This is a genomic window from Actinoplanes sp. NPDC051475, assembly GCF_040689425.1.
GTDB lineage: Bacteria > Actinomycetota > Actinomycetes > Mycobacteriales > Micromonosporaceae > Actinoplanes.
Window position 1 is genome coordinate 115343 of record NZ_JBFAZZ010000014.1, and the last position, 115343, is coordinate 230685.

97 protein-coding genes (3 of these 97 only partly in view) are annotated in these 115343 nt (G+C 72.7%); 56 read left to right on the forward strand and 41 right to left on the reverse strand.

The features are described from left to right. Positions 1 to 15: the end of an ATP-binding protein gene (locus AB0368_RS27050; protein WP_366156778.1), read on the forward strand. Its footprint begins 2091 nt before the window's first position; the window shows 15 of its 2106 coding nt (coding positions 2092-2106); its start codon lies beyond the left edge, outside the window; it ends in the stop codon at positions 13 to 15. Next, positions 1 to 172, forward strand: partial view of a DUF1059 domain-containing protein gene (locus tag AB0368_RS27055; RefSeq protein ID WP_366156779.1) — the 3' portion only. The gene continues 8 nt to the left of window position 1, outside the view; only the last 172 of its 180 coding nucleotides appear in the window; the start codon falls outside the window, past its left edge; its stop codon occupies positions 170 to 172. The genes AB0368_RS27050 and AB0368_RS27055 overlap by 23 nt, the downstream gene beginning before the upstream one ends. A 7-nt stretch (positions 173 to 179) precedes the next feature. Further along, positions 180 to 1322 carry an EAL domain-containing protein gene (locus tag AB0368_RS27060; RefSeq protein WP_366156780.1) on the forward strand — a complete coding sequence of 381 codons (1143 nt, stop codon included), beginning with the start codon at positions 180 to 182 and terminating at the stop codon, positions 1320 to 1322. Here the strand turns inward: AB0368_RS27060 and ligD are convergent. Beyond that, on the reverse strand, positions 1312 to 2484 hold the full coding sequence (gene ligD, locus AB0368_RS27065) for a non-homologous end-joining DNA ligase (RefSeq protein WP_366156781.1): 1173 nt from the start codon (positions 2482 to 2484) through the stop codon (positions 1312 to 1314). The genes AB0368_RS27060 and ligD overlap by 11 nt on opposite strands. 103 nt (positions 2485 to 2587) lie before the next feature. After that, positions 2588 to 3394 (reverse strand): SAM-dependent methyltransferase, encoded by an 807-nt coding sequence (locus AB0368_RS27070; RefSeq protein WP_366156782.1) that lies wholly within the window; start codon positions 3392 to 3394, stop codon positions 2588 to 2590. Between the two features lie 125 nt (positions 3395 to 3519). Between AB0368_RS27070 and AB0368_RS27075 the strand changes: the two genes are divergently transcribed. Then, complete coding sequence (locus AB0368_RS27075; RefSeq protein WP_366156783.1) at positions 3520 to 5877, forward strand: PAS domain S-box protein; 2358 nt, start codon at positions 3520 to 3522, stop codon at positions 5875 to 5877. Between the two features lie 75 nt (positions 5878 to 5952). Continuing rightward, positions 5953 to 6294: an STAS domain-containing protein gene (locus AB0368_RS27080; protein ID WP_366156784.1), complete on the forward strand. Its 342-nt coding sequence runs from the start codon at positions 5953 to 5955 to the stop codon at positions 6292 to 6294. Between the two features lie 16 nt (positions 6295 to 6310). On the opposite strand, the gene AB0368_RS27085 is transcribed toward AB0368_RS27080, so the two are convergent. From AB0368_RS27085 to AB0368_RS27110, 6 genes are all read right to left on the reverse strand, one after another. Continuing rightward, positions 6311 to 7705 (reverse strand): hypothetical protein, encoded by a 1395-nt coding sequence (locus tag AB0368_RS27085; RefSeq protein WP_366156785.1) that lies wholly within the window; start codon positions 7703 to 7705, stop codon positions 6311 to 6313. 129 nt (positions 7706 to 7834) lie between these two features. Further along, a complete protein-coding gene (locus AB0368_RS27090) occupies positions 7835 to 8293 on the reverse strand; it encodes a DUF4383 domain-containing protein (protein ID WP_366156786.1) in 459 nt (152 codons plus the stop codon). 88 nt (positions 8294 to 8381) lie between these two features. Continuing rightward, the gene (locus AB0368_RS27095) at positions 8382 to 10727 is read right to left on the reverse strand and encodes an EAL domain-containing protein (protein ID WP_366156787.1); all 2346 of its coding nucleotides are present in this window, start codon (positions 10725 to 10727) and stop codon (positions 8382 to 8384) included. A gap of 90 nt (positions 10728 to 10817) precedes the next feature. Further along, positions 10818 to 12377 (reverse strand): carboxylesterase family protein, encoded by a 1560-nt coding sequence (locus AB0368_RS27100; RefSeq protein ID WP_366156788.1) that lies wholly within the window; start codon positions 12375 to 12377, stop codon positions 10818 to 10820. Between the two features lie 84 nt (positions 12378 to 12461). Next, a complete protein-coding gene (locus AB0368_RS27105; RefSeq protein WP_366156789.1) occupies positions 12462 to 14051 on the reverse strand; it encodes an FGGY-family carbohydrate kinase in 1590 nt (529 codons plus the stop codon). Between the two features lie 4 nt (positions 14052 to 14055). Continuing rightward, the gene (locus tag AB0368_RS27110; protein WP_366156790.1) at positions 14056 to 16266 is read right to left on the reverse strand and encodes an aminotransferase class III-fold pyridoxal phosphate-dependent enzyme; all 2211 of its coding nucleotides are present in this window, start codon (positions 16264 to 16266) and stop codon (positions 14056 to 14058) included. Positions 16267 to 16394: 128 nt separating this feature from the next. Here AB0368_RS27110 and AB0368_RS27115 point away from each other — a divergent pair, with 128 nt between their 5' ends. Together AB0368_RS27115 and AB0368_RS27120 are read left to right on the forward strand one after the other, a co-directional pair. Further along, positions 16395 to 17591: a helix-turn-helix domain-containing protein gene (locus tag AB0368_RS27115; protein WP_366156929.1), complete on the forward strand. Its 1197-nt coding sequence runs from the start codon at positions 16395 to 16397 to the stop codon at positions 17589 to 17591. Between the two features lie 41 nt (positions 17592 to 17632). Beyond that, on the forward strand, positions 17633 to 18835 hold the full coding sequence (locus AB0368_RS27120; RefSeq protein WP_366156791.1) for an MFS transporter: 1203 nt from the start codon (positions 17633 to 17635) through the stop codon (positions 18833 to 18835). A 1-nt stretch (position 18836) separates the two neighbouring features. Here the strand turns inward: AB0368_RS27120 and AB0368_RS27125 are convergent, their stop codons facing one another. Continuing rightward, positions 18837 to 19403 (reverse strand): dihydrofolate reductase family protein, encoded by a 567-nt coding sequence (locus AB0368_RS27125; RefSeq protein ID WP_366156792.1) that lies wholly within the window; start codon positions 19401 to 19403, stop codon positions 18837 to 18839. A 781-nt stretch (positions 19404 to 20184) separates the two neighbouring features. On the opposite strand from AB0368_RS27125, the gene AB0368_RS27130 reads away from it, so the two are divergent. Next, positions 20185 to 20949, forward strand: a complete 765-nt coding sequence (locus AB0368_RS27130) for a methyltransferase domain-containing protein (RefSeq protein WP_366156793.1) — start codon at positions 20185 to 20187, stop codon at positions 20947 to 20949. Positions 20950 to 21069: 120 nt separating this feature from the next. Here AB0368_RS27130 and AB0368_RS27135 read toward each other — a convergent pair whose 3' ends face one another. Continuing rightward, entirely contained in the window at positions 21070 to 21585 is a 516-nt protein-coding gene (locus tag AB0368_RS27135) for an ArsC/Spx/MgsR family protein (RefSeq protein ID WP_366156794.1), read from the reverse strand. A gap of 20 nt (positions 21586 to 21605) precedes the next feature. Between AB0368_RS27135 and AB0368_RS27140 the strand changes: the two genes are divergently transcribed. The 3 genes from AB0368_RS27140 to AB0368_RS27150 all read left to right on the forward strand — a co-directional run bounded on the left by AB0368_RS27140 (position 21606) and on the right by AB0368_RS27150 (position 24420). Continuing rightward, complete coding sequence (locus tag AB0368_RS27140; protein ID WP_366156795.1) at positions 21606 to 22982, forward strand: FAD-binding monooxygenase; 1377 nt, start codon at positions 21606 to 21608, stop codon at positions 22980 to 22982. A gap of 78 nt (positions 22983 to 23060) precedes the next feature. Next, complete coding sequence (locus AB0368_RS27145) at positions 23061 to 23771, forward strand: MBL fold metallo-hydrolase (RefSeq protein ID WP_366156796.1); 711 nt, start codon at positions 23061 to 23063, stop codon at positions 23769 to 23771. Positions 23772 to 23817: 46 nt separating this feature from the next. Continuing rightward, positions 23818 to 24420 (forward strand): TetR family transcriptional regulator C-terminal domain-containing protein, encoded by a 603-nt coding sequence (locus AB0368_RS27150; protein WP_366156797.1) that lies wholly within the window; start codon positions 23818 to 23820, stop codon positions 24418 to 24420. Positions 24421 to 24435: 15 nt separating this feature from the next. Here AB0368_RS27150 and AB0368_RS27155 read toward each other — a convergent pair whose 3' ends face one another. From AB0368_RS27155 to AB0368_RS27165, 3 genes are all read right to left on the reverse strand, one after another. After that, positions 24436 to 24627, reverse strand: coding sequence for a hypothetical protein (locus AB0368_RS27155; RefSeq protein WP_366156798.1), 192 nt, complete (start codon positions 24625 to 24627; stop codon positions 24436 to 24438). A gap of 20 nt (positions 24628 to 24647) precedes the next feature. Next, on the reverse strand, positions 24648 to 26528 hold the full coding sequence (locus tag AB0368_RS27160) for a WD40 repeat domain-containing protein (protein ID WP_366156799.1): 1881 nt from the start codon (positions 26526 to 26528) through the stop codon (positions 24648 to 24650). Positions 26529 to 26686: 158 nt separating this feature from the next. Continuing rightward, positions 26687 to 27631 (reverse strand): LLM class F420-dependent oxidoreductase, encoded by a 945-nt coding sequence (locus AB0368_RS27165; protein ID WP_366156800.1) that lies wholly within the window; start codon positions 27629 to 27631, stop codon positions 26687 to 26689. A 78-nt stretch (positions 27632 to 27709) separates the two neighbouring features. Between AB0368_RS27165 and AB0368_RS27170 the strand changes: the two genes are divergently transcribed. Next, on the forward strand, positions 27710 to 28309 hold the full coding sequence (locus AB0368_RS27170) for a TetR/AcrR family transcriptional regulator (protein ID WP_366156801.1): 600 nt from the start codon (positions 27710 to 27712) through the stop codon (positions 28307 to 28309). Between the two features lie 12 nt (positions 28310 to 28321). Here AB0368_RS27170 and AB0368_RS27175 read toward each other — a convergent pair whose 3' ends face one another. Then, entirely contained in the window at positions 28322 to 28933 is a 612-nt protein-coding gene (locus AB0368_RS27175; protein ID WP_366156802.1) for a hypothetical protein, read from the reverse strand. A 52-nt stretch (positions 28934 to 28985) separates the two neighbouring features. On the opposite strand from AB0368_RS27175, the gene AB0368_RS27180 reads away from it, so the two are divergent. After that, on the forward strand, positions 28986 to 29234 hold the full coding sequence (locus AB0368_RS27180; protein ID WP_366156803.1) for a hypothetical protein: 249 nt from the start codon (positions 28986 to 28988) through the stop codon (positions 29232 to 29234). On the opposite strand, the gene AB0368_RS27185 is transcribed toward AB0368_RS27180, so the two are convergent. The 3 genes from AB0368_RS27185 to AB0368_RS27195 form a co-directional block, all read right to left on the reverse strand. Then, the gene (locus AB0368_RS27185) at positions 29224 to 29988 is read right to left on the reverse strand and encodes a DUF2927 domain-containing protein (protein WP_366156804.1); all 765 of its coding nucleotides are present in this window, start codon (positions 29986 to 29988) and stop codon (positions 29224 to 29226) included. The genes AB0368_RS27180 and AB0368_RS27185 overlap by 11 nt on opposite strands. 67 nt (positions 29989 to 30055) lie before the next feature. Continuing rightward, entirely contained in the window at positions 30056 to 31819 is a 1764-nt protein-coding gene (locus AB0368_RS27190) for a hypothetical protein (protein ID WP_366156805.1), read from the reverse strand. 74 nt (positions 31820 to 31893) lie between these two features. Beyond that, positions 31894 to 33039, reverse strand: coding sequence for an acyl-CoA dehydrogenase family protein (locus tag AB0368_RS27195; RefSeq protein ID WP_366156806.1), 1146 nt, complete (start codon positions 33037 to 33039; stop codon positions 31894 to 31896). A gap of 78 nt (positions 33040 to 33117) precedes the next feature. Here AB0368_RS27195 and AB0368_RS27200 point away from each other — a divergent pair, with 78 nt between their 5' ends. The 4 genes from AB0368_RS27200 to AB0368_RS27215 are packed head-to-tail and all read left to right on the forward strand — an operon-like array spanning position 33118 to position 39019. Then, entirely contained in the window at positions 33118 to 34824 is a 1707-nt protein-coding gene (locus AB0368_RS27200; RefSeq protein WP_366156807.1) for an acyclic terpene utilization AtuA family protein, read from the forward strand. Between the two features lie 59 nt (positions 34825 to 34883). Then, positions 34884 to 36419, forward strand: coding sequence for an acyl-CoA carboxylase subunit beta (locus tag AB0368_RS27205; protein ID WP_366156930.1), 1536 nt, complete (start codon positions 34884 to 34886; stop codon positions 36417 to 36419). A 4-nt stretch (positions 36420 to 36423) separates the two neighbouring features. Continuing rightward, entirely contained in the window at positions 36424 to 38379 is a 1956-nt protein-coding gene (locus AB0368_RS27210; protein ID WP_366156808.1) for a biotin carboxylase N-terminal domain-containing protein, read from the forward strand. Beyond that, a complete protein-coding gene (locus tag AB0368_RS27215; RefSeq protein ID WP_366156809.1) occupies positions 38372 to 39019 on the forward strand; it encodes a TetR/AcrR family transcriptional regulator in 648 nt (215 codons plus the stop codon). The genes AB0368_RS27210 and AB0368_RS27215 overlap by 8 nt, the downstream gene beginning before the upstream one ends. Here AB0368_RS27215 and AB0368_RS27220 read toward each other — a convergent pair. Further along, the gene (locus AB0368_RS27220; protein WP_366156810.1) at positions 38999 to 39427 is read right to left on the reverse strand and encodes a DUF6188 family protein; all 429 of its coding nucleotides are present in this window, start codon (positions 39425 to 39427) and stop codon (positions 38999 to 39001) included. The two genes, AB0368_RS27215 and AB0368_RS27220, sit on opposite strands and share 21 nt — an antisense overlap. A 212-nt stretch (positions 39428 to 39639) precedes the next feature. Between AB0368_RS27220 and AB0368_RS27225 the strand changes: the two genes are divergently transcribed. Continuing rightward, complete coding sequence (locus AB0368_RS27225) at positions 39640 to 40383, forward strand: hypothetical protein (RefSeq protein WP_366156811.1); 744 nt, start codon at positions 39640 to 39642, stop codon at positions 40381 to 40383. A gap of 29 nt (positions 40384 to 40412) precedes the next feature. Beyond that, entirely contained in the window at positions 40413 to 40895 is a 483-nt protein-coding gene (locus AB0368_RS27230) for a GNAT family N-acetyltransferase (RefSeq protein WP_366156812.1), read from the forward strand. 101 nt (positions 40896 to 40996) lie between these two features. Here the strand turns inward: AB0368_RS27230 and AB0368_RS27235 are convergent, their stop codons facing one another. The 3 genes from AB0368_RS27235 to AB0368_RS27245 all read right to left on the reverse strand — a co-directional run bounded on the left by AB0368_RS27235 (position 40997) and on the right by AB0368_RS27245 (position 42484). Then, positions 40997 to 41524 carry a hypothetical protein gene (locus AB0368_RS27235; protein ID WP_366156813.1) on the reverse strand — a complete coding sequence of 176 codons (528 nt, stop codon included), beginning with the start codon at positions 41522 to 41524 and terminating at the stop codon, positions 40997 to 40999. Positions 41525 to 41658: 134 nt separating this feature from the next. Continuing rightward, a complete protein-coding gene (locus tag AB0368_RS27240) occupies positions 41659 to 41841 on the reverse strand; it encodes a hypothetical protein (protein WP_366156814.1) in 183 nt (60 codons plus the stop codon). A gap of 121 nt (positions 41842 to 41962) precedes the next feature. Then, positions 41963 to 42484 carry a PadR family transcriptional regulator gene (locus tag AB0368_RS27245; RefSeq protein ID WP_366156815.1) on the reverse strand — a complete coding sequence of 174 codons (522 nt, stop codon included), beginning with the start codon at positions 42482 to 42484 and terminating at the stop codon, positions 41963 to 41965. A gap of 197 nt (positions 42485 to 42681) precedes the next feature. Here AB0368_RS27245 and AB0368_RS27250 point away from each other — a divergent pair, with 197 nt between their 5' ends. The 5 genes from AB0368_RS27250 (at position 42682) to AB0368_RS27270 (ending at position 50775) form a co-directional block, all read left to right on the forward strand. After that, a complete protein-coding gene (locus AB0368_RS27250) occupies positions 42682 to 48165 on the forward strand; it encodes a biotin carboxylase N-terminal domain-containing protein (RefSeq protein WP_366156816.1) in 5484 nt (1827 codons plus the stop codon). 81 nt (positions 48166 to 48246) lie between these two features. Then, positions 48247 to 48570, forward strand: a complete 324-nt coding sequence (locus AB0368_RS27255; protein ID WP_366156817.1) for a metalloregulator ArsR/SmtB family transcription factor — start codon at positions 48247 to 48249, stop codon at positions 48568 to 48570. Next, complete coding sequence (locus AB0368_RS27260; protein WP_366156818.1) at positions 48567 to 49046, forward strand: SRPBCC family protein; 480 nt, start codon at positions 48567 to 48569, stop codon at positions 49044 to 49046. The genes AB0368_RS27255 and AB0368_RS27260 overlap by 4 nt, the downstream gene beginning before the upstream one ends. Positions 49047 to 49126: 80 nt before the next feature. Continuing rightward, positions 49127 to 49927: an oxidoreductase gene (locus AB0368_RS27265; protein WP_366156819.1), complete on the forward strand. Its 801-nt coding sequence runs from the start codon at positions 49127 to 49129 to the stop codon at positions 49925 to 49927. Then, entirely contained in the window at positions 49924 to 50775 is an 852-nt protein-coding gene (locus AB0368_RS27270) for an alpha/beta hydrolase (protein ID WP_366156820.1), read from the forward strand. The genes AB0368_RS27265 and AB0368_RS27270 overlap by 4 nt, the downstream gene beginning before the upstream one ends. On the opposite strand, the gene AB0368_RS27275 is transcribed toward AB0368_RS27270, so the two are convergent. Further along, complete coding sequence (locus AB0368_RS27275) at positions 50765 to 52561, reverse strand: thiamine pyrophosphate-requiring protein (protein ID WP_366156821.1); 1797 nt, start codon at positions 52559 to 52561, stop codon at positions 50765 to 50767. The two genes, AB0368_RS27270 and AB0368_RS27275, sit on opposite strands and share 11 nt — an antisense overlap. A 205-nt stretch (positions 52562 to 52766) precedes the next feature. Here AB0368_RS27275 and AB0368_RS27280 point away from each other — a divergent pair, with 205 nt between their 5' ends. Together AB0368_RS27280 and AB0368_RS27285 are read left to right on the forward strand one after the other, a co-directional pair. Next, the gene (locus AB0368_RS27280) at positions 52767 to 55622 is read left to right on the forward strand and encodes an AAA family ATPase (protein ID WP_366156822.1); all 2856 of its coding nucleotides are present in this window, start codon (positions 52767 to 52769) and stop codon (positions 55620 to 55622) included. A 107-nt stretch (positions 55623 to 55729) separates the two neighbouring features. Continuing rightward, the gene (locus tag AB0368_RS27285) at positions 55730 to 58201 is read left to right on the forward strand and encodes a LuxR C-terminal-related transcriptional regulator (protein WP_366156823.1); all 2472 of its coding nucleotides are present in this window, start codon (positions 55730 to 55732) and stop codon (positions 58199 to 58201) included. Here AB0368_RS27285 and lexA read toward each other — a convergent pair. From lexA to AB0368_RS27305, 4 genes are read right to left on the reverse strand one after another with little or no spacing between them, the layout of a single operon-like run. Then, complete coding sequence (gene lexA, locus AB0368_RS27290) at positions 58198 to 58842, reverse strand: transcriptional repressor LexA (protein WP_366156824.1); 645 nt, start codon at positions 58840 to 58842, stop codon at positions 58198 to 58200. The genes AB0368_RS27285 and lexA overlap by 4 nt on opposite strands. Positions 58843 to 58893: 51 nt before the next feature. Beyond that, positions 58894 to 59373, reverse strand: a complete 480-nt coding sequence (locus AB0368_RS27295; protein ID WP_366156825.1) for a nitroreductase family deazaflavin-dependent oxidoreductase — start codon at positions 59371 to 59373, stop codon at positions 58894 to 58896. 36 nt (positions 59374 to 59409) lie between these two features. Further along, a complete protein-coding gene (locus tag AB0368_RS27300; RefSeq protein WP_366156826.1) occupies positions 59410 to 60759 on the reverse strand; it encodes a BNR-4 repeat-containing protein in 1350 nt (449 codons plus the stop codon). Then, the gene (locus AB0368_RS27305) at positions 60756 to 62309 is read right to left on the reverse strand and encodes an aldehyde dehydrogenase (NADP(+)) (protein WP_366156827.1); all 1554 of its coding nucleotides are present in this window, start codon (positions 62307 to 62309) and stop codon (positions 60756 to 60758) included. Before AB0368_RS27305 ends, AB0368_RS27300 begins: the two co-directional genes overlap by 4 nt. 123 nt (positions 62310 to 62432) lie before the next feature. Here AB0368_RS27305 and AB0368_RS27310 point away from each other — a divergent pair, with 123 nt between their 5' ends. Then, positions 62433 to 63245, forward strand: a complete 813-nt coding sequence (locus AB0368_RS27310; protein ID WP_366156828.1) for an NAD(P)-dependent oxidoreductase — start codon at positions 62433 to 62435, stop codon at positions 63243 to 63245. A gap of 1 nt (position 63246) precedes the next feature. Here the strand turns inward: AB0368_RS27310 and AB0368_RS27315 are convergent, their stop codons facing one another. Then, complete coding sequence (locus tag AB0368_RS27315; protein ID WP_366156829.1) at positions 63247 to 64023, reverse strand: IclR family transcriptional regulator; 777 nt, start codon at positions 64021 to 64023, stop codon at positions 63247 to 63249. Positions 64024 to 64146: 123 nt separating this feature from the next. On the opposite strand from AB0368_RS27315, the gene AB0368_RS27320 reads away from it, so the two are divergent. The 10 genes from AB0368_RS27320 (at position 64147) to AB0368_RS27365 (ending at position 74070) form a co-directional block, all read left to right on the forward strand. Next, the gene (locus tag AB0368_RS27320; RefSeq protein ID WP_366156830.1) at positions 64147 to 65475 is read left to right on the forward strand and encodes a sugar ABC transporter substrate-binding protein; all 1329 of its coding nucleotides are present in this window, start codon (positions 64147 to 64149) and stop codon (positions 65473 to 65475) included. Continuing rightward, a complete protein-coding gene (locus tag AB0368_RS27325) occupies positions 65472 to 66407 on the forward strand; it encodes a sugar ABC transporter permease (protein WP_366156831.1) in 936 nt (311 codons plus the stop codon). The genes AB0368_RS27320 and AB0368_RS27325 overlap by 4 nt, the downstream gene beginning before the upstream one ends. Next, positions 66404 to 67270, forward strand: coding sequence for a carbohydrate ABC transporter permease (locus AB0368_RS27330; RefSeq protein WP_366156832.1), 867 nt, complete (start codon positions 66404 to 66406; stop codon positions 67268 to 67270). The genes AB0368_RS27325 and AB0368_RS27330 overlap by 4 nt, the downstream gene beginning before the upstream one ends. Before the next feature lie 32 nt (positions 67271 to 67302). Beyond that, entirely contained in the window at positions 67303 to 68253 is a 951-nt protein-coding gene (locus AB0368_RS27335; RefSeq protein WP_366156833.1) for a 5-dehydro-4-deoxyglucarate dehydratase, read from the forward strand. Then, entirely contained in the window at positions 68250 to 69524 is a 1275-nt protein-coding gene (locus AB0368_RS27340; protein WP_366156834.1) for a glucarate dehydratase family protein, read from the forward strand. Before AB0368_RS27335 ends, AB0368_RS27340 begins: the two co-directional genes overlap by 4 nt. Further along, on the forward strand, positions 69518 to 70657 hold the full coding sequence (locus AB0368_RS27345) for a hypothetical protein (RefSeq protein WP_366156835.1): 1140 nt from the start codon (positions 69518 to 69520) through the stop codon (positions 70655 to 70657). The genes AB0368_RS27340 and AB0368_RS27345 overlap by 7 nt, the downstream gene beginning before the upstream one ends. A gap of 1 nt (position 70658) precedes the next feature. Further along, the gene (locus AB0368_RS27350; protein ID WP_366156836.1) at positions 70659 to 72122 is read left to right on the forward strand and encodes a glycosyl hydrolase family 79 C-terminal domain-containing protein; all 1464 of its coding nucleotides are present in this window, start codon (positions 70659 to 70661) and stop codon (positions 72120 to 72122) included. A gap of 66 nt (positions 72123 to 72188) precedes the next feature. Beyond that, a complete protein-coding gene (locus tag AB0368_RS27355; protein WP_366156837.1) occupies positions 72189 to 73250 on the forward strand; it encodes a M14 family zinc carboxypeptidase in 1062 nt (353 codons plus the stop codon). A 38-nt stretch (positions 73251 to 73288) separates the two neighbouring features. Next, on the forward strand, positions 73289 to 73597 hold the full coding sequence (locus tag AB0368_RS27360; RefSeq protein WP_366156838.1) for a hypothetical protein: 309 nt from the start codon (positions 73289 to 73291) through the stop codon (positions 73595 to 73597). 257 nt (positions 73598 to 73854) lie between these two features. Beyond that, positions 73855 to 74070 carry a hypothetical protein gene (locus AB0368_RS27365; RefSeq protein WP_366156839.1) on the forward strand — a complete coding sequence of 72 codons (216 nt, stop codon included), beginning with the start codon at positions 73855 to 73857 and terminating at the stop codon, positions 74068 to 74070. A 21-nt stretch (positions 74071 to 74091) separates the two neighbouring features. On the opposite strand, the gene AB0368_RS27370 is transcribed toward AB0368_RS27365, so the two are convergent. The 4 genes from AB0368_RS27370 to AB0368_RS27385 form a co-directional block, all read right to left on the reverse strand. Further along, the gene (locus AB0368_RS27370; protein ID WP_366156840.1) at positions 74092 to 74877 is read right to left on the reverse strand and encodes a hypothetical protein; all 786 of its coding nucleotides are present in this window, start codon (positions 74875 to 74877) and stop codon (positions 74092 to 74094) included. A gap of 131 nt (positions 74878 to 75008) precedes the next feature. Continuing rightward, positions 75009 to 80567: a peroxidase family protein gene (locus tag AB0368_RS27375; protein WP_366156841.1), complete on the reverse strand. Its 5559-nt coding sequence runs from the start codon at positions 80565 to 80567 to the stop codon at positions 75009 to 75011. 144 nt (positions 80568 to 80711) lie between these two features. Beyond that, positions 80712 to 81500, reverse strand: a complete 789-nt coding sequence (locus AB0368_RS27380; RefSeq protein ID WP_366156842.1) for a hypothetical protein — start codon at positions 81498 to 81500, stop codon at positions 80712 to 80714. Further along, positions 81500 to 83170, reverse strand: coding sequence for a multicopper oxidase domain-containing protein (locus AB0368_RS27385; RefSeq protein ID WP_366156843.1), 1671 nt, complete (start codon positions 83168 to 83170; stop codon positions 81500 to 81502). The genes AB0368_RS27380 and AB0368_RS27385 overlap by 1 nt, the downstream gene beginning before the upstream one ends. A 196-nt stretch (positions 83171 to 83366) precedes the next feature. Here AB0368_RS27385 and AB0368_RS27390 point away from each other — a divergent pair, with 196 nt between their 5' ends. After that, complete coding sequence (locus AB0368_RS27390; RefSeq protein WP_366156844.1) at positions 83367 to 85106, forward strand: BTAD domain-containing putative transcriptional regulator; 1740 nt, start codon at positions 83367 to 83369, stop codon at positions 85104 to 85106. 50 nt (positions 85107 to 85156) lie between these two features. Here AB0368_RS27390 and AB0368_RS27395 read toward each other — a convergent pair whose 3' ends face one another. Then, positions 85157 to 87277, reverse strand: a complete 2121-nt coding sequence (locus AB0368_RS27395) for a hypothetical protein (protein ID WP_366156845.1) — start codon at positions 87275 to 87277, stop codon at positions 85157 to 85159. Between the two features lie 122 nt (positions 87278 to 87399). On the opposite strand from AB0368_RS27395, the gene AB0368_RS27400 reads away from it, so the two are divergent. Further along, a complete protein-coding gene (locus tag AB0368_RS27400) occupies positions 87400 to 88005 on the forward strand; it encodes a helix-turn-helix domain-containing protein (RefSeq protein ID WP_366156846.1) in 606 nt (201 codons plus the stop codon). A gap of 16 nt (positions 88006 to 88021) precedes the next feature. After that, the gene (locus AB0368_RS27405) at positions 88022 to 88813 is read left to right on the forward strand and encodes a hypothetical protein (RefSeq protein ID WP_366156847.1); all 792 of its coding nucleotides are present in this window, start codon (positions 88022 to 88024) and stop codon (positions 88811 to 88813) included. On the opposite strand, the gene AB0368_RS27410 is transcribed toward AB0368_RS27405, so the two are convergent. Next, complete coding sequence (locus AB0368_RS27410) at positions 88814 to 89437, reverse strand: TetR/AcrR family transcriptional regulator (protein WP_366156848.1); 624 nt, start codon at positions 89435 to 89437, stop codon at positions 88814 to 88816. 93 nt (positions 89438 to 89530) lie between these two features. On the opposite strand from AB0368_RS27410, the gene AB0368_RS27415 reads away from it, so the two are divergent. From AB0368_RS27415 to AB0368_RS27430, 4 genes are all read left to right on the forward strand, one after another. Beyond that, on the forward strand, positions 89531 to 90742 hold the full coding sequence (locus AB0368_RS27415; RefSeq protein ID WP_366156849.1) for a cytochrome P450: 1212 nt from the start codon (positions 89531 to 89533) through the stop codon (positions 90740 to 90742). Between the two features lie 16 nt (positions 90743 to 90758). Beyond that, entirely contained in the window at positions 90759 to 91895 is a 1137-nt protein-coding gene (locus AB0368_RS27420; protein WP_366156850.1) for an NAD(P)/FAD-dependent oxidoreductase, read from the forward strand. A gap of 202 nt (positions 91896 to 92097) precedes the next feature. Then, positions 92098 to 92898, forward strand: a complete 801-nt coding sequence (locus AB0368_RS27425; RefSeq protein ID WP_366156851.1) for a universal stress protein — start codon at positions 92098 to 92100, stop codon at positions 92896 to 92898. Positions 92899 to 93000: 102 nt separating this feature from the next. Next, positions 93001 to 94560 (forward strand): GGDEF domain-containing protein, encoded by a 1560-nt coding sequence (locus tag AB0368_RS27430; protein ID WP_366156852.1) that lies wholly within the window; start codon positions 93001 to 93003, stop codon positions 94558 to 94560. 4 nt (positions 94561 to 94564) lie between these two features. Here the strand turns inward: AB0368_RS27430 and AB0368_RS27435 are convergent, their stop codons facing one another. Beyond that, positions 94565 to 95386 (reverse strand): tyrosinase family protein, encoded by an 822-nt coding sequence (locus AB0368_RS27435; RefSeq protein WP_366156853.1) that lies wholly within the window; start codon positions 95384 to 95386, stop codon positions 94565 to 94567. A 42-nt stretch (positions 95387 to 95428) separates the two neighbouring features. Continuing rightward, the gene (locus AB0368_RS27440) at positions 95429 to 95815 is read right to left on the reverse strand and encodes a tyrosinase family oxidase copper chaperone (RefSeq protein WP_366156854.1); all 387 of its coding nucleotides are present in this window, start codon (positions 95813 to 95815) and stop codon (positions 95429 to 95431) included. A 550-nt stretch (positions 95816 to 96365) separates the two neighbouring features. Here AB0368_RS27440 and AB0368_RS27445 point away from each other — a divergent pair. The 3 genes from AB0368_RS27445 to AB0368_RS27455 all read left to right on the forward strand — a co-directional run bounded on the left by AB0368_RS27445 (position 96366) and on the right by AB0368_RS27455 (position 100986). Continuing rightward, positions 96366 to 97808, forward strand: a complete 1443-nt coding sequence (locus AB0368_RS27445) for a protein kinase (protein ID WP_366156855.1) — start codon at positions 96366 to 96368, stop codon at positions 97806 to 97808. Positions 97809 to 97923: 115 nt separating this feature from the next. Further along, positions 97924 to 99501 (forward strand): methyl-accepting chemotaxis protein, encoded by a 1578-nt coding sequence (locus AB0368_RS27450; protein WP_366156856.1) that lies wholly within the window; start codon positions 97924 to 97926, stop codon positions 99499 to 99501. 75 nt (positions 99502 to 99576) lie between these two features. Further along, positions 99577 to 100986: a serine/threonine-protein kinase gene (locus AB0368_RS27455; protein ID WP_366156857.1), complete on the forward strand. Its 1410-nt coding sequence runs from the start codon at positions 99577 to 99579 to the stop codon at positions 100984 to 100986. A 3-nt stretch (positions 100987 to 100989) separates the two neighbouring features. Here the strand turns inward: AB0368_RS27455 and AB0368_RS27460 are convergent, their stop codons facing one another. Both AB0368_RS27460 and AB0368_RS27465 read right to left on the reverse strand, forming a co-directional pair. Further along, positions 100990 to 101730: a hypothetical protein gene (locus tag AB0368_RS27460; protein WP_366156858.1), complete on the reverse strand. Its 741-nt coding sequence runs from the start codon at positions 101728 to 101730 to the stop codon at positions 100990 to 100992. Between the two features lie 72 nt (positions 101731 to 101802). Beyond that, positions 101803 to 102087, reverse strand: coding sequence for a hypothetical protein (locus AB0368_RS27465; RefSeq protein WP_366156859.1), 285 nt, complete (start codon positions 102085 to 102087; stop codon positions 101803 to 101805). 163 nt (positions 102088 to 102250) lie between these two features. On the opposite strand from AB0368_RS27465, the gene AB0368_RS27470 reads away from it, so the two are divergent. Continuing rightward, positions 102251 to 103291 carry a S1 family peptidase gene (locus AB0368_RS27470; RefSeq protein WP_366156860.1) on the forward strand — a complete coding sequence of 347 codons (1041 nt, stop codon included), beginning with the start codon at positions 102251 to 102253 and terminating at the stop codon, positions 103289 to 103291. A 37-nt stretch (positions 103292 to 103328) separates the two neighbouring features. On the opposite strand, the gene AB0368_RS27475 is transcribed toward AB0368_RS27470, so the two are convergent. The 3 genes from AB0368_RS27475 to AB0368_RS27485 form a co-directional block, all read right to left on the reverse strand. Next, positions 103329 to 104981, reverse strand: a complete 1653-nt coding sequence (locus AB0368_RS27475) for a glycoside hydrolase family 27 protein (protein WP_366156861.1) — start codon at positions 104979 to 104981, stop codon at positions 103329 to 103331. 113 nt (positions 104982 to 105094) lie between these two features. Beyond that, the gene (locus AB0368_RS27480) at positions 105095 to 106030 is read right to left on the reverse strand and encodes a sensor histidine kinase (protein ID WP_366156862.1); all 936 of its coding nucleotides are present in this window, start codon (positions 106028 to 106030) and stop codon (positions 105095 to 105097) included. Positions 106031 to 106067: 37 nt separating this feature from the next. Then, positions 106068 to 106943: an MEDS domain-containing protein gene (locus AB0368_RS27485; protein WP_366156863.1), complete on the reverse strand. Its 876-nt coding sequence runs from the start codon at positions 106941 to 106943 to the stop codon at positions 106068 to 106070. Between the two features lie 138 nt (positions 106944 to 107081). On the opposite strand from AB0368_RS27485, the gene AB0368_RS27490 reads away from it, so the two are divergent. Then, positions 107082 to 107501, forward strand: coding sequence for a helix-turn-helix domain-containing protein (locus tag AB0368_RS27490; protein WP_366156864.1), 420 nt, complete (start codon positions 107082 to 107084; stop codon positions 107499 to 107501). Positions 107502 to 107506: 5 nt separating this feature from the next. Here the strand turns inward: AB0368_RS27490 and AB0368_RS27495 are convergent, their stop codons facing one another. Continuing rightward, entirely contained in the window at positions 107507 to 109528 is a 2022-nt protein-coding gene (locus AB0368_RS27495; protein ID WP_366156865.1) for a protein kinase, read from the reverse strand. A 121-nt stretch (positions 109529 to 109649) separates the two neighbouring features. Between AB0368_RS27495 and AB0368_RS27500 the strand changes: the two genes are divergently transcribed. The 7 genes in view from AB0368_RS27500 to AB0368_RS27530 are tightly spaced (at most 16 nt apart) and all read left to right on the forward strand, a layout consistent with a single transcriptional unit that may run on beyond the window. After that, the gene (locus tag AB0368_RS27500; RefSeq protein WP_366156866.1) at positions 109650 to 109844 is read left to right on the forward strand and encodes a Flp family type IVb pilin; all 195 of its coding nucleotides are present in this window, start codon (positions 109650 to 109652) and stop codon (positions 109842 to 109844) included. Beyond that, positions 109841 to 110266: a TadE/TadG family type IV pilus assembly protein gene (locus AB0368_RS27505; RefSeq protein WP_366156867.1), complete on the forward strand. Its 426-nt coding sequence runs from the start codon at positions 109841 to 109843 to the stop codon at positions 110264 to 110266. The genes AB0368_RS27500 and AB0368_RS27505 overlap by 4 nt, the downstream gene beginning before the upstream one ends. Next, positions 110254 to 111360 (forward strand): pilus assembly protein TadG-related protein, encoded by a 1107-nt coding sequence (locus AB0368_RS27510; RefSeq protein ID WP_366156868.1) that lies wholly within the window; start codon positions 110254 to 110256, stop codon positions 111358 to 111360. The genes AB0368_RS27505 and AB0368_RS27510 overlap by 13 nt, the downstream gene beginning before the upstream one ends. Positions 111361 to 111376: 16 nt before the next feature. Beyond that, a complete protein-coding gene (cpaB, locus tag AB0368_RS27515; RefSeq protein WP_366156869.1) occupies positions 111377 to 112186 on the forward strand; it encodes a Flp pilus assembly protein CpaB in 810 nt (269 codons plus the stop codon). Between the two features lie 11 nt (positions 112187 to 112197). Beyond that, positions 112198 to 113346 carry a P-loop NTPase gene (locus tag AB0368_RS27520; RefSeq protein ID WP_366156870.1) on the forward strand — a complete coding sequence of 383 codons (1149 nt, stop codon included), beginning with the start codon at positions 112198 to 112200 and terminating at the stop codon, positions 113344 to 113346. Between the two features lies 1 nt (position 113347). Beyond that, positions 113348 to 114718 carry a CpaF family protein gene (locus AB0368_RS27525; RefSeq protein WP_366156871.1) on the forward strand — a complete coding sequence of 457 codons (1371 nt, stop codon included), beginning with the start codon at positions 113348 to 113350 and terminating at the stop codon, positions 114716 to 114718. After that, positions 114715 to 115343, forward strand: the beginning of a protein-coding gene (locus AB0368_RS27530) for a VWA domain-containing protein (RefSeq protein ID WP_366156872.1). Its footprint extends 1297 nt past the window's final position; the window shows 629 of its 1926 coding nt (coding positions 1-629); the start codon lies at positions 114715 to 114717; its stop codon lies beyond the right edge, outside the window. The genes AB0368_RS27525 and AB0368_RS27530 overlap by 4 nt, the downstream gene beginning before the upstream one ends.

Sequence of the window (115343 nt, forward strand, 5' to 3'; positions counted from 1 at the left end):
CTTCGCCTGCGGTGACGTCGTACCCGGCTGCGACGCCACATTCGTCTGCGACACCGAGGACGAGATCCTGGCCGCGGTGGCCCGGCACGCCGCCGAGGACCACGGACTGACCTCCGTACCCCCCGAGCTGGTCGAGGCCGTCCGCGCCGCGGTCCGGCCCGTGCACGTCTGACCGTCTCGTGCCGGCCGAGGAATCCCCGGCCGACTGGCCGCGGATGCTGCGCGCGGCGGCAGCCGGGCACGGCCTGCACGCCGTCTATCAACCGATCATCGACGTCGCCCGCGGCGTCGGCGTCGGGTACGAGGCCCTGACCCGCTTCGTGGGTTATCCGGTACGCAGCCCCGAGCCGTGGTTCGCCGCCGCCCACGAGCACGGCCTCAGCGCCGAGCTGCAGGCGGCCGCCCTGCGCGCCGCGTTCGCGCACCGCGCCTCCCTGCCCCCCAACTGCTTCCTCACCGTCAACGTCGGCCCCGAGGTGCTCGACGCCGGCGTCGTCCGGGCCGTATGGCGCGAGCAGGGCGACCTGCGCGGCGTCATCGTGGAGCTCCCCGAGCACGTCGTCATCGACGACTGGCGGGCCCTCGAACCCGACCTCAACCGGCTGCGTTCGGCCGGTGCCCTGCTCGCGGTCGACGACGCCGGATCCGGGTACGCCGGCCTCACCCGCCTGCTCGCGCTGCGCCCCGCCATGATCAAGCTCGATCGCGCGCTGATCGTGGACATCGACCACGACGAGGCCAAGCGGGCGCTGGTCGAGATGGTGGGCACCTTCGCCGGCCGGATCGACGCCTGGCTGCTGGCCGAGGGCATCGAACGGGCCGGCGAGCTCACCACCCTCGCCGACCTGGGTGTGCCGCTGGCCCAGGGCTACTTCCTGGGACGGCCGGCCGCGCCCTGGGCCGCCGTCGAGTTCGAGGCCGCCCGGACGCTGGGCACCAGGGCCCGGATCAGCGCCGCGGCGGGTTCCGGGGCCGGCGACACCCTGCGCCGGCACCTCGACCATCCGCCCGTGGTGACCGACGCGGCGATGGCGGCCGCCGCCTTCGACGACGCCGCCGTCGATCTGGTCGTGCTCTGCGACGACCAGCAGCGGCCGATCGCCACGCTCGACGACCGCAGCGCCCCGGTGCCGGTGGTCACCCCCGGCATGCGGATCAACGTCGACTCCCCGGTGGCCGAGGCGGCGCTGCGGGCGATCACCCGTACCGATTGGGCACAGCCCTTGTTGTGCACCGACAACGCCGGTCGCTACGTCGGGGTGGTTCGCATCCCCCGGCTCATCCACGCCGTCAGCACCGCGGCCGACCAGGTCACGCCGTAGCCGAGGTGACCCCCGCGGCCGGATGCAGGTCGGCGAGGCGGACACCGGCCCGCACGAGGATCGCTTCCACGCCGGCGATCTCCGGGATGCGGTCGATGACGTCCTCGCCGTGGGTGATGCGGCAGAAGGTGACCGGGCCCTGCCGGATAACCTCGACCAGCCAGGTCCCGTCCGCGGTCGCCATCGCCATCTCCACGCTCTCGCCGGCGCCGCCGGGCCAGGTCTGCGCGGGTCGTTTGTCGAGCCGCAATCCACGCCAGGACGGGTGCCGCATCCGCCCGTCGGAGGTCCAGTTGCGGAACGACACCTCCCCGACCACCTCCGGCTCGACCCACCGGCCCCCGCGCACGAACTCGCGCGGGATGCCGGTCACCGGCGGCGTGGCCCGGGCGATCGGCCGCAGCATGTCCTGAAGGTGGTGCAGCATCTGCTGGGTGAACCCGGTGCCGACCCCGCCCGCGAACGACGGCCGGCCGTCCGGCCCGGCGACCGCCAGCAGCAACGAGCCGATGGTGCCGGCGCGGCGGCCCTGACCCGGCTTGTAGCCGATGACCACAACTTCCTGGGTCCGGTTGAACGGCACCTTGATCCAGTCGCGGGACCGGCGCCCCGGCTGGTACGCGGAGGCCAGCCGCTTGACCACGATGCCCTCCAGCCCCTGTGCCTCCGCGGCGGTCATGACGGCCTGCGGATCGGCGCCGACGAAGTGCGCGGGTACGCGAAGCGTCTCCGAGCTCAGGCCCAGCCCGGCAAGAAGGTCGCGGCGTTCGGCGTACGGGAGCTGCAGGGTCGCGTTGCCGTCGAGATGGAGCAGGTCGAAGACGTAGTAGACGACCGGCACCGCCGCCACCAGCGCGGGCGTCGGCTGCGCCACCTGCATGCGCTGCTGCAACCGGCCGAACGAGGGCCGGCCGGCGGCGTCCAGCGCGACCAGTTCGCCGTCGAGCACCAGCGCCCGGCCGCCGGCCAGGTCACCCAGCCCGGCGAGTTCCGGGTACGCGCCGGTCAGGTCGTTGCCGTTGCGGCTGTGCAGGCGTACGGCGCCGTCCTCGGCGTACGCGACGCAGCGGATGCCGTCCCACTTGAGCTCGATCGCCTGCCCCGGGCCGGTGGGCGGCTCGCCGAGGGTGGCCAGCATCGGCGCGACGATCTCGGGCAGCATGATCTCCAGTCAGCGACCCTGCGGCGGCCTTCGTCAAGCGGAGCGGCGCGATCTCCGTGAACTACACCGGTGGGGTTCGGGAGGCTCCGGGCGAACGGGCCGTTCAGCGGTGCACGCCGACCGCGGCGATGGTGATCGAGCTCGAGGGGTCGCCGTCCCACTCGTCGCCGGGTTCGGGACGCCACTCGGGCCCGTACACGATGCCCGGCTCCACCAGGTCCCAGCCCTCCAGCAGGCCGCCGAACCGGTCGCGGTCGCGGATCACGAGCGGCGTACCGGTGCGGTTGTAGAGGTCGGTGATCCGGTCGAGTTCCTCCGCGTTCGCGCTGGCCGTCGCGTGGGAGATCACGAGGATGCTGCCGGGTGCGGCCACCTCGTGGTAATGCCGCAGCGCCGCGGTCAGCGCCGGGCTGTCCGGCACGAAATGCAGGACGGCGAGCATGAGCACGCAGACCGGCTCGGCGAAGTCGATCAGCTGGCGCAGCTGCGGGTCGGACATGATGTCGGCGGGCTGCTGGAGGTCGCCCTGGATCGCGATCGTGCCGGGGTCGAGGCCGATGATCTCGCGGGCGTGCAGGACCGCGGTCGGCTCCCGGTCGACGTACGCGACCCGGGCGTCCGGGTGCAGCTCCCGGGCCACCTCGTGGACGTTGCCCTCGGTGGGGATCCCGGAGCCGAGGTCGAGGAACTGGCGGACCCCCCGGGACAGGGCGTAGCGGACCGCGCGCTGCAGGAACCCCCGGTTGGCCTTCATGATGCGCGGCAGGTCCGGCACCAGCTGCACGGCCCGTTCGGCGACCGCGCGGTCGGCCGCGAAGTTGTGCGTGCCGCCGAGGAAGGCGTCGTAGATCCGGGCCGCGCTGGGCTGGTTCGGATCGATTCCGGTGGGCAGGTGGGTGTCGCCGGCCATGGTGCCGCCCTTCCAACAGTTTCCGCGAACAGCGAGCACCGGGGGTGCGGATGACTTTACGTTGAGGGAGACACGCTCGCAGCCGACAGCCGGATACCGGGGTACGGACCCGCCGGGATCGAGGGATGGTGCAGACGCTCGCATCGCTGACCGGACAGCTGGTGGACGAGGCGCCCGACGCGGTGATCGTCAGCCGGGAGGACGGCACGATCGTCCTGGCCAACCGCCGGGCGCACGAGATGTTCGCCTACCCCGCCGGCAACCTGCTCGGCCGCTCCGTGGACGACCTCGTTCCCGAGGACGCCCGGCCGCAGCACCCGGCCCACCGCGTCGGCTACCTGGCCAGCGAGCACCCGCCGCTGCGCCGGCTGCCCCTGCGCGGGCTGCGCCGCGACGGCCAGGTGTTTCCCGTCGAGGTGTCGCTGGCGGCGGTCACCACGCCCGACGACGAGGTGCTGGTGACCTCCGTGCTGCGCGACGACACCGTGCACCGGGAAGCCGAGCAGGCCAGGACGCTGCTGGCCTCGATCGTGCAGTCCTCGCACGACGCCATCGTCACCACCGACGTCGACGGCGTCGTGATGACCTGGAACCCGGGCGCCGAGGTGCTCTACGGCTTCCCCTCGGACAAGATGGTGGGCCGCCCTATCGACCGGATCATCCCGGAGGAGCGCCGCGTCGACGAGGCGGAGATCCTGGCCCTCGTGCGCATCGGCGGCCGGATGGACCGCTACCGGACCACCCGGCTGCACGCCGACGGCACCTCCCTCACCGTGTCGGTGCTGGTGTCACCGCTGCGCGACCCGCGCGGCACCATCGTGGGCATGGCCAGCACGGCCCGCGACATCAGCGAACGCGAGCACGCCGAGGGCAGGGTGCAGGCCGTCCTCGACGCCGCGCCGGACGCCCTGCTCGGCGTCGACGACGCGGGCAACGTGGTGCTGGTCAACGCCGAGGCCGAGCGGCTGTTCGGCTACCCCCGCTACGACCTGACCCAGATGGCCGTGCACCGCCTGCTGCCCGACGGCCTGCCGCCCGCCGCCGCGATGCTGCGGATCGGCGGCGACTCCACGCCGCTGGACACCGAGCGGATCGGCGCCTCGGCTGACGCCGGCGACCAGGCGCCCCGGTGGGCGACCCGGACGGCGCGCCGCCGCGACGGAGCGGAGCTGCCGGTCGAGATCTCCTGCAGCGCCCTGGACACCGGCGAGGGCGTCATCGTGGTCGCCACGGTCCGCGACATCACCGACCGGCTGGCCGCCGAGGCCGAGCAGCAGGCGCTGCGGGAGGAGACGGAACGGCAGAAGATCGAGGCCCGGCTGCAGCGCACCCAGCGGCTGGAGAGCCTGGGCCAGCTCGCCGGCGGGGTCGCCCACGACTTCAACAACCTGCTCGCGGTGATCCTCAACTACGCCTCCTTCATCGTCGAGGACGCCGCGGGCACGCCGCTGGCCCGCGATGCCGAGCAGATCGCCCGGGCGGCCCGCCGCGGCAGCGACCTGACCCACCAGCTGCTCGCCTTCGCCCGCCGCGAGGTCATCCGGCCGCGCCCGCTGGACGTCAGCACCGTGGTCACCGAGGTCGAGCAGATGCTGCAGCGCTCCATCGGCGAGCACATCAGCCTGGCCACCACCACCGGGCCGCTGCCGCCCGTCATGGCGGACCCGGGCCAGCTCGAACAGGTCCTGGTCAACCTGGCCGTCAACGGCCGCGACGCGATGCCCTCCGGGGGGCACCTCACCATCGACACCGCCGCGGTCGCCGTCGACGAGGACCACCCGGCCACCCGCGCCGGGCTGCCGCCGGGCTCCTACGTGCGGATCCGGGTCTCCGACACCGGCACCGGCATGCCCAAGGAGGTCATCGACAAGGCCTTCGACCCGTTCTTCACCACGAAGCCCAGCGGTCAGGGCACCGGTCTGGGGCTGGCCACCGTGTACGGGATCATCACCCAGGCCGGCGGCACCGTGCAGATCTACTCCGAGGCCGGGTTCGGCACCACCATCACCGTCCTGCTGCCCGTCACCGACGTCGCCGTGCCGGAGGCCAGGCCCACGGACACCGCCCGCGACTTCAACGGTCACGGCGCGACCGTGCTCGTGGTGGAGGACGAGACCGCGCTGCGCGAGGTGACCGAGCGGATCCTGCGCCGAGGCGGGTACACGGTGATCTCCGCCGCCGACGGCCGGGAGGCGCTGCAGATCAGCGGCGAGCACCAGGGCGTCATCGACCTGCTGCTCACCGACGTGATCATGCCCGGCATGCTGGGCAAGGACATCGCTGACGCGATCACCGCGGCCCGGCCGGGGATCCGCGTCGTGTTCATGTCCGGGTACGCCCAGCCGGTGCTCACCACGCACGGCACCCTGGCGGCCGACGTGCTCCTGCTGGAGAAGCCGTTCACCGGCGAGGAGCTCATGACGGCGCTGCACGAGCAGCTCAGCCACGCGCGCGACGGCGAGGAGGCCGACGCGCCGGACTAGCGGGGCCCTCCGGCGTTTCCCGGCCGCCCCGGGCGGGGTACGGTGGCCGCCGCACCCTGGGGAGGAAGCCGGACCATGCCTTTCGACTGCACGATCGAGCGGGAGGGCGACACCATCGTCGTCACACCCGAGGGCGACGTGGACGTGGACAACGCCGCCCTGCTGCGGCAGGTGCTGCAGCAGGTGGTCGATCGCCGTGACTGCGTACATCTCGACATCGACATGAGCGCGGTGACCTTCCTCGACTCCTCGGGGCTGGGCATGCTGGTCGCCGCCCAGCGGGCCGCGAGCGCCCGCGGAATCGCCCTCCGGCTGCGCGACCCGGGCCCGGTGGTCCGGATGGTGCTCGAGGTGACGAACCTGCACGCCACGCTGACCGGCGAGCCGGACGCGGCGCCGAGCGGCGAACCTGGCTGAGCCGGCCGACGGACGGTCACGCGACGACCAGGCCGGCACCCGGGCCGGACGACCGCAGGGCGGCCAGGAACCCGGCGACCGGCATCCGCGGCGGCGGCACCGGGTCGGCCGGTTCCATCAGGGCGAGTGCCGACGTCGCCCGCGCGGCCGGCAGCGGCAGCAAGGGGTAGCGGGTCATCGCGAGCGTGTCCACGTGCGGCCGGGTCCGCGCGAAGGCGGCCAGGGCACGCCACCGCGGCGCCGTCGCGTACGCCTCGCTCTGCACGCCCGGCGGCTGGGGCAGGACGGTCACCGCGTCGAACGCCTCGCTCCCGGCGAGCCACCATTCCGCGGCGTCCACGCCTCGCAGGGCGGCCGACTCGCACCAGTACGGCACCAGCCCGGCGGTCAGCACGTGCCAGGGGTCGAGCAGCGGCCCGGTCTCCACCACGCACCGGTCCGCGGCCGGCCCCTCGTCGCGCAGCCACTGGCGGTGCAGGTCGGCGGTGAACGCGCTGAGCACCGACGGGCTCGAGTACAGCACCCCGTGCGAGGGCGTCCCGCAGCGACGCAGGTCCTCGTCGAACCCGGGTTCGACGGCGAGTTCGGCGTGCCCGGCAGGCACGGCGTCCGGGGGCGTGGCCCAGCGGCTCTCCCCCAGCCCCGCCAGCAACCGGCGGAAGCGGAGAGCGTCCACCGTGTAGTCGCCCGCCGGCAGGCCGCTGACCGGGCTGCCGAGCTGGAAGCTGTGCCCGGGCGCCACCTCGTGCACGGGCCAGGTGCGCAGATCACGCAGCGTCAGCGCGACGCCGCCGGGGGCCATCCGGGTCGTCAGGAATTCCCTGTACGCCGCCGGCAGCCGGCGCCATCGCACTTGCAGCGTCAGGGTGCTGCCGCACAGGCCGCCGCGCTGCAGCGGGTCGTGGACCTGGCGTACGGTCACGTCCGGGTTTCCGGCCAGGAAGCGCTCGGCGACGAAGGCACCCCAGTCCAGAGCGCCGGCCCAGTCCCCCACCCGTCCGCCCGGCCACGGCACGGAGACGGTGAACCCCGAGGGCAGCCAGGGTACGTCCAGGGCGGCGGCGAGGTGCGCCGCGGCGCCGTGCGGCGAGCCGAGCAGCACACCGGTGTAGGACCGCGCCGGGTAGCGTCCGGCGATCCACGCGGCGACCGCGCCGGCGTCCAGCCGGAACAGCTCGTCGACGGGTGTGGCCTCGACGTAGGCGTCCCTGAGCAGGGCGGGGGTCCGCTCCCGTGCGCGCAGTCCCGGGCGGCGCCCCAGCAGCGGGATCCGGTCCAGGTCCCGGCATCCCCGGCCGTGCACCGCCCGCACGGCGGCCTCCAGCAGGCCGCGACCCGTGCTGTCCGGGCAGAACACCCGGTCGGCTGGGGATGCGGAGGGGGGTGCTTCCACGGGACGGGAGTCGGTCACGGCGGGGGTCCTTCCTCGGCGGCTGGGCGCCGCGTACCCCGCCGATGCCGTGATCACACACCGCGCGGGCTACTGCCGGAACGAGTTCGCGTCATCCGGAAGAAGGCCCCCGACCGGGTGACCATGACGTCAGCGGCGGGCCGTCCCGCGGGTGGTGAGGAAACCCAGGACGATCATGCCGACGCCGAGGAGCAGGTGCAGCCAATCGTCGGCGGTGTTGACCGGCACGAAGTTCGCCGTGCTGTCCTGGCTGACGACCAGGCCGTACAGCCAGAGCACCAGGTAGACCGCGCCGCCGCCGATCAGGTACGACCGCGCGCCGGAGACGGTCCGGGCCAGCGCGATGCCCACCGCGCCGAAGAGCAGGTGGACGATGTTGTGCAGGACCGACACCTGGAAGACGCCGAGCAGCTTGGCACCGCTGTGGTGACCGGCGAACGTCATGTCGCCGTAGTTCGTGGTGATGCCGGGAATGAAGCCCAGGATGCCGACGAGCACGAACACGGCGGCGACCGCCAGCGCGGCCGTCTGCACGAGCGTACGAGCGCGCGGTGAGGCGACGCCGTCCGCGCGAGAACTGCTGACCATGGTTTCTCTCCTCCATTGGGGACTGGCCGGATTCCCGTCCGCCGGGGAGACAAACCTCGAGCTTCACCAGCGCGTTCGCGCCGGACGGTCAGTGGGTCGCGGCGGCGGTCATGCCCTCGGCGAGCACGTCCGCCGTACGGTCCGCCGGCGCCGGGCGCCCGTAGTGGAAGCCCTGCCCCTTGTCGCAGCCGAGGGCCTGGAGCACGGCCGTCTGCTCCATCGTCTCGACGCCCTCGGCGACCGCCGTGAGCCGCAGCGTGTGCGCCAGGTCGACGATCGTGCGGACCAGCGCCACCTGCTGGGCCGGGTCGCCGGTGGCCGGGTCGGGCATGAACGACCGGTCGATCTTCAGGATGTCGATGGGCAGGTCCCGCAGGTACGCCAGCGACGAGTAGCCGGTGCCGAAGTCGTCCACGGCCACCTGCACGCCGAAGCGGCGCAGCTCGCTGAGGTGCGCGATGCTCTGCTCGGCCTGGGCCCCGGCGCCCACCAGCACGCCCTCGGTGATCTCGAGGATCAGCGCGGCGGCCGGCAGGTCCGCGTCGTGCAGCGCCCGCATGACCCGGGCGGCGAAGTCGGCCTCGGACAGCTGCCGCGGCGAGACGTTGACGGTCAGCATGGTGCCGTAGTGGCGGTACCAGACCGCGGCGTCGCGGCAGGCCTGGCGCAGCACCTGCTCGCCCAGCGGCACGATCAGCCCGCTGTCCTCGGCGGCCGGGATGAACGCGTCCGGCCCGATCGTCGCCTCGCCCGGGGGCACCCAGCGGACCAGGGCCTCCACGGCGGTGAACCGGCCGGAGGAGAACGACACGATCGGCTGGTAGTGCACCTGGATCGCGTCGGTGCCGATGGCGGTGCGCAGCCGGTCGACGACGGCGATCCGCTTCAGCTGACTCTCCCGCAGCGTCACGTCGTACGCGAACACCCGGTCCTTGCCGGCCGCCTTGGCGGCGTACAGGGCGAGGTCGGCGTCGCTGAGCACCTCGGCGCTGTCCTCGGCGCAAGCGAGGCCGCGCAGCCCGATGCTGGCCGTGACGTGCAGCCGCTGGCCGTCCACCTCGACCGGCTGCCGCAGCGTGCGCAGCACTGCCCGGGCGTGCGTGTCGGCGGTCAGTGTGTCCCCGTCGTGCAGCAGCACGGCGAACTCGTCACCCCCGAGGCGGGCCAGCGTCCCCGCCCGCCCGATCACCTGGCGCAGCCGGAGCGCGGCCTCGGTGAGCAGGGCGTCGCCCGTCGGGTGCCCAAAGCTGTCGTTGACGTGCTGGAAGCCGTCGAGGTCCACGATCAGCAGGCAGCCGCCGCGGCCGGTGCGCAGCGCCGCCTGGATCAGGCGATCGAGGTGCAGCCGGTTCGGCAGGCCGGTGAGGGCGTCGTGCAGCGCGAGGTGGGTCATCTGCTGCTGCAGCGCCGCCTGGTCGTCGAGCGCCGCCTGCAGGTCGGTGGCCCGCCGGTTGACCAGCGTGCTGCTGTGCGACAGGCGCAGAACCAGCAGTACGCCGGTGACCGCAGCGGCGCCCAGCGGCAGGGCGATGTCGACGGTGTCGAGGTCCTGGCGGTGCAGGCCGCTCCAGAAGGCGTACCCGGTCGCGGCCGGCCCCACCAGCACGATGAGCGCCTTCACCGTGGTCATCAGCCGTGCCGAGCGCAGGTACCCGCCGACCGGTGCGGTACCGCGGCCGGTGGCCATGGAGGGGTGCAGGGCCGCGGCGCCGACGAGCAGGTAGAAGAGCATCCAGCAGGCGGCGCTGCCGCCCGACCCGGACCAGGACCCGCCGGAGGCCATCCACAGCACGTAGCCGACGTCGGCGAGCACCAGCGCGCCGGTGGCGAACAGGATGAGCACGTGGGTCCGGGTCAGCGAGGCCGCGGCGACGGCCAGGCGCACGGCCATCGTGAGCAGGATCAGGTCGAGGACCGGGTAGACCAGCGCGAACCCGCCGTCGATCCCGTCGTGCGTCTCGAGCACGGGGTCGATCAGGAAGACCCAGGCCAGCACGGCGGCGGTGCACGCCACGATGCCGGCTTCGGCCATGCCGGCCAGCGCCGAGCCGCGGCCGGCGGCCAGCATCGCCAGGCCGGCGGCGACCAGCAGGTACATGCCGTAGTACACGACGTTGACCACGGAGAGGCCGGACGGCGGCCCGTCGAGGATCAAGGTGATCGACCAGGCGAGGTTGCTGACCGCACCGCAGGCCATGCCCCCGGCCAGCAGCCACCACGGCAGCGGGCGGGACGGACGGTGCGCCCGGAGCCCGGCGACCACGGCGAGCGCCGCGGCGGCGGCGAACACCGCGTACGCGGCCTCCTGGGCGGCGGGACCGAGCAGGACACCGGCGACGAGGACCGGGAGGGCGCCCAGCAGGAACCACCGCCAGGTGCGGGTGCCGACCCGAGCAGCCGGGAGTACCACCCGGTCGTGCTGCTGAGCTGTCATGCGGCCGCCTTGTCGCGAGAGGTCCGAGTCACCCATCCTCGGCTGCGACGGGTGCCGGCCGGGAGCAGGAGAGGTCGGCGTTCCGGAGCATCAGCGCGCTCCCCCGGGTACGGCCGCCCAGAAGCCGCACCGGTGCCGGGCTTCCACGTCCACCGGGCCACCGTCGCCGGACGCCAGGACCCGCACGTACGGCACCGGGGCGGCGGGGCGTACCCGCGGCCATCCCGGGTCGCCGGTGGCCGCGAACCGGGCCCAGACCGCGACCATCCGGTCGGCCAGGTCCTGCTGCGGTTCCCCTGTCAGCCAGCCCACGTCGAACAGGAAAGGCAGCTCGGAGCCGTGGTAGGCGCCCCACGGATACGTGCTGCCGGGGGCGGGCCCGTGCCGCTCGCCGAACTCGTACGCGAAGGCCGGGGTGTGCCGTGCCAGGAGCCGGTTGCCCGCCGCGGTGGGACATGCCCAGATCCGGTCCGTGGCCGCGGCCGCCCACGCCAGGCCCGGGGAGCCGAAAACCCGGGCCGGATACGCCCGCTCCACCCGCTGCGCGTCGTCGCCGAACGCGGCGGTGAGGGCGGCGCGGTAGTCCCCGGCGGTGACGGGGGCGTAGGCGTCGAGGGCGCCGATGAGGCCGCGGTGTTCGTCGCGGGTCGATCCGGAGAGCACGGGCACCCGATGGAAGGCTGCGCCCCGCAGCGCCCGGGCGGGGAGCTCCGGCAGCAGGGCGGTGCCGTACGCCGGGGTGAGGAAAGCGTGGAGTCCCGTACCGCGGGTGGCGTCCAGCAGCTTCTCCGGCGCGGTCGCCCGCAGGCACGCCACCCGGCCGGCCCTCGCTGGGCAGCCGATCGCCGGCTCACCGGCCAGCCGGGCACCCTCGGTCGCCACCTCCCCCACCGCGCTCCACGGCGATCCGGCGGGGATGCCGGGGAAGAAGAGCCCGGCCGGCCAGTCGGTCAGGCAGGACCCGGACTGAATGATCGCCCGGTCGAACAACCCGGCCGCCGACGGCGAGGTCAGGTGCGCGCAGACGCTCAGTCCCCCGGCGGACTGCCCGGCGAGCGTCACTCTGCCGGGGTCGCCGCCGAAGGCCGCGGCGTTGCGGCGTACCCACCGCAGGGCGGCCTGCTGGTCCTGGAGGCCGAAGGTGCCCGAGCCGGGCAGGCCGGGCAGGCCGAAGAAGCCGAACACCCCGAGCCGGTAGTTGACGGTCACCACCATCGTGCCGCCCCGCTCGGCGAGGCGGCGGGGGTCGTACATGCTGCCGGCACCGGACTGGAAGCTGCCGCCGTGCAGCCAGACCAGCACCGGTACGGGACCCCGGCGCCGCCGCGGAGTGGTGACGTCGAGGTAGAGGCAGTCCTCGGCACCGCTCTGCCGGCCGTCCGGGGAGTTCTGCGCGCAGGCCTGTCCCGGCTCGGTGGCGTCGCGCACGGCGTGCCAGGGGCGTACCGGTCGAGGGGCCCGCCAGCGCAGGTCACCCGTGGGGGCGGACGCGTACGGCACGCCCTGGAAGCTGCGGTGGCCGGCGGTGACCGTACCCCGGATCGGGCCAGCGTCCGTGCGGACGACGGCGCCGGATCCGTTCCCGGCGGCCGGGGCCGCGCCGAGGCCGATCAGGGCGATGAACACGGTGCAGACAGCTGTTCGTCTCATGCCTCGAGCCTCGCGGGCCCCCGGGCCACGCGAACCCACCAGCCGGCGATCGTGCGGGTCCACTGATCGGCGGACCGGACCCCGCTACGCGTTGAGGCGGCGGTAGATCGGGGCGAGGTGCTTGTGCACGGACCGGTAGACGTCGAACACCCGGTCGTACACCTCGTGGTGGGCGTCCTCCGGCGTGAAGACCCGGTCGGTGCGGATCAGGTCCGGGACGTCGGCGAAGGTGATCATCCCGGCGCCCACCGCGCCGATCCAGCCGGCCCCGCGCGCGTTCACCGCCAGCGGCTGCGCGTCGCGGCGGATCTCGATGCCGAGCACGTCGGCGAAGATCTGGCACCACGAGTCCGACAGCGCACCGCCGCCGGTGATCGCCATGGAGGAGACCGGGGCGCCGAGGAAACGGTCGACCGCGCCGGCCAGCCAGCGGGTGTTGAAGGCCACCCCCTCGAACACCGCGCGCAGCAGGTCCGAGCGGGTGGTGTCGAGCGAGATGTTGAGGAACCCGGCGCGCAGGTTCGCGTCGTCGACCGGGGCGCGCTCGCCGTACAGCCAGGGGGTGTAGAGCACACCGTTGGCGCCGGGCGGAACCGTCGGGATGATCTGGTCGAACGCGTCGAAGATCGAGCCCTCGTCGCGGCTGAGGTGGCCGGCGCCCAGCAGCGGGTCGTCGTACTCGACCACCTTGTCGCGCAGCCAGGTCAGGTTCGCGCCCGCGGTGGCCTGCAGCGCGGTCATCAGGTAACGGTCCGGCAGGGCACACGGTACGGCCGCGATCTGCGCCACCACGTCGGTCTTCTTGCGCGGCACGTGCGCGGCGATCCACGACGACGTGCCGACGTACAGGTGCGGGTCGTTGTCGCGGACCGTGCCCGCGCCGATCGCCGCGGCGGTGTTGTCGATCGCACCCGCCACCACCTGGACGGACTCCGGCAGGCCCAGGTGCTCGGCGGCGGCCGGGCCGAGCGGGCCGATCACCTCGGTGCAGGCGACGATGGGCGGCAGCTTGGCCGCGTCGATGCCGCACCCGGCCACCAGCGCGGGCGCGTACCGGATCGCGCCGGGGCGGCGGTTGTCGGTGACCCACGAGGTGAGAATCGAGTCGACGGTCGCCACCGTGCGCCCGGTCAGCCTCAGGTTGATCCAGTCCAGCACGTTGAGGAACGTGGCCGTGCGGTCGTACACGTCGGGAAGCTCGTCGCGCACCCACAGCATGTGGGCGGCCGGGTCCTTGCCGGTGCCCGACGGCATGCCGCCGGTCAGCCGCAGCCAGCGGGCGATCCGGGGCACCGAGAAGCCACCGTACGAGACCGGCCCGCCGAACTGCCGCCGCAGGTTGCCGGCGCCGCGCATGTCCAGCCAGCTGATGCACCGGGTCAGCGGCTCGCCGCGGGCGTCCACCGCGATCGTTCCCTCCCCCTGCGTGGAGGTGCAGACGGTGGTGACCGCCCGCAGGTGCTCCGGATGGCCGCGCCCGAGATCGGCGACCACCTCGCCCAGCGCGCGCCACCACTCGTGCGGGTCCTGCTCGGCGCCGCCGCCCGGCAGCACGTGCAACGCCACGGCGCGCTCGGCCCAGCCGGTCACCGTGCCGTCGGCGGCGACCAGGGCGGCCTTCATCCCGGAGGTGCCCAGGTCGATCGCCAGCACCTGGGGCGCCGTCGCGTGCACCGCCTCAGACTCCCTCGACCTGCGCGAAGACCTGGTCGAAGCGGGCCAGGGCGTCGTCGATGACCTCGTCGGTGTCGGCCATCGACGTGTACATCCGCGAGCCGGCGAGGGTGATGATGCCGTGCGCCGCGTACGCCGCGCCCATCTGCTCCATCAGCTGCTTGCGCTTCTTGTTCTCCTTGAGCAGCTTCAGCGGGTTGCGCATGTCCAGCAGCATGACGCCGCTGCACTCCAGGTGCACGATGGACCCCTGGTTGTACGCCACATAGGGCAGCCCGTACCTGTCGATCAGCTTCTGCAGGCCGCGGGTGAGCCGGTCGCCGGCCGCTCCGGCGATGACCGGCGCGCCGGTCCGGGCCATCTCCTCGATGGCGAAGTAGCCGGCCGCGCAGGACAGCGGGTTCGCCGACAGGGTGCCGCCGACCTGGATGTGCGCGCCGCTCTTGCCGTCGAGCCCGGAGCCGAAGACGGCCATGACGTCCGAGCGCCCGCCGACGCCGCCGGCCATCGGATAACCGCCGGAGACGGCCTTGCCGAGCACCGTGAGGTCCGGCGTGACACCGAAGTAACCGGCCGCGCCGCCCAGCCCGAGCCGGAACCCGGTGACCACCTCGTCGAAGATCAGCAGGGCGCCGAACTCGTCGCAGAGCGCGCGGACCTTGGCGTTGAAGTCGCGGGGCACGGGCCGGGTGCCCGACTCCGGCCCGACCGGCTCCACGATCACCGCCGCGGTCCCCCCGCGGACCCGGTTCTCGATGAGCTTGCGGCGCAGCTGGCCGAGATCGTGCGGAAACGATTCCCGGGTACGGGCGGTGGCGCCGAACGGGATCCCCTTGGCGTTCATCCGGTAGGTCCCCGGCACCCTCAGCCCGTAGACCATGGTGTCGGACCACCCGTGGTACGCCCCGCCGACCTTGATCACCATCTTGTGGCCGGTGTAGGCGCGCGCGCCCCGGACCGCCGCCATCACGCCCTCGGTGCCCGACCCCAGCGACCGGTACATCTCGATGTGCGGCATGTACCGGTGGATGATCTCGGCGAGCTTGAGCTCGTACTCGTGGAACAGCCCGGTGACCGGCCCGGACTCGCGGATCACCGCGGCGACCTGCTCGTTGACCGGCGCGTAGTTGCTGCCCAGGATCGTCGGGCCGCCGGCCTGCAGGAAGTCGATGTACGTGTTGCCGTCGCGGTCGGTGAGGTACGCCCCCTCGGCCTTGTCGACGGCCAGCGGGAACGGGTAGTTGAACGCGAGATTGTGCTGCACGCCGCCGGGGATGCGCTTCTTGGCCCGCTCGGTGATCTCCTTGCTGCCCCGGCACTTGGTGTCGAAGTAGTTGAGCACGTCGAGCAGCGCGTCGTGCCGCAGCCCGCGGACCGGCTGGGCGACGAGCGCCTTGAGCCGGCGCAGGACGTCGGGAACGTCCGGGTACTCGCTGATCGAGTAACCGGGCTCGGCTTCGCTCTGTACCGCGGCCACGGCGTCGGCACTGGGCGCTTCCTCGTCCGCGGGCACCCGTACCGGTGTCACGGCCTTGGTGATCTGCGCCGCGATGCGCTTCTCGTCGGCCCTCAGCTTGGTGAACGCCACCTCCCGGATCGCCGCCGGGATGGTGTAGACCTTGCCCGTCTCGGTGGTGAGCGCCATCAGGTACGCGATCGACACCTTCTCCAGCAGCGCCATGTTGAACACGGCGCGGTCCGGATCGGTGCCCAGCGCCACGATGCCGTGATTGGCGATGATGAAGGCGTTGTCCCCGCCGGCAACCTTCTTCTGGACGTTGCGGGCGAGGAAGCCGGTGCCCGAGGGCGCGTAGTCGACGATGGCGACCTGCCGGCCGAGGAACCGCACCTGCTCGTCGGTGAGCGCCGGGATCGGCTTGCGCAGGAAGGCCAGGGCCGACGCGTACGGCTGGTGGGTGTGCACGATCGCATTCACGTCGGGCCGCTCGCGGTAGATGTTGGCGTGCATCCCGCACTCGATGGACGGCGCGAGCCCAGCCCCGGAGTCGTCGGGGACATGCTTGCCGTCGAAGTCCACCAGGCAGATGTCCTCGACACGCATCCTGTCGTAGTCGTAGTTGCTCGGCGTCACCGCGTAGAGCCGGCGTCCGGATACGCGTACCGACACGTTGCCCTCGGTCGCCTTCAGGTAGCCGCGTTCCAGCATCGTGCGGCACATGTCGACGACGTGCTGCCGGGAGGTCAGGTGCTGCACGGCGGTCTCCTCGGGTGCGTCCGTACTCGTCCCTCGCATCGTCCCCGGAACGGGCGTGTCCCATCACCATCGCGCGGACAGCGAGATTCGGGGCGAGTTTTAGCACGCCGTGCCAAAATCGGGCCGTGATGACGCCCCCGGTCTCCCCGGCACCCTGGCAACGACTCCCCACCGACCTGGCCACCGCGATGCGGCCGCGGCTCGAGGAGACCGTCCGCACGGTGGCGGGTGCGGTGACCGAGGCCAACCCGGTTTTCGCCACCATCGACGACCGCAAGGTGGAACGAGACCTGCACACCCCCGCCCGGGTCGCGTTCGAGCGCTTCCTGGACCTGGTCGGGACCACCGAGCCGGCGCTGCCGCCCGCGGTCCGCGAGGTGTTCGTCGCGCTCGGCGCCGCGGAGGCCCGGGAGGACCGCGGCCCCGAGGCGCTGCTGGCGTCCCTGCGGACGGCGTCGCGGCTGATGCTGCGGCTCGCCTGCGAGGCCCTGGCGGGGCTGCGGCCGGTGGACACCGCCGAGCTCATCGACCTGTCCGACGCCGTCACCGCGTACGTGGACGAGCTGGTCGCCGCCAGCACCGACGGCTTCGCGCGGCAGCTGCGCGAGCAGGCGGGCGAAGGCGACCGCCGCCGCCGGCACCTGGCCGAGCTGCTGCTGCGGGGCAGCTCCCCGCCCAGCGTGGTCGGCGCGGCGGCCACGGCGGCCGGCTGGCCCGGCCTGGACGCGGTGGTGCCCGTGCTGCTGCCCGTGGAACAGGCCCGCGACGCCCGATTCCGCTACAGCGGCGACGGCGTCGTGATCGAACGCGACGACGACGCGGTACTCCTGCTGCGTGACGGCCCGCGCGCCGCCCGCCCCCAGCTCGCGGAGATGCTCCGCGGCCGGGGCGCGGTCGTGGCCCCGGCGACGGGATGGGCGCAGGTGCCCGAGGCGCTGCGGCTCGCCGAGCTGACCGCCGGCCTGGTCGGCACCCAGCCCGGACCGGTCTTCGCCGACGACCACCTGGCCGCCCTGGGCCTGCACGGCGAGCCGGGCGCGCTGGCCGTCCTCGCGGCCCGCCGGCTGGCCCCGCTGGCGGCGCTGCGCCCGGCCCAGCGCGCCCAGCTGCTGGCCACGCTGCACAGCTGGCTGCGGCACTGGGGATCGCGGGCCGAGGTCGCGGCGGAGCTGTACGTCCATCCGCAGACCGTGAGCTATCGCCTGAACCGGCTGCGGCAGCTCCTCGGCCCCGACCTCGACGACCCGGCGGCCCGGTTCGAGCTCCTGCTGATCCTCGCGTTCCGGAGCGACTCTCGACGTGACGGCGGTCACGTGCCAGAGTGAGCGCCCATGGAGATCGTTCCCGGGTCCACGACGGACCGGCCGTGACGGCGGCGGAACCCACCGGCGGCACCCGGGCCCGGTGGATCGGCGCCGGGTACGCGGCCCAGGGCCTCGGCTACGCCGCGGTGGTGACCGCCCTGCCGATGTTCAAGGAGCGGCAGGGCCTCGACGACGCCCTGGTCTCCGCGATCCTGCTGCTGGTCTGCGTGGCGGCGGCCGGCGGATCGCTGCTCGCCGACCGGGCCGCGGCCCGATGGGGCAGTCGCTACGCCCTGACCGGCGGGCTCCTCGCGGTCGGCGTCGCGCTCGGGCTCACCACTTTCCGTACGCCCACCGTCGCGTTCGTCGCCGTCCTCATGGCGTACGGCGTGGGCCTGGGCACGGTCGACGCGTCACTGAGCATGCAGGGCGTACTGGTGCAGGCGCGGCTGGGCCGGAGCGTGATGAACCGGCTGTTCGCGGCGTACACCGCCGCGGCCTTCGTGGCGGCCCTGCTGATGTCCGCCTTCGTCGCGGGCGGCGCGGGCGCGGGAGTGGCCGTTGGCACCGCCGGGGCGTTCGCGATCGTCGTCACCGTGGCCGGCTGGCGGGCGTACGAGCCGGCCCGCACCGTACTGCCGGACCCGACCGGCCACACCGGGCCCCGCGACGGCACCCGGCGGGTGGTCCTGATCTGCGGCGCGCTGATCTTCACCGCGTTTCTGGCCGACTCGGCGGTGAGCACCTGGAGCTCGGTCTACCTCCACGACTCCCTGGCGGCCGCCGACTCCGTCGCACCGTTGGGCTACGCGGCGTACCAGGTCGCGGTGCTGGTGTCCCGGCTCGTGGGCGACCACGTCGTGCCCCGCACCGGCCGGGCGGTAGCCGCGACCGCGTCCCTGCTGGCCTGCGCGTCCGGCTGCGCACTGGTGGCCGCGATCCCGTCGATCGCCGCGGCCGTGGCCGGATTCGCCCTCACCGGCGCGGGCGTCGGGGTGCTGGTACCGCTGGCGTTCAGCGCGGCCGGGCACGCCGCACCCGGGCGCAGCGACGAGGTGATCGCCCGGGTCAACCTGTTCAACTACGGCGGGGCTCTGCTCGGCGCGGTCCTGCTCGGGCTGCTGTCGGAACCGGTGGGGCTGCGGATCGCCTTCCTCGTACCGATGGTGGGGCTGCTCCTCACCCTGCCGGTGATCGGTCCGCTGCGGCGGCTCGCCCTCGCGGCCCCGTCGCGGCCAGAAGAAACACCGCTTTCACAACGATGACCTACTTGCGGACGCGGAACCTGAGGATGGTGACCGCGCCCGACCGGGTGCTGCTGATCGGCTCCAGGCCGATCCTGGGCAGGCCCGGGGCGGAGAAGCGGGTGCCGTCGCCCAGCAGCACCGGAAGGACGTACACCACGATCTCGTCGACGAGACCCCGCCGCAGGCACTGACCGGCGATATCGGCGCCGAGAATCTCCAGATCCTTGCCGCCTGCGGCGTCCAGGGCCGTCGCGACCGCTTCCCCGATGTCACCGGTAAGGAAGGTGACCTGCGGGGTGGGCGGGCCCGGTGGCTCGTGGGTCAGGACGAATACGGGCCCGGAGAAGGGGTAGCCTTCGTCCCTCGCTGCGGAACCCTGCTCCTTGCCGGAGTTCATCCGGTTGCCTACGTCGTGGGTACGCCGGCCGACGAGCATCGCACCGGTGGCCGCCGCGATCTCCGTCAGCCAAGGCGCGTCCGGCGGTATGAGGTCGAAGATCCAGTCCATCTTGTCGTCGGGGGCGGCGATGAAGCCGTCCAGTGACATCGACCTGTTCACGACCACCTTGCCTTTTTCGGTGCCCATGCCTTTGATTGTGGTCCTTCTTCTGGGGTTCGCGGCTTTTCTTGCGGTGGGACGGTTGGGGGCCGGGGTGACCAAGACGGCTGTGGGGCGTCTTTATGCCGTTCTTGGTCACCCCGGCCCCCAACCTTGGGTGGCAATACGCTGCGGGTCGGTCGGTGCTTGCTCGCCGCTGGGTGCGGGGTCGGCTTGGTGGTCACCTTGCGGTTTGTGGTCTGGCTGCCGCGCTGTGGTTGCTCGGGGTGGGTCTGTCGGGCAGGCCCGGGTGGGTGGGGGTCAGGCGGACGTACCGCGCCGGCCACGGTCGGACGGTGGCGGGGGAACGGGTACCGATCTGGACGGGCGGGGATCGGGAGGCTTCGGTCTTCCGTCCGGCTTTATGGCGCATATGAGCAGGAGGCCTGAGACTGTGCCGAGAGCGAATCCTAGAGCGATCGGTCGCGTTGATCTCCAGAGTGCGAGTAGGCCGCCGGGGCCGGGGGTTGATCGTCGCCTTCTTCATCCACGTGGTCACCGCTCGCTCGCGAGGTCGTTACACGACACACGCTACTGAGAGCCGGGGATCCGAGAAGGATGATCATGGTTCTTACCCGACGGGTGCGGCGCGTTTGGAGCAACGTCACGGGATCCACATCGGTGAGCGCCACGATTCTGGACCGGACGAAGATCATTTGCGCCACCGTGATGATGATGTGGCCTGCATCGACACTAGATCATTATCCGTGGAGGCTTGATGGTATTCGCGCCGGCCCCCACGCGCCCGGCGCCTCCGTTAGGGTGTGGCATGGCGAGTTTCAAGACGTGGCTGAAGCGCGTACGCGGTGACAATGTCATACGCCGCAGCGAAGCGAATATCATGAAAGTGCTGGAGCGGCAGAACGCTCAGCTTTCCGAAATCCGTACCCGGCTCGGCCAGCTCGACAAGCCGGTGGCCATCAACCCCGAGACGTGGGGCGGTGTGGCGCAGCCGGGGGAACTGGCGTTCCACAAGCGACCGAACCTTCGCTCCACCGGCGAGTGGGAGAGCAAGAACACAGAGTTCTGGAAGAGGCGCGGGTTCGACGCGGCGGGCTGGGACGGCAAGTGGATCATTGATGTCGGCGCCGGCAGCCGGCTGCGCACCCTCTATTTCCAGGGCGCCAAGATCGCCGCGATCGAACCGCTGGCGGACAAGTACATCGCCGAGGTGGAGTGGCAGGACCTCGACCAGGCAGCGGAGGTGTACGCGACGCCGGCCGAGAAGGACATCCCGCAGCTGCACGGGCGCGCTGACCTCCTGGTCTCGGTCAACGTGCTCGACCATGGGTACGACTTCGAGGCGGCGATCGCGAGCATCCGCCAGTACCTGAAGCCGGACGGCCTCGCGTACCTCACCTTTGACCAGCATGAACGTCCGGACGACTTGCACCAGTTGATGATCGACGACGCCAGGGCCCGACCCATCTTCGAGCGGTGCGGCTTCGATGTCGAGCGGTTCGAGGAGTGGGGTCGCTATCACGGAGCCGCCGGCCCTGCCGCCCTGCACTACTGGCTGCGCCCGAGCGGCTGACCTCGTCCCCCACCGTTGGTGCGCCTCGGCGGAGGAGTTCGCCGGCGGCGTGTCTGCCGGCCGACCGCACCCGCGGTGGGCGGGGCAGCACGCCGCCAAGCCGGCGTTTCGTCGAGTGGGTCAGTTCGACGGGGTCGGGTCGTTGTCGTTTCGTCGGAGCGCGGCATGGACGGCTTCGGGTGATCGGGCGATGGATGCGGTGTCGTCGGCCGTGATGATCGGGCGTTGGATGAGGACCGGGTTCTCGGCGAGGGCGGCGGTCCATCGGTCTCGGTCGGCTGCCTCCCTCGGCCAGGTGGCAAGGCCGAGCTGTCCGGCGAGCGGTTCGCCCAGTCGTGCGATGTCCCAAGGTTCCAGTTCGAGGTGCGCGAGGACTTCGTTGAGTTCCTCGACGGTCGGTGGCTGCTCCAGGTAATAGCGGACGGTGTAGTCCGCTTGTTCGGCGTCGAGGATCGTCAGGGCGCTCTGGCATTTCGAGCACTCGGGGTTGATCCAGATTTCCATCGGTCCTCCATTCACGCGTCGGCGGTTTCGGCCGCCGGCGCTTTCCAGAGGTACACGCGGATCGGTGGGCGGGGCGGGATCGGTACGGGCGTGTCGTGCGGCGAACTGCTCGAGGCGTTCCGGAACAGGCAACCGCGTCGCACGATGGGGGGATGTCGCAACCCACGCATCCGCCTCGCCACGCTGTCGTCATCGGGGGCAGCCTCGCCGGGCTCTGCGCCGCCCGTGTTCTTGCCGACCATGTGGAGAGCGTCACCGTTGTCGACCGCGATGACTTTCCTGCCGAGCCGGCCGTACGCAAAGGGTTGCCGCAGGCGCACCACCTGCATGTGCTGATCCCAGCCGGCCAGAAAGCGCTCGACCTGCTTTTCCCTGACGTGATCGCGGGCCTGCACGAGCATGGCGCGGTGCCGGTCGCGGCGCCGACGGAGGTCTTGTACCTCAGCCCCACCGGCTGGCGGGACCGGTTTCCCGCTACTCACCGCCTCGTCGGTGCCAGCCGGGAACTGATCGACTGGGCGGTGCGGCGGCGTCTGGTGGAGGACGGGCGGGTGCGGTTCCGCACCGGGCACGAAGTCGTCGGGTTGCTGCCCGCTCAAGGGGCGCAGGCGATCGGCGGGGTGATGGTGCGCGGCCGGGCCCCGGCTTCGATGCCTGAGCCGTTGCCCGCGGACCTGGTGGTCGATGCGAGCGGGCGTGCCTCGCATGCCTCGGACTGGCTCGATCAGCTTGGCTACGGGCGGCCCAAGGAGAGCAGTGTGGAGTCCGGGCTCGCCTATGCCAGCCGCCGTTACTCGCTGCCCGAGGGTGCGACCGGAGGTTGGAAGAACATTCTGCTGATGCCCAAGGCGCCGGACGTCCGGCGGGGCGGGGTGCTCTTCCCGATCGAGAACGGCAAGTGGATGGTCACCCTCGGCGGGCTCGGCGGCGACGTCCCGCCCACTGACGAGAGGGGCTTTCTGGAATTCGCGCGTGATCTGCGCAGCCCGGTGCTCTACGAGGCGATCAAGAACGGCACCCCGGATTCGCCGGTCCATGGTTATCGGCGCACCGCGAACCATCGTCGTCACTACGAGACCATGTCGCGCTGGCCGGACGGCTTCCTGGTGATCGGGGATGCCGCCTGCACCTTCAATCCCGTGTACGGCCAGGGGATGACGGTCGCCGCCCAGGCCGCGGTGCTGCTGGACGAGCATCTGCGGGCCCACCCGGGCACCTTCGGTCGCGCCGCGCAGATGGCGATCTCCCGGTGCAGCGAAGCCCCCTGGCAGATCGCCACCGGGGCGGACCTGCGGTACCCGACCACGGTCGGCCCCCGACTGGGCCGGACGGCACAGGTGAGCAACTGGTACCTCGATCGCGCGTCCGATGTCGCCAACCGCGATGAACACGTCGCCCGGGTGCTCGCGGACGTGCTGTATCTCGTCGCGCCGCCGGCGGCCTTGTTCCGCCCTGGCGTCGCCCTGCGGGTGTTCCGCGGCAGGCGCGGCCCCGCGTTGCCGGCTCCGCCGGCGCCGGCCGCCTCCTGACCCCGACAGTTGACCGATCAGTCAACTTTCCCTAGGGTGCTGTTGACTGATCGGTCAAGAACTGGGGAGAGAAGCAGCGTGGTGCACAAGTCTCGGGTGATCGCCGTGCCGGTCGCCGGCCGGCACACCATCAACACCTACCTGGTGATCGGGCGGCGACCCATCCTCGTCGACGCCGGCACCCCCGGTAACGCCGGCAAGATCTCCGATGGCCTCGCCCGGCACGGCGTCGACCCGGCGGATCTCGCCCTGATCGTGCTCACCCACGCCCACCTCGACCACTTCGGATCCGCGGCCGAGCTACGGCGACTCACCGGCGCACCCGTCGCCGCGCACGCCGCCGACGCCGGCCCGTACCGAAATGGACGGACCCCCAGACCGTATCGGCCCACCGGACCGATGGGCCGCATCATGGCCCGCGCGCGGCCGCTGTACGCCAGGGTCGACCCGGTCGAGCCGGAAATCCTGCTCGACGGCCCGGCGTCGCTCGCCGACTTCGGCGTCGACGGCCGCATCATGCCGACACCCGGGCACACGGCCGGCTCCGTGTCCGTCCTGACCGACGACGGCGACCTGGTGGCCGGCGACCTGATCGCCGGCTCGTTCATGGGCCTGATCCCCCGCCGGCCGGCCAACCCGCCTTTCCACGACGATCCCATACGCAACCTGGCCAGCCTGCAGGCGATGCTGGCGCTGAACCCGCGAGCCCTGCACGTCGGGCACGGCGGCCCGCTCGACCCCGGCCGCGTGGCCCGATGGGCGGCTCGCGAACAACGGCGCCTCTCCTGACCGGGGCCTTGCTACCTTTGCCGGGTTGCTCGAAGGAGGCGGCGCAATGGCGAAGGACACCCGTGAGCGCATCGTCACCGTCGCCCGCGACCTCGTGCACGGGGCATCGCTCGCGCAGGTGAGTACGGAGGACGTCTGCAAGGCTGCGGGCGTACACAAGGGCAGCCTCTATCATTTCTTCCCGTCCAAGAACGCTCTCGGCGCGGCAATCCTGGACCGGAACTGGGACTTGATGAACGCGGTCCTGCAGGAGGCGTTCGCCGACGATGTCGGGCCGCTCGCGCGCATCGACCGGTTCGTCGACAGCTTCGCCGAGCTGCTCGCCGGGATGCGGCAGCGGATGGGGGCGACGCCGGGCTGCCCGCTGGGCGGTCTCGCCGCGGAGATGGCCGGGTACGGCGACGATGCCCGTACCCAGGTCACCCGGATCCTGGCGGGCTGGACCCGCTACTTCACGGCGGCCATCAACGAGGCGAAGGACCGCGGCGAGATCGACCCGGGCGTCGACGCCGGGGAGGCGGCGATGCGGCTGCTGGCCCATCTGCAGGGGCATGCCCTGATGGCCAAGGCGTACGACGACCCCGAAGCCCTCCGCCGCGCCAAGCCGGGCCTGCGAATGCTGCTGGGCGCGGGGCCTGCGGGCGGCTGACGCGGCGGATACCGCTCAGTGGCGGCGGTGCCGGGACGGATACCAGCTCCCGCCGACCGGCTCGCCCGCCATGTTCCAGCTCCACGACTCGGCCGGGACGATCCGTACGTACCAGCCGGGGCCGATGATGCCGGTGCGCTCGATCGGGTCGTCGGCCGTGCCGTAGACGCGTACCCCACGCGCGACGAACGGATCGAACGACGGCACCCCATGACGTGCCTCCGGCGTCAGATGTCCTGGCTGGGTGGCGTCGTGAGGAACCAGAACTCCCCGTTGGGTGTTCCGCCGACGATATGCCGTTGGCCGTCGTACACCGACGCCGACCCGCCGTCGTCGAGCGCGATCAGCATGGCGAGGCGACGCTCGGCCTTGGCGTCCCACAGGTGCACGGTCCCGTTGCTCGTGCCGACGGCGAGCAGGCGGCTGTCCGGGGAGTAGGCCAGCGACAGGACCAGACCGGCGTGGCCTTCGAGCCACCCGTCGAAGTCACCGGAGGCGGGATTCGAGTAAACGGTGACATGGCTGGCTTCGTCGCCCACGGCGAGCGCCCCGTCGGGTGAATAGGCGAGCGCCGACACGACTTCCGTGTACGGCTCGGCCGGTTCCATGCCGGCGGCTTCGTAGATGGACAGGATCCTGCCGCGGAACCTGTCGTAGATGCCGACTGCGAAGCCACGGCCGTCGGGGGCGATGGCGACCGCGTCCACCCGTCCCTCCGCTTGCGCGAGGCAGCTCACCTGCTTCTCGGCAGCGATGTCCCACGCGCAGACGGTCTCGTCGTCGGCGACCACCAGGTGCCGGCCCTCGGGGTGGAACGCCGCGTACCAGACGGGCCTGGAGGGTCCGGTCAGGACAGCCCGGGAGTGCCAGGTACCGGCGTCCCGGACGTGGATCGTGCCGTCCTCGCCGGTGGTCGCCAGCATTCCGCCGTCGGGCGACCAGGCCAGCGCCAGGACGGCGGAGCCGGTCGGCTCCAGGGCGCCGGCCGGCGTTCCGGTCGTGGCATCCCAGAAGCGCACTGTCTCGTCGTCCGCGACGGCGAACAAGCCTCCGTCAGGGCTGTATGCCACGGCCTGGACCGCATATCCGGCCGAGGGCAGCCGGTACGCCGCCCGTCCCGTGCCGGTCTCCCAGACGCGCACCTCCTCGTCGACGACCGTGGCGAGCCGCTGCCCGTCGGGGCTGAAGGCCAACGCGTGGACCTCACGGGTCACCCCGCCCAGGTCGAAGGCGAACTCGCCGGTGCAGCTGTCCCACAGCCGGATGATCGAGTCGTCGTCGTGGCCGGTGACGAGGTACTCCCCGTCGGGAGTGAAGGTGACGGCGCCCACCGATCCGGGGTCGGGGAGCTCAACGAGCGTTTCCCAGTCCGTTGTGGAGTAGATGCGGACGCCCGCGTCCTCGTCAGCGATGGCGAGGCGCGAGCCGTCGGACGACAGCGCGAGATCCGTGCCGGTGAACTCGGCGACCACCGCCCGGGCCGTCAGATCCCAGATCTGCGTGGTGTCCTTGTGGGCGACGGCGCACCGCCCACCGGGCAGAAGCACCACCTCCCACACCGTGCCGGGGTAAGGCAGTTCCCAGCGCTGGATGCCGTCCGTCGTGCTCCAGATCCGCACCGGCTCGCCGCGGGGCGCCGAGGACGACGTCGCCAGCCAGTACCCGTCCTGCGACAACGACCCCGCGGCGAGGTGTTCGGTCGCCCCCGACAGTGTGCAGTGGACGGTGCCGGTCGCGATGTCGACGAGCTGTTTGTCGGCCTCGTCGTCGGTCGTCAGGAACCACGGCATGCCGTCCGGGCCGGGCAGGAATTGCCCGTACGAGTACGGCCATGCCTGCTTCTGCGTCTGCCCGGTCGCCACGTCGAAGCGGTACAGGACTCCGTCGGATGTGCCGATGACGGTGCCCGGCTCGACGCCGAAGGCCACGCTGTAGTCCGGGGTCCCCTCCGCCAATGGCATCCGCGTGGACAGGTCCCACAGCCGTGTCCGGTCGCCGGAGTGCCTGCTCAGCAGATGACGACCGTCGCGGCTCACCGCGATCCGGTAGGTGTTTCCCCCGGTGCAGGGCCGCACCTGCGGCCGGCCCGCGTCGCCGTCCGTGAACATCGACCTTCTCCGCTCCGCAGCTGGGACAGCCCGGAACGGTACCGCAGCGGTGCTCCTGTCCCGCCCTCAGGCGCCGGCGAGCTTTCCAGCGGGGGAACCACCGGGAGGCCGGGACACCGCGGCCGGGCGATGGCGTCGCCCGGCCGCGGTCCGACTATCTACGCGGCCGCCACCAGGGGCTTGAGCGCCGCGCCGACCTGGGTGACGAAGCCCGGCCGGTGACCGTTACGGATCAGGTTGATGGTGAGCCCGTCGATGCCGGCGCCCAGCACCTTCTCGTCCAGCTGCTCGGCAACCTGCTCGGGCGTACCGAGGAAGGTCCGGGCGCGCCGGTCCTCCGGCACGGTCTCGCTGAGCTCCTTCACCTCCTGCTCGGTCTCCCCCACGATGCCCATGACCAGGTAGCTCGTCGCGAGCGTGGCGGGGTCGCGGCCGATCTCCTCGCACCGCTGCTTCAGCACAGCGACCTTGTGCGGCAGGTCCGCGACATCGCAGATGATGTTCATGTGGTCGGCGAAGCGTGCGGCCAGCCGGAACGTCTTCTGCTCGCCACTGCCACCCAGCATGATGGGAATCGTCGGGCGCACCCGCGGATTGTTCATGGCGCCCCGCGCCGTGTACCACTTGCCCTCGAGGCTGGCCGGCTCGCCCTTGAGCATGGGGGCGATGATGGTCAGCGCCTCCTCGAGCCGCTCGAAACGCTGCCCGAACGAGCCGAACTCGAAGCCGTAGTCGTGATGCTCACGCTCGAACCAACCGGCTCCGATCCCCAGGATCGCGCGGCCCTTCGAGACCACGTCCAGGGTGGTCACCGTCTTCGCGAGCAATGCAGGATTACGGTACGTGTTCCCGGTGACCAACGTGGACAACCGGATCGTCGACGTGGCCGAGGCGAGCGCCCCGAGCGTGGTGTATGCCTCCAGCATCGCGTTCTCGGGCGCGCCGATGCCCGGCAGCTGATAGAAGTGGTCCATCACCAGGACGGTGTCGAATCCCACCGCCTCGGCCTCGCGGGCCTGAGCGGCGACCGTGTCGAAGAGGTCCTCGTCCGGGACGCCGGGATAGGTGAAGTTCGGGATCTGGTACCCGAGCCGGATACTCACAGTGCCTCCGCCATGTAAGAGGGCTATCACTTGCTAATGTAAGAGCTCACTTACATCACGGCAAGCGGGAGGGCCAGCGTGTCGGCGGACCGGGGCTACCACCACGGCGACCTCCGGGAGGCGCTGATCGAGACCAGCTTCGCCCTGCTCGCCGAGGGCGGACTCCAGCGCTTCTCGGTGGCCGCCGTCGCCCGCCGCCTGGGAGTGAGCACGGCGGCCCCGTACCGTCACTTCCCGGACCGGATCCACCTGCTCGGCGCCGTCTCGGCCGCCGCCGCCCACGACCTGGGCGCCGCGATCACCACCGCCGCCGACGCGGCAGGCGCAGACCCGGCCGACCGCCTGGCCGCGGCAGCGGGCGCCTACGTCCGGTACGTCGTCGGCACGGGCGCCGGCTTCCATGTGATCTACGCCGCCGAGCTGAACGGCCTGCCCGACGGCGCCCGCCGCGACCAGACCCGGGCGCTGATGACAGTCCTGCTCGACCTCGCGGCGGCCACCGGCTGCGCTTCGTACCAGGAGGCCGTCCAGCTCGTCGAGGCGACGATCGCCGTGGCGCACGGGTATACGTCGCTGTTCGCGGACGGGTTCTTCGCCCGCAAATCCAGCTCCGTCGACGCCATCGCCGCCCGCGCCACGACAGCGGCCCGCGCCCTCACGACCCGGTCCCAGCAGTAGAAGGCTGCCCGGCTACAGAGCCTGCGGATACTGGCCCAGGCGGTTGCCGAGGATACGGCTGAATCCCCTGTGGAGCTTGACCCCTGGCCTACCGGCCGCCTCGTACGTGACCGTGCCGCCGTCGTGGAAGGTGAGCGTCACCGCCACCGTGTTGCCCCGGGTCGCGAGCCATGCCCCGGCGACACCACCCGCCGGCACCCAGAGCGGCGGGCCCGCGTCCCTCTCGACCGTGTACTCCAGTGAGCGCTGGAAGGCGGGGAACAGCAGCAGCGGCGAGATCAGTACGGCTGTCATCACGTACAGGAGACCTCCGAAGAGCTCCCACGCATCCGTCAGCAGCATTCCCAGGCCGAGAACCGCCATCACGGCGCCGATGGCGGTGATCCAGCCGGTGACGGCTGCGGCCGGTTCGAGGCCGGCCCAGGCGAGCAGCAACCAGAACGGGCAGCACACCAGCGCCGCCAGGAAACCTCGCCACGCGCCCCATGCCGCGAGGCCGTACAGCTCGGCGAGGCGGCTCTTCACCTCGGGACGCAGATGCGTGACCCGCCAGCCGCCGTCTCGCGGAAGGTCGAGCCGCACAGAGCCCCCCGGCATCGCCTGCACGTTCGTGATCCTCCCCATGCGGGTGAGGATAGGGATGATCAGACACGGCCACGTCAGTAAGTTCACGGAGGTGACGCACGTACTGGTGACCGGAATGTCAGGCGCGGGCAAGAGCACGCTGCTCGAGGAACTGCGGCCGCTTCGAGCATGTCGTCCTGCTCAGTGCGCCCCTCGACGTTCTGCTGGACCGGGTCGCGACATCGAGCGCTACGTGCGGGAGGTCGAGCCGTTGCTACGGAACGGTGCCTCGGTGGAGCTCGATGGCCGCGGGCCTGTGGCCGAGCTGGCCGACGCCGTCGAGCGACTGCTCAGCCGGTGACGGTCACCGCCGCGGTGATGTCTTTGCGGGTGTAGCCGGGCTGGAGCGCTCCCCCGTACAGAAGAGCGATCAGTCTCTTGTCGAGCGCCGAATACTTCGTCGGCGTCGCCCAGTAGCGGCCGTAGAAGACGCTGTCCGGGTGGTCGTTGGCGTCTCGCATGAGGCCCATGCTCTGGGTCAGTTCCTCGCGGATCAGGTGGCAGCGGACCCGCCGGCCGATGCCCGTCGTTCTGATCAGCACCGTGCCCTTGCTGATGGTGTGGTCGCCGGACCAGGCGACGGTGAAGAATCCGTCGTTGCCGCGGACGTAGCTGGGTTCGATGGCTGCGAACCGGGAGACCGGGCCGAGGTACATGCGGACGTCGGCGGTGGGGTCCGTGGTGAGTTTCAGGTTCGTGGTGGCCGACAGCTCGTTGAAGTCGGCGATGACGCGCTTGAGGCAGGTCCGGGCAGACGTGTCCGGCTTGCCGTCGAGGCGGACGGTGACGACCGGCTGGGACCATTTGACGACGACCTTGACATCGTCGCCGTACTCGGCACCCAGGGCGATCTTGAAGAAGTACGCGAGCGTGGCCTTGCTGACCTCGGGCTTCGGCGGGGCGGGCGACGGGGGTGCCGGTGCGGGCGTGGATGCCGCCAGGCCGGAGGCCGCCGGGGTGCCGGCCTCGGGGGTGGGGCCGGCGTCGCAGCCGGCCGTGGCGAGGACGGCGGCCAGCAGTGCCGGGGACAGGACGCGAAGCAGCGCCGGACGCAAGCGGATCCTCCGGGGTCGCAGTGCCGGGACCCCGGCATCCTACGGTTCGGCGGGCGGCGCCCGGGGGTCAGGCGGGAAGCCACCGTTTGCGGTCCGCCGGAACGCCGTGGGGTGGCGCCTTCGGCAGGAACCAGACCGGGTTGGAGGCCGCCGCGAGCCGGTTGTCGGCCAGCCGGAGCTGGGTGCGGACATACGCCCCGGAGCCGGGCTTCACCGTGAGCCGGTAGCGGCCGGTGACGAGCGACGCCGCCGGGATGCGCTCCACCTTCACGGACGGGGTCAGGCGGCGGGTGCCGGCCCGGTCGGTCACCCCGGTGACGACCTCGAGGACCGACCCCGCCGGGAGGTCCGTCGCCACGGCGTCGACCTTCACCTTGGCCGCTTTGGTGAGGTAGACGGCGCCCATCGCGTCGTGGGCGTCGACCTGAAGGTCGAGCGAGCCGCGGTAGTACAGCGGGTCGACGAACCAGGCGGCGCCGCGGCGCAGTGCCGGCAGGACGTCGCCGCGCCGGTTGGTAGGGGCCCAGGTGCAGGTCAAGAACCGCTCGGGTTGCGCCAGCCAGTCGTCGCCGTCGTGGTCGTCGCTCGCGCCCACCGCCGTGAAGAACAGCGCGTTGCGCGCGGCCACGTCGTAGACCCACAGCAGGTCCTCCTGCGGGTCGCGGCCGATCTCGACCAGGTCGGCGCCGAGCTTGTCGCGTTCGATCATGAGTTTGGCGAGGCCCTCGCGGGTCTCCACGTCCATCGGGTGGTTCCAGCAGACGACGCCGCCGTGGGCGTGCAGGAATTTGATCATCTTGGCGGTGGCCGCCGGGTCGTCGTTGCGTTCCGGCGGGAAGGGGAAGGCCGGCAGCGTCTCGTCGCCGCCGTACCAGTTGAGGTGGCGGACCAGGGAGATCTCGTACGCGCGGTAGTGCTTCACGTCGGCGTACTCCTGGTCGTAGTTCGCCAGGACCTCCTCGCGCATGTCCTCGCCGTCCTGCCCGGCCCGCCGGTCGCGGGTGAACGTCAGCCGGTCCACGACGAAGGCCGCCTCCAGGCCCGCGCCGGCGGCAGCGCCCACCCGCAGCTCGCGGATGCTGTTGTCCACGGCGATCAGGTCGGGCCAGAGCCGGCGGATGTCGTCGGCGAGCCGCAGAGAGATCCGGTTCCACATGCCGGCGGCCGCGGGTACGTCGACGATCCCGAGCAGGTCCGTGGTGGTGTAGCCGCGCTGGTCGACGGCACCGATGCGGTACCGCAGGACGTACTCGCCGGCGGGACGGCCGCCGCGCGCGGGGTGGTACGACAGCTTCATCTCCAGCAGCAGCGTGGCGTCCGGCCCCGCGCGTTCCGGGAACACGTCCAGGCTGAGGACGGTGTCCGCGATGCAGGTGGAGTACGTGGAGTTCCACGCCGCTCCGACCTCCCAGAGGATGCCGCCCTCGGGGGCCGCGCCGACCGCCGAGAGCCGGAGCGCGCCGTCCCCGAAACCGGCCGTCGCGACGGACAATGCGCCGTCGCTGCGCTGCGTCCAGTTCCAGGCGATGCCCTTCTCGAGCTCCGTCACGTCGTCGAACTGCACCGCCCGGCGATAGCCGTGGGCGGCGATGCGCCAGTCGTGGTCGGTCCACCACACCAGGTCCACCCCGAGCTGCCGGGCCTGCTGCAGGTGCGCCTCGTAGCTGGCCGCGCCCTCGCTGAACGGGCCGTGGATGTGCATGGCCATGCTGACCGGCTTGACCGGCGGATCGGCCGCGAACGCCGGGCCGCCGCCGACCGCCGCCAGCCCGGCGCCGGTCGCGGCCGCCGCCAGGACGGTACGGCGGGAGACGGTGCGATGTTCGGACATGACACGACTGTGCCGATCGGGTACGCGGGCCGGAGGATTATCCGGCGAAATCGAGTCAGCCGGCCCGCGGCCTGCTAGGCGGGCAGCCCGTCGAGGCGGGCCAGCACCTGCAGCATGACCTCGTCGGCGCCGGCGCCGATCGACGTCAGCCGGCTGTCCCGCAGCAGCCGGGCCGTCCAGGTCTCCTCGAGGTAGCCCATGCCGCCGTGGAACTGCAGGCACCAGTTCGCCACCTCGCGGACCAGCCGCCCGGCCTTGAGCTTCGCCACCGTGGCGAGCCGGGTGACGTCCTCCCCCGCCATCAGCGCCTCGCAGGTGACCAGGTTGTGGCTGCGCAACAGGTCCACCTCCGCCTGGAGCTCGGTGAGGCGGAAGGCGACGTACTGGCGGTCGGCCAGCGGCGTGCCGAAGACCGTACGGTCGCGGATGAACTCGCGGGTGCGGTCGAGGGCGTACTGGCACTGGCCGACGGTGGTGTACGCGGCGAACACCCGCTCGGTGACGAACTGCCGCATCTGCTGCTGGAAGCCGCGCCCCACCTCGCCGATGGTGTTGGCGACCGGCACCCGCACCCCGTCGAACGCCAGCTCGGCGGTGTCCGAGCAGCGGTTGCCGAGCTTGTCGAAGGTCCGCACGACGCTGAACCCGGGCCGGTCCGTGGGCACGACGATCTGCGACATCCCGCGGTAGCCGCCCTCGTCCGAGGTGCGCGCGAGCAGGCAGATCCAGTCGGCCTGGGCGCCGTTGGTGATGTACACCTTGCGGCCGGTGATGACCCAGTCGTCGCCGTCGCGTACGGCCCGGGTCCGCAGCCGCGCGACGTCCGAGCCGGTGTCCGGTTCGGTGACGGCGATGGCGGTGACCGCGGTGCCGGCGACGGCGGGCGCGAGGTAGCGCTGCTTCAGCTCCTCGGACCCGTACTCGTGCAGGGAGGGGGTGGCCATCATCGCCTGGACGCCCAGGGCCATCCCGACGCCGCTCGCGTGCATCCGCCCGTACGCCTCGGCGGCGACCATCTGGAAGCTGTGGTCGGCGCCCTCGCCGCCGTAGGCCGGGTCGTACTCCAGGCCGAGCAGGCCGAGGGCCGCGGCCTTGGGGAAAAGGTCGTGCAGCGGCGCCTGCCCGGCCGCCTCCCACCCGTCGACGTGCGGGTTGACTTCGGTGTCCACGAACCGGCGGACGCTGTCGGAGAAGGCGCGATGGTCGTCGTTGAGCCGCATCCGCCGACCGTAGCGAAGCGCCGCGGCCAAAAACAAGCACGCTTGCTTGTTTTCGCCCGCTGTGCCAATGTCACCCCCATGAGCCTGCGCGTCGGCAACTGTTCCGGCTTCTACGGCGACCGGCTCGCCGCGATGCGCGAGATGCTCGAGGGCGGCGAGCTGGACGTCCTCACCGGCGACTACCTCGCCGAGCTCACCATGCTGATCCTGGGCCGGGACCGGGCGGGCGATCCGGCGGCCGGCTATGCCAGGACCTTCCTCACCCAGCTGCGCGACTGCCTGCGGCTGGCGCTGGACCGCGGCGTCCGCATCGTCAGCAACGCCGGCGGCGTCAACCCGCCCGGCCTGGTCGCCGCCATCCGCGAGCTGGGCCTGCCCGCGAAGGTGGCGCTGGTGCGCGGCGACGACCTCACCGCGCGGGCCGGGGCGCTCGGGCTGGGCTCGCCGCTCGGCGCGCACGCCTACCTCGGCGCCTTCGGGATCGCCCGGGCGCTCGCCGCCGGCGCCGACGTCGTCGTCACCGGGCGGGTCACCGACGCCTCGCTGGTGGTCGGGCCGGCGATCGCGCACTTCGGCTGGGACCGTACGGATCTCGATGCGCTCGCCGGGGCCACCGTGGCCGGCCACGTGATCGAGTGCGGCACCCAGGCCACCGGCGGCAACTACCCGTTCCTCGACGAGATCGCCGACCCGATTCACCCGGGCTTCCCGATCGCCGAGGTCCGGCGCGACGGATCCAGCGCCATCACGAAACACCCCGGCTCCGGCGGCGCGGTCACCGTCGGCACGGTCACGGCCCAGCTCGTGTACGAGGTGGGCGACGCCCGCTACGCCGGTCCCGACGTCACCACCCGCCTCGACACCGTGTCGCTGCGGCAGGCGGGTCCCGACCGGGTCGAGATCACCGGTGTACGCGGCGAGCCCCCGCCCCCGGATCTCAAGGTCTGCCGCACCTCGATCGGCGGCTACCGCAACGAGATGACCGTGGTCCTGACCGGGCTGGGGATCGAGGCGAAGGCCGCGCTGTTCCGCCGCCAGTTCGAGGCCGCTTGCACCGCCGACCCGGCCGAGCTCACCTGGCACCTGGCCCGGCTCGACCGTCCGGACGCGCCCACCCAGCAGCAGGCGTCCGCGCTGCTCACCGTCGTCGCCCGCGACCCCGACGAGAAGGTGGTCGGGCGGGCGTTCAGCAAGAGCGGTGTCGAGCTGGCGCTGGCGTCGTACCCGGGCTTCTTCAGCACCGCACCGCCCGGGCGCGCCCACCCGTACGGGATATTCACCGCGGGTTTCGTGCCGCAGAGCGTTGCGGCGCATGAGGTGGTCCTGGACGACGGCAGCGTCGTCCCGATCGATCCCCCGTCGCTGACCCGGCCGCTGGAACCCCTGCCCGGCCCGCCGCCCGGCCCCGCACCGGACGAAGCGGGTCCGTCGCGGCGGCTGCCGCTGGGGATCCTCGCCGGAGCACGCTCGGGCGACAAGGGCGGCGACGCCAACGTGGGGGTCTGGGTGCGTGACGATTCCGCGTACCCGTGGCTCGCCTCTCTGATCACCGAGCGGACCGTCCGGAAGCTGCTGCCGGAGGCGGCGGAGCTGCCGGTGCGGATCACCCGGCTGCCGGGCATCCGAGCTGTCAACATCGTCATCGAGGGGCTGCTCGGGCGGGGCGTGGCCGACCAGGCCCGATTCGACCCGCAGGCCAAGGGGCTCGGCGAGTGGCTGCGGTCGCGGCACGTGGACATCCCCGCATCGCTGCTGGCCGCTCCGGCCGGCGAGGAGGAAGAGTGACGATCCTGCGGACCGCCGTCGAGCCGGACACCGGTGAGGCCCGCGCCGCGCGGCAGGCCATGCTCGAGGCCCTCGGCCAGATCGCGGCCGAGACCGCCACGGCCGTCGCCGGCGGCGGCGAGAAGGCGGCCGCCCGGCACCGCGCGCGCGGCAAGATGACCGCCCGGGAGCGGGTCGAGTTGCTGCTCGACCCGGACTCACCGTTCCTGGAGCTGGCCGCGCTGGCGGGCTACGGCTCACCGTTCACCGTGGGCGGCAGCGTGGTGGCCGGGATCGGCCTGGTCAGCGGCGTCGAGTGCCTGCTGATCGCCAACGACCCGACCGTCAAGGGCGGCGCCAGCAATCCGTGGTCGCTGCGCAAGACCCTGCGGATGCACGAGATCGCGCTGCAGAACCGGCTGCCGGTGATCAGCCTGGTCGAGTCCGGGGGCGCGGACCTTCCCACGCAGAAGGAGGTCTTCGTCCCCGGCGGAGCGGTCTTCCGCAACCTCACCCGGCTGTCGGCCGCCGGGATCCCGACGATCGCGCTGGTCTTCGGCAACTCGACGGCCGGCGGCGCGTACCTGCCCGGCATGAGCGACCACGTGGTGATGATCGAGAACCGGTCGAAGGTGTTCCTCGCGGGCCCGCCGCTGGTCAAGGCCGCCACCGGCGAGGAGTCCGACGACGAGTCGCTGGGCGGCGCGGCGATGCACGCGAGCGTCTCGGGCCTGGCGGACCACTACGCGGTGGACGAGCAGGACGCCATCCGCATCGGCCGGCGGATCGTCGCCCGCCTCAACTGGCGCAAGGCCGCCGGTCCGGCGACGGCCGCGCCGAAGCCACCGCGGTACGCCGCCGACGACCTGCTCACGATCGTGCCGCCCGACCTGAAGTCGCCGTTCGACCCCCGAGAGATCATCGCCCGGATCGTCGACGACAGCGACTTCGACGAGGTGAAGCCCCGCTACGGCAGCTCCCTGGTCACCGGCTGGGCCGAGCTGCACGGCTTCCCGGTCGGCATCCTGGCCAACGCCCGCGGCGTGCTGTTCAGCGCCGAGGCGCAGAAGGCGGCCCAGTTCATCCAGCTGGCCAACCGGTCCCACACCCCCCTGCTGTTCCTGCACAACACCACCGGCTACATGGTCGGCAAGGAGTACGAGCAGGGCGGCATCATCAAGCACGGCGCCATGATGATCAACGCGGTGTCGAACTCCACCGTGCCGCACCTCTCGCTGCTCGTCGGCAACTCGTACGGCGCCGGGCACTACGGCATGTGCGGCCGGGCGTACGACCCGCGGTTCGTCTTCTCGTGGCCCAGCGCGCGCTCGTCGGTCATGGGGGCCCAGCAGCTCGCCGACGTCACGTACCTGGTGTCCAAGGCGTCCGCGCTGGCGCAGGGAAAGCCCTTCGACGAGGACGGTGCGCAGGTGGTCCGGCACGCGATCGAACAGCAGATCTCCGCCGAGGCGATGCCGATGGTCCTCTCCGGGCTCGTCTACGACGACGGCATCATCGACCCCCGCGACACCCGCGACGTCCTCGGCGTCGCCCTGTCCGCCGTCCACACCGCGCCGGTCCAGGGGACCGACGCCTTCGGCGTCTTCCGGATGTGAACCGATGATCACGAGCGTGCTGGTGGCCAACCGCGGCGAGATCGCCCGCCGCATCTTCGCGACCTGCCGGCGCCGCGGCCTGGCCACCGTGGCGGTCTTCTCCGACGCCGACGCGGGCAGCCCGCATGTTCGGGAGGCGGACAGTGCGGTACGCCTTCCCGGTGCCGCACCCGCCGAGACGTACCTGCGCGGCGACCTCGTCATCGAGGCGGCTCTGCGCGCGGGCGCCGACGCGATCCATCCCGGCTACGGCTTCCTCGCCGAGAACGCGGACTTCGCCCGGGCCGTCGGCGACGCCGGGCTGACCTGGATCGGCCCCAGCCCTTCATCCATCACTGCGATGGCGTCCAAAGTGGAGGCCAAGCGGCGGATGGCCGCCGCCGGCGTACCGGTCCTCGAGCTGCTCGACCCGGCGACGATCACCGAGGCCGAGCTGCCGGTGCTGGTCAAGGCCTCGGCGGGCGGCGGCGGGCGGGGCATGCGCATCGTCCGTACCCTCGACGGTCTGAAGGACGCGGTGGCGTCCGCCGCCCGGGAAGCCGCCGCCGCTTTCGGCGATCCGGAAGTCTTCTGCGAGCGGTACCTGAACTCGGGGCACCACATCGAGGTGCAGGTCCTAGCCGACGCGCACGGCACGGTGTGGGCGCTGGGCGAGCGCGAGTGCTCGCTGCAGCGCCGCCACCAGAAGGTCATCGAGGAGGCCCCGGCCCCGCTCGTCGACCGGATCGGCGGCGACCTGCGCGACCGCCTGCTCGCCGCGGGCCGCGAGGCGGCGGCCGCGGTCGGCTACCTCGGCGCCGGGACGGTGGAGTTCCTCGCCGACGACGACGGCAATTTCTGGTTCCTCGAGATGAACACCCGCCTGCAGGTCGAGCATCCGGTCACCGAGTGCGTCACCGGCACCGACCTGGTCGCCCTCCAGCTCGACATCGCCGCGGGCCTTGCGCTCACCGGTCCGGAGCCGGCCATGACCGGCCACGCCATCGAGGCCCGCCTGTACGCCGAGAGCCCCGCCGACGACTGGCGCCCCCAGACCGGCACCGTCGTCACGTTCGACGTACCCGGCGTCACGGCCCGGTTCGGGCGTACCGCCGCCGACGGCATCCGGCTCGACTCCGGTGTCGAGGACGGCAGCGTCGTCGGCCCCCACTACGACGCCATGCTGGCCAAGGTCGTGGCGTACGCGCCGACCCGCGAGGCCGCAAGCCGGCAGTTGGCCGCCGCCCTGCGCCGCGCCCGCGTGCACGGAGTGACCACCAACCGGGACCTGCTGGTCGCCAGCCTGCTCCAGCCCGAGTTCCTGGCCGGGACCGCCGGCACGAGTTTCTACACCGACCACCCTCCGGCCGCGCTGACCGACGGCACCGGGCCCGAGCCGGAGGTGGCGGCCCTGGTCGCGGCGCTGGCCGACGCCGCCCGGGAGCGCGGGCCGCTGCTGACCGCCGTGCGCAGCGGCTTCCGCAACATCCCCGTCGGCTACCGCAGCCGCACCTACGCCGCGGGCGAGCACGAGATCGAGGTCCGCTACCGCTTCGGCCGCGACGGGCTGGAGCTGCCCGGTACGGCCGGCCCCGCCCTGGTGGACGCCACCGCCGAGGCCGTCGTGCTGGACCACGACGGCATCCGCCGGCGCTGGACCGTGGGCCGGTTCGACGACCGCGTGGTGGTGGACGGGCCCCAGGGCACGGTCGAGCTGCGACGGGTCGCCCGCTTCACCGACCCGTCGGCGCAGCCGCCGGCCGGGGCACTGGTCGCCCCGATGCCCGGCACGGTGGTCCGTGTCGAGGTCAGCGTCGGCGACATTGTCAAGGCCGGGCAGCCGTTGCTGCGGCTGGAGGCCATGAAGATGGAACACGTGGTGCACGCCCCCGAGGCGGGCACGGTGGCCGAGCTGCCGGTCCGCGTCGGCCAGCAGGTCAGCCAGGACACGCCCCTCGCCGTACTGGTCGCCGATGGCTGACGACTCCGCGCCCAAGCAGGACCGGTCCCGGGCGACGCGCCGGCGGCTGCTCGAGACGACGATCCGCTGCCTGGCCAAACACGGCTGGGAGATCTCGACGGTCGCCTTCATCGCCGCCGAGGCCGGCATCAGCCGCGGGGCGGTCCAGCATCATTTCCGTACGCGCGAAGCCCTCATCCTCGCCGCCCTGGAGCACATGTTCGAGGAGCGCGCCGCCCTGCTCGACGCCCTCCCCGACCCCGGGGGTTCCGCCCCCGACCGGGTACACGCGATCGTCACCGGCCTGGTCGACGCGATCGGCGGCGAGCTCTTCCGCGCGGCCCTGCAGGTGTGGACGGTCGCGGCCGCCGACCCCGAGCTCCGGTCCGCGGTCGTGCCCCTGGAACGCCGCTTCGCCCGCGGGGTGCACCAGCGCGCCGTACGCCTGCTGCGGGTCGACGACAGCGACCCGGGCGTCCGCGGCCTCATCCAGGTGACCCTCGACCTTGCGCGCGGGCTGGCCCTGGCCGACGTCCTCACCGACGACTCACGCCGCCGGGCCCGGGTGGTCCGCGCCTGGTCGGACCAGCTGACGGCCGCGCTGCCGGCCGCCCGCGGCGTCACCGCGGGTCCGAGCTCCTCAGGCCACCAGCCGGGATGACGTCGCGTCACCCCAGACCGCCAGCTCACCGCGGGCCAGGCACACCATGAGAACACCGCCGGGACCGACGATCGCCCACGACTCGAAGTCGGCGTCGGCACCGACCGACAGCTCCGCCCCGCTCTGGAAAGCGATCCGCAGCTCGCCGCTGTCAAGCGTCCACGCGGCCCGGACGGTGTCACCGAGCAGCATCGCGAGCACGTCGGAGGGGTGATCGCCCGGCTCGATATTGACCCGCCCGCCCGGCCCGTCCAGGTGCGCGACGGTCTCGATCAGCACCTGCGGTCCGCCGGAGAAGCTCAGGACGACAGCGTGGCCGAGCCGCACGTAATCCACCTTGCGCCCGGCCAGCACATCGATGGACCGCGCCCGCCGCGGACGCCTCCCCGCGCGCATGTCGGCGACCATGACTGGCAACATGAGGACCTCGATCGGCTCGTCGCAACACTGACGGCTGGAACGTAGCCCGGACTTTCATAAGGGAGCCTTAAAGGCGCCAGTGGGATTCCTGAACCTGCGCACCGGGCGACTGAGGCTGCGGGTGGGCGGCGCTCGGCCGGCCCCCGCACGGTACTCTCGTCGCTCATCGATGCACCTGAACATCACGGGGACGGGACGTCTTGCGAAGCACGCGTACCAGAGTCGCGCTCATCGCTCTGGCCGTCGCGGCCACGACGCTCGCCGGTTGTACGGACGACGCCGATTCCACCTCGCCCGCCTCCGGGAGCGCGGCGTCGCCGGCACCCACCGGCACGGGCATCGGGGCGCTGAGCGCGGACGAGATCCTGCAGCGGGCGAAGGCCGCGCTCGCCGAGGCGAAGTCGTACCGGGCCAAGGGCAGGTTCGACCAGGGCGGCCAGCAGACGACCATCGACCTCAAGGTCGACGGGCGGGACTTCACCAGCGTCATGTCCTTCGGCAAGGCCGAGGTCGAACTGCTCGCCGTCGACGGCAAGAAGTACATCCGGCCGAACGAGCAGTTCTGGACGATGTCGACCGGCGCCCGGCAGGGCGAGGCCCTGGCCCGGGGAATCGGTGACCGCTGGGTTGCCGGAGCGGACCAGGACCGCTCGTTCGCGGAGCTGTTCACCATCGGATCCGCCGACGAATTCCTCAAGCCCACGGGCGCCCTCAGCAAGGGCCAGGAGAAGAAGGTCGGCGGCGTTTCGGCCATCGGCCTCAAGGACGCGGGCGATCCCGACTCGGTGTTCTACGTCGCGACGACCGGAAAGCCGTACCCACTGCAGCTGGTCGGCAAGGGTGACTCGGCAGTGGTGTTCAGCGACTTCGGCGCAGCCTTTCCCGGCATCAAGGCGCCGGCCGCCGACAGAGTCGTAGACCTCGGCGAGGTGGCCGGCAAATAGGCGCCGATCCGGTGTGCCAGCATCGCACCATGCCCGAAGTGATCGTTCGCCAGATGAAAGAGCCCGAGTTCGACCGGTGGTACGAGGACTCCACCCGATTCATGGCCGCGTCGCAGGTCGCCGCGGGCAACTGGCCCGCCGAGGAAGCCCTGCAACGAGCGCACGCTTCCCGCCGTGGCCTGCTGCCTCACGGCCGCACCACCGCAGGCATGCTGTTCCTGCGGGCACTCAAGCCCGACGGCACGCCGGTGGGTGCGGTGTGGCTGGGACCGCATCCCAGGGGCGTACCGGATTGTGGATTCCTCTATTTCATCGAGATCGACGAACCGCACCGTGGAGCGGGCTACGGACGAGCCCTGCTCAAGGCGGCCGAGGAAGCGGCACGGTCCCAGGGGGCCAACTCGTTGGAACTGAACGTCTTCGGTTCCAACGACCGAGCGGTCCAGCTGTACGAGACTTCGGGGTACGGCATCGTCACTCAGCAGATGAGAAAGACCTTCGACGACCGATGACGTCGAGCCGGGCCACGAAGGTGATGTCTACAGTGGCGCATGGCCGGCGGACCATCTGACTGGAACTGCTCGTGCGCCTCGGGCGCACGGGCAGCGCGGCGTCAACTTACGGCCAGGGTTTCGCCCACCGGACGGGGCTCGTCGGGCGTGCAGTCGATGGTGACGGTGCCGAGCAGGACGACGTTGGCCTTGACGGTGACGTCGCCGCCCCGGACCTCGTCAGCGCCGGCAGCGGTGGGGGTCCAGCTGCCGGCCAGGTCACCGGTGATGGGCTGGTTCGCGGGTACCCGGCCGCCGGACCCGGTGACCGGGAACTGTGCTGCCTCCGCGCCGCTGACATCCATGTTCGCGGTGATGCTCCACGAGTTGATGGCCACTGGTGCGCGCAGGCTGATCTGCGAGATGTGCAGCTCGAAGGCGACCGGCGTGCCCGCTGCGGCCGGGTTCGGCGAGGCGGTGAGTGAACCGTCGATCGTGGCGTTCTGAGTGCCCAGCACCGGGGCGGTGCAGGTGTAGGGCGCCGAGAAGTCGGCAGCGTACGCCGGCGACTGGGCGACGATGGCGCCGAGGCCGCCGAGCGTGAGCGCGACGGATCCGACCGCCAGGCGCCCGCCGAGAGATCTGATCATCAGATGTCTCCTTCAGGGGACAATCCGGACACCACCGTGGTGCCCGCCATGTTACCCATTCGTAACCATCCAGTGATACTTGTCAATACCTCGACACGAGATGTGGAGCCCACAGTGGAAGGAGAACCAGCCGCTCAGCCGTTCTCCTCGAGGATCTCGCGCACCTCGGCGAGCATCCGGAAGATCTCGATGCGGCCGTCGAGGAAGCCGGTCCGGTAGTCCGCGCCGGTGTGCGGGTCTTCCGCGGCGCCCACGTTCCGGCGCCCGGCGAAGGCGTCCTCGCGGCCGTCGCCGTACGCCCGCAGCGCGTCGTCCATGAAACACCTCCTTGCCGGTCCGCGCGCCAATCTCGCACGCGGTGGAGGTGTCCGGCACCGGCCGACCATCCGACCCGGGGCCGACCGATTCGCCAGTCGCTACACAGACCGTGACGACGCGCTAGCGCACCGCCGAAGTCAGCTCGTCGAGCCGGTTTTCGGCGTGCTCCAGCCACCGCAGATCGGCCTCCAGGTGGACCATCGCGTGGTCGCGGAGGAGCTGGGCGGCCGGGTCGCCGTCGCCCTTTCGCCGGGTCAGCTCCCGCATGACCCGCAGGTTCGCGGCCCGCTGCGCGTCGAGCACGGCGCCCGCCGACCGGCCGGTGAGCAGCGCGCCGACGATCTTGGCGTGCAGGGTGCTGTGCGGGGTGGCGGCCGGGTCCTCGGGTTCGTCGAGCCAGCGCTGCACGTCGGCGACGCCGGCCTCGGTGATCGCGTACCGCTTGCGGTCCGGGCCGCCGCCCGGCTCGATCCCGTCGATCGCGGCCAGGCCGCTCTTGAGCAGGCGGGCGAGGGTCGCGTACGCCTGCCCGTAGTGCAGCGGCCGGTCCCGCCCGAAGTGCCGGTCGTAGTCGTTCTTGAGCTCGTATCCGTGCCGGGGCCGCGCCTCCAGCAACGCCAGGAAGGCGAGCGCGATCGTCATGGCCGCCGACTATACACCGGGGTGTATAGCGGCGCCGGACGGCTGCTTTTGTAGGATCCCTACAACGCAGACGCTCAGCCATGCGCGATCCGGGACATTGGTCTACCCGGGGGTAATCCGAGAGGGTGTAGGCAGAGCAGGCGACTCCGCGACCCGGATGTCGCCTTCTGCGCGTGCCTAGTGGGGGGACTCAGCCGGTGTTCAGTCGTGTCGCCATCGTCAACCGTGGTGAGGCCGCGATGCGGCTCATCCACGCCGTCCGGGACCTCTCCGCACAAACCGGTACGCGCATCGAGACGGTGGCGCTCTACACCGACGAAGATCGCAGCGCCACGTTCGTGCGCGAGGCCGACGTCACCTACCCGCTCGGGCCCGCCTCGGCGCGGCCGTACCTCGACCACGCGGCCCTGGAGCGCGCGCTGGTCGAGAGCCGGGCCGACGCCGCGTGGGTCGGATGGGGCTTCGTCGCCGAGGACCCGGCCTTCGCCGAGCTGTGCGAGAAGATCGGCGTCACGTTCGTCGGCCCGAGCGCCGAGGCGATGCGCAAGCTGGGCGACAAGATCGGTTCCAAGCTGATCGCCGAGGAGGTCGGCGTCCCCGTCGCGCCGTGGAGCCGCGGCGAGGTCGCCACCCTCGAGGACGCGCTACGCCTCGGCGACCAGATCGGTTATCCGCTCATGCTCAAGGCGACCGCGGGCGGCGGCGGGCGGGGCATCCGCAAGGTCACCTCGGGCGAGGAGCTCGCCGACGCGTACGAGCGCACCAGCCAGGAGGCGCTGCGCGCCTTCGGCTCCGGGGTGGTCTTCCTGGAGCGTCTCGTCTCCGGCGCCCGGCACGTCGAGGTGCAGGTGATCGCCGACGGGCAGGGCACCGCCTGGGCGCTGGGCGTCCGCGACTGCTCGGTGCAGCGGCGCAACCAGAAGATCATCGAGGAGTCCGCCTCCGCGGTGCTGAGCCCGGAGCAGGCCGCCGAGCTGAAGGCGTCCGCCGTGCGGCTCGCGCTGGCGGTCGACTACCGCGGCGCGGGCACCGTCGAGTTCCTGTACCACCCGGGCGAGAAGCTGTTCGCCTTCCTCGAGGTCAACACCCGGCTGCAGGTCGAGCACCCGATCACCGAGATCACCACCGGCACCGACCTGGTCCGGCTCCAGCTGCATGTGGCGTCCGGCGGCCGGCTCGAGGGTGAGCAGCCGGCCGAGCTCGGCCACGCCGTCGAGGCCCGGCTCAACGCCGAGGACCCGGACCGGGACTTCGCACCGTCGCCGGGCCGCATCGCCCGGCTGGCGCTGCCGGCCGGCCCCGGCATCCGGGTGGACACCGGCGTCAGCGAGGGCGACACCATCCCCGCGGCCTTCGACTCGATGATCGCCAAGATCATCGCGTACGGGCGGGACCGCGACGAGGCGCTGGGCCGGCTGCGGCGGGCGATGGCCGAGACCACGGTGATCATCGAGGGCGGCGCCACCAACAAGAGCTTCGTGCTCGACCTGCTCGACCAGCCCGAGGTGATCGACGCGAGCGCCGACACGGGCTGGATCGACCGGGTACGGGCCGAGGGGCGCCTGGTCAACCACCGACACTCCGCGATCGCCCTGGCCGCGGCCGCCATCGAGGCCTACCAGGACGAGGAGGAGGTCACCCGGCAGCGGCTGCTGTCCACCGCGCACGGCGGCCGCCCGCAGGTGCAGCACGAGAGCGGCCGTCCGCTGGACCTGAAGCTGCGCGGCGCCGGCTACCGGGTGCACGTCGCGCGCATCGGCCAGAAGCGCTTCCGCGTCGGCGTCTCCGCCGGCGGCGACGTGCACTGCGTCGACGTCGAGATGGAGCGGTTCGACGAGCACAGCGGCCAGATGGTGGTCAACGGGCACCGCTTCCGGCTGGTGTCCGCGACGCACGGCCCGATCCACCTGGTCGAGGTCGACGGCGTCACCCACCGGATCAGCCGCGACGAGGGCGGCGTCGTGCGCTCCCCCGCGCCCGCGCTGGTGGTGGCGACGCCGCTGACGGTGGGCGACGAGGTCGAGGCCGGCGCGCCGATCCTGGTGCTGGAAAGCATGAAGATGGAGAACGTGCTGCGGGCGCCGTTCCGCGCCCGGGTCCGCGAGTGCCCGGTCTCCGTCGGCAGCCAGGTCGAGACCGGTACCCCGCTGCTGCGCCTGGAGCCCCTCGCGGACGGCGACGACGAGGCGGAGACCGCGGGCACCTGCGAGGCCGGCGTCATCGACCTGCCCGCCGAGCCGGCCGGCGTGCCCGCGGCCGACCGGGTCGGCCGCGGCCTGCAGGACCTGCGCAGCCTGCTGCTCGGCTTCGACGTCGACCCGCAGGACCGCAAGCGGGTGCTGTCCGGCTATCTGACCGCCCGCACCGAGCTCGGCGGCCGCCCGCAGGGGGGCGAGATCGACCTGCTCACCGTCTTCGCCGACCTGCTGGAGCTGAGCCGCAACAAGCCCGGCGGCGACCTCGAGGTCGAGCCGGGCAGCCCGGTGCACAGCCCCCGCGAGTACTTCCACAGCTACCTGCAGAGCCTCGACGTCGAACGGGCCGGGGTCACCGAGGGCTTCCAGGCCAAGCTCCACCGGGTGCTCGGCCACTACGGCATCACGACCCTCGACCGTACGCCGGAGCTGGAGTCCGCGGTCTTCCGGATCTTCCTGGCGCAGCAGCGGGTGTCGGCCGACGTCGCCATCGTCTCGGAGTTGCTGCGGCAGTGGCTGGCCGGCCCGCAGCCGCCCGAGGCGCTGAGCGAGCGCGCCGGCCTCACCCTGGAGCACCTCATCGAGGCCACCCAGGTGCGCTTCCCGGCGGTGTCGGACCTGGCCCGCGGCGTGGTCTTCCGCTGGTTCGCCCAGCCGCTGCTGCGCCGCAACCGGGCCAAGGTGTACGCCGAGGTCCGCGAAGCGCTCCGCCACCTGGACCGCACCCCGGACGCGGCGGACCGCGCCGAGCGGATCCAGTCCATGGTGGCCAGTTCCGAACCGCTGGTACGGCTGATCGGCCAGCGCATCGGGCGCCCCGGCTGCGACCACGCGCCGCTGCTGGAGGTGCTGACCCGGCGCTACTACGGCAACCGCGGGCTGTCCGCGGCGACCGTCCACGAGACCGCCGGGTCCCGCTTCGTCGTCGCCGACCACACCGGCTCGGGCGGGGTGACGCGCGTGGTCACCACCGCCGTCTACATCGCCGCGCTGCCCGACGCGGTCGGCGCGCTCGGCACGCTGTCCGCCGGCGTCCCCGACCGCGGCCTGGTGGCCGATCTCTACGTCACCTGGGCGGCCCAGCCCGACGCCGACGCGATGGCGGTGCGGCTCGCCGAGCTGCTCGCCGAGCACCCGCGCCCCGCCGCCGTACGCCGGATCACCGTCACCGTCGTCGGCAGCAGCGGTGCGATGCACCACCACTTCACCTTCCGGCCGGACGGTACGGGCTTCGCCGAGGACCGGCTGATCCGCGGGCTGCACCCGCAGATCGCCCAGCGCCTGCAGTTGCAGCGCCTGCGCGAGTTCGACCTCACCCGCCTGCCTTCGGTGGACGAGGAGATCTACCTGTTCAAGGCGGTGGCGCGGAGCAATCCGGCCGACGAGCGGCTGATCGTCATGGGCCAGGTCCGCGACCTCACCCCGCTGCGCGAGGCCGACGGCCGGCTGGTCGCCCTGCCGGCGGTGGAGGACGCCATCACCACCGCTGTCGACGCGATCCGCAACATCCAGGCGCAGCGCCCGCAGAACAAGCGGTTCGACACCAACCGGATCATGATGTACGTCTGGCCGGCGACCGAGCTGTCCATGGACGAGCTCCACGCGCTGGTCCAGCGCATCCTGCCGACCGCGGCGGGCGCCGGCCTGGAGGAGGTCCAGTTCCTGGCCCGGCAGCGACGGGCGTCGGGCGAGCTGACCGAGGTCGCCGTACGGATCACCCTCGAGCCCGGCGGCGGCGCCCGGTTGCACGTCGGCGAGCCGTCGACCGAGCTGGTGCAGCCGCTGGACGACTACCGCCAGAAGGTGCTGCGGGCGGCCCGGCGCGGCAACGTCTACCCGTACGAGCTGACCGGGCTGCTCGCCGGCCCGGACGGCGGCTTCGTCGAGCACGACCTCGACGAGCAGGGCGCGCTGGTGCCGGTGGACCGGCCGAGGGGCAGGAACACCGCGGCGATCGTGGCGGGCGTCGTCACGACCCCGACCGCACGCCACCCCGAGGGCGTCACCCGGGTGGTGCTGCTCGGCGACCCGACGAAGGCGCTGGGCGCGCTGGCCGAGCCGGAGTGCACCCGGGTCATCGCCGCGCTCGACCTCGCCGAGCGGATGCGCGTGCCGCTGGAGTGGTTCGCGCTCTCCGCCGGCGCGAAGATCTCGATGACCTCGGGCACCGAGAACATGGACTGGGTCGCGGCGGCGCTCAAGCGGATCGTCACGTTCACCCAGGGCGGCGGCGAGATCAACATCGTGGTCGCCGGCATCAACGTCGGCGCCCAGCCGTACTGGAACGCCGAGGCGACGATGCTCATGCACACCAAGGGCATCCTGGTGATGACGCCGGACTCGGCGATGGTCCTCACCGGCAAGCAGTCACTGGACTTCTCCGGCGGCGTCTCGGCCGAGGACAACTTCGGCATCGGCGGCTACGACCGCGTCATGGGCCCCAACGGCCAGGCGCAGTACTGGGCGCCCGATCTGCCGGCCGCCCGCGACGTCCTGATGGCGCACTACGACCACACCTACGTCGTGCCGGGCGAGTCCGCGCCGCGCAAGGCGGCCACGAACGACCCGGCCGACCGCGACGTCTCGGACTTCCCGCACACGATCGCCGGCAGCGACTTCGCCACCGTCGGGCAGATCTTCTCCGCGGAGCACAACCCGGACCGCAAGAAGCCGTTCGACATCCGTACGGTGATGCGCGCCCTGTCCGACCAGGACCACCCGGTGCTGGAACGCTGGGCGGGCATGGCCGACGCGGACACCTCGGCGGTGCAGGACGTCCACATCGGCGGGTGGCCGGTCTGCCTCATCGGCATCGAGTCGCGCCCGGTGCCGCGGCGTGGTTTCCCGCCCGCCGACGGCCCGGACACGTACACCGCGGGCACGCTGTTCCCGCGGTCGTCGAAGAAGACGGCGCGGGCGATCAACACGGCGTCCGGCAACCGGCCGCTCGTGGTGCTGGCGAACCTCTCCGGGTTCGACGGCTCCCCCGAGTCGATGCGCAAGCTCCAGCTGGAGTACGGCGCCGAGATCGGCCGCGCGATCGTCAACTTCGAGGGCCCGATCGTGTTCTGCGTGATTTCGCGCTACCACGGCGGCGCGTTCGTGGTGTTCTCCAAGGCGCTCAACCCGGCCATGACGGTGCTGGCGCTGGAGGGCTCGTTCGCCTCGGTGCTCGGCGGCGCCCCGGCCGCGGCCGTGGTGTTCTCCGGTGAGGTGAACAACCGCACCGCGACCGATCCGCGGGTGACCGACCTGCAGGCCCAGGTGGCGGGGGCCAGCGGCGCCGAACGCGCGGCGCTGAACGCCCGGCTCGCCGAGGTGCAGTCCGCCGTCCGCGCCGAGAAGCTCGGCGAGGTCGCGGCCGAGTTCGACCGGGTGCACAACATCCAGCGCGCGGTCGAGGTCGGGTCGGTGGACGCGATCATCAGCGCCGCTGAGCTGCGCCCGCGGATCATCGAAGCCATCGAGCGCGGTCTCGGCGACTGACGTACGGCGTACCGGAGGGGCGGGGCCGCGTGGTCCCGCCCCTTCTTGCATTCCCCATCGGTAAGTTGTAGCTTACCGTTCGTGCCCACTTACCAAGCAGGCGACGGCTGGGACGCACTGGGCGACCCGACCAGGCGCGCCATCGTGGCGTGCCTCGCGGAGCGCCCCCGCGCGGTCGGAGAGCTCGCCGACGAGCTGCCGATCAGCCGGCCCGCGGTGTCCCAGCACCTCAAGGTGCTCAAGGACGCCGGGCTGGTCAGCGACCGCGCGGAGGGCACGCGCCGGGTGTACCGGCTCAACCCCGCAGGCATTGCGGCGCTGCGCGATCAGCTCGACACGTTCTGGCACCGCGCGCTGAGCGGCTATCAAGACGTCGCCGGACAAACGAACGAGGAGACCCCATGACCGGAACGACAGCCCCGGTGGTGCACCGGCAGATCGTCGTGCAGGCGCCGCTCGACCGCGCCTTCACCGTGTTCACCGAGCGGTTCGGCGACTTCAAGCCGCCGGAACACAACCTGCTCGGCGCCCCGCTCGCCGAGACCGTCTTCGAACCGAAGGTCGGCGGCAGCATCTACGACCGGGCGGTCGACGGCACCGAGTGCCACTGGGCCCGGGTGCTCGTCTACGAACCCCCGCACCGGGTCGTCTTCAGCTGGGACATCAACGCGCAGTGGCAGGTCGAGACGGACCCGGAGAACACCAGCGAGGTCGAGGTCCGATTCCTGGCCGAGACGCCGGACCGCACCCGTGTCGAGCTCGAGCACCGCCACCTCGACCGGCACGGGCCGGGCTGGCAGTCCATCAGCGACGGCGTCTCCCACGACGACGGCTGGCCGCTCTACCTCGCCCGCTACGCGGATCTCTTCACCGCCGGCTGAGCGACGCCTTGACCACCCCCGCGCTTTAGATTACGGTCGTCATATTACGATCATCATCTAAGGTGCTGGGGGTCGGGACGATGCAACAACAGCCGGTCGCGCTGGTGACGGGCAGCGGCGGAGGCATCGGCGCCGCTGCCTGCCGCGCCCTCGAAGTCGCCGGTTACCGGGTCTACGGGACCACACGGCGCCCGCACGAGGACGGCGGCGACCGGCACCTGGCGATGGACGTGACGGACGACGCCTCCGTGGCGGCGGCCGTGGCCACCGTGCTCGACCGGTCGGGCCGCCTGGACGTCCTGGTCAACAACGCCGGCGTCGGCGCATCCGGCGCCGCCGAGGAGAGCTCCCCCGGGCAGGCGCGGCAGATCTTCGAGGTCAACGTCTTCGGACTCATCCGCACGACCCGGGCCGTCCTGCCCCGCATGCGGGCGCAGGGCAGCGGACGCATCATCAACGTCTCCTCGGTGTACGGCTTCGTCCCGGCGCCGTACATGGCTCTCTACGCGGCGTCCAAGCACGCGGTCGAGGGGTATTCCGAGTCGCTCGACCACGAGCTGCGCGAGCACGGCATCCGGGTCCTGCTCGTCGAGCCCGCGTTCACCAGGACCGCCTTCGACGCCAACCTGCTGCGGGCGGACTCCCCCGTACCGGCGTACGAGAGCCGCCGCCGGACCGCCGACCGGCTCATTCAGGAGGCGGTGCGCACCGGGGACGAGCCCGCGGTAGCCGCGAAGGCGATCGTGGCCGCGGCCACCGACCGCAAGCCGAAGCTGCGCTACCCGGCGGGGAGCACGGCGTCGCGGGTCAGCCTGCTGCGGCGCGTCGTACCGGCCAGAGCCTTCGACCGGCAGATCCAGAAGCTGAACCACCTGTCATGACCACCAGCGTGGCGGACACCGCCCAGGACCTGACCGTCGACGCCCCGTCGGCGACCTTCACCTACCGTCGCCTCGGCCCGCGCTCAGGCGTGCCGATCGTTCTGCTGCAGCGGTTCCGCGGCACGATCGACCACTGGGATCCCGGCTTCCTCGACCTGCTGGCGGCCGAACACGACGTCATCGTCTTCGACAACGTCGGCATCGGCTACTCCACAGGCGAGCCGCGCGACAGTCCGGAGGGATTCGCCGACGGCGCCGCCGAGTTCATCGAGGCGCTCGGCCTGGACCGGGTCGACCTGCTCGGCTGGTCACTCGGCGGCGTGGTGGCCCAGCAGGTCACGCTGCGCCGGCCCGACCTCGTCCGCCGGCTGGTGGTCGCCGGCAGCGGACCGGGGCCGGTGCCCGGCACCGCGCCGATGAGCGAGCGGGTGCTCGGCATCATGGCCAAGCCCACGACCGACGACCAGGACGACATGCTCTACCTCTTCTACCCGGAGACGGACGGCGCTCGCGCCGCCGGGCGCGCCCACCTCGCCCGCATCGGCCGGCGCCTGAGGCAGGGCGGCCCGCAGGTCTCCCCCGCCGCCGTCAAGGGGCAGCTCGAGGCCGTGAGGAAGGCCATGTCGGTGCCGTTCGACCGGGTCCGCGCCAACCTCGAGGCCATCAAGCAACCGGCGCTCTTCGCGAACGGCGTGCACGACGTCATGGTCCCGGCCATGGCCTCGTACGTCGCCGTCCAGCATCTCGACTCGGCCGTGCTCGTGCTCTACAGCGACGCCGGCCACGGATTCCTGTTCCAGCACGCGAAGCAGTTCGTCGCGGAGGTGACCACCTTCCTCAGCCGGTGACGTCGTCGTAGCCCTCGTCGGCCCGCTCGCGGCGCAGGTGGGCGTCCGCGCGGCGGGCCAGGTCGCCGTCCTCGGCCGCCAGGCCGGCGTACATGCCCTGCACCTGCTCGAAGGACCGGCCCGGTGGCAGCAGCGGCACCGCGGGATCGACGGCGGCGTCGATGACGACCGGGCGGTCCGCGGCGAGGGCCGTCTCCCAGGCCGCGGCCATCTCGCCGGCGGACGACACGCGCAGGCCCCGCAGACCCAGCAGTTCCGCATAGTCCGCATACGGCACGTCGGGGAGCTGCTGCGAGGTGGTGAAGCGCGGCTCGCCCTCCGACTCACGCTGCTCCCAGCTCACCTCGGCCAGATCCCGGTTGTTCAGCACGCAGATCACGAAGCGTGGATCGGCCCAGTCGCGCCAGCGGGCGGCCACGGTCACCAGCTCGGCCAGGCCGGTCATCTGCATCGCGCCGTCGCCGGTGAGGACCAGGACCGGGCTGTCCGGGGCCGACAGCTTGGCGGCGAGCCCGTACGGCAGACCGCAGCCCATCGACGCCAGCGTGCTGGACAGATGCGCCGGCACGCCAGGGGGAAGGCGCAGATGGCGGGCGTACCAATAGACGACCGAGCCGACGTCCACCGCGATGCGCGCGTCGGCCGGTACGCGGCCGGTGAGCGTACGGACGACGTGCTGCGGGTTCATCGGCTCCGCCGGGGCGTCCGCCCGCGCCTGCGAGATCTCGTCCCAGCGGCGTACCCAACCCTCGACCCGGTCGCGCCAGGTCCGGTCGTCGCGTGCCGGCACCATGTCGAGCAGCGCCCGTACCGTCTCACCGGCGTCCCCGACCAAGGGCACCTCGACCGGGTAGCGGACGCCGAGCTGGCGGCCGTCGATGTCGATCTGCACCGCGCGGGCCTGGCCCGGGGCCGGGTAGAACTCCGTCCACGGGTCGTTGGTGCCGACCAGCAAGAGCGTGTCGCAGCCCCGCATCAGTTCCGCGCTGGCGGTGGTGCCAAGGTGGCCCATCACCCCGGTGTGGAACGGCAGCCCCTCGTCGAGCACGGGCTTGCCGAGCAGGGACGTCGTGATGCCCGCGCCGAGCCGGTCGGCCAGCTCGACGATCTCGTCCGCCGCGCCGTACGCGCCCTGCCCGACCATGATCGCCACGCGCTCGCCGGCGGTCAGCACCTCGGCCGCCGCCCGCAGATCTTCCTCGTGCGGGACGACACGCGCCGGGCGCAGCCCCGGACTGGTCATCATCACGCCGTGGCGGTGCGTCCCCGGGTCCGGCGCGGGGGCGGTCTGCACGTCATGCGGCATGATCACACAGGTGGGGCTGCGGGTCGCCAGCGCCGTACGGAAGGCGCGGTCGATGAGCATCGGCAGCTGCTCCGGGGCGTGCGCCGCCTGCACGAACTGCGCGCACACGTCGCCGAACAGCCGGACCAGGTCGATCTCCTGCTGATAGGCGCTGCCCAGCACCGTCGACGCCTGCTGGCCGACGATCGCCACCACCGGCTTGCCGTCGAGCTTGGCGTCGTACAGGCCGTTGAGCAGGTGGACCGCGCCCGGGCCCTGGGTGGACAGGCAGACCCCGGCGCCGCCGGCGTACTTGGCGTGCCCGACGGCCATGAACGCCGCGGCCTCCTCGTGACGGGCCTGGACGAACACCGGCTTCCCGGCCCGCCGCAATGCGCCCATCACGGCGTCGATCCCGTCACCGGAGTAGCCGAAGACCCGGTCGACGCCCCAGGCCGACAGGCGCTCCACCAGCAGATCCGACACCGTACGGCCCGCCATGCCCGCTCCTCCTCCGCAAGACCCGTACCCGAATATGTCATTCGCCCTATGCCCGCCCGCGGCTCGTTTCACTAGCTTTCCCCTTATGAGACACGGCAAGCCCGGCACTTTCCGGCTGTGACGGCCGGTTTGTTCGTTCCCGGGCTCCTGCCCGTGGTCATCGGCTGCAAGAATGGCGGCCCGTGGCGCACGGGAAGGGGCCGCCGTGGTGCAGACGATGATCGGCCGGGACGCCGAGTGGCGTACGGCCACCGACGCGCTGCGCTGCGCCGGGGACGGCGCCCAGGTGATCGAGGTGGTCGGCGAGCCGGGCATCGGCAAGACCCGGCTGCTCGCCGAGCTGGCCGCGTACGCGCGGGAGCGCAAGCTGGTGACGCTCACCGGCCGGGCCACCGAGTTCGAGTCCGAGATCCCCTTCGCCGTGCTCACCGAGGCGCTGGACGACCACGTACGCCGGCACGGCGAGAGCCTGCGGGCCCGGCTCGCCGACGACGACGTGCGCCGGCTCGGTGAGATCCTCGATGGACTGCGCAACGGGCCGGCGCCGGGGCCCGCGTCCCCGGGTGGTGCGGCCGAGCGCTACCGGACCCTGCGGGCACTGCGCCGGTTGCTGGAGATCAGCGCCGAGCCGGAGGGGCTGGTGCTCATCCTCGACGACGTGCACTGGTGTGATCCGGCCACCACGGACCTCATCGACTACCTGGTACGCCGCCCGCCCGCCGGCCCGGTGGTGCTGGCGCTCGCGTACCGGCCGGCCCAGGCACCCGCCCGGCTGGCCGCCGCGCTCGCGACCGGGCACACCGCCGGCCGGGTCCACCGCCGGCTCGCCCTGGCGCCGCTGAGGGAGGCCGACGTGACGCATCTGCTCGGCCCCGGCGCCGACCCGCGCGACGCGGCGTACCTGTTCCGGCTCAGCGGCGGCAACCCGCTGTACCTGGACGCGCTGCGCCGCTGCGGTACGACGGCGGTCGGCGCCGCCCGTACCCGCGACGACCTCGACCCGGCGCTGGCGGCCCTGCCCGCGGAGGTGCGTGCCGCGCTCGGCGCGGAGTGGGAGAGCGTCGGGCCGGACAGTCGCCTGCTGGCCTCCGCCGCGGCCGTCGCCGGCGACGAGTGCGAGCCGGTCCTGCTCTCCGAGGTGGCCGAGCTGCCGCCGCCGGCGGTGCTGCGCTGCCTCGACGAGCTGGTGGGCCGCGACCTGGTGCACGTGGTGCCCGGCACCGGGCGGTTCCGGTTCCGGCACCCCCTGGTGCGGCACGTCATGTACGCCTCGGCCGCCGCCGGGTGGCGCCTCGGCGCGCACGCGCGGGCGGCGGCCTATCTGGAGCGGGTGGGCGCGCCGCCGCGGGCCCGCGCACACCACGTCGCCCGGTCGGCGGCGAGCGGGGACTCCGGCGCGGCCGGCACCCTGATCTCGGCGGCCCAGGCGGTCGGCGCCCAGGCCCCCGCTACCGCGGCCGAATGGACGCAGGCGGCGCTGCGCCTGCTGCCCGGCGACACCGCCCTCGCCGGCCTGCCGGACCGCGCAGAGCTGGTCACCTATCTGGCCGAGCGGCAGGCGGCGAGCGGCAGCCTCGCGGAGGCGCGGCAGACCATGGGCGTCGTGCTCGACGAGCTGCTGCCCACCGGCCATCCCGGGCGGCCCGGCGCCGTCGCGTTCACCGGGATCCTGCTCCGGCTGATCGGCCGCCACGAGGAGGCGCAGGCGCTGCTCACCGCCGAGCTGGAGCGCCGGCCCGACGCCGACAACTCCGACGTGCTGCTCCAGATCGCCACCTACGCGCTGATGCGTGGCCAGCTCCGCGAGGCGGACGAACGCCTGCGCCAGGTGGTCGCGCTCGTACCGGACAGCGCGGCGGCCGCGATCGCGCGGGCCATGCGGCCGATGGCCGGGTACGCGGCCGGGCCGGCCGACCGGGCCGGTGAGCAGCCGGGGCCGGCGACGGCCCTGCTCGACACCCTCGACGACCACGACATCGGCCGCCAGCTCGACGTCTTCGCCTGGCTGTGCTGGACCGGGCTCGAGATCGAGGGGCCGCGCGACTCGCTGCGCCGGCTGCTGCGGTGCCGGCGGATCGCGGTCCGGGTCGGGCACAGCTTCGTGCTGCCCTATCTGCTCGCCATGGAGGCGCTGATGCAGGCCCGGCTGGGCCGCATCGGCGACGCGATGCGCGCCGCCGAGGAGGCCATCGGGATCGCGCGGCTGCTCGCCGCCGCCGAACCGCTGGCCCTGGCCCTGCTGACCCAGTGCTGGCTGCTGCGCTGCGCCGGCGACTACGCGGCGGCGGTCGCGACGGGCGAGCAGGCGGTCGCGGCGGCGGCGGAGAGCCGGGGCTGGCTCGCCACCGCCCGGGCGATGCTGGCGTTCAGCCGCATCTCGGCCGGGGAGACCCGGCGCGGGGCGGCCGACCTGGTGGCGGCCGGCGGCGGACCCGAGCTGTCCGCGCTGTACCCGCACAACCGGCTGATCGCGTGCACCGTGCTCAGCGAGATCGCCACCCAGCTGGATGAGCCCGAGTCCCCGCAGCACTGGGCCGGCCTGGCCGATCGCGTCGCCGACCCGCGGCACCGGATGTCGCGCGGCCTGGCGCTGCTGGCGAGCGTGTTCCCGGCCGCCGCCGGCGAGCCGGTCCGCGCCGCGGAGCTCGCCGAGGAGTCGGGCGAGCTGCTGACGAGGGCGGAGCTGCTCCTCGCGGCGGGTCGCGCCTGGCTCGTGGCGGCCGGCCTGCGCCTGCGGGCCGGCGACGAACCGGCGGCCCTGGACGACCTCGCGCGGGCCGAGGAGATCGCCGGGCGTACCGACGCCGCCGACCTGCACACGGCCGTGCGGCGGCTGGCCCGGCGGCTGCGCCCGGACGCGCGTCCCGCCGTGTCCGGCGCCGCGGACCTGACCCCGCGCGAGGGTGAGATCGCGGCGCTGATCGCCGCCGGCCTGTCCAATGCCGACATAGCGGGCCGGCTGTATCTGAGCATCCGTACGGTGGAGACGCACGTGTCACGGGTCTACACGAAGCTCGGCGTCACCACCCGCGCCGCCGCGGTGAGCCTGCTGGCGCGCTGAGCGTACGTACGGGTCCTCGCGTACGGGTGCACACGGATGTGCCCGCGGGGACCGCCTGGCAGCGTGATCCGCGGGCCGCGCCGGGCGGTCCGGCGGGGGGGGCGACGATGCGGCAGACCGAGCTGGGAACCTTGCGTCAGGCGCTGGCGCGGTGCCGTGCCGACGAGCGCTGGTCGGTCATCGAGATCGCGGGCGAACCCGGCATCGGAAAGTCCACTCTGGTGGCCGGATTCGCCCGTCATGCGGCCCGGGCCGGGTGGCAGGTCGAGCTGTGCCGGGCCGGGAGCGACGGGCCGTCGGCGTCGATGGTCGCCCGGGCCGCCGCGAAGCCGCGCCTGCTGGTCCTCGACGACGTGCACCAGGCCGGGCCGGACTCCGCCGAGTTCATCGCGGGCGTGCTGCGGCAGCCACCGGCGGGTCCCGCGCTGCTCGTGCTGACGCACCGGCCCCGGCAGCTCACCGGCCTGCTCGCCGCCGAGCTCGCGATCGCGGTGGCCGCCGGGGTCGCGCAGCGCATCACCCTGGGGCCGCTGACCGCGGCCGAGGCGGCGACCCTCGTGCCGGCGACGCGCCGCCGGCCCGAGCTGCTCGAGGCGGCCGGAGGCAATCCGCTCTACCTGCTCGGTGCCACGGGTACGCCGGTGCCGGAACGCGTACGGGCCGCCCTCGTGCCGGAGCTGCTCGCCGGCTCCGCGACCGAGCGACTGGTCGTACGGGCCGTCGCGGTCGCGGGCGATCCGGCCGACGCGGAGCTGATCGCCGCCGTCGCCGGGTGCGAGCCGAGCGCCGTGCACCGCGCGCTGGACCGGCTCACGGCGGATGACGTGCTGCGCACCGCTTCGGACGGCGCAGGGTTCCGCTTCCGGCATCCGGTGCTGCGGGCGGTCGCTTACGAGTCGGCCCCGGCGGGCTGGCGGCTGGCGGCACACGCGCGGACCGCCGAGGCGCTGAGCCTGCGGGGCGGGTCCGCGGCCGCGCAGGCCGTCCACCTCGAGCACTGCGCCGCGCCGGGTGACGAGGAGGCCGTCGAGACGCTGAGCCGGGCTGCGGGCGATGCCGCGTACCGGGCGCCGGCCGACGCGGCGCGCTGGCTCACCGCGGCGCTGCGGCTGCTGCCGGACGAGCCCGGCACCGCGGATCGGCGTACCGGACTGCGCCTGCGGTGTGCCCGGGAGCTGGGCCTCGCCGGCCGTCTCAAGGAGAGCCGCGCGCACCTGCACCGCCTGCTCGCGGAGCTGCCCGCCGCCGACCCGGTACGCCGCGCGGAGGCCACCGTGCTCGCGGCCCGTACCGAACAGCTCCTGGGCCGGCACGCCGAGGCCGACGCGTTGCTGCGTCGCGAGTTCCGCGACCCGGACGCCGCAGCGGCGAGCGCATTGGCCTGCGCCGCGATCGTGCGCAGCGACCCGGCCGCGGCCAGGCGATGGTCCACAGTGGTCCTCGAGCACACTTCCGACGGGATGCACCGCGCGGCCGCGTCGGCCGTCCGGGTCCTCGCCGAGCGCATGGGTGACGATGCCGTGGACGATTCCGGCCTCGACGAGGCGGCCGACGTGCTCGACGCGATGCCGGACGACGAGCTCGTCACTGTGCTGGACCTCGCTGGCTGGGTCGCCGAGGCGGAGCTGTCGGCCGAGCGGCTCGGCGCCGCGCTGCGGCACACCGACCGGATGCTGGCCGTCGCCGGCGCCGCGGACCGCTGCGACGCGCTCGCCACGCTGCACGGGATCGCCGCAAGGGCCCGGGTACTGACCGGCGACCTGCGCGGAGCCGCCGACAGCCTCGACCGGGCGGACGATGCCGCCCGCCGCAGTGGCAGCCCGGCGAGACTGGCCGAAGTGACGGCGGCCCGCGCCTGGCTGCACCTGTGGCAGGGCAACGTGACGGCGGCCCGGTTCGCCGCGCTGGCGCACGAGCAGGACGGCCCGGTGGCCCGCCGGCTGGTCGGCGACGACGCCACGCTGCGGGCGTGGCGCCGGCTCGGCGAGGACCCGGCCGCCGCCGACCGCCTGTGCCGTGCCGTGGACGCGTCCGGCACCGATCCGCTGGTCCGGATGCGGTGGCTGCAGCTGGCCGCGTCCGCCTGCGCCGACCGCCGGCTCTCCGTCGCGGCCTCGCTCTGCGCCGCCTCCGCCCGGCGGCTCGCGGCCCGGGTATGCGGGGCTCGCCTGCGGGGGTACGCGGACCTCACGCTGAGCGATTCGCTGCTGACCACCGACCCCCGGGCGGCGGCCGCCGCGGCCCGGCGAGCGGCGGACCTCCTGACCCGGGCCGGCGACCCGCTCGGCGCGGCACAGGCCCGGCAGCGCCAGGACAGCGCCGCGGCAGCCGGCGAGGAACCGGCCGGGCTGGCCGCCCTCACCGAACGCGAGACCGAGGTCGTCACCCTGGTGGCCGAGGGGCTGACCAACAAGGAGATCGCCCGCCGGCTGTTCCTCAGCCCGGGTACGGTGTCCATCCACGTCGGACGCGCGTACGCCAAGCTGGGCGTCTCCCGCCGCGCCGCGGCCGCCGCCCGGCTGGCCGGTGCGGGACTCGCCGGCTCCCGGGCGGCGGGAACGACGGGTGGACCTCGTTAGATCCGGCGCAGCACCGAGACCACCTTGCCGAGGACGACCGCTCGGTCGCCGTCGATGGGCTCGTACTCGGGGTTGCACGGCTCGAGCAGGACGTGGCCGGACCGGCGGCGGTACACCTTGACGGTGGCCTCCTCGTCGATCATCGCCGCGACGATGTCCCCGTTGTAGGCCTCGGACTGCTGCCGGACCACCACCACGTCCCCGTCGCAGATGGCGGCGCCGATCATCGAGTCGCCGCGTACCCGCAGGCAGAAGAGGGTGCCCCGGCCGACCAGGTCGCGCGGCAGCGTGAGGGTCTCCTCCGGCGTCTCCTCGGCCAGGATGGGGCTGCCCGCGGCGATGACGCCGACCAGCGGCACCGCCACCGTCGCCGGATCCCGCTGCGTGCGGGTCTCGCTCGCCAGGAACATGCGGACGTCCAGCTGGCGGGTCGCCGTCCGGCCCCGGCGCAGCAGTCCCAGCTCCTCGAGGGCCCGCAGGTGCCGGCTGACCGACGAGGTCGACGCCAGCCCCACCGCGTCGGCGATCTCGCGGCTGGACGGCGCGTAACCGTACCGGACCACCCAGTCCCGGATCGCGGTCAGCACCGCCCGTTGCCGGGACGTCAGCCTGGACGTGTCGAAGTCTTCACCCGCTAGCACCTGCCGATCTTCGCCCATGCTCGACCTGCACGGGCCGCGGCACGCCGCCGGTCACGGGCCCGGCTCGGGCACCAGCCGGAAGATCCGGATCTGGCGGCCCTGGGCGCGCTCGGCGTACGCGTCGTAGCCGGGCCAGATCCGCCGTACCTGCCGCCAGAGCCGGTCCCGCTCGGCGCCGGTCGCCAGGGTGGCGCGTACGGTCACCTCGCGGTCGCCGACCGTGACCCGCGCGGCCGGGTTCGCGAGCAGGTTCGCCGACCAGGCGGGGTGGTGCGCCTGCCCCCAGTTCGAGCCCACCACGACGTAGGCGTCCGCGTCGGTGTCGTACAGCAGCTGCTGGGTGCGGGGCAGCCCCGACGTGCGGCCGGTCGTGGTGATCAGCAACGTCGGCAGCTGGTGCCGGCCCAGCACCGACCACCGCCCGCGGCTGAGCCGGTAGATCCGGCGATCCAGGGGCGACAGCCGGCGCCCGAGGGCGGCGAACCAGCGCCGCTTGCCCAGGCGCCGCAGGAGCGAGGTGTAACGCGACATCCGCTCAGTATCGCCGAGACGAGGCGTTTGCCAAGATCAGCGACCGGCGACCGAGATGTCACCGTCCGCCACATCGGCCGGGCGGGCGCTGCTGGCGCCGCTGAGGATCAGGCGCGCCGGGTCGCGGTAGCCGTCGACGACCTCGATCCGCTGCACCGCGCGTGCCATCGGGATCGTCGTCTCGTCGCGCCAGGTCCGGCCGGCGTGCAGCAGGTGCGTGGAGACCGCCGTGACCGCCGGGTCGGTGCTGGTCGCGTACACCCGCCAGGTGAGGGGGCCGACCCGCTCCATGTCGCGGACCCGGATGCCGGTGGCGACCTCCCGGCGCTGCCAGCCGGAAGGGGTACGCACCGCCGTGTACGTGTGCACCGCCCCCGCCTCGTCGAGCTGCATCCACACCACGAACGGGGTCAGGCCGCCGGCGGTCGAGCCGACGAGCTGGATGTAGTCCGGCGACCGCGGGTTGGTGGTCTGCAGCGGCGTCTCCACGACCCGCAGGTGCTGTTCCTGGTCCGCGTCGTCGATACCGACCCCCAGGTCCACGCCGCCGGCCGAGCGGAAATGCAGGTCCCCGGGGCTGAACCAGACGTGGTAGAGGTTGCGGTGGTAGCGGTCGTGCAGATGCCCCTCCGGGCCGCCACCGGCCAGGGTGTAGACGATGCCCACCCGCTCCGGGCGGCCGGGCACGGCCGGCTCGTGGCGCAACTGGCCGATGTAGACCTCGTTCATGTTGTCGGCACGCGTCTGCGGCGCGATGGCCCAACGCTGCCCCGTCAGTTGCTCGGAGCTCTGCCACGTACGCCCGTCGTCGGTGGAGCGTACGTATTTCATCGGCCGGAAGTCGGTCGGGTACTGCTCGTCCAGGTCTCCCGCGGTCTCCCGGACGAAGACGAAGATCGCGCCGTCGTCGGACCGGAACACCATCGGGTACGTCGCGCCGAGGCCCTCGGGGATCTGCGTGTCGATCCAGGTGCCCTCGGCGGAGTGCGGTTGCGGCGAGCGGGCGTACCACAGCTCGCGGTTGTGCATGCCGCGGAAGACGAGCAGGTGGCCGTCGGCGGCCTGGATCAGCGTCGGGTAGTTGTGGGTGTCGTTGCCCCCGTCGGCCACCTTGACCGGCGTCGACCAGGTCGCGGTGCGGTGGTCGTACGCCTGGACGTAGTTGTCCTCGTACTGCCCGGCCCAGGAGATGAAGGTCTTGCGGGCCTGCGGGTCGTACACCCCGCCGTTGGTGGGCCGGCGGTCGGTGCGGGCGGCGACGCCGGTGGCGACCGTGGTGACGGAGGCGGGCGGCCGGCGGCCCGCGCCGTGGTCCGCGTGGGCAGGGGCCGGCAGCGCGGCCAGGACGAGGGCGGCCACGGCGCAGGTGGCGGGCAGGCGGTTCATCGAGCCTCTTCTCGTGGGCGGGCGGGCAGGCGCAGGACGCCGTCGACCCGGCGCGGGATGCGCAGCGGGTCGTCCTCGCGCAGAACGGGCGGCAGGAAGGCGTCCGGCACGTCCTGGTAGGTCACCGGGCGCAGCCACCGGCGGATCCCGGTGGCGCCGACCGAGGTGTGCAGCGCGTTCGTGGTGGCGGGCCAGGGACCGCCGTGCTGCTGGGCCCAGGTGACCGCCACCCCGGTGGGCCAGCCGCCGAAGACGATCCGCCCGGCCCGGCCGGCGAGGCTCCCCACCAGCGCGCGGATCAGGTCCGCCTCGGTGTCCGGGTCGGCGTGCAGCGTCGCCGTCAGCGCCCCCGGCAGCAGGCCGAGCGTCGTCATCAACTCGGCGGTGGAGGCGTACTCGACCACCAGTGCGGCGGGACCGAAGCATTCCTCCAGGAGTTCCCCCGGCCGATCGGCCAGGTCGTGCGCGGCGACGGCGAGCAGGACGGGGCTCACGCGGTAGCCGCCCCCGGCAGCGGCGGCCGGCGCGATGATCGGGCGCACGCCGGGCACCCTGGCCAGCGCGGCGGCGACGGTGGCGTAGCCCTGCCGGATGCGGTCGTTGAGCAGCGGGCCGAGCGGGGCCGCGGACACGGCGGCGGCGAGCGCGTCCTCGAGGCCGTGGCCCTTCGGCAGGAAGATCAGGCCCGGCTTGGTGCAGAACTGGCCGGCGCCGAGGGTGAGGGAGCCGGTGAAGCCGTTCACCAGGGCCGGGGCGTTGCCGGCCAGGGCGCCCGCGGTGAGCACCACCGGGTTCAGCGAGCCCAGTTCGCCGTAGAACGGGATCGGGTCGGGGCGCGCGTTGGCCAGGTCGTACAGCGCCCGGCCCCCGCCGAGCGACCCGGTGAACCCGGCCGCCCGGATCGCCGGGTGCCGCACCAGGCGCCGGCCGGCCTCGGTGCCGTGCACCAGCGCGAACGTGGCCCGAGGCGCGCCGGCGCCGAGCAGGGCGGCACTGACGATCTCCCCGGTACGCCGCGACAGCCCGGGGTGCCCCGAGTGCGCCTTGACCACCACCGGGCAGCCGGCCGCGAGCGCGCTGGCCGTGTCCCCGCCGGCGACCGAGAAGGCGAACGGGAAGTTGCTGGCGGCGTACACCGCGACCGGGCCCAGCGGGATCAGCATCCGGCGCAGGTCGGGCCGGGGGGCCGGGGCGTACCCGAGGTCGGCGTGGTCGATGATCGCCTCGTGGAACGCGCCCTCGCGGACCACGGCGGCGAACATCTCGAACTGCACCCGCGTGCGGGTCAGCTCGCCGCCGAGGCGGTCCGCGCCGAGCCCGGTCTCCGCGTCGCCGAGCCCGACCAGCTCGTCGCGGTGCTCCTCGAGGGCGGCCGCCACGGCTTCCAGCAGGCCGGCGCGCCGGTACGGGGTCAGCGCGGCCAGGGGTTCCGCGGCGGTCGCGGCGGCGGACCCGACGGCGTCGACCTCGGCGTCGGTGGTGTGCGGCACCGGCGCGCCGACCGGCCCCCCGGTGTACGGACTCCGGCCCTGATCGACCGCGTCGCTCATGCGCCTCTCCCGAATCTGTTCACATATGTGGACGACAACCAGTGTGCTGTTATCTGTTCACGCATAGGATGATGACGATATGCTGCCCATCGATCAATAGCCATCCCTGAAGTGAGGCGAACGATGCGCATCCTGATGACCGGAAGCTCCGGCAAGGTGGGCACGCTCCTGCGGACCCGGCTGGCCCGCCCGGGCCGCGTCCTGCGCCTGCTGGACGTGCGCAAGCCGGAGGACCTGCCCGGTACCGGGCCCGAGGAGAGCGTCACCGCCTCGATCGACGACCTCGGCGCCGTCGTCGCGGCCTGCGCGGACGTGGACGCGATCCTGCACTTCGGCGGGCAGAGCCGCGAGGCCGGTGCCGAGGAGGTGCTACGCCTCAACGCGTACGGCACGTATTGCGTGCTCGAGGCGGCTCGCCGCACCGGCGTGCGCCGGGTCGTGCTCGCCTCGTCGAACCACGTGGCCGGATTCCACGACTTGAACGAGCATCCCGACGAGGTGCCGGCCGATGTGCCCGCGCGTCCGGACACGCTCTACGGCTGGAGCAAGGCCGCGGTCGAGGCGGCCGGGAGCCTCTACCACGACCGCTACGGCATCGACGTGGTCTGCCTGCGGATCGGCATGTGCGCCCCGGAGCCGCCGGGGCTGCGCGGGCTCGCCATGTGGCTGTCGCCGGACGACTGCGCGCGGCTGGTCGAGGCGGCGCTCAGCACGCCCGGGCCCGGCTTCCGGCAGGTGTGGGGCATCAGCCGCAACACCCGCCGATGGCTGTCCCTGCGCGCAGGCGAGGAGATCGGCTACCTGCCGCAGGACGACGCCGAGCAGTACGCGGACAAGCTCGTGGCCGAGTCCGGCGAGCCGGACTTCGCGGGCGACCCGACCCTGTACCGGATCGGCGGCTTCTGGTGCGACACCCCGATCGGCGTACCGATGTGAGTCAGCGGATGCCCTCGCGGCGCAGGGTGGCCGCGAGGGCCTGGGTGCGGGCGGTGAGGGCGGCGGTGACCCGCTTGAGCTCGGCACCCTTGGCGAGCCGGGCCGGCATCGAGCACGAGATCGCGTCCGTGGCGGGGATGCGGTAGTCCACAGTGGCCGCCAGGCACGCCACACCCTCGGTGCCCTGCTCGCGTTCGAAGGCCCAGCGGCGCTGCCGGACCGCGTCCAGCTCGGTCAGCAGCGCGTCGAGGTCGGTGATGGTGTGCGGGGTGTAGCTCTCCAGCGTGCTCGGCAGCAGCGCCTTCACCTCGTCGGTGGTCAGGTCGGCGAGCAGCGCCTGGCCGAGGGCGGTCATGTGGGCCGGAAGGCGGCGACCGACCCGCGACACGACGTGCACGGAGTCCCGCGATTCCCGGCTCGCCAGGTAGAGCACGTGGGCCTCGTCGCGGCGGGCGTAGTGGATCGTGTAGCCGAGTTCGGCGCGCAGGTCCTCGAGCGCCTCGTAGGCGTACATCAGGGCGGGGTCGCGGTCCAGATAGGCCGTACCCGACAGCAGTGCGTGCGGGCCAACCCCGAAGGCCGAGCCGCCGTCGTCGGTCTCCACCCACTTGAGCTCGCGCAGCGTGCGGACCAGCGCGTGCAGGCTGGAACGCGGATATCCGGTGCGCTCCTGCAGCTGCGACAGGGTCAGCCGGGTCGGCGAGGCGGCCAGCGTCTCGAGGATCCTCACGGTGCGCTCGGCCGACTTGACCGGCGAGAGATCGCCTGCCTCTGGCATGGATTCCAGCCTCCGCCCGACTGATGGCCACTGTTGACCGCCATGCTACCGGACGCTAACTTGACGGTGATTCGTAATCACATCCACGAATGTCATCCACATACATGGACAGGAGGCAGAAGCGTGCCGGACCGCACCGCTCTCCGCCGCGTCGGCGCTCTGCTCGCCCTCACCCTCGTCGCCGGCACCGTCACCGCTTGCGGCGGCGACGGCACCGAGCAGGACCCGAAGGCGGCTCTGCAGATCTGGATCCGCAAGCCGCCGGGTTCCGCGACCGAGCAGACCACCAAGGACCTGGCCGCCCGGTTCACCTCGGCCAGCGGCGTACCCACCCGGGTCACCGCGCTGTTCGAGGACTTCGAGACGAAGCTGCAGCAGGCGGCCGCCCAGAAGCAGCTCCCCGACATCGTCATCAACGACACCGCCCAGCTCGGCACCCTCGTCAAGCAGGGCCTGGTCCGCGAGGTCGACCCCGGCATCGCCGGCGGTGCCGACCTCACCCCGATCTCCTGGGACGCCGCGAAGGGTGCCGACGGTAAGCACTACGCGGTGCCCTTCTCCGCACAGTCCTTCGCCTTGTTCATCCGCAAGGACTGGCGCGAAAAGGTGGGCGCGCCGGTGCCGGCGTCCTGGGACCAGCTCGAGGAGCTCGGCCGCAAGTTCACCACCGGCGACCCGGACGGCAACGGCAAGGCCGACACGTACGGCTTCGTCGTCCCCGGCTCCACCAAGCGGGGCTACACGTCCTGGTACGCCACCAGCTTCCTCTGGTCGGCCGGCGGCGACTTCCTCACCGCCACCGGCGGCAAATACACGGCCGCGGTGAACAGCCCGCAGTCGGTCGCGGCGATCGACTACCTCAAGAAGCAGTTCTGCACCGACAAGACCGTCGTCCCGGGCGCCGTCACCCTCGAGACCACGCAGGCCCACCAGGTCTTCGAGAGCGGCAAGGGCGGCATCTACTTCACCGGTCCGTACACCATGGCCCGCTTCGACAAGAGCCTCGGCAAGGACAAGTACGAGGTCGTTCCCCTGCCCGCGGGCCCGGGCGGCAAGGCCGTGTCGCTGGCCGAGGGCGAGAACCTGTACCTGATGGCCGGCTCGGCCAACAAGGACGGTCAACGCAGGTTCGCCGAGTACGCGATCTCCCCCGAGGGCCAGGCGCTGGGCATGGCCGGCGACACCGACGGCAACATCGTGCGCCTGCCGGTGAACGCCAAGGTGCAGCTCGCCTCCGTCCGCAAGGACACCCGCTGGAAGACGTTCGAGGACATCTACAAGGAGGCGGGCCGCTACACGCCGGCCGTACCGGACTGGACGCCGCTGCGCCAGGCCGCGGCCGACTCCTTCAACGGGATCTTCGCCGACTGCGCCGGCGACACCCGGTCCGCTTTGGACAAGCTCGCCCGGACGCTCGACGACGAGCTGACCAAGCAAGAGGTCAAGGGGTGACCACCCTGATCCCGGCGCCGGCCCGACCGGAGGCCCCGGCCTCCGGCGGGCCGGCGCGCCCCCGGCGCCGGCGCCGGTTCCCGGTGCTGCCCTGGCTGTTCCTGCTCCCCGCCCTGATCCTGTTCACCCTCTTCAAGTTCGTCCCGATGGCCCGGGCCGTCGACATGAGCTTCCACGACGTACGGCCGTACCTCGGCGACCGGTGGGCCGGCGCGGACAACTACGGCACCATCGTCACCGACACGGCGTTCCGGGACGCCGTCTGGCACACGGTGATCCTCGCCGTCGGACAGACCGGCGGCTCGCTGATCGTCGGGCTGGTGCTGGCCCTGCTGCTCGAGGGCACCGCCCGGCACCTGTGGTTCGTACGGACCGCGGTCTTCCTGCCCACGGTGGCCGCCATGGCAGTGGTCGCCGAGGTCTGGCGGGTGCTCTACTACCCCGCGCCCGAGGGGCTGCTGAACTCGGTGCTCGGCCTGCTCGGCGCCGGCCCCTCCGCGTTCCTCAACAGCGAGGACACGTCGCTGTGGTCCGTGATGGCGGTCGGGATCTGGCGCGGGGCGCCGTACGACATGATGATCTTCCTCGCCGGTCTCGCCGGCGTCGACCGCGCGCTGTACGAGGCCGCCGGCGCCGACGGTGCCGGGCCGCTGCGGCGGCTGTGGCACGTCACGCTGCCCGCGCTCCGGCCGGTCCTCGTCATCCTGCTGACCCTCGCCGCCATCCGCGGCCTGCGGGTCTTCACCGAGATCTTCCTGCTCACCAACGGCGGGCCGAACGGCTCCACGGAGGTGCTCATGACCCTCATCTACAAGCTCGGGCTGGAACGCAACGAACTCGGCGTCGCCGCGGCCGGCTCCATGGTGCTGCTCGGCGCCAGCGTGATCCTCACCCTCGCGGTCCAGGCCGCCCGCGGCAGGGGTACGCGATGAGCTCCCGGTTCGACTCGGCGCTCGGTTTCAGCAGCCTGCGCGGGCCGCTCGCGCGCGTGGTCCAGGTGCTGCTGTACGCGGTCCTGGTGATGATCTTCGCGGGTCCCCTCCTCGCGATCCTGATCGGCGCCTTCAGCCCGGTGGCCGACCCGAGCCGGCTGACCCTGTGGCCCCGGGAGCTGACCCTCGGCAACTTCACCGCCGCCGTCGACCGCGGCGTGCTCGGCTACCTGCTCAACTCCTTCATCGTGGTGGGGTTCGGCCTGCTGCTGCAGATCCTGGTCAGCGTCTCCGCCGCGTACGCCCTGGCCCGGCACCGGTTCCCCGGCATGCGGCTGGTGACGCTGCTGATCCTGTCCACGATGATGCTGCCCGAGGAGGTTCTGGCGATCCCGCTGTCGCTGGTGCTGGCGGACGTGCCGGTCGTCCACGTCAACCTCATCGGCTCCCTGGCCGGAATGATCATCCCGGTCGCCGCCTGGGCCTTCTCGATCCTCGTGATGACCGAGTTCATGAAGGAGATCCCGCTCGAGCTCGAGGAGGCGGCCCGCCTCGACGGCGCCGGCGACCTGCGAATCCTGGTGACCGTGGTGCTGCCGCTGTGCCGCCCGGCGCTCGGCGTGATCGGCATCTTCGGCTTCACCATGATCTGGGACCAGTACATGCTCCCGCTGCTGGTGGCCCGCGACGCCGCCCAGTTCACCCTGCCGCTGGCCCTGCGCACGCTGCGTACCGACGAACAGACCGGCCTCGGCGTCCTGCTCGCCGCCTCACTGCTCGCCCTGCTGCCGTCGGTGCTCGCCTTCCTGGCGCTGCAGCGGCAGTTCCTGAAGGGCCTCACCTCCGGTGCCGTCAAGGGCTGACGCCCGCCCCTGCGAACAGATCAAGGATGCCCATGCGCCTGCACGGCCTGCTCTCGTTCCCGCTCACCCCGTTCACCGCCGGTGACACCGTCGACGCCGGCGTGCTCGCCGAGCACGTCGGCCGGCAGATCGCGGCCGGGCCCGCGGCCCTTTTCGTGGCCTGCGGCACCGGCGAGTTCACCGCGCTCGGCATGGACGAGTACCGCACCGTCGTCCGGACCGCCGTACGCGAGGCGGGCGGCCGGCTGCCCGTGTTCGCCGGCGCCGGCGGAGGTCCGCGGGCGGCCCGCGAGTTCGCCCTCGCCGCCCGGGAGGCCGGCGCGGACGGGTTGCTGCTGCTGCCGCCGTACCTGGTCGCCGCCCCACCGGCCGGGCTGGTGCGGCACATCGCGTACGTGGCCGCGGCCACCGCGCTGCCCATGGTGGTCTACCAGCGGGCTAACGCCGTCCTCGACCCGGCCGCCGCGGTCGCGCTGCTGGACGTGCCCACGGTGCTCGGGATCAAGGACGGGCGCGGCGACGTCGACGCGATGACCCGGCTGGTCACCACGGTGCGGGCCAGCGGCCACCCACGCGCCGGGGAGATGGTGTTCCTCAACGGGCTGCCCACCGCCGAGGTGACCGCCGTGGCCTACCGCGCGATCGGCGTGCCGAGCTACTCGTCGGCCGCGCTGAGCTTCGTACCCGACCTCGCCGTGGCCTTCCACCAGGCCGTCGAGCGCGGCGACGAGGCGGCCTGCCGCACCCTGCTCAGCGAGTTCTTCCTCCCGCTGGTGGCCCTGCGCGAGCAGGTTCCCGGGTACGCGGTCGCGCTGCCCAAGGCCGGCGCCCGGCTGGGCGGCCTCGCCGTCGGAGCCGTCCGGCCACCGCTGGTCGACCTCTCCGCCGAGCACACCGAGCAGCTGGCCGCCCTGATCCGCGACGGCCGGGCGGCGCTGCGGCGGCTGCGAACCGCGCCGGTCACCCCGGGGGTCGCGGCATGAGCGAACGGGCCGTCCTCGGCGTCACCGGGGTCACCATCACCCCGATCGCCTTCCCCGATCCCCCGCTGCTGAACGCGGCCGGCATCCACCAGCCCTGGGCGCTGCGGGCCGTCGTCGAGGTCCGCGCCGCCGACGGCTCGGTCGGCCTCGGCGAGACCTACGGCGACGCCCCGCACCTGGCCCTGCTCGAACGGGTCGCGCCGCTGCTCGACGGCCTCGACGTGTTCGACCTCAATGGACTGCGCGCCCGCGCCGAGGCCGTTCTCGGCGGCGCCGACGCACCCGACCGGCACGGGCTCACCGGCGCGTCCAGCGCCGGAAAGACGGTGGCGCGGGTCGTGTCGCCGTTCGAGGTGGCGCTGCTGGACCTGCAGGGCCGGTGCACCGGGCGCCCGGTGCACGACCTGCTCGGCGGCCGGGTCCGCGACCGGGTCCCGTTCGCCGGATACCTGTTCTACAAGTGGGCCGGGCACCCCGGCGCACCCGAGGACGAGTACGCCGAGGCGCTCGACCCGGACGGCATCGTGCGCCAGGCCCGCCGGCTGATCGACCGGTACGGCTTCGGGTCGCTCAAGCTCAAGGGCGGCGTGTTCCCCCCGGACGAGGAGATCGCCGCGATCGAGGCGCTGCGCGACGCCTTCCCCGGGCACCCGCTGCGGCTCGACCCCAACTGTGCGTGGAGCGTCGAGACCTCCCTGCGGGTCGCGGGCAAGACCGACGGCCTGCTGGAGTACCTGGAGGATCCGACGCCCGGCCTGGCCGGGATGGCCGAGGTGGCCGAGGAGGCGCCGATGCCGCTGGCCACCAACATGTGCGTGGTGCAGATGGCAGACCTGCCCGAGGCCGTACGCCGCGGGTCGGTGCAGATCGTCCTCGCCGACCACCACTACTGGGGCGGGCTCACGGAGTCGGCGCACCTGGCCGCCGTCTGCCGTACGTGGGGACTCGGCCTGTCCATGCACTCCAACAGCCATCTCGGGATCAGCCTCGCCGCCATGGTCCACCTGGGCGCCGCGACGCCTGACCTGACCTACGCCGCGGACACCCACACGCCGTGGCAGCTCGGCGTGGACGTCGTCGCCGAGCCGCTGGCGATCGCGGGCGGGGCGGTGGCCGTACCGGACGGGCCCGGTCTCGGCGTGACCCTGGACCGGGCGGCGCTGGCCCGGATGCACGCCGACTATCTGGCATGCGGCATCCGCGAGCGCGACGACACCGGCTACTTCCAGCGGTTCGAGCCGTCGTACGCGAGGCGGCGGCCGCGATGGTGACGGCAGCGGGTCACGCGTACCCGTGGGACGTGCTGGGCGACCCGGACTTCCCCGGCCGGGTCGCCGAAGCGGGCCTGGACACGGTGACGCTCGCGGCGACGTATCACAGCACCCGGGCCGCGACACCGCTGCATCCGGCACGCCGGCTCGTGGACGCCCGGCACGCGGCGCTCTACCGCCCGGTGCGCGAGGCGGCCTGGGCCGGGCACCGCCTGCGCCCGGCGGCGCCGGACTGGGTGGCCGAGCCGGACGCGTTCGGCGCCGCGGCGGCCCTGCTGCGCGAGGCCGGCCTGCGGGTCACCGCGTGGATCGTGCTGACCCACGACACCCGGCTCGGCCGGCGGCACCCGGACGTCGCGGTGGTCAACTGCTTCGGCGAGCCCTGTCCGTACGCCCTGTGCCCCGCCCACGCCGACGTCCGCCGGTACGCGTCGACCCTGACCGCCGAGGCGCTGCGCGGCGCGGCGGTGGACGCCGTCTCCCTGGAGGCGTGCGGCCAGCTGGGGGTCGATCACCTCGGGCATCACGAGAAGACGGCCGGGGCCTTCACCGCGTACGAGAGAAGGCTCCTGTCCGTCTGCTGTTGCACCGCCTGCCGCGCGGCCTGGCGCCGAGCCGGCGCGGACGACGACGGCATGGTGGGCGCGCTGCGGGCGGCGCTGAGCGGTGGTGCCCCGCTCGACGAGGAGCGGTCGGCGCTGATCCTGGCGACCCGCCACGCGCACACGGACGCGTTGCGCGCGGAGGTGCTCGCCGCCGTGCACCTCGCCGCACCCGCAGCCCCGATCGTGCTGCACGCCAGCCCGGATCCGTGGGCCACGGGCCCGTCGCCCGGCCTGACCGCGACGGCCGCCGGCGACGTCGACGCCCTCCTGGTGCCGGCATGGCCCGCCCACGAGGCCACCGCCGCCCTCGTCGCCGCCGCGGCATCGCACGGCCGGCCGGTGGACGCCTACGTGACCGTGTTGTCCGACGTGGACCGGAAAACGCTCGTCGCGCACGTACGCCGGCTGCGGGACGCCGGGGCCGACCGGTTCAGCCTCTACCACCTCGGACTGGCGCCGGCCGCACGGCAATCCCTCTTCGCCGACCTGCTGGCGGCGGTCCTTTCTCATCGTCCGATCGGAAGTTGACATGCGTTCCCTTCGCGCCGGCTGCGCCGCCGCAACCCTGGCAATGGTCGCCGCCCTCAGCTACGTGCCACCCGCAACCGCCGCCCCCGCCGAGGCGGGTGGTGCCACCGTCACCGTCGACCCGCGGCAGCCCGGCGGACGGCTGCCCGCCGACCTGGTCGGCCTCTCCTTCGAGATGCGCGAGCTGGGCATCGGCAACCTCGACGCCCGCCGCGGCACCATGGCACAGCTGCTGCGCACTCTCGGCCCGAGCAACATCCGGATCTCCGGCAACACCCTCGACCGCGACGGCATCTGGCTGCCGGCCGGTCAAGCGCTGCCCGACCCGCAGCCGGAGTGGCTGCAGCACGTCGTCACCCCGGCCGACATCGAGCGCCTCGACGGGTTCCTGCACGCCACCGGCTGGCGGGCCGAGGTCGGCATCAACCTCGCGCGCTGGGACCCGGTGGCGGCGGCGGACCAGGCCCGCGTCATGCGCAGGGTGCTCGGCCCCGGGCTGGTCGCCGCCGAGTGCGGCAACGAACCGGACCAGTGGGTCGGCAAGGGCTTCCGCCCCGCCGGCTACGGCTACGACGACTACCTGAAGGACTTCGAGGCGTGCGCCGCCGCGGTCGGCCCGCAGCTGCCCCTTGCCGGCCCGGACGCGGCCTCCCCCAGCACCACCTGGGCCGCCGGCCTCGCCCGCGACACCGGCGGCCGGCTCGGCACGATGATGCTGCACCAGTACGCGATGGACCCGACCGGCACCATGGAGCGCCTGCTGTCGCCCCAGACGTACGCGAGCCAGCTCCACTCGATCACCCCCAACCTCGACGCGGCCAGGGCGCTCGGCATCCCGCTGCGCGTCGACGAGACCAACTCGGCGTGGGGTGGCGGCATCGACGGCGTCAGCAACAGGCACGGCTCGGCACTCTGGGCCATGGACTACAGCCTGGAGCTGGGTCAGGCCGGGGTGGCCGGGCTCAACTTCCACGGCGGCCTCGGGGTCTGCGACGCCCCGATCTGGAACGGCAAGTGGCAGCTCTACACCCCGATCTGCGCCCCGGGCAAGGCGGCGGAACTGGCCCAGATCTACCGTGTCCAGCCGATCTACTACGGACTCTGGATGGCCCGCCAGGTGGGCCCCGGCCGCTTCCTGCCGGTCACCCTCACGACCGGACGCAACCTGACCGCGTACGCGGTGCAGGGCGACGACGGAAAGCTGCGGCTGGCCGTCATCAGCAAGGAGGACCCCTCGGCCGGACCGGTCCACGTGGACCTGTCCGTGGGCGGGGGCAACGGCGCCGCCCGCGTGCTGACCATGACCGGCGGCAGCCTGACCGGCGTCGACACGGCGGTGCAGGGCGCGCGGGTGGACAGCGCGGGCCGGCTCACGCCAGGCCGCGGTGACCGCGTCCCGGTGCGCTCGGGGAAGCTGTCGCTGGACCTGCCGGCCGGCTCGGCAGCCGTGATCACCGTCGGATAGGAGCGAGCACCGCCGTGCCCTAGGGTGGACCACAGCCATTCGTGGACATCGATCAAAGGGGATCCGATGAAGTCGAGGCTGTTCGCGGTCGCCGGTGCCGTTCTCCTGGCAGCCGCATTCGCCGCACCACCCGGGGCGGCCGCCGCGCCGGCCGCCCCGCAGGCACCGTCCACCGCCCGGCTCGCCGCCGGTGTGCCCGCCGGCCTCATCCCGGACCGGCCCACCCCTGAGGACGTCGGCCGCGCCCTGGCTCGCGTGGCCCGGGCCGGCGACGGACGGGTCCGCCTCGGCGTCGCCGGCCGCAGCAACGAGCACCGCCCGCTGCGGCTGGCGACCGTCGGCACCGGACCGGCCCGGCTGCTCTACGTCACGCAGCAGCACGGCGACGAGCCGCTGGGCACCCCCGCCGCCGTACGGGCCCTGTGGGCGCTGGGCGTGCCCGACACCGCATGGCACCGGTGGCTGCGGTCCCGGGTGACCATCGACATCGTCGTCCAGGCCAACCCCGACGGCGCCGTGCGCAACCAGCGGTACAACCACGACCCCGGCGCCACCGGCGAGTACTCCGAACCCGGCGTCGGCTACGACATCAACCGCTTCCACAACCCGCTGACGCCGATCGAGGACAACCCCGTACCCGAGGCGCGGGCGATCCTGCGCCGGTGGCACGCCACCCACCCGCAGATCGTGGTGGACTATCACATGCAGGGCCGGTACATGCAGCCCGACGGCCGCGAGACCACGGCCTCCATCCTGTGGCCGACCAGCGCGCTCGCCGGGGATGCGGCGGTGACGCGGTCTCGGCAGCTCGCGGTCCGCAACCACGACGCGATGACGTATGTGGCCGGGGCAAACGTCAGCCGGTATCCCGGCGGTGACTACGAGGGCATCGCGCGCAACGCGTACGGGATCCTGGGAAGCGCTTCAATGCTCGTGGAGCTGTCCGCCCTGCCGGAGGAGCAGGTGGACTTCCAGATCCGCACCGCGTTCGTGTCGATGATCGCCACCGCCCAGGGCGCGGCGGACCGCACCATCTGGCGAACCGACCCCGAGCGCGCCGACAGCATCCCGGAGCGCGGGCCGGCACTGCCGGGGGCGAGCACGCTACGCCGCGCCGACGCCGCCTGACGAAGCGGCGAGCCGGCGTGATCGCTAGGCTCGCCGCCATGCCGTCGCATCTCAGCCCCGGGGCCTCGGGAGCACTCCGCCGCTTCGCCGGCTGGGTGGCGCGTGGCTCGGTCGGCCATCCCCTGCTGGAGGGCATCGACTACTGGAACGAGCTGAGGGAATCGCCGTCGCAGATGGAGATCTGCTTCGCCGTCTTCGCGAACGTCCTCGAGCTCGACGACCAGGGCGAGCCGGTCAACGAGAAGTACGCCGAGCGCCGCGCCGCGACCTGGCTCCACCAGTACTGCACCGGCAGGCTGCCGGACGGCGAGCCGGAGCTCGACGATTGGGAAGTCGCGCTCTACTAGGGGCCCACGATGGCGACGGAGGAACGGACGACGCGGATCCGGGAGGTTCGTGACCGGCTCGCCCGCGAAGGTCCTCCCTGGACACGGGAGTTCGAGCGGGACTTCGAAACGGTCACCCTGCCCGAGAGTGACTGCGATCTGCTCCGCGACCTGTTCGTCCGCGAGGGGGCCCGGACGGTCGTCGAGGTCGGGCTCGCGTACGGCAGCTCCGCCCTCGCCATCGCTACCTCCGCAAGATCGTACGGCCGGGTGGCCTCGTGGTTCTCGACGACGACTGGACGCCGTCGGTGCGGGCCGCGGCCCGCTACTACGAGCGCAACCTCGGCTGGACCGTGCTGCCCGACGCCTTCGCCGGGGGTACGGTCGCGGCCATCGGCGGCGACCCGGCGGCCGAGGCGGTGCCCCGCTGCCGGGCGCTGCGGCTCCCCGATCCCTCGTTCGAGCCGCCGTTCGAGGCCTTCCGCCCGTTCTGAGGCCCTTGAGCAGGTGAGGGGTTACGGGTGGGAAGTGACGACGGTGAGGGTCGCGTGGCCCAGGGAACCGTCCAGCGGCCAAGTGCGGACGGTGAACTCGCCGGCCTCCCGCAGAGGCCCGACGATGAAGTCGCCCGGCCCGAACGCCACACCGCGGTAGGCGACCGCGTCGCTCTGGGCCCGGTGCACCTCGATCCACAGGCCCGGGTTCGCGCCCGCCTCGCGGGTGGTCATGGCGAAGCCGGTGACGCGCAGGGCGACGAACTGGTCCGGCGTACCCGGGAAGGGCAGGTCCTTGTCCTGGCCGACCCGGTCGTAGTTCACCCCCCGGCCGGGGCCGTCGATCCGGGTCCTGCCCAGGAGCTGGCGCGAGGAGACGGCGGCCGCCACCCGCAGGGTCGACGTGGCCTGGATCGGCGCCAGCACCAGCGCGTACGTGCCGTCCCGCGTCAGGGTCGGCACCGGCACCCGGAACGTCGGCCGCACCTGGGGACTCTCCGCGCTGAAGACCGCCACGACGGCGCCGGTGGGGTCGAGGACCGTCGCCCGGCTCGCATAGCCTCGCCAGGTGCCGTCGTCGAGCGGGATGTAGAGGCCGATCGCCAGGTCCTGTCCGGTCCAGCCCTCGAAGGGGTAGCAGACGGCCTGCCCGGGTTCGGTGGTCACCGCGTACGCGGTCCCGCCGTCCACGGTCAGCGGGGCCCGGGCCTGGCAGTCGGTCCCGGTGGACGCTGCCGCGGGGGTGGCCGCGAAGGCCGCGGTCAGCGCGGCGACCGCGATCGCGGCAATGATCCGGATTCTTCTCATGTCTCCACCCTCTTCGGTGCGGCAGCCACCGGCCAGGGATGTCGATGAGTCTTCATAGGACGTTGTCAAGCGTTGAGAACGAGAAATCCGGCGGTGCCGCAGGTGCGGCGCCGCCGGATCTCGTCATGGAATCACCGGACCTTGGGGGTCACCGTCCGTCCCGTGCCCGCGCCGGCCGCGTTGACGGCCTGGACGGTGCAGCGGTAGCGGGAGTTCGCCGCCCCGGTGAAGGTGAAGGACCGGGCCTTGCCGGACACCGTCGTCACGATCGGCGCGCCGCGCCGGGTGCCGTCGGCGTTCAGCCGCTGGCGGGTGATCCGGTACGCCGTGACCGACGCACCGCCCGTCGCGACCGGCGCCGTCCACCGCAGGGTCGCCGTCCGCGCTCCCCCGGACTTCCCGGAGGTGCCGGTGAGGCTCTTCGGGCTACCGGGAGCCGTCCGCGGCGTGACCGTGGCCGAGGTGCGCGAGAAGCCACCCGTACCGATCTCGTTCACGGCGCGCACCCGGAAGCGGTACGCCTTGCCGTTGGCCAGCCCGGTCACCGCCAGGACGGAGGCCGTGGCCGGCGCGGTCCGGATGCCGCCCACCTGGGTGCCGGACGTGGTGAGCACCTGCACCTGGTAGCGGACGATCGGCGAGCCGCCGTTGTCGGCCGGCGCGGTCCAGCGGACGATCGCGAGGCCCTTGCCGGCCGCCGTCGTGCCGATCGACGGGCTGCCCGGAGCGGTGCGGGTGCTCGGCGTACCCGGGGTGCCCGGCGTACCCGGGGTTCCGGGCGTGCCCGGGGTTCCGGGCGTGCCCGGGGTTCCGGGGGTGCCGGGGGTGCCCGAGTTCGTGCCGCCGGCGGGCGGGGTGGTGGTGGTGGTGGTGGTGGTGCCGCCCGGCGTGGTCGTCCCCGTACCGGTTCCCGGCACGACGCGGTTCGAGATCGCCGAGAATGCGCTGGCTCCGGCGGCGTTCACCGCGCGGACCCGGAAGGCGTACGCCGCACCGTTGGTCAGGTCCGGGAAGGTGAGGTCGGTGGCGTCTGCCGCGGCGACGTCCACACCCAGCACCGTGCCGGTCTCGTCCTCGAGCGCCTGCACCTCGTACCCGTAGACCGGGGTGCCGCCGTCGTTCAGCGGCGCCGACCAGTGGACCACCGCGGTGCCGTTGCCCGCCGTCGCGGTGCCGATCGCCGGGGCGTCCGGCGCCTTCGGGATGAACGGGTGCGGAACCGTCGTCGTCGGCGGGGTCACGACCGGAGCCGGGTCCGTCGTGCCCGGGGTGGTGACGACCGGCGCGGGCTGCTCGGGGGTGGTGGTGCCGCCCTCCGGGTTCTCGCCCTCCGGGTTCTCGCCCTCGGGGCCCTGCGCCGCGCCGGCGACCGGCGTGACCGGGTCCGAGGCCGCGGTGAACTCGCCCGGACCCTCAGCGGTGTCGGCGCGGATCCGGAAGGTGACCGGAACGCCGTTGGTCAGGTCGCGGACCACCAGGCTGCGGGCCGTGGCGGGCGCCTCGGTCAGCACCGTGCCGGTGCCGTCGGCACGCTCGATCGTGAAGCCGGTGATCGCCTCGCCGGCGGTGTTGGCCGGCAGCGTCCAGACGAGCGTGGCCTGCCCGTCGCCGGCGAAAGCGGAGATGCCCGCGAAGGCGACCGGCGCCGTGACCTCCACCGTACGGTCGGCGAACGCCAGCTTCTCGATGTTGCGCAGGGTGTCGGTGCCGTTCGGGCCGGACACCATCAGGGCGTCGCCGAAGGGCTCGACGGCGTACTGGTCGCTGGTGCCCGAGAAGACCGCCGTGTCCTGGCCCGCGGAGGGCGCCGTCAGGATCTCCCGTACCAGGAAGATGTTCCCGGGGTTGATCTTGCCGGCGAAGACGTCCGCCTGGAGCTCGGCCATGCTGCGGGCCGAGCGGATCTCCTTGCCGTCGGCGTCGCGGACGCTCAGGCGCACGCTCAGGTACCGGTCGCCGTCGATGATGTCGTTGCCGCCGCGGCCCTCGATCGTGTCGTCGCCGGCGCCGCCGAGCAGGATGTTGCCCTCGCCCCACACGTCGCCGTGCAGGTCACAGGGGCGTCCCGTCTGGTTCGCCACCGCGGTGGCCGGCGTGGGGAGGCTGGTGACGATCCGGTCCAGGCCGATGATCCGGGCGACGCCCGCGGCGTCGAGGGCGTCGCACCCGAGGAAGCCGCCTCCGCCGACCTGCGCCGGGATGAGGTCGTCGCCGCGCAGGACGTCGTCGCCCTTGCCGCCGGAGAGAGCCTCGACCTCGTTGTAGCGGTCGCGCACGCCCACCGCCAGGATGTCCAGCGGGATGAGCGGCAGGTCCAGGTCGGAGTTGATCGGCTGGTCGTCGCCACCCTGCTCGGCGCTCGACCCGATGGACCAGTCGTAGCCGGAGCCGCCGGCGTTCTTCTCGACGCCGGGGCCCTGGACCCCGATGTCGTCGCCGCCCTCCATGTCGTAGTCGTCGTCGCCGCCCTGGCCGATGAGCACGTCGTTGCCGGGCTTGTTGGTGTCGTCGAGGAAGAACAGGCTGCCGCTGTCGCCCTGGAGCAGGTCCGGCGAGTTGCCGCCCTCCTCCCAGTCGTCACCCGAGTCGCCCCAGGTCGCGTCCTCGCCGTCGCCGGCGACGATGAAGTCGTCGCCCTCGCCGCCGAAGGTGCTGTTGGCGTTGGCGCCGCCGTTGGTGAAGTCCTTGCCGGAGCCGCCGTTGACGATGTCGAGGCCGGGGCCCCCGTCGAGGGCGTCGTCACCGTCGCCGCCCTTGGGCATGTCGTCGCCGCTGAGGTCGGTGATGATGTCGTCGCCCTCACCGCCGAGCGAGATGTCGTTGCCGCCGCCGCCCTCGATGACGTCGTCGCCCTCGTTGCCCCAGACCGTGTCGTTGTCGTTGCCGGCCGAGACGCGGTCGCGTCCCTCCGTACCGTTGTAGACGGACTGGCCGTTGATGCCGGACGGGTCGACGCTGTTGCGGGCGCGGTACTTGATGGTGCCGTCGGGCATGCGGATCAGCAGCGCCTGCTCGTCGCAGTCGGTGCCCGGGTCGTCGGCGACCCGGTTGCCGGAGGCCGTGAAGCCGTCCGCCGTGCCGGCCAGGTTGCCGAGCTGGAACTTGCAGTCCGCGGTGGCGAACACGTCGGCCTTCAGGGTGTGCGCCGAGGTGTTGCGCATGATCAGCTCGGCGAACGAGTTGCCCTCGAGCTGGGCGCGCAGGTTCATGCCGGGCGTACGGGCGAGGTAGTAGAGCCGGTCGCCGTTCTGCAGGTTGGTGAGCTGGGTCTCGAAGACGTAGTCGAACGTGCTGCCGAGCAGGCCGCCGAAGGGCTGGGTGGTCTCGGCCAGGCCGCCCACCCACAGGTCGACGTCGTCGAGGCCGGAGGTGGCGGTGGTCCAGGCGCCGCTGGCGTTCAGGAACGCGGACGCGTCGGCCGGTGCCACGTCGCCCGGCTGCGGGTCGACGATCGCGCGGGCTGCCGCCCGCTTGTCCGCCACGGTGCTCGCGGCACGGATCGAGGGGTGCCGGCCGTACGCGGCGACGAAGTTGATCAGCGACTCCGGGTGCTTGAGGTTCTCACCGAAGTCCACCCAGCTGCGGTACGGCGCCAGCCGGCCGTCGTTGGTGCGGTCGTAAACGTTGCGCCGCAGGTTGTTCAGCGACGGCACACCCTCGGAGCGACCACGGGCGATGTTGATGGCGGCGAGGTCCATCGGCAGGCCGAGGAGGTTGTTGCGCAGGGTGTCGGTCATGAACTCGTCGAGCTCGTTGCCGACCTGGTCCGACATGCCCATGACGACCTCGCCGGCCGCCTGCTCCGGGCCCATCGTGCCGCCGTTGGTGTACGCGGGCGGGTTGAGGAACCCGTCGAGCAGCGACATCGACTCGTCGGAGCCGTCCTCGGCGGTACGGGCGATCTTCTCGGTCAGCATGGAGTGGCCGAACCGGTAGACGGAGTGCGCGAACTCGGCGAAGACGGCCGGGTTGATCTCGCTCTGGGTGAAGGCGAACGGCTGGAACGGGTTGATCGCCGGCTGGATCTTGCGGGCGAACTCCTCGAAGACGAGGTGCTGGTACTCCATCTCGTCGACGAACCGCGCGGCCTGGAAGATCCGCTCGCCGTTCCAGTCCTCGCCGAGCTTCCACTCGGCGAGCGCCGGGCCGCCGTCCTCGGTGAGGACGCGCTCGATGTCGGCGACGAGGCGCTCGTGCTCGGAGTGGAAGATCTGGTGCACCGTGGTCAGGCCGATGTTCTCGTTGGAGCGGCCGTCGCCGGCGATGTAGTGCGCGTCCAGCATCTCGTCGTCGTACGTGCCGGCGGGCTGGCTCGCGAAGTCCGCGGAAGCGGTGAGGTCGTCGTCGCGACGGGGCGCGACCGGCGCGGTGGCCGGGTTGTGGTCGGTGTCGACCGGCGACGGGTCAGCGTTGTGCGCGATGTCGGTGAGGAACGGGGTGTCGAAGTACAGCGTCTTCGCCGGCACCGGCACCGGGTTCGCCCGGTCGCCCTCGACCAGGCCGGCCGCCGTCACGTACTGGGGCAGGCCGCGGGCCGGGCCCGGGACGAACTTGCCGTACGGGTCGGTGAGGATCGACGGCACGTTGAGCACGTCGGCGTCGGTGAGCGCCAGGCCCAGCAGGTCACGTGCCTGCTGCTTGGTCTCCGCCCAGGTGGGGAGGCCACCCGCGGCGCCCGACAGCAACCGGCCGGTGGAGACCGTACGCCCGCTCGGGTCCTCGGCGTACTCGCGCAGGAAGACTTGGTGCGCGGCGTGCGAGGTGTACGTCTGGGACAGATCGACGAACGGGGTGTCCGTGTTCCTGGCGTCCTGCACGTCGTCGGCGGTGCCCAGCTTGCCGTCCTTGCCCGGCTGGTTCGCGGCGCGGGTCAGGGCCATGAACCGCATCGACGGGGGCACGTAGCGCGCGTCTCCCGGCTTCGGGTCGTCGGCCGTACCCGGGACGCGGTCGGCGCCGGCGATCAGCGGGTCGTCGGCGCGCAGCGGGACGATCACGGTGCCGCCGCCCTTGACGGTCTGGTCGATGCCGTGGTCGAAGAACTGCCCGAAGAGCGTGAACCACGAGTTGTACGGGGCGCTGAGCCCGACGTCGGTGGTCACGTTGGGGATGAAGAGCGTCTGGCCGTCGACCGCGGGAGTCGCACCGCCGGCGTCCTGGCTGCGGACCGGGTTGCCGGCCGCCGCGACCGCCGCGGGGTTGGCCGCCGTCTGGTCGACGATCAGGTTGCTGATCAGGCGCGGCTGGGAGTCGACGACGGTGTTGTTCGCCTTCTTGTCCGCGTACGTGGTGGGGAAGGCGGGGCTGCCGGGGCCGAAGAGCCCGGCCGGGGCGTTTTCGGCCGCCTTGAAGTCCTTGCCGCCCAGCCGGGGGAAGAGCTGGTCGGCCGCGCCGTGCTTCTCCTGCCCGGCGACGAGGTTGTTGCAGGAGCCGTCGACGGTGCGCAGGCCCATCGACAGCAGCGGGCTGGGCAGCTGGTCGGGACCGCTGCCGAGCAGCGCCCCGCAGGGGCCGGTCTCGCTCGTCGTGGCCGCGGCGTGCGCCTCGGCGATCTTGATCTGCTTGAGGATGTACGCCAGGTCGGCGGGGGTGACGGTGAAGCCCTGACCGGCCGGCGCCGCGGCGGCCGGCGTGGCGATCAGGGTCGTGGCGAGCAGGGCGCCTACGGCGATGCTGAGGGGGAGCTTCATGGACGCGTTCTCCGGGGAGTCAGAGGAAGACCGCTTGATGGCCCCCATCCTGGAGATCGCCGGTGTGGTCGCCCTCACGTCCGCCTGAGCACACGCTGAAGCCGCCCCCGGAACACCGGAGGCGGCTTCAGCGCAAGCGGGAGGTCAGCCGTGGTGGCCGTGGCCACCCGCGGGTTCCGTCAGGTTCGGTACGCCCTGCGACAGGTCCACGCCCGGCCCAGGCAGGTTCGGCGAGACCGACACCCGGTCGGCGGCCACACCGGCGGCCCGCCCCAGCGCCTCGCGCACCGCGAGGACCTGGCCGTCGCTGAGGATGGCCCCGAAGTAGCGCACCGTCAGGCCCGACTCCTGCACCGTGGAGACGTAGTGGTTCAGCGAGTCCGACAGCATGCCCTCTCGGTCGGCCCGGTCCCTGACCTCGGCGGGCGACATGCCCGGGGCCGGGATGACCGCGAACGTGAGGTCGTGCACCAGCACCGGCTGGACCAGGTAGAACGCCACGGTCCGCGGCTGGTGATCGCGCATGAACGCCTCGGCGTCCGGCACCGGGGTGTTCTCCGGCAGCACGAAGGTCATCTCCGGCACCAGGTACTCGAGCATCTGCGGGCTGAAGACCGCGAACGTGGCCTCGGCGAGCTCGCCGACGCCGGCATCGCGCGCCGCCGCCCGCAGCTCCCGGGTGATCTGAGCGCGGTCCGCGCCCTTGGCGGGGTGGATGGCGATCGCCGCCCGCTCGCGCACCATCGCCCCGTCGAAGGTCGTGGTGGCGAGCTCGTCGCCGGCGTCGTCGGTGACCACCCCGGCGGGCTTGATGGCGGGGGCCGCACCGGCGAACCAGCCGCCCTGGCGGAGCACCACCGCCGCGCCGACCAGGATGAAGGCGACGAGCAGCACCCGCCACAGCCGGGTACGGATCGCCGTCGCGGCCGCCATCAGGTGCCCAGCGGGTAGCTGGGGGCGTACATGACCGGCTTCTCCGCCTCGGTGTCGGCGTACGCCGCGTCCGAGTGAATCGGATCGTTGACGTTGATGTCGCCGACCGCGAACTGGATCATCATGTCGTTGTCCTCGTGGACGAGGTTGTGACAGTGCGTCATGTAGCGGCCGCCCGCGTTGCCGTCGCCGGTGGTGAACTGCATGAGCGCGGTGACGGTCTCGTTCTCGCCCAGGTAGAAGACGTCCTTGCCGCCGCCCTCCCAGGCGTGCGCCTTGCCGTCCGGCGTGGTGTTACGGGCGATGATCTTGGCGTCGATGAGGTGGATGTGCAGCGGGTGGTACCAGCCGCCCGACTCGTTGACCAGGTCCCACATCTCGACGTCGTACGGCTGCGGGTTGGAGACCACCCGCTGGAAGTTCGTCTTCTCGACGTCGTCCCAGGTCTCTCCGTTGACCGTCCAGATGCCGTGCTTGCGCTCGAGCCGCAGGGTCCGGCGTACCTTGGCCATCTCCGGCTTCAGTTTGTGAACCTCGATCGCTCCGCGGTTCATGAACGGCTGCGGGCCGAGGTCGAGGGTCTTCGGGATCACATACGGATCCGGGCCGGCCGGGTCGGCGACCACCTCGAACTGCAGGACCTTGCCGGTGTTGGCGAAGTCGACGTTGTTCTTGTTGCTCAGGTTCCGCAGCTCGATCTTCTGTCCCGGCTTGTACTTCCGGAAGTCGATGAGGATCTCGTACCGCTCGGCCGGGGCGTGCCGGTAGGAGGGCACGGCGTTCACCTGCGGCGTCATGCCCGCGTCGTTGCCCACCACGTAGAGCGGGTCGCCCGTGCTCAGCGCGAACCGGTACGAGCGCGAGATGCTGGCCACCAGCATGCGGAACCGGTAGACCCGGGGCTTGACCCGCATCTTCGGCCACGGCACGCCGTTGGCCAGGATGACGTCGCCCATGAAGCCGGCGTTGGCCTCGCCGTCGAATGCCACCGAGCCGTCGGCGTTGAACGCCATGTCGTTGACGATCATCGGGACGTCGTACTCGCCCTGCGGGAGCTGCGCGCGCTCGTACTGGTCGCTCAGGTGGTACTGCGCCGCAAGCCCCGCGAACACGTTCTGCGCCGTGGTCATGTGGTTGTGGTCGTGGTACCAGAGCGTGCGGGCCTGCTGCCAGTTGGGGTACTTGTACGTCTTGCACTGCCCCGGGTACGTCTGGTCGTTCGCGTAGCCGTCGTACTGCGGCAGTGACGCCGACCCGTGCAGGTGGGTCACGGTGCTGAAGGGCTTGCCGTGCAGCGGGTTCACGGTCAGCTTGTTCGCGATGCGGACCTCCGAGCGGGTGCCCTGGGGGACCTTGATGGTCGGGCCGGGGAAGATCCCGTTGTAGCCGGCGATCGTCGTGGTCAGGCCGGGGAGGATGTTGGCCTGGCCGACGCACTGGGTCAGCCGGTAGCGGTGGAACGGGCCCTTCTCGTCGACGCCCTGCTCGGTCGGCATGAGCACCGGCGGGCGGCGGAACATGGCCGTGTACGGCGTGGGCATGTTCTTGGACGCCAGCCGGCTCGACTTCGCCACGACTTGCCCACCGGCCGCCGCGACGATCAGTCCTCCGCCACCGACCGCCAACGCGCCTTTGAGCAGGCCGCGCCGGCTCATGTTTCCTCGAGTCATCCGAACTCCCAGCGATATACGAGCAGGTGATGCAGGACCTTAGGAACGGGCTCTGAGGTGCACCGTTGGAAATCCTGGAGGCGGCGCTGGATCGACGGCCGTCCCTTCAGCCGGTACTCAGCGCCGAAGCCCGGCGGCCCGGAATCGTTCAGCTGCGACGTCCGCTGCCGATCTGAGCCCGGCGAGGAGGTGAGTGATGCGCGTCTGCGTGCTCGGACAGATGACGGTGACGGACGGCGACGGCGTGATCCTGCCCGCCGGCGAGCTGCCGCGCCGCGCCCGGCAGGTCCTGGCGGTCCTCGCCGCCCGCCACGACCGCATCCAGTCGAAGGACGCCCTCGCCGACGCGGTGTGGGGCACGAAGCTGCCCGGCAATCACGTGGCGGCCCTCGAGCACTACGTGTCGGTGATCCGGCGGCGCCTGCAGCCCACCGGCAACGCCGGGTCGTGGTTCATCGTGACCCGCAACAGCGGCTACCTCTTCGACACCAGCCGCGCCGGGCTCGACCTCGCCGAGCTGCGCGCCGCGATCCGCAGCCTGGACGAGCTGCCGCCGGACGGCCAGGAGCGCTTCGTCGCGCATGCCGGCATCCTCGACCTGGCCCGGCAGCTGCCGTTCCCGGAGGACCCGTACGCCGACTGGGCCGAGGCCGCCCGCGCCGAGGTGCAGTTCGCCGCCATCAACTCGCTGCTGGAACTCGCCAAGGCCGCGTTGTCCAGCGACCCCGCGCGCTCACTGCGCCTCGCCCTGGACGCGATCGAGATGAGCCCGTACCTGGAGTCCGGCTACGAGGCGGCGATGGCGGCCGCAGTGGCCATGGAGCGGCCGGACGAGGCGCTGCGCATCTTCGACCGCTGCCGTCGGGTGCTCGACGAGGAACTCGGTGTGCCGCCGTCGCCGGGCCTGGTCCGCCTGCAGCGCACGGTGCTGGCCGAGCGGCACGCCGTCGCGGCCGCCTCCGATCCCGAACCTGACCCGGAATCCGCACCGCGGAAGCCGGTGCTCCGGAGCGTGCCGGCCGCCGTACCCCAGGAGTCCTTCCTCGGCCGGACCACCCAGCTGACCATGCTCTTCGGCCCGGACGCGCCCCGGATCGTGCATGTCGTCGGGCCGGTCGGCGCGGGCAAGTCCGCCTTCCTGGCCGAGATCGCGCGGCACGCGCCCGGCCGGACCGGCATCGGCCACGGCGGCTCGTCGGCCGGTGTGCTGCGACTGGCCTGGCTGCGTGCCGCGCTGCTGGAGCTCGGCGCCGGCCCGGACGTGGTGGCGGTCGTCGACGCCGGCGCCGACCGGCCGCTGCGCCGCGACGAGCTGGAGCTGATCGGTACGGTCTTCGCCGGTCCCGAACCCGCGTTCCTGGCCGTGGACGACGCCGCCGATCTGGACCAGGCGGGCGTCGCCGAGCTGGCGTGGCTCAACCAGCACTGTCCCGCGCTGCGCATCGTGCTGACCTACTGCTATCCGTCCCAGATCGCCGGCCGCCCGCTGACGACCCTGAACACGCCCGTGGTGCTGCGCCTGGCCCCGCTGACGGCCGCCGAGCTGACGCCGCTGGGCGATCCCGCCCTGGCCGAGCGCACCGGCGGCATCCCGGCGCTGGTGGCGGTCGCCTCGCAGCCTGCGGAGATCACCCGCGCGGTGGCGATGCAGATCGCCCGCGAGCGGACCCGGTGGATGCCGGAGCTGGCCTGGGAGGTACTGCGGTCGTGCGCGGTGCTCGGCCCGCTGAGCACCGCCGACCTGGTGCCGATCACCGGCCGCACGGTGCCGGAGCTCCTCTCGTGCATCGACAGCCTCGTGCACGCCAACCTGCTCAGCGAGGGCGAGGAGGGCGAGGTACAACACCGCAGCTCGGTGATCCGCGACGCCATCGCCGAGCAGGTGTCCTCCGCCTCGAGTGCACACCTGCGCAAACAGCTGGCGGCGGCCTCCTGACTTCGGAGACCGCCGCCGTCTGCACGGCTACGCCGTGATCTGATGCTTCGTCAGTTCGTGATCGTGACGTTGACCAGCTGTCGCGCCCCGGCCGTCGTGACGATGCTGACCGTCCGGAAGGTTCCGGGCGGCGGGCCGGTCACCCGGAGGCTGAACGCCCCGGCCGCGTCCACCGCCTGCGGCGTGCCGATCACCCGGCCGTTCAGGTTGCTGCCGAGCACCACCGCGACCCGCTGTCCGGCGAGCACGTCGCTGGTGCCGGAGATCCGCCACTCGTTGCTGCCCGTGCGGTACCGGACCGTGATCCCCGAGAGGGTCTCGGGCTGCGGCCGTACGACCATCTCGTCGACGGCGATGCCGGCCGGGTTGCGCACGGTCAGCTCGAGCACCACCGGGTCGTTGTTGTAGACGTACGCCGCGTTCGGGCCGGGCACCGCGGGCAGCGCCTGCGCCGGGTAGGTGAACGTGGGACGGGCCGACGTCGCGCCGGACAGCGTCACGGCGGGGCCGGACACCTGACGCCACGAGTACGTCTCGACGGCCGCCGACCTCGAGCCGTCCAGCGCCACCGCCCGGCCCCGGACCACGGTCTGGTCCACGCCGGCGTCGGCGGTCGGAACAGCCGCCTGGGTGACGTCGATGGTGACCGCGACCGGGATCGCGGCACCGCCGGGTCCGGCCACGGCGAGGCTGAAGGTGTACGCGCCCGGCACGGTCGGCACGAACGTCGTCAGGGCCGTGGCCGGGTCGGCCAGGGTGACCTGCGGTCCGGCGGTCTGCGTCCACCGGTACGTGTCGATCTCACCGGCCGAGGCGCGGCCGTCGAGGCGCACGGTCTGCCCGATGATGGCCGGGGTGTCGGCCGTGGCCGCCGCGACCGGGGCGCCGGGCCGGAACGCGCGGCCGGTGCTGAGCAGGGACATGGTGGCCGAGCCGCCGGCGGCGGACGTGACCGTGACGGTGGCGGGCGGCGCCACGACGCCGGTGAACGGCGAGTTGGCGATCGGGCCGAACCCGGTGACCGTCAGCCGCGGGCGGGAGTTGCGGTCGCTCGAGGTGGCGTCGACGCTCAGGGTCTGCGCGTCGGCGTCGTAGTCCACGTCCTGGATCTGGACGACGTCCACCAGGGCCCGGGTCTTGTGGGTCGCCGGGTGGTCGCTGGCGTTGACGATCTCGATCGTGGCGCCCGCGGGCGGCGGGCTGGTGACCGGGAAGCGGCCGTAGTAGCGGCCGTTGGCGCCCCGCAGGCGGGTGCCGTGGAAGCCCAGCGCGGGATTGCCGACGATCTCGATGACCTTGTCCGGCTCGCTGGTGGCGAAGACCTCGACCACGCCGGTGCCGTCCGAGCCGACGCTGTAGGTCGCCTGGTCGATGTCCACGCCGGCGTTGGTGGCGTACCGGCCCTGCACGCTGAACACGTCGGTGAAGCCGACCTGGGACAGCACGGCGCCGGTGAGCGGGTCGAGCCGCTCGACCCGCACGAAGTTCGTGTTGTACGGGCTGCCCACCACCTTGTGGTCCTGACCCGGGTCGCCGGTGTATCCGGCCGGAGCCGCCGGGGCGACGGCCGGGTCCCACTTGAGGAACGGGCCGATCCGCGAGTTCAGGGCTCCGCCGAAGGCGCCGGGCGTGATGCCGACGTCCTCGGTCATGTTGACGCCCTTGTCGGTCGCGACGATGTCGTCGATGCCGTACGGGTGGACGATGCGGTAGCGCTCGCCCGCGGGCGCGTCGAACCGGATCCGGACCCGCCCGAACACCATCTGGTCGCCCTCGCGGACCTCGCCGGCGGCCCAGGCACCCTCGAGGTCGAGCCCGATCGTCGCGCGCACGCCGTTGTTCAGCGTCATGTCCGCGCCGGCGAGCTGGTAGAAGAACTCGTCGGGGAAGTTGTCCGGGTATGACACCGAAGCGTCCGGGTTCGGCAGCGTGTCGGGCAGCGCGGGACAAAGCGGATCGTCGAGCGTCACGCACGGTTCGAGGCGCACGTTGTTGCTGTCGCGGTACCACGCCGGAAAGCCGTGCTCGGCGATCGGACCGACCTGCACGAGCTTGCCGGCCCGGGGGGCGGCGGGCGTCACGACGGTGGCGGCCGCGGTGCCGGCTAGCGACGCGACGACCACCACGGCGGCGCCCAAAGCTACCGGCAGGCGAGCCAGTGTCTTCTTCATGGGACTCCTCAGCTGTCTCTGGAGGCCCACACCATGCCGACGGCGCCCGTGGTCCGGCTGAGGTCCGGCTGAGGTTCGCCGAGGGGTTGCGCTCGGGTAGCGGAATGATGTGTCATTCCGTTATGCCACGCACGGTCGACCCCGCCCGCCGAGACGCGATCCTCGACGCCGCCCACTCGGTCTTCGCCCGCAAGGGCTACGCCGCCGCGGGTATCGCCGACCTCGCCGGCGAGCTGGGGATCGGGCACGGCACCGTCTATCGCTACTTCGCCAACAAGCGGGATGTGGCGGCCGCGGTGCTCGACCGGGCGCTGGAGCGGATCGCCGCGGTGGTCGCCGCCGAGGACGCCGCCGCCAGCGCCACCCTCGGCGAGTACCGCGACCAGGTACGCCGGATCGGCCTGCGGCTGTACCGGCTCTTCGCCGAAGACCCGGCGCTGGCCCGGCTGGTCTTCACCGACCTGGCCGCCGTCGACGCCGAGCTGGGCGACCGGATCCTGGCCGCGCAGAACCTGTTCGCGGCCTATACCGCCGCCTACCTGACCAACGGCGTCGAGCGCGGCTTCCTCCGCGCCGGCCTGGACGTGGACACGCTGTCCCGGGTCATCAACGGGATCATCTTCGCGGGCGCCGCGGAGGTCGCCCGCAACCCCGGTCACGCCGAGCTGCGGGACCGGTGGATCGAGGCCGTCCTCACCCTCATGTTCGGCGGCCTCGCCCGCCGGTGACCCCCGGAGGTACCCCATGGTCCAGGTCGACGTCTTCTGGTCGTACGCGATCGGGGCCGGTTACGGCACGGCCGCCGCCGCTTCGGCCGCGGCCCGGCCCGCCGCCCGGCTGCTGGACGACCGCCGGTTCGCCGCCACCGTGCTGTTCCTCGCCTGCGTCTTCGCCCCCAGCGGGATCTGGCTGCTGTGGCGGTTCACCGGCTGGGAGACGATGTACGCCGCGAGCAGCCCGGCCGACCTCCCGGGCTGGCTGGTCGCCGCGTTCGCGCTCACCAACGTCACCCAGGGCATGCTCGGCTACGTGGCCGCGCGGGAGCTGTGGCGGCGGGGTCATCGTTACCTCGCCTGGCTGCAGATGCCGCTCGGATACCTGGCGATGTTCTTCGTGCTGGCGCACGGCTGGGACGGCACCGGCTACCGCCGCTTCTTCGCGCCGACACCGCAAGCGTGGCAAGCCGGGACCGCTCCGGACCTGTCCTCGTTCGCCGGCAGCGAGGTGGGACTCACGCTGCTCGGGATGGGCGTCGTACTGGTGCCGCTGCTGCTGTGGCTGCAGGCGTCCTGGTGGGCCGAGGCCACCGGGGACCGGCCGGCGTCCCGGGCCGCTCTGGTGGGGCTGCTGCTGGTCACCGTGTTCGGCCTGGGGCTCGGTACGGCGGCCGCCGCGACCGCGCTCATGACGTTGCTGGGTCCGGTCGTCGGCGGCGTTGCGGCGCTGGCCCTGGCGGTCGTGGCGCTGCACCCGGCCGGGCCCGGCGGCCGGCTCGCCGGGCGCTTCCACGTCCCGGTGGGCGGCCCGCGCGGGTGATCAGCGCGGGCGATCGGCGCGCCCCTCGCGGCTGCGGGCGAGCGCGCTGAGCGCCACGTGCAGGTCGGCGATGGGCAGCGAGGCGTCCGGGTCCTCGAACCAGCGCGCGATCGACGCGCCGCCGGCGATGGTCAGCAGGAACCCGGCGAGGTCCTCGGCCAGCGGGGCCGTTCCCGGTACCCCGAACACCGATCCGAGCGAGTCGGCCAGCCATCGGCGCAACGCCAGCCGGTAGTCCGCCAGCTCCGCGCGCGCCGCCGAGCAGGCGCTCTCCTCGAGCATGCTGATGCCGACGAGCAGGCGCAGGTCGTGCGGGTGCCGTTCGAACACCTCCGCCACGGCATCCAGGAAAGCGGTGAGCCGTCGCGGCACGTCGGCACCCGGCACCGTGGTCCCGGGCAGGCCGGCCAGCAGCGCGTTCCGGGCCCGCTGGAGCACGGCCAGGTAGATGCCGTCCTTGCTGCCGAAGTGCCAGTAGATCGAGCTGGCGGGCAGGCCGCAGGCCGTGGAGATGCGCGAGATCGACGTGGCGGCGTAGCCGTACCGGGACATCAGCGTGGACGCCGCGTCCAGGATCGCCTCGCGGGACGGCGTGGTGCGCCCCTGCGTCGCCGTGTCGTTCATGCGCCGACTCTATGACATAGACAGGAATCGCTCTGTCTGGAACGCTCGATACAGAGAGATGCCCCTGTCCTCCGACGCCGCTAGGAGTCCACCATGGACGACCGCGCCCTCGATGACGTCCACGTCCTCCCCGCCGACCTGGAACGCCGTCCGGACCCGTACCCCTGGTTCGACGAGCTGCGGGCCGCGGGGCCCGTGCAGCGGGTCCGGCTCCGCGGCGGCACCGAGGCCTGGATGGTGACCCGGCACCGCGACGTGCTCGCCGCCGCCGGCGATCCGCGGCTGTCCAGCGATCCGAGCCGGGTCGACGCCGGCACGCGGATGCTCGGCACACCGACGATGCCGTCGATGCTGACCATCGATCCCCCCGATCACACCCGGCTGCGCCGCCTGGTGTCGCGTGCCTTCACCGCGCGGCGGGTGGAAGGACTGCGGCCCCGCGTCCGCGAGCTCGCCGGGGAGCTGCTCGATGCGATCGCTCCGCGCGGCCACGCCGACCTCGTCGCGGACTTCGCCTTCCCGCTGCCCGTGGCGGTCATCTGCGAGCTGCTCGGCGTACCGTTCGCGGACCGGGCCTTCTTCAGCCGGCAGAGCGCCGAGCTGCTGCGGCCTCCGGTGGACGCGGAGGGCGTCGCGCTCGTCGAGGCCGCGCGGCAGAGGCTGCGCGACTACCTCGCCGCGCTCGTGCGCAGCAAGCGGCTGCACCGCACCGACGACATGCTCGGCGACCTCGTCACCGCCGGCGAGGAGCAGCGGCTCACCGACGAGGAGCTGATCTCGATGGCCGTGCTGCTCCTGGTCGCCGGGCACGAGACCACGGTCAACCTCATCGGTACGGGCATGCTCCTGCTGCTGCGACGGCCGTACGAAATGGCGGCACTGCGCGCCGATCCGGCCCTGCTCGCCCCGGCGGTGGAGGAGTTCCTGCGCTACGACGGCCCGGTGATGACCGGCGTGGTGCGGTACACGACCGAGGACGTCGAGATCGGCGGCCGGACCGTACCGGCCGGCGAGGTGGTCGTCCTGTCGACGGGCGCCGCCAACCGGGACCCGGAGCGCTTCGACCGCCCGGACGAGGTGATCCTCGACCGCGGGGACAACCCGCACGTCGCCTTCGGCCACGGCCTGCACTTCTGCCTCGGGGCGGCGCTGGCCCGGGTGGAAGCGGTCGAGGGCATCGGCGCCCTGCTGCGGCGGCTCCCCCGCCTGACCCTCGCCGTGCCCGAGGACGAGCTGCGGTGGCGTCCCAGCCTGCTGCGCGGGCTGGGGGCGCTCCCGGTCTCCTTCGATCCCGGAGCGCGGTGATCATTACTGTGGGCCCATGAAAACCCAGGTCCTGGTGGTGGGTGCCGGTCCGGTCGGCCTGACCACGGCGCTGCTGCTCGCCTCCGCCGGCGTCGACTTCGAGGTGGTCGACGCCGGCGCCGGGCCCGTGACGCAGTCGCGCGCCACCGATCTGCACGCCGCGACGCTCGAGGCGCTCCAGCCGAGCGGCCTCACCGACGTGCTGCTCCCCCTGGGCCGCCCCACGCACCGGTTCGTCGTGCACTCACCGGACGGCCCGCTCGGCGGCTACCGGACCGACCTGGTGCGCTCGGCGTACCCGTACATCCTGACGGTGCCGCAGTGCGCCACCGAGGGAGCACTCGACGACCGCCTCGCCGCGCTGGGGCGGCGAGCGCGGCGCAACACCCGGATCGACCGGCTGTCGTGGCGACCGGACGGCGCGACCGCCGTGACCGGTGCGGGAGAGACGATCCACGCGCGCTGGGTGGTCGGCTGCGACGGAATCGGCAGCCGGGTCCGTACGGACGCCGGGATCGCATATCGCGGTACGACGTACCGGCACCCCTATCTTCTGGCCGACCTGCGCGCCGACTGTGCCCTCGAAGCCGACGCGTTGCACATGGTGCTCGATCCGGCGGGGCTGCTCGCCGTCCTCCCGATGCATCTCGAAGGCTGGCGCCGCGTGCTCGTCCAGTTGCCGGCGGGGCAGCACCCGGCGGACACCGAGCCGCTGCCCGAGTTGCTGCACCACGCCGAGCGCCGCGGGGTGCCGCTGCACGTCACGGACGTACGGTGGCACAGCGCGTTCCGCATCCACCGCCGCCTCGCCGCCACGTTCCGCCGCGGACCGGTCCTGCTCGCCGGCGACGCGGCGCACGCCTGCAGCCCGATCGGCGGCCAGGGCCTCAACCTGGGGCTCCGCGACGCGGTGACCCTGGCGGGCAGCCTCGCCGACGTCGTGCATGGGCGCGTACCGGACCGGCACCTCGACACCTGGGCCGCCGGGCGCCGCGCCCGGGCCCGCCGGGTGCTCGGCTGGACCCACCTGGCCACCCGCAGCACCACCGTACGGTCCTCCCCCGGCCGATGGCTGCGCGACGCCGCGGTGGCGGCCACCCTGCGCAGCACTGCCGGGCGCCGCCTGCTGGCCGGGACCGTCGCCGGCCGCTGAGCCCCGTTCGGTCCACGATGTGGCCATTGAGGAACGCATCGGGTGACGACTCCCGGCGCGGCCTTGCCAACGGCACCGGCGAGCGAGATTCTGGGGCTGTGCCGACATGCGCCCGGTGATCGGGTGACGATCGGGCGCCCCGGCGTGCCGGGGCGGCGACCATCGCGACCACCTGGCTCACCTGCCGATCGAGGAGGGGGCCATGATCAAGCCACGCATCGTCGTCGGGGCCGACGGTTCGGACGGCGGGACCGCGGCGGTCCGGTGGGCCGCGGCCGAGGCCGCACTGCGCGAGGCGGACCTGCGCGTGGTGACGGCGTTCCACCGCCGACGTTCCATGCTGCGGGACACCTCCGATGCGCAGGCGCGCCAGGCACCGGACGACGACACCGCCGCCGTGCTGCACGCCGCGGTGGCAGCGGCCCGGTCGGTCGCGCCCGGCATCGACGTCCGCGCGCTGGCCCTGCCGGGGTACGCGGCTCCGGTGCTGCTGCACGCCGCGGAGGTGGCCGCCCTGCTCGTCGTCGGCTCCCGCGGCAACCGCAGAATGCCCGGCCTGCCGTCCGGTTCGGTGGGCAACCAGGTGGCGACCCAGTCGCTGGGCTCCGTCGTGGTCGTCCGGGGGCGCACCGGCGCGGACGCCGCGCCGGTGCTCGTCGGCGCCGACGACAGCCCCGCCTGCGGACCGGTCATCGGCCGCGCCTTCGAGGAGGCGGCGCTGCACCGCGCCCCGCTGCTCGCGATCACCGTGCGCGCCGGGTCGGGCGACCCGGCTGCCCTCGATGATCAGCTCACGCCCTGGCAGGAGAAGTATCCCGAGGTCACGGTCGAACGGGAGGTCATCACCGGCAGCCCGGACAGGGTGCTCGCCGAGCGCTCCGGGCAGGCCCGGCTGGTCGTGGTGGGGCCACGCCGGCACGGCTTCGAGGGGGTGCTGCTCGGCGAGGTCGGGACCCGCCTGCTGCACCACGCCGGCTGCCCGGTGCTCATCGCCCGCTCCTGAGCGCCCCGGGTGCCGGTTCGCGCGTTCCGGGTTGCCGACGAGGTGCATCCCTTCATCCGGCGGCCGGGGCGCCGATCAGGTCCGGCGGAAGGAGGCCGGCCTGTGGACAACGTCGAAGTACTGTCGATCGCCCTGGTGGCGATCGAGGACCGCATGATGTGGGACGCACCCGCCACCTTCCGGACCGCTACCGAGCTGGAGCAGCGGGCGGCCGCCCTGGGCGACGAGACCCTGGTCGTTCGCGCCCGGCTCTGCCGGACGAACATGCGGCTGCGGATGGGCGAGCTCGCCGGCGCCAACCGGGAGATCCTCGAGATCCACAAGTGGGCGGTCGCGCACAACGACCGCATGCTGCAGGCTCGTACGCACCTGGTCTGGGCGAACATCCACCGGCTGCTCGGCGACGCCGCCAAGTCGCTGGAGCACTCGCTCAGCTCGGTGGAGCTGCTCGACGAGACCGCCACGCCGCACATGCAGGTCTGGCACGTCACCAAGCTGGCCGACGCGCTGGGCTTCGCCGCGTCGATGACCGACGCCCGGGTCCGCTACGCCCAGGCCGAGCAGGTCGCCCGCGAGCTGAACGAGCCGTGGCTGCACATGCAGGTGTTCAACAACCACGCCTACCTCGAGCACATCACCGGCAACCCGCAGCGCGCGGGGGACGTGGTACGCCGCCTGCTGGCCCACGCCGACGAGCACGGCTTCGAGGTCGACGCGGCGATCCTCGACACCGTCGCCGCGATCCAGATCACCAACGGCCGGTACGCCGAGGCCGAGCGGACCATGCAGCTCTGCCTCGCCCGGCACGAGACCGGCGAGCGGGACGACGCCGACGCGCTGGCCGAGTACTTCCTGACCCTGGCGAAGGCGCAGCGCGGACTCGGCGCGACCGACCAGGCCCAGGGCAGCCTGGACGCGTCCCGGACGGAATGCGTCCAGCGGGGCCTGCACGAGGTCCTGGTACGCGTCAAGCGCGAGCAGGCCGAGCTGCACGCCGCGCGCGGTGAGTTCGCCGCGGCGTTCGCGATGCACAAGGACTTCTTCGAGGCGCACGAGCAGCTGCGCTCCCAGCAGCAGGAGGCGCAGGCCCGTACCCGGCAGGCCATGTTCGAGACGGCCGAGGCCCGCGGCGAGGCCGAGCGCTTCCGCGAGCAGGCCCGCCGCGACCCGCTGACCGGGCTGCGCAACCGGCGCTACATCGACGAGGAGCTGCCGGGGCTCATCGCCTCCGACGCCCAGCTGACGGTGGCGATCGTGGACCTCGACCACTTCAAGCGGATCAACGACCAGCTCTCCCACGACGTCGGCGACCGGGTGCTGGTGCAGGCGGCGAAGATCCTCGACGCCGAGGTCGCCGAGCTCTGCCCGGACGGCTTCGTGGCCCGGCTGGGCGGCGAGGAATTCCTGCTCGTGCTGCCGCACACGCCCGTGGAGCTCGCGATCGCGCGGTTGGAGCAGATCCGCCTGGGAGTCGGCTCGTTCCCCTGGGGGGACACCACCGACGGGCTGCCTGTGACGGTGAGCATCGGCGCGGCGGGCGTCCCCGAGGCCACCGACCGCACCCAGCCACATCTGCTCTCGATCGCCGACCGCAACCTGTACGCGGCCAAGCGCGCCGGCCGCGACTGCGTCGTGACCGGCCCGCTCCGCGAAGCGGCCTGACGGATCAGGCGTAGGTGTACCAGGCCTTGTGGTCCAGCATGTCCGCCGGCCGGACGGTGTTCCAGGGCGCCATCGTGTCGTTGAGGTCGATCACGTTGGCCGTCCCACCCGTCGGGAGGTAGCTCGAGCTCGGGTGCGCGGCCTGCCAGTCCGACCAGATCTTGTCGATGTGGCAGTGGTGCAGCCAGAAGACCGGGTCGTTGGGGGACGTGCCGGCCGTCATGTCGCCGCCGACCCAGACGTGGACCTTGTTGTGCAGGTTCGGGCCGCGCCATCCCTCGACGTTGTTGCGGAAGCCGGTGGCCGAGGTGCTGTTCCACGGCGCCGCGTCGTACGTGGTGATGGCCAGCACGGACTGCAGCTGGGCGGCGGTGGGCAGGGGCTGGCCGTTGGCGCCCAGGGCCCGCCGCAGGTAGTTGCGGCTGTCGGTGCGGACGTTCACGGTCCAGTTGCCACCGCTGAACGCGAACGGGCCGGTGGTGACCCGGCCGTCGCTGCTGCGGCCGTTGCCGCCCATGAAGTCGGCGCCCCAGATCGACGACGTGGTGTCGCGGTCGACGGTCCAGTTCCAGTACGGCAGGTTCACGCTCGGGTCGATCGCCTGCAGCGCGCGCTCGAAGTCGAGCAGGAACTGGCGGTGCCAGGGCAGGAACGACGGCGACCGGTGGCCCACGCGGACGCCGTTGTCGCTGTCGCTGAGGATGAAGCTGTTGTGGGTACGGACGAACTCGTCGTACCGGCCGTTGCGCTTGAGCGCCAGGACGGCGTTGACGAAGTTGCGCCGCTCGGTGGCGGTCAGGTCACGCTGGTTCTTGCGTACGCCCATGGGAATCGAAGCCTTTCGTCGTCTGCGGAGGTCGCGGTGCGGTCAGCTGTGGTGCAGGGGCACCAGCTGGGCGCCGTCGAGCTGGTCGACAGCGGCCCGGGCGACCGCGCGCAGGGACGTGAAGGTCTCGTAGTGGTTCGACACGCTGGTGTAGGTGCCGTCGGCGTTCACCATGACGTGCAGCGGCTTGCCGTCGATCATGACGTGCGGCATGGCCGGCGCGGCGTCGCGGCTCTGCGCGCGAAGGCCGGCCGGGGCGGCCTGGATGCGGCGGCCCTTGTACGTCTCGTCGAGGCCGGCCGTGCTTTCCACGGCGGCGGCCTGCGAGCCGCTCGTGGTCAGCACCTGGACGGCCAGCGCGCCGGTGCCCACGGCGACCGTCCCGGCGGCCGCGAACTTCAGCAGTTCACGGCGGTTCATCGTGCTCATGTGTTCCTCCCCCATACGGAGACCCGGCGCGCGCAACAGAAGATCCTGAGGTTGAGGAGCGCTACAACCTGGTTTTCTATTGCGAAATTCGGCTTGGTCCGAACTTTCTTCGGCGGGTCAGCGCGGCGAAGCTAGCAATGCGATCTTGGTCAAGCAACTCCGGAAGGACGCCGGGCGCCCGGGCCGAGTGCGCTCAGTTGCTTGCAGGCTCACGTATCGACATACCGCAACGGGAAGTGCCCGATGGACGGCACACTCCCCGTGATGGATTTGCATATGTGGATGTAACGCCCCGTGTGGTGAGTTACCTCATAGCGTGCGCACAGTCACGCTCGATCGTGAACACTGTTGCGGACCGAAGGCGCCATCACTGAACGTGACCGCCCGGTACGGCGGCCGCCCCTGTTTGATCCCTTCCCAGGTCGGGTAGCATGTGCCGCATTCGCAGGACGCGATCGACATCGTGACCGGGCTGCGCCGCGGGGGAACCGCGGCGCGTCGACACGGTGAGTGATGGGCCGGGTCCGAACAACGGACGAAGGGGGTCACGATGCGATCGCTCGCCGGACGCTACCGGGTGGACGAGCCCGTCGGTCGCGGCGGCAGCGCTGTCGTGCACCGCGGCTACGACAAGACGCTCAAGCGCCCCATCGCGATCAAGCTGTTCTCGCCGTACCGGCCGGACAGCACCGAGCCCTCGGTCGACGTGCTGCGCGAGGCCCGGGCGGCCGCGGGACTGAGCCACCCGAACGTGGCACGCGTCTACGACTACGGCGAGTTCACCGAGAACAACCAGCGGCTGCCGTACCTGGTCATGGAATTCCTCGAGGGCGAGACCCTCGCCGACGAGCTGGCCCGCGGGGGTGCCCTCGAGTGGCGCCGGGCCGCCGCCATCTGCCGCGACACCGCCGCCGCGCTGGCCGCCGCGCACGAACGCGACCTCGTGCACCGCGACGTCAAGCCGCGCAACGTCATGCTGACCCCGACCGGGGTCAAGGTGCTCGACTTCGGTATCGCCGCGGCCGCCGGCCAGAACAGCTTCGACACCCACGGACGTTTGTGGGGCACCCCGGCGCACCTCGCGCCGGAGCAGCTGCGCGGCGAGCCGACCTTCGGCGCTGCAGACGTCTACGCGCTGGGCCTGCTGCTGTTCGAGTGCCTCACCGGCGTCCGCGCCTGGCCGGGCAGCAGCGTCGGGGAGATCCTCGCCGCCCGCCACGAGCGCCGGGCGCCCCGCCTGCCGCGCATCCCGGGGCTCCCCCGCGACGTCGTCCGTCTGTACGACGCCTGTGTCGCCGAGGAAGCGGACCGGCGCCCGTCGGCCGCGGAGGCAGCCGAGATCCTGCGGCACGCCGCTTCCCCGCTGCCCACTGTGCGTCCGCCGGTCGCCGTCGTCGGCAACCTTCCGGCGGCACGGCGTACCCGTTCCCGCCGCCGCGCGGCCGTCACGGCCTCGATAGCGGTCGCCGCGGCGGTCTTCAGTGTCGTCGGGCTCCAGGTGGCCAACGGCTATTCGGCACCGCGCGGCCGGCAGGCCGAGGCGGCCGTCGAGGGCCCGGCCGACGCCGTCGCGCCGACCCGTACGCCGCAGGTGTCCGCCAGGCCGCCGGCGCCCAGCATCACCCCGCGGCCGGCCACGGCCCGGCCGATCCGCGACGTGCCGGTCGCGGCCGAGCCTCCGGTCCAGCGGCAGACGGACACCCCGGCGCGGGACGTGACCACCTCGCCGACGCACCACACCTCACCCCCGGCCAAGCCGTCGAGCCGTCCCACCACCACGGCACCGACCAGGCCGTCGTCATCGCCCACACATACGCACACGCCGAGCAACCCGCCGCCGACCTCCTCGGAGCCGGAGCCGTCGGAGACCCCGACCACCAGCATGCCTTCCACCGAAGCCACCACGAGCCCGCCGCAGTCGCCGGAGCCGGTGGATCCGCCGGCATCCGCGTCGGTCCAGGTGGGAATCGTGCTCGTCGGCACGACCCCCTGAGACGCAGGACGCCGCGAGGGCGGCGGGCGGCCGAACCGCTGGCTAAGCGTCCTCCGGGATGTGCCGATCAGGGAATGTGGCCTCGTTCAAGCGCTTCCGCACCGCTCTGTCCCAGATGACGATCGCCAGGGCGCTACGTACCGGCTTCGCGGTGCTGATAGCCCTCCTGGTCGTTTCGGCCGTGGTCTCCGCTGTCTTCCTGCTTCAGGCCACCCGCCGGATCGGGGACCTGGCGAAGAGCGGCATTCCCGCGATGCGCCTCACGGGCGAGATCGACGGCATGATGAACAAGTACCGCAAGGAACAGTGGGAATTCCTCGCGGCCCTCGACGACGCCGAGACCCGCAAGGACGCCGTCGACTCGATGGCCGAAGAGGACGCCGACATGCGGGGCCTGATCAAGGACCTGCGGGCCGTCCCGACGAGCGCCGGCACCCGGACGATCCTCACCCGCTTCGAGGGCCACTGGGTGGAGTACGTCCGGATCACCGCAGCCGAGGTGTCGCTCGGCGAGGCCGGGAAGGCGGCCGAGGCCCGGGAGACGTTCGACGCCGGGCCCGGTGACGAGCAGTGGGACGGCCTGAAGGACAGCCTCGCGGCCCTGCGCGACGAGCAGACCCACGAGTCGGCCGCCTCCAGCCGCGTTGCGGACCGCCAGGCGATCATCGCGTTCGCCGTCCTGGCGGCGCTGCTGCTCGCGGGGGTGACCATCTCACTGACGGTGCGCCGGATGCTCACCCGCCGGATCACTGACGGCCTCGACCAGGTCACGGTCGCGGCCCGCGGGATCGCCCGCGGCGAGCTGGACCAGCGGGTACGGGTGGAAGCCGACGACGAGGTGGCCCGGGTGGCCGCGGCGTTCGAGGACATGGTCGGGTACCTGAACGCCAAGGCCGAGGTCTCGCAGCGGATGGCGGCCGGGGACCTCGCGGTGGAGGCGCCGGCGGCGTCGGCCGGCGACCGGCTGGGCAACGCCTTCACGGCGATGATCGACAGCCTGAACGCATCGGTACGGCAGGTGCACCGGTCCATCACCGCCCTCGACGACGCCTCGGCCGGGCTGGGCGGCGTGTCCGACGAGATCCGGGCGGCGGCCGTGGACGTCGTGACCAACGCCGAACGCCAGGTGGAGCTGCTTCACGCGGCCCAGCAGGCGGCCCGGCAGACGTCCGGCTACGTCGACGAGGGCGTGGACACGGTGACGAACCTGACCCGGGTGATGCTCGACCTGGACGAGAAGGCCGCCCGCATCGGCGGCATCGTGGACGCGATCACCCGCATCGCGGGACAGACGAACCTGCTGGCGCTGAACGCGTCGATCGAGGCCGCCCGGGCCGGCACCCAGGGCGCAGGCTTCGCCGTCGTCGCGAACGAGGTGCGCAACCTCGCGGAGGAGAGCGGCGGGGCCGCCAAGACGATCGCCGCGCTGGTCGCCGAGATCCAGCAGACGAGCTCCGAGGCGGTCACCGTGGTCGACGCCGAGGCCCGGGGAGCCTTCGAACGCATCGCCGGCGGCACCGCCGAGCTGCACTCGGCCCTGGAGGCGGTGGGCTCGTTCGCCGGCGCCAACCGGGGCTCGACCGAACGCATGGCGGCCGCGACCGCGACCGCCGCGGAATCGGTGCGCCAGCTGACCGAGACGGCGTCCGACCTGCGCGAGGTCGCCGGCCAGTTCACCGTCCGCGACGCCTGACCCCCGGCTCGCCCGCCCGGCCCGTGCAAGGTGCCTGTACCTTGTGTTCGGCGTATCGACGGGCATGGTGGGGACGTGGTGGCGGGTCGACCGGGGGCGGAGGTCGCGGCGTTGTCGCCGCGCGATCCGGCGAGCATCGGCCCGTACCGTCTCGTCGGCCGGCTCGGCGAGGGCGGCATGGGCACCGTCTATCTCGCCACCGATCCCGCCGGACGCCGGGTGGCCGTCAAGGTCGTGCGCACCCACCTCGCCGCCGACCCCGAGTTCGCCCAGCGGTTCCGCCGTGAGATCGACGGGGCCCGCCAGGTGCCGCCGTTCTGCACCGCCGAGGTCCTGGACGCGGATCCCGACCACCCGACGCCGTACCTGGTCGTCGAGTACGTCGACGGGCCCAGCCTGGCGGACGTGATCAGCCGGGACGGCCCGCTCACCGCGTCGAACCTGCACGCGCTGGCGATCGGGGTGGCCACCGCCCTGACCGCCATCCACGGCGCCGGGGTGGTCCACCGCGATCTCAAGCCCCGCAACGTCCTGCTGCCACCCGGCAGCCCGAAGGTCATCGACTTCGGCATCGCCCACGCGCTGCAGTCGACGAGCCGGCTCACCGCCGAGAACCAGATGATCGGCACGGTCGGCTACATGGCGCCGGAACGCTTCAACCCGCGGCCGGGCGCCCCGGTCGAGCCCTCCGCCGACATCTTCTCCTGGGGTGCGGTCGTCACCCTCGCCGGTACGGGCCACGAACCGTTCCGGGCCCCCTCCCCCATGGCCACGGCGGCCCGCATCATCAACGAGGAGCCGAACCTCGACGGGCTGCACGGCCCCCTGCGCGACCTCGTGGCCGAGGCGCTCGCCAAGGACCCGGCCCGGCGCCCGACGGCGCGCCAGCTCCTGGACCGACTCCTGAACCCCGGCACGGTGGCCCACGGCACCACGGTCCTGCAGGATCAGCCCGACCTCCGCGCCGCGGTCGAGGCGGTGACCTGGCGGTACGCCACCCCCGCCGGATCGGCCCGCCGTCGCCGCCGGATCGCCGTGGCCGCCGTCGTGGTCGCGCTGCTCGGCGGGGCTGCGGCCGTACCGTTGATCCAGGATCGTGGTTCTCCCGGCGGAGCCGCGGCATCGCCCGCACCGTCGGCGACCCTGTCGGCGAGCCCGGCGGCGACGCCGTCCGCGACCCCGTCGGCGGCCGACTGGGTCGGTGAGCTCCAGCAGAGCTTCGGCAGACCCGAACCGGTGCACCTGCTGTTCGCGCTCAAGGCCGACCGCGGCATCATCCGGTACCCGCGCCTCGGCTGCTCCGGCACGGTGACCGTGACCGAACGCACCAGCGAGAAGATCGTCCTGGTCGAGCGCATCGACGACGGACCCTGCAGCAAGCGGGGCGACATCGTGCTCTGGCCGACCGGCCCGGACTCGATGCTGCTGGACTACAGGGCCGCCAACGGCCAGTACACCGCCCGCGCCTCGATGACGAAGGACTGACGCTCAGGCCGCCGCGACAGTGGCGGGCCGCCAACCCCGTCGCAGCGGCGCCCCGGCCTGCACCACCGTGGCCGCGGCCTCCCGCACCAGGCTGTCACGTGTACGGCGGGCCAGCTCGGCGTCGTGCCACGCGGCCCGTTCCGCGGCCACCGCCCGCTGGTAGCGCTGCCACAGCCAGGCCACCGACGCACGGACGATCACCAGCTCCTGGTCCACCGGGTGCAGCCGCGCGTCCCAGCCGTTGCGGCCGGCCGGCGCGTCCGCCACGGCGGACGGCGGCAGGTCCCCACGGTCGGCCGCCGCGGCCACGGCACGGTGCAGGAAACGCTCGCGGGCCGCGTACTCGTCGCAGGTGCGCACCGGCACCGGCGGGCCCCACGCCGCCGCCGCGACGAGGTTCCGCAGCCGGGCGTCGGCGTCCTGCCACGCCTGCCAGGCCCCGTCGACCTCGTCCGCGGAGCGCTGCCACACCTGCTGCCAGCGCTCCGCACCCGCGGCGGCCCGGTCGGCGGCGACGCGAACCTCCCCGGCGTACCGCGCGGCCTGCGCAGCCTCCGCGGCCTGCCGCCGCAACTCCTCGCGGTGCCCGCGCAGCGCCGCGACGATCTCCCGGGCGGCCAGCCGGGGATGACGCATCCCGGTGGGGCTGCCCAGCAGCAGCAACGCTGGAAGGGTGAGCACCGTCAGCGTCGCCCAGATGACCGCCGGGGCTGGGGTGAGAAGCATGTCCGCGACCACGTTCATGTCAATTGATCCGTCCGCTCGTGCCGATGAAGGGACTGCGACCACCGAGCAGCGGACAGGCCGGTCGAGTGGTCAGGCGGACGCGGCGGGCGGCGCGCGGGAACCGCGGACACCCGCGGTGAACTGGGTGAGCAGGGCGGGGGCGCGGTCTGTGGGCGCCGATATCGCGTCCGTCGCGGAGTCCACGACGGATTCGGGCTGCTCGGGCGAGGCCGCGGCGGGCGCGGCGGCGGCGGTGACGGCCGTCCGCGGGGCGGCGGATGCCCGATGCGGAGCCGCGACCAGGGAGAGCAGCACGACCAGCAGGGCGGGCAGGAGGGCCGGCAGCAGCCTCGCGCGCAGCCCGTCTCCCGCCATGTGTCCACTCTAGCGAGTCACCCTCGGTTCCTCCGCCGCGGGACGAGCTGATCAGAATCACATTGATGACGGACAATAGGTAATATGCTAATAATTCTTGCTTTTCGTACGCCCGCTATTAACACTCCTTACCAATGAGTCCTTTCGTTGTCAGGAGGCTGTCGTGCGGAAAATCGGAATCGGATTGGCGATGGCCCTGCTCGCCGGCACCGCCGTCACGTTCGCCCCTCCGGCGGTTGCAGCGCCCATCACTCCCGCCGATGCGAATTTCGCCCTGTCCACGCTGTCCGACTCACTTGCCCGCGCGCTCGGTGACCGCTCCGCCGGCTCGTACGTCACCGGCGACGGGACCCTCGTCGTGACCGTGACCGACCCTGCCGGGGCGGCCGTTGTCAGAGCGGCCGGCGCCGTGCCGCGGCACGTGAGGCGCGGCGGCGCCACCCTCGCAAAAGCCACCGCGACGCTGCAGGCCCGGGCCCGGATCACCGGTACGGCCTGGGCCGTCGACCCGATCAGCGACCAGGTCGTGGTGACCGCCGACAGCACTGTCAGAGGTACGCGGCTCGCCCGGCTCACCTCCGTCGTGACGAGCCTGGGAGACGCCGCGCGCCTGCGGATCGAGCCCGGCACGCAGAGCACTCGCATCACCGGCGGCAACGCGATCTATGTCAGCGGCGCACGCTGTTCCCTGGGCTTCAACGTCCGCAGCGGCTCCACGCCGTACTTCCTCACCGCCGGCCACTGCACCAACATCGGCGCGACCTGGTCCGACGGCTCCACCACGCTCGGCACGCGCACCGGCACGAGTTTTCCGGGCAACGACTACGGCATCGTGCGGTACACGAACACCGGCATCTCCCGCCCCGGTGCGGTCGACCTCTACAACGGCAGCACCCGGGACATCGCCTCGGCCGGTAGCGCCACCGTGGGGCAGAGTGTGCAGCGCAGCGGCAGCACCACCGGCGTACACGGCGGAACGGTGACCGCGGTCAATGCCACGGTGAACTACGCCGAGGGACAGGTCACCGGGCTGATCCGAACGACGGTCTGCGCGGAACCCGGCGACTCCGGCGGCTCGCTCTTCGCCGGCTCGGTCGCCCTGGGACTCACCTCGGGCGGCAGCGGTAACTGCTCGTCCGGTGGTACTACGTATTTTCAGCCCGTCACCGAGGCGCTGAGTGCTTACGGCGTACAGATCTACTGACGCCGCGGTGATTCGCCGAGCCCTTTGACCCTGGTCGTCACGCGGCGGAAGGTCGGAGGAAGTCGCCGACCCACTGGGTGCCGTTCCAGCTGCCGCCGTTGGCATTGAGCTGGAGGTTCGCGGTGCCGGAGAGCAGGTTCAGGTCCTCGTAGTCGTAGTGCGGCTGCCCGTCGACGGTGAAGCTGACGCTCACCCTGACGCCGTAGATCGGGCGGGGGTCGGTGCGGTCGACGGTCACCACGGCGGGCCCGGCCGTGCTGGCGGCGGTACGCAGGAGGTCGCCGACCCAGCGTGAGCCGTTCCAGGTGGCGCCGTTGCCGTCCAGGTTCAGCGTGGTCGAGTGGTCGAGGGTGCCGGTGTCCTCGAAGTCGTCGTGCCACTCGTCGTTGATGAGGAACTCGGTGCGGACCCGCAGGCCGGTGATGGTGCGGGGATCGGTCTTGGTGATCCGGACGGCGTCCGGGGTCTCGGCGCCCGCCACCCGCAGCAGGGCGACCCCGTGAGAGGGCACCGCGGTGGTGTAGCCGCCGGTGAAGCTCCCCCGGTCGGCGCGGGCGTGCAGGTCGCGTACCGTCGCGGTGCCGGCGCCGAGCCCGATGTCGCTCCAGTCGACGTGGATGGATGCCGTCGCGGCGGCGCGGTTCCACAGTGCCACCACCCGTACACCCGAGCCTTGGACCTTCTTGGACCAGATCTCCTGGTCGCCGAGGTCGCGGATCCGGCGGCCCTGGGCCCCCAGCGGGTCCTGGTCGACCGCGATGACCTCGGGGTTGGTGAGGATCGTCCGGGTGGCCGCGTTCATGGCGGTGAGGTCGTTGCCGGCGATGAGCGGCGCCGCCATCAGCGCCCACATGCTGAAGTGGGTCTGGTACTCGGTGTCGGTCATGCCGTTGCCGTTGGTGCTGCCGGTGCCGTAGTTGCCGACCTGGAGCATGTCGGGGTCGTTGAAGTAGCCGGGGTGGGCGTACATCGCGTAGTCGTTGTTGATGTCGATGATCCGGTCGACCGGCAGCAGGCCGTTGCCCGGGTGGGAGGTGTAGTCGTCACCGATGTCGCCGGTGGTCCGCGCCTGGTTCCCGGCCTTGGGCTGCCACGGCTTGAACTCCCAGGCGCAGATGCTGTAGACGATCTGGCGGCCGGAGGCGGCGAGGGCGTCCCGCATGGTCTCGTACTGGCTCTGCTGGTCCAGCTGGGCGTTGCAGTTGTCGTACTTGAGCAGGTCGACGCCCCAGGCGGCGTACGACCGTGCGTCCTGGTACTCGTGGCCCTGGGAGCCCGGCCGGCCCGCGCAGGTCAGCGTGCCGCGGTCGGAGTAGACGCCGAACTTCAGCCCGCGGGCGTGGATGTAGTCGCCCAGCGCCTTCATGCCGCCCGGGAACCGGACCGGGTCCGCGACGATGTTTCCCGCGCTGTCCCGGCTGGACTGCCAGCAGTCGTCCACGTTGATGTAGCGGTATCCGGCGTCGCGCATGCCGGTGCTCACCATCGCGTCGGCCTGCCGGCGGACCAGCGCCTCGTTGATGTTGCACTGGTAGCGGTTCCAGCTGTTCCACCCCATGACCGGGGTCCGCTCCAGGCCGTTGTCGAGCGCCGCCGCCGGCCGATGGTGGGCGTCGATCGCCGCCGTGCCGGCGAGCATCAGCGAGGTCAGCAGCGCGCAGAGGGCGGCTCGGGACCGGGTGGGTCGCACGGCGGGACTCCTTACGTCGACGATCGTCGATGTCCCGTACAGTGTGCCCGTGCCGACAAAGCTCCACAAGAACAGATATGGATTACGATCGATTTCGTTCGGTCGTGTCGGGTTCAGCGGTGCTTGTGCAGGCGGATCGTGGTGCCCGCCGGACATGAGTGCACGCGTACCAGGTCGCACAGGTCATGCGTCAGGATCAGGCCGAAGCCGCCTGGACGTTCCCGGTCCGGCATCCGCCGGCCGGCGAGCGGATCGGTCAGGTGACCGGTGTCCTCCACCTGGCAGACGAGCATGCCCGGCTCGGTCCAGACAGTCATCCGCCCGTGGCCCGGCGTGTGCTCGATCGTGTTCGCGGCCAGCTCGTTCGCGGCCAGCACCAGTTCCTCCGTGCTGTCCGGGGAGAGGAAGGCGGACGCGTGCCGCCGCACGAAGCAGCGCACCGCCGCCAGCGACGAGTGCTCGCCGTAGGAGAGCGTCTCCGCGTCCGCCGGCGGCGGCGGGAGTGGTTGGTTGAAGGCGTGCGCCGTCTCCAGCGGATCGGCGTACCGGTCGCTGACGCGGATGTCCCCGAACTCGATCATCATCGGGTGGGTGAGCCAGGCGTCCTCGATCACCGAGTCGTCCAGCCGCTCGGCGTCGTACGGGCACAGGATCGCGGCGTCCCGGCCGGCGAACACCGCGTTGATCACGGCCTCGTGCATGGCGCAGGCCGGATACTCCAGTTCCGTGCGGCCCGGCCAGATGGGCTCGCCGACCATCGCCACCCGGCGTCCCGGGTGGTCGGCCGCGAACTTCGTCAGCACCCGCGGCAGGATCCGGCCAGGGTTGCGGCCGGCCACCGCCATGTCGGCGAAGACGACCCGGTCGGCGACGTCGGTCAGGGCGTTCCGGAGAAGGCCGAGGTTCGTCCCGGGCACGGCGACCAGGACCGGATTGTGCTCGGCCACCGCGGAGCGTACGAACGCCGTGGTGCCGGTGAGGTACTCGTCGTCGCCGCGATACAGCAGCGCCGGGTGGTCGAAGCCTGAATCGGACCTGAGGCCGTTCATGCGGTGGATCCCTCTTCGCACACGAAGGTGCAGTCGGTCATGCGGAGTTCCTGGCGACGTCCGATTTCTGGTCCTGCCCGAGCCGGCTGCCGTGGAAGTCGAGCAGCCGGATCAGCGCCGGGGAGCTGCCCACGAGCCGCAGCCGGCCTTCCGCACGGTCCGCCGCCTGCGCCAGGATACCGGCGGCCGCCGTGTCGGCGAACCGCAACCCGGACACGTCGACCACGGCGTGGCCGTCGGCGGGCAGCTCGTCGACGAGGCGGGCGACCACCGTACTGAGCGCCTGCCGGTTGAACATGTCCGCCTCGCCCTCCAGCCGTAGCCCGTACGGGCGCCGCGTGCGCCGTATGCGCAGCGTGGAACCCGGATCGAACGGCATCCCCGTCCCGGCGGCCCCGGGGTGCGCGCCCGCGTGCCGGCGCAGACTGAGCGGGTCGAAAAGCCGGCGATCGTACGCGCAGACACCCAGCAGGTAACCCTCAGCGAAGAACGAGTTGAGCTCGGCTTCGTAACGGGGCAAATGCTCCGCACCCGGTAACGGCCGGCTCGCCCAGGACATGTCGGCGATCAGGCGCAGCCCCGCGAAGCCGTCCCGGCGCGCCTCCTCCTGCTCCTGCTGGAGGCAGGCGAAGGCCGCGGCCGGATCGAAGGCTCCGGCGACCAGGAAGGTCGACTCCACCGTCGACGTCCGGAGGCTGCCCGAGGCCACCGCCTCGGCGACGGGCACCCCGCGGCGCTCGATACCGGAGATCATTCCGTCGGGGTCGGCACCGGAATAGATGACCCGGTCACATTCCCGGAGGCCCGCCAGCACGACACCGGCCAGCGTGTCGAGGCGTGCGGTCTCGTCGTCGACGATCCAGCAGACGTGGTCGCCCCGGGTGACTCGATCGAGTAGCGCTGCCCCGGCCACGAACCTTCCCTCGTCCTCACGGTTTGTCTGCGATTCACCGTACTCGCCGGAGGGGCCCGCGGCGCTGACCCGATGGAGTGACAGCGAGGTCCCTAAGCTTCCGCATCTTCCGGCAGAGGCCGCTGTTACAGTCCTTTGATGGCGCAGGAGCTCTACTCCGTCGAGCAGGTAGCCGAGCGGCTCGGGCTGCACGTGCGCACCATTCGCAACTACGTCCGGGACGGGCGGCTCAAGGCGGTCCGGATCGGCAAGCAGTACCGGATCGCGCACGCCGACCTTCAGGCGCTGACCGGCGGCGCCGAGGCCGGCGGCGCCGAGGCGGACGCCGCCGGGGTGTCGAATGTGGAGGTCTCCACCGTCGTGGCGATCGACGCCGTCGGTCGCCGGGCGGCGGACCGGGTGAGCAACACCGTCGTGGCTGCCGCCGAAGGGCTGCGCGTGCAGACGATCTACGACGAGGACCGCGCCCACCTGAAGGTCGTCATCTTCGGGGACCTCGAGACGACCGCGGGCATGCTGCAGATCATCCACACGCTCGTGGACGCGAACCGCACCTAGCGCTCCTATCCCAGGGTGTACGCGGTGGCGCCGCTCCCGATGCCGGCTATCAGCATCGTGGAGCTGACGTCCAGGCGGCTCGCCGGTCCGGCCGTGGTCGTCGACCAGAGCGTCGTGCCGGTGGCCGGATCCACCTCGTGCAGCACGGAGTCATGGGCGCCGGCGAAGAGCCGATCCCCGCCGGCCGCGGCGACGGCGGGGTTGAGCAGCGGGCGGCGCCACCGGACGGCGCCGGTGCCGGCGTCCATCGCGACCAGGCCGGCATGGCGCAGGGTGAGCTCCTCGCTGGTGACCGCCGCCACCACGAGCCCACCGGCGGCGGCGAGCCCGGCCACCTCGACCGTCACGCCCGAGTCCTGTTCCGTGAGGCCCTGCACCGGCCCGTCCGGGTGCTGCACGACGGGCACGGCCCAGCTCCGCCTGCCGGTGCGGGCGTCCACAGCGACCAGGGTCCACCCCTCATGGTCGAGGATGACGGCGTACGCGCGGTCGCCGTGACCCCACAGGGTGACGCTGTGGTCGGCTGCGGTGGACAGCCGAGTCTTCCAGAGCACTGTGGCGCCCCGCGTGTCGATGCCGCAGAGCAGGGACTCGTCTCCGCGGGTGACGACGACGCAGAACACGCCGTCCGGGCCGGCGACCTGCTGGTAACCGAAGTGCTCGTCGATCCGCAGGCGCCACCGCTGCCGGCCGGTGGTGGCGTCGTACGCGATCATGGTCGAGCCCGCGCCGCTCGATGCCGGCTGGACCAGGAAGAGCCCGTCCGCTCCGGCAACGCTGGTCGCCTCGACGGGGCTTCGCCAGCGCACCGCTCCAGTGCCGGCGTCCAGGGCCCGGTAGCCCTTGGACCCGTCGACGAGCACCATGGAGGTGCCGATCGCGCCGACCCGCCACACGTCGCCGGGTCCGCTGCGCCAGCGTTGCTCGCCGGTCTCCGCGTCCAGAGCCACCACCGCGTCGGCGTGCCGGCTCACGAATGTGGAGCCCACCAGCACGGCGCCGGGCACGTCGTCGCGCTGCCAGGCGGGCCGGCCGAGGCCCACGGGGCGGGGCGGCGCCGAGGGCGAGGTCCGGTTGCCTTCCCTGCGCGCCGTACCCCAGAAGCCTCCGCCGATCGCCGCCGCCGCGGTGACGCCCGCGCCGGTGAGCAGGAGCCGCCGGGACACCCTCGGCCGCCGGACGGCGCCGCCGAGCAGCAACCGGCGGCTCTCCTCGGCGGTCGGCCGCTTGCCCGGGTCGGCGCTCAGCAGCCGCATCAGCAGCGGGGCCAGGTCGCCGGCCCGCTGCGGCGGGCGGATCTCATGACGGGTGTACGCGACCAGCATCGGCAGGTACCCGTCGCGCTGGAACGGCCCCCGGCCCTCGATCGCGTAGTACAGCGTGGCGCCGAAGCCGAACACGTCGGCGGCCGGGCCGGGCGGCAGCCCCCTGGCCTGTTCCGGGGCGAGGTAGCCCGGGGTGCCGAGCGCCACGCCGGTCTCGGTGAGGGTCTCGGCGTCGGGCAGGACGGCCAGCCCGAAGTCGGTCAGCCGGACCCGGTCCCCCTCGGACACGAGCACGTTGGCCGGCTTGACGTCGCGGTGCGTGATGCCGGCCCGGTGAGCGGCCTCGAGTGCCGCCAGCAGTTGCAGCGCGATGCCGACAGCGCGGCCGACCGGCAACGGCCCGTCGTCGGCCACCACGTCCTTCAGCGACTGTCCGGTGACGAGCTCCATGACGATCCAGGGCCGGCCGTCGTGCTCGACGATGTCGTACACGCCGACGATGCCGGGGTGATCCAGCGCGGCGGCGGCGCGGGCCTCGCGCAGGCTGCGCTCGCGTCCCTGGGCCACGGTCCGGTCGGAGCTGCCCCAGCCGTGCCGCAGCTCCTTGACGGCGACCCGGCGGTGCAGCACCTCGTCGCGGCCGGACCAGACCACTCCCATGCCGCCGCTGCCGATGCGCCGCAGCAGGCGGTAGCGGCCGCCCACGAGGAGGCCCTCCCCCGGGCCGGCGAGCTGATCCGGTCGGTCGGCGAAGGGCGGCACGGGGCCACGCTAGTCCACCGCCGCCAGCGGAACGATCTCAAGAAAAGCTCAAAAAAGAGCTCATGACTTTGAGTCACAGGTCGACTACAAGGCGCAACACCGGATCATTCAAGGAGTAAACATGGTCACTCGCATCGTCCAGACCCTGGTCAGCACCGCCGCCGGCAACGACGACGAAGGCGCCACGGCCGTGGAGTACGGCCTGATGGTGGCCCTCATCGCGGTCGTCATCATCGGCGCGGTGATCCTGCTCGGCGACAACCTCAGCGGCATGTTCGGCGGCGTGGCCGACCAGGTGCAGGCGCCGACCCCGTGAGCCGGGAGGGACGTGGCCGGCAAGGGGGGCCGGCCACGCCCGCGCCCGGCGAGCAGGGAGCGGCGGCGGTGGAGATGGCGCTGGTCCTGCCTCTGCTGCTGCTCCTGTTGTTCGGGATCATCGACTTCGGCCGCGCGTTGAACGCCCAGATCACCGTCACCGAGGCGGCGCGCGAAGGGGCCAGGGCCGCGGCCCTGGGACTCGACGGCCGCGCCCGCGTCACGTCGGCCGCCGGAACCGTCACGGTCGACTCCCTCCAGATCACCCCGTGCGCCGGCGACCTGAGCGCCGACGCCGTGGTGCGCGTGTCGCACGCCTTCCGCCCGGTGACCCCGATCGGTTCCCTGATGAGCTTCTTCGGCGGCCGGTCCGACGGGTCCTTCCCCATCGTCGCGCGAGGAGTCATGCCATGCGTCGGTTGACCGTACGGCGCCGGCCGGCCCGCGGCGACGACGGCGCGATCGCCGCGACCGTCGCGCTGTTGCTCGGCGTCGGCGTCCTGCTCGGCGTGGCCGCGGTCGTGGTCGACGTCGGCCGGCTCTACGCCGAACGCGAGCAGCTGCAGAGCGGCGCGGACGCGGCGGCCTGGGCGATCGGCGAGGGCTGCGCCACGACGCCCGCCGGGTGCGCGGACCAGGCTTCCACCGCCGGGCGGTACGCCGACGGCAACGCCGCCGACGCCGCGGCCACCGTGACCGCGATCTGCGGTACCGGACCGGGCCTGCCCCCGTGCCCCGCCGCGGCGGAGAACCGGACCGGCTGCCTGGGCGTCGTGCCGCAGACGGTCCCGTACGCGGAGGTCCGCGTCGAGACCCGGCTGCCCGACGGCACGACCGTGCTGCCGCCGGTGTTCGCCCGCACGCTCAGCGGCGGGTACGACGGCACGAGCGTCGGCGCCTGCGCCCGGGTCGCGTGGGGGCCGCCCAAGGTGGCGGAGGGCTTCGGCGTGACGTTCTCGCTCTGTGAATGGCAGGAACTCACCGGGAACGGGACGACGTTCTGGCCCTCTCCCGCGGTGGGCGTACCGCCGGCGGCCGCCGAGCGCGTCATCCGGCTCAAGGGCCCGGCCGGCGTGAGCACCTGCCCGGCCGGCCCGTCCGGCTGGGACCGCCCGGGCGGCTTCGGCTGGCTCGACGACCCCTCCGCGTCCTGCGCGGTGACCGTCGAGGCGGACGGCACCTTCGGCGGCAACACCGGGAACTCGGTGTCGAAGCCGTGCAAGGACGCCATGGAGGGGGCGCTGGAGGCGCACAGCGTCGTGTTGATCCCGGTCTACGACACCGTGCGGTCGCAGGGCGCGCGGACCACGTACCACCTGACCGGCTTCGCCTCCTTCGTCCTGACCGGATACGCGCAATCCGGGTTCTCCGCACCGTCGTGGCTCAGCGGCCGGCGGCTGTGCGGCGGCTCCGAACGGTGCCTGTACGGCTACTTCGTCCGTGGCCTCGTCCGTACGACGGGCGCAGAGATCGGCGGGCCGGACCTCGGCGCCGCCATCGTCAATCTCGTCGGCTGACACAGGAAGGACAGACATGAGACGGCGACTTCTCGCGGTGCTCGTCGCGGCCGTCCTCGCCGGCGCCGGCTGCCTGGCGGTGGTCGCGTACGTGCGCGGCGCCGACCGGCGGGCCCTCGCCGGCCGGGAGGCGGTCTGGGTGCTCGTCACCAGGCAGCAGATCCCGGCGGGCACGAGCGCGGCGGCCATCCGCGACGGCGGGTACGCCGAACGGGTCGCCATGCCGGCGGCCACGGTGCCCGGCAACGCCCTCGGCGAGGTGGACGAGCAGCTCGACGGGCTCGTGCTCACCGCCGACGTGGCCCCCAGCCGGCTGCTGCTGCGCGGAATGTTCGCCGAGCCGAGCCAGGTGACCGGCGGTCTCGCCGTACCGGACGGCAAGCTCGCGGTGAGCGTGCAGGTCAGCGCCGCCGCGCGGGTCGCCGGATTCGTCCGCCCCGGCTCGCGGGTCGCCGTCTTCACCACGTTCACGGTGCGCGAGGGGCGGGGCCGGGTGCCGGCCGGCGACGGCCTCAGCAGCGGCCACGACTACAACCAGGCCACCCGCCTGCTGCTGCCGCGCGTCGAGGTGATCGCGGTGGGCGAGCGGGGTGCCGCCGGGGCGGCGACCTCCGGTGACAGCACCGCCCCCGGCCCGTCCGCGCCGGCGACCTCGTCCGGCGCCAAGACGGCCGCCGGCATGCTCGTCACCGTCGCCGTGACCCAGGCCGAGGCCGAGAAGCTGCTCCACGTCTCGCTGACCGGCGTGCTGTCGCTCGCGCTGCTGGACGACACCGCCACCGTGGAACCCGACGAGGGCGTCGACAACAACTCCCTCTTCCCGTGACGGCGGCTGCGATGACGATGACCATCTACTGTGAACCGGGTCTGGACGCCACGTTCCCGGGTTCCGCCGAGCCCGCGTACGCCGTACCGGAACCGGCGCTGCTGCCGGCGCTGCTGGCGGACCGACCCGAGGCGCAGCTGGTGGTGATGGGCCCCGGCGTCCCGCTCGCCGAGGCCGTCGCGTTCACCACCCGCCAGCGTGTCGAGCGGCCCGCTCTCGGCGTCGTGCTGCTGCGCGACCACGTCGAGGTGGACGTGCTCGCCGAGGCCATGCGCGCCGGCGTCCGCGAGGTCGTCGCGGCTGGGGACCCCACCGCCGTGGACGCCGCGTGCATCCGGTCGCTGGACCTGACGCGCCGCCTCAACCCGGCGGCACCCACGGCGGGGGCCCAGGTGATCACCGTCTTCGCCGGCAAGGGCGGCGTCGGCAAGAGCACGATCGCCACCAACCTGGCCGTGACGCTGGCCGCCGGCGGCCGGCGCCGGGTCTGCCTCGTCGACCTCGACCTCCAGTTCGGCGACGTCGGCATCCTCCTGCAACTGCCGCCGGATCACAGCCTGGCGGACGCCGTCGCGATGGCCGGCCGGCTGGACGAGGACGGGGTACGGTCGCTGCTCACCCCGTACCGCCCGGGCATCGACGCGCTGCTGGCCCCGGCCGGCCCCGCCGAGGGCGACCAGGTGAGCCGCGAGCTGGTCACCGAGCTCCTGAGCGTGCTCGGGCCGATGTACGACTTCATCGTGGTGGACACCCCGCCGTACGTCAGCGACCAGGTGCTGGCCGCGCTCGACCGCACCGACTGGTTCGCCCTCGTCGTGACGCCGGACCTGCCCGCCCTCAAGAGCGCCCGGCTGACGCTCACCACCTTCGAGATGCTGGAGTATCCGGCGGACCGCCGGCTGATCGTTCTGAATCGGGCGGACTCGGAGGTCGGACTCACCGTCGCTGATGTCGAGAAGGCGCTGGGTCAGCCGGCCGCGGTGCTGATGCCGTCCTCCCGGGACGTACCGCTGTCGGTGAACCGTGGCGTGCCGCTCGCCGCCGACCGGCCCGCCCACCCGGTGTCCCGGGCCATGGCCGACCTCGCCGCACGCTGCGGCGCCCGCGACGACGCCCCGGCGCGCCGCCCGATGGCGCGGCTGTTCGGCCGGAGGCGCTGAGATGGGCCTGAGCGAACACCTCTCGCAGCGTCAGCGGCCCGGGGAACCGGCCCGGCCCGAGACCGGCCAGCCGCGGACCGCCGCCGGGCGTCCCGCGCCGGACCCGCTCGCCGACGTCCGGCAGCGCATCCAGCGCCGGCTGGCGGAGCTGCTCGGCCCGAAGCTGTACGACGACATGGGCGCCGCCGAGGAGCTGGAGCTGCAGGTCCGCCGCACCGTCGCCGAGCTGCTCGCCGCCGAGGAGACCCCGCTGACCAGCGCCGACCGGGCGCGGATCACCGGCGAGGTGACCGACGAGATCCTCGGGCACGGGCCGATCGAGCCGCTGCTGCGCGACGCGAGCGTCAACGAGGTGATGGTGAACGGCCCGCACCGGGTCTACGTCGAGCGCGGCGGGCGCCTGGAGCCCGCGGGTATCGAGTTCGCCGACGAGGCCCACCTGCGCCGGGTCATCGACCGCATCGTGTCGCGGGTGGGCCGCCGCGTCGACGAGGCCAGCCCGATGGTCGACGCCCGCCTGCCCGACGGCAGCCGGGTGAACGCCGTCGTGCCGCCCATCGCGCTCGACGGCTCGACGCTGACCATCCGCAAGTTCTCCCGAGACCCGTTCACCGTCGAGGACCTCATCGCCTTCGGCACGCTGACCCGGCAGACGGCCGATCTCCTGCGGGCCTGCGTACGCGGGCACCTCAACATCGTGGTCAGCGGCGGCACCGGCTCCGGCAAGACCACCACGCTCAACGTCCTCTCCGGGTTCGTGCCCGCCGAGGAGCGGATCGTCACCATCGAGGACGCCGCCGAGCTGCAACTGCACCAGGACCACGTGGTACGCCTCGAGTCCCGTCCGCCGAACGTGGAGGGTCGCGGCGCCGTGACGACCCGGGACCTGGTCCGCAACGCGCTGCGGATGCGGCCGGACCGCATCGTCGTCGGTGAGGTCCGCGACGGCGCGGCGCTGGACATGCTCCAGGCCATGAACACCGGCCACGACGGGTCGCTGACCACCCTGCACGCCAACACGCCCCGCGACGCGCTGGCCCGGCTCGAGACGATGGTCCTGATGGCCGGCATGGACCTGCCCGTACGCGCCATCCGCGAGCAGGTCGCCTCGGCGGTGCACCTGATCATCCAGGTGAGCCGGCTGCAGGACGGTACCCGGCGGATCACGCATGTCACCGAGGTCGTCGGCATGGAGTCCGGCACCATCACGCTGCAGGACCTGTTCCTCTTCGACATGCGGGCCGGCACCGACGCCGCCGGGCGGTTCCGCGGCAAGCTGGGGCCCACCGGGCTGCGCCCGCGGTTCCTGGAGCATCTGGCCGCCCACGGGATCACGGTCCCCGTCGACGTCTTCCAGGCCGGCGCCCGATGATCCGGAACCTGATCGCGGCCGCCGCCCTGCTGACCCTCACCGTCCTGCCGGCACACGGCGCCGCGGCGGCACCGGCGGGCGCGCCGGGCATCGTGGTCACCGGCGTGCAGCCGTCGCCCGGCGCCGTGGAGTTCTTCGTCTCGGGCCGGCACCTGCCTGCCGGAACGACGCTCTCCGGGGCGCTGGTCACGGTGACGGCGGATGGTGTCACGCTCGCGGCCCGGGGCCGTACCGTCGCGGGCACGTCCGAAAAGACTCCGGCCCGCGCGGTCGTGCTGGTCCTCGACACCAGCGGGTCGATGGCGGGTGCCCGGCTGGCGGCCGCCCGTGCGGCGGCGCTCGACTACGCGGCGGCCGCACCGGCGGACATCCGGCTGGGGGTGGTCACGATCTCGGACGACGCCGCCGTGGCGCTGAGGCCGACCACCGACCGGGCGGCGTTCCGCGCGACGATCTCCCATCTCGCCGCCGAGGGCCGGACCGCCCTGTACGACGGCGTCCGCGCCGCCCAGGAGCTGCTCGACGCACAGGAGGTGCTCGAGCGCCGCATCGTCGTGCTGTCCGACGGCGCCGACACCTCCTCGAAGGTGAGCGCGGAACGGCTGCTGACGGCCATGGCGCGGGC

Bases quoted from the DNA above. Each gene is read 5' to 3' on its own strand.
- ligD (WP_366156781.1), bottom strand. From the start codon at position 2,484: ATGCTGCCCGAGATCGTCGCGCCGATGCTGGCCACCCTCGGCGAGCCG.
- AB0368_RS27070 (WP_366156782.1), bottom strand. From the start codon at position 3,394: ATGGCCGGCGACACCCACCTGCCCACCGGAATCGATCCGAACCAGCCC.
- AB0368_RS27075 (WP_366156783.1), top strand. From the start codon at position 3,520: ATGGTGCAGACGCTCGCATCGCTGACCGGACAGCTGGTGGACGAGGCG.
- AB0368_RS27080 (WP_366156784.1), top strand. From the start codon at position 5,953: ATGCCTTTCGACTGCACGATCGAGCGGGAGGGCGACACCATCGTCGTC.
- AB0368_RS27090 (WP_366156786.1), bottom strand. From the start codon at position 8,293: ATGGTCAGCAGTTCTCGCGCGGACGGCGTCGCCTCACCGCGCGCTCGT.
- AB0368_RS27095 (WP_366156787.1), bottom strand. From the start codon at position 10,727: ATGACAGCTCAGCAGCACGACCGGGTGGTACTCCCGGCTGCTCGGGTC.
- AB0368_RS27100 (WP_366156788.1), bottom strand. From the start codon at position 12,377: ATGAGACGAACAGCTGTCTGCACCGTGTTCATCGCCCTGATCGGCCTC.
- AB0368_RS27115 (WP_366156929.1), top strand. From the start codon at position 16,395: ATGACGCCCCCGGTCTCCCCGGCACCCTGGCAACGACTCCCCACCGAC.
- AB0368_RS27125 (WP_366156792.1), bottom strand. From the start codon at position 19,403: ATGGGCACCGAAAAAGGCAAGGTGGTCGTGAACAGGTCGATGTCACTG.
- AB0368_RS27130 (WP_366156793.1), top strand. From the start codon at position 20,185: ATGGCGAGTTTCAAGACGTGGCTGAAGCGCGTACGCGGTGACAATGTC.
- AB0368_RS27140 (WP_366156795.1), top strand. From the start codon at position 21,606: ATGTCGCAACCCACGCATCCGCCTCGCCACGCTGTCGTCATCGGGGGC.
- AB0368_RS27150 (WP_366156797.1), top strand. From the start codon at position 23,818: ATGGCGAAGGACACCCGTGAGCGCATCGTCACCGTCGCCCGCGACCTC.
- AB0368_RS27160 (WP_366156799.1), bottom strand. From the start codon at position 26,528: ATGTTCACGGACGGCGACGCGGGCCGGCCGCAGGTGCGGCCCTGCACC.
- AB0368_RS27175 (WP_366156802.1), bottom strand. From the start codon at position 28,933: ATGGGGAGGATCACGAACGTGCAGGCGATGCCGGGGGGCTCTGTGCGG.
- AB0368_RS27190 (WP_366156805.1), bottom strand. From the start codon at position 31,819: ATGTCCGAACATCGCACCGTCTCCCGCCGTACCGTCCTGGCGGCGGCC.
- AB0368_RS27195 (WP_366156806.1), bottom strand. From the start codon at position 33,039: ATGCGGCTCAACGACGACCATCGCGCCTTCTCCGACAGCGTCCGCCGG.
- AB0368_RS27200 (WP_366156807.1), top strand. From the start codon at position 33,118: ATGAGCCTGCGCGTCGGCAACTGTTCCGGCTTCTACGGCGACCGGCTC.
- AB0368_RS27205 (WP_366156930.1), top strand. From the start codon at position 34,884: ATGCTCGAGGCCCTCGGCCAGATCGCGGCCGAGACCGCCACGGCCGTC.
- AB0368_RS27210 (WP_366156808.1), top strand. From the start codon at position 36,424: ATGATCACGAGCGTGCTGGTGGCCAACCGCGGCGAGATCGCCCGCCGC.
- AB0368_RS27215 (WP_366156809.1), top strand. From the start codon at position 38,372: ATGGCTGACGACTCCGCGCCCAAGCAGGACCGGTCCCGGGCGACGCGC.
- AB0368_RS27220 (WP_366156810.1), bottom strand. From the start codon at position 39,427: ATGGTCGCCGACATGCGCGCGGGGAGGCGTCCGCGGCGGGCGCGGTCC.
- AB0368_RS27230 (WP_366156812.1), top strand. From the start codon at position 40,413: ATGCCCGAAGTGATCGTTCGCCAGATGAAAGAGCCCGAGTTCGACCGG.
- AB0368_RS27235 (WP_366156813.1), bottom strand. From the start codon at position 41,524: ATGATCAGATCTCTCGGCGGGCGCCTGGCGGTCGGATCCGTCGCGCTC.
- AB0368_RS27240 (WP_366156814.1), bottom strand. From the start codon at position 41,841: ATGGACGACGCGCTGCGGGCGTACGGCGACGGCCGCGAGGACGCCTTC.
- AB0368_RS27245 (WP_366156815.1), bottom strand. From the start codon at position 42,484: ATGACGATCGCGCTCGCCTTCCTGGCGTTGCTGGAGGCGCGGCCCCGG.
- AB0368_RS27260 (WP_366156818.1), top strand. From the start codon at position 48,567: ATGACCGGAACGACAGCCCCGGTGGTGCACCGGCAGATCGTCGTGCAG.
- AB0368_RS27265 (WP_366156819.1), top strand. From the start codon at position 49,127: ATGCAACAACAGCCGGTCGCGCTGGTGACGGGCAGCGGCGGAGGCATC.
- AB0368_RS27270 (WP_366156820.1), top strand. From the start codon at position 49,924: ATGACCACCAGCGTGGCGGACACCGCCCAGGACCTGACCGTCGACGCC.
- AB0368_RS27275 (WP_366156821.1), bottom strand. From the start codon at position 52,561: ATGGCGGGCCGTACGGTGTCGGATCTGCTGGTGGAGCGCCTGTCGGCC.
- AB0368_RS27285 (WP_366156823.1), top strand. From the start codon at position 55,730: ATGCGGCAGACCGAGCTGGGAACCTTGCGTCAGGCGCTGGCGCGGTGC.
- AB0368_RS27295 (WP_366156825.1), bottom strand. From the start codon at position 59,373: ATGTCGCGTTACACCTCGCTCCTGCGGCGCCTGGGCAAGCGGCGCTGG.
- AB0368_RS27300 (WP_366156826.1), bottom strand. From the start codon at position 60,759: ATGAACCGCCTGCCCGCCACCTGCGCCGTGGCCGCCCTCGTCCTGGCC.
- AB0368_RS27305 (WP_366156827.1), bottom strand. From the start codon at position 62,309: ATGAGCGACGCGGTCGATCAGGGCCGGAGTCCGTACACCGGGGGGCCG.
- AB0368_RS27310 (WP_366156828.1), top strand. From the start codon at position 62,433: ATGCGCATCCTGATGACCGGAAGCTCCGGCAAGGTGGGCACGCTCCTG.
- AB0368_RS27315 (WP_366156829.1), bottom strand. From the start codon at position 64,023: ATGCCAGAGGCAGGCGATCTCTCGCCGGTCAAGTCGGCCGAGCGCACC.
- AB0368_RS27330 (WP_366156832.1), top strand. From the start codon at position 66,404: ATGAGCTCCCGGTTCGACTCGGCGCTCGGTTTCAGCAGCCTGCGCGGG.
- AB0368_RS27335 (WP_366156833.1), top strand. From the start codon at position 67,303: ATGCGCCTGCACGGCCTGCTCTCGTTCCCGCTCACCCCGTTCACCGCC.
- AB0368_RS27340 (WP_366156834.1), top strand. From the start codon at position 68,250: ATGAGCGAACGGGCCGTCCTCGGCGTCACCGGGGTCACCATCACCCCG.
- AB0368_RS27345 (WP_366156835.1), top strand. From the start codon at position 69,518: ATGGTGACGGCAGCGGGTCACGCGTACCCGTGGGACGTGCTGGGCGAC.
- AB0368_RS27350 (WP_366156836.1), top strand. From the start codon at position 70,659: ATGCGTTCCCTTCGCGCCGGCTGCGCCGCCGCAACCCTGGCAATGGTC.
- AB0368_RS27355 (WP_366156837.1), top strand. From the start codon at position 72,189: ATGAAGTCGAGGCTGTTCGCGGTCGCCGGTGCCGTTCTCCTGGCAGCC.
- AB0368_RS27360 (WP_366156838.1), top strand. From the start codon at position 73,289: ATGCCGTCGCATCTCAGCCCCGGGGCCTCGGGAGCACTCCGCCGCTTC.
- AB0368_RS27370 (WP_366156840.1), bottom strand. From the start codon at position 74,877: ATGAGAAGAATCCGGATCATTGCCGCGATCGCGGTCGCCGCGCTGACC.
- AB0368_RS27375 (WP_366156841.1), bottom strand. From the start codon at position 80,567: ATGAAGCTCCCCCTCAGCATCGCCGTAGGCGCCCTGCTCGCCACGACC.
- AB0368_RS27380 (WP_366156842.1), bottom strand. From the start codon at position 81,500: ATGGCGGCCGCGACGGCGATCCGTACCCGGCTGTGGCGGGTGCTGCTC.
- AB0368_RS27385 (WP_366156843.1), bottom strand. From the start codon at position 83,170: ATGACTCGAGGAAACATGAGCCGGCGCGGCCTGCTCAAAGGCGCGTTG.
- AB0368_RS27390 (WP_366156844.1), top strand. From the start codon at position 83,367: ATGCGCGTCTGCGTGCTCGGACAGATGACGGTGACGGACGGCGACGGC.
- AB0368_RS27395 (WP_366156845.1), bottom strand. From the start codon at position 87,277: ATGAAGAAGACACTGGCTCGCCTGCCGGTAGCTTTGGGCGCCGCCGTG.
- AB0368_RS27400 (WP_366156846.1), top strand. From the start codon at position 87,400: ATGCCACGCACGGTCGACCCCGCCCGCCGAGACGCGATCCTCGACGCC.
- AB0368_RS27405 (WP_366156847.1), top strand. From the start codon at position 88,022: ATGGTCCAGGTCGACGTCTTCTGGTCGTACGCGATCGGGGCCGGTTAC.
- AB0368_RS27410 (WP_366156848.1), bottom strand. From the start codon at position 89,437: ATGAACGACACGGCGACGCAGGGGCGCACCACGCCGTCCCGCGAGGCG.
- AB0368_RS27415 (WP_366156849.1), top strand. From the start codon at position 89,531: ATGGACGACCGCGCCCTCGATGACGTCCACGTCCTCCCCGCCGACCTG.
- AB0368_RS27420 (WP_366156850.1), top strand. From the start codon at position 90,759: ATGAAAACCCAGGTCCTGGTGGTGGGTGCCGGTCCGGTCGGCCTGACC.
- AB0368_RS27425 (WP_366156851.1), top strand. From the start codon at position 92,098: ATGATCAAGCCACGCATCGTCGTCGGGGCCGACGGTTCGGACGGCGGG.
- AB0368_RS27435 (WP_366156853.1), bottom strand. From the start codon at position 95,386: ATGGGCGTACGCAAGAACCAGCGTGACCTGACCGCCACCGAGCGGCGC.
- AB0368_RS27440 (WP_366156854.1), bottom strand. From the start codon at position 95,815: ATGAGCACGATGAACCGCCGTGAACTGCTGAAGTTCGCGGCCGCCGGG.
- AB0368_RS27445 (WP_366156855.1), top strand. From the start codon at position 96,366: ATGCGATCGCTCGCCGGACGCTACCGGGTGGACGAGCCCGTCGGTCGC.
- AB0368_RS27450 (WP_366156856.1), top strand. From the start codon at position 97,924: ATGACGATCGCCAGGGCGCTACGTACCGGCTTCGCGGTGCTGATAGCC.
- AB0368_RS27460 (WP_366156858.1), bottom strand. From the start codon at position 101,730: ATGAACGTGGTCGCGGACATGCTTCTCACCCCAGCCCCGGCGGTCATC.
- AB0368_RS27465 (WP_366156859.1), bottom strand. From the start codon at position 102,087: ATGGCGGGAGACGGGCTGCGCGCGAGGCTGCTGCCGGCCCTCCTGCCC.
- AB0368_RS27480 (WP_366156862.1), bottom strand. From the start codon at position 106,030: ATGAACGGCCTCAGGTCCGATTCAGGCTTCGACCACCCGGCGCTGCTG.
- AB0368_RS27490 (WP_366156864.1), top strand. From the start codon at position 107,082: ATGGCGCAGGAGCTCTACTCCGTCGAGCAGGTAGCCGAGCGGCTCGGG.
- AB0368_RS27500 (WP_366156866.1), top strand. From the start codon at position 109,650: ATGGTCACTCGCATCGTCCAGACCCTGGTCAGCACCGCCGCCGGCAAC.
- AB0368_RS27510 (WP_366156868.1), top strand. From the start codon at position 110,254: ATGCGTCGGTTGACCGTACGGCGCCGGCCGGCCCGCGGCGACGACGGC.
- cpaB (WP_366156869.1), top strand. From the start codon at position 111,377: ATGAGACGGCGACTTCTCGCGGTGCTCGTCGCGGCCGTCCTCGCCGGC.
- AB0368_RS27520 (WP_366156870.1), top strand. From the start codon at position 112,198: ATGACGATGACCATCTACTGTGAACCGGGTCTGGACGCCACGTTCCCG.
- AB0368_RS27525 (WP_366156871.1), top strand. From the start codon at position 113,348: ATGGGCCTGAGCGAACACCTCTCGCAGCGTCAGCGGCCCGGGGAACCG.